This window comes from Kribbella sp. NPDC020701 (assembly GCF_055562215.1).
On sequence record NZ_JBVHFT010000008.1, the window covers coordinates 276,872 to 360,645 of the forward strand.

Annotated in this window: 79 protein-coding genes and 1 pseudogene; 43 read left to right on the top strand and 37 right to left on the bottom strand. The window is 68.9% G+C overall.

Annotated features, from left to right (window positions below; genetic code table 11):
* Nucleotides 1–174: 174 nt before the first annotated feature.
* Nucleotides 175–504, bottom strand: a complete 330-nt coding sequence (locus ACZ3HV_RS21300; RefSeq protein ID WP_465686708.1) for a hypothetical protein — start codon at nucleotides 502–504, stop codon at nucleotides 175–177.
* A 150-nt stretch (nucleotides 505–654) separates the two neighbouring features.
* On the opposite strand from ACZ3HV_RS21300, the gene ACZ3HV_RS21305 reads away from it, so the two are divergent.
* Nucleotides 655–939, top strand: coding sequence for a hypothetical protein (locus ACZ3HV_RS21305; protein ID WP_465686709.1), 285 nt, complete (start codon nucleotides 655–657; stop codon nucleotides 937–939).
* Nucleotides 940–982: 43 nt separating this feature from the next.
* On the opposite strand, the gene ACZ3HV_RS21310 is transcribed toward ACZ3HV_RS21305, so the two are convergent.
* From ACZ3HV_RS21310 to ACZ3HV_RS21320, 3 genes are all read right to left on the bottom strand, one after another.
* Nucleotides 983–1,390: a hypothetical protein gene (locus ACZ3HV_RS21310; RefSeq protein WP_465686710.1), complete on the bottom strand. Its 408-nt coding sequence runs from the start codon at nucleotides 1,388–1,390 to the stop codon at nucleotides 983–985.
* Nucleotides 1,371–1,640 (bottom strand): hypothetical protein, encoded by a 270-nt coding sequence (locus tag ACZ3HV_RS21315; protein WP_465686711.1) that lies wholly within the window; start codon nucleotides 1,638–1,640, stop codon nucleotides 1,371–1,373. The genes ACZ3HV_RS21310 and ACZ3HV_RS21315 overlap by 20 nt, the downstream gene beginning before the upstream one ends.
* A gap of 438 nt (nucleotides 1,641–2,078) precedes the next feature.
* Complete coding sequence (locus ACZ3HV_RS21320) at nucleotides 2,079–4,472, bottom strand: HNH endonuclease signature motif containing protein (protein ID WP_465686712.1); 2,394 nt, start codon at nucleotides 4,470–4,472, stop codon at nucleotides 2,079–2,081.
* 251 nt (nucleotides 4,473–4,723) lie between these two features.
* Between ACZ3HV_RS21320 and ACZ3HV_RS21325 the strand changes: the two genes are divergently transcribed.
* On the top strand, nucleotides 4,724–5,419 hold the full coding sequence (locus ACZ3HV_RS21325) for a TetR/AcrR family transcriptional regulator (RefSeq protein ID WP_465686713.1): 696 nt from the start codon (nucleotides 4,724–4,726) through the stop codon (nucleotides 5,417–5,419).
* On the opposite strand, the gene ACZ3HV_RS21330 is transcribed toward ACZ3HV_RS21325, so the two are convergent.
* The gene (locus ACZ3HV_RS21330; RefSeq protein WP_465686714.1) at nucleotides 5,409–7,199 is read right to left on the bottom strand and encodes an acetyl/propionyl/methylcrotonyl-CoA carboxylase subunit alpha; all 1,791 of its coding nucleotides are present in this window, start codon (nucleotides 7,197–7,199) and stop codon (nucleotides 5,409–5,411) included. The genes ACZ3HV_RS21325 and ACZ3HV_RS21330 overlap by 11 nt on opposite strands.
* A 64-nt stretch (nucleotides 7,200–7,263) precedes the next feature.
* Nucleotides 7,264–7,713: an Lrp/AsnC family transcriptional regulator gene (locus tag ACZ3HV_RS21335; protein ID WP_360379890.1), complete on the bottom strand. Its 450-nt coding sequence runs from the start codon at nucleotides 7,711–7,713 to the stop codon at nucleotides 7,264–7,266.
* Nucleotides 7,714–7,774: 61 nt separating this feature from the next.
* Between ACZ3HV_RS21335 and ACZ3HV_RS21340 the strand changes: the two genes are divergently transcribed.
* Both ACZ3HV_RS21340 and ACZ3HV_RS21345 read left to right on the top strand, forming a co-directional pair.
* On the top strand, nucleotides 7,775–8,680 hold the full coding sequence (locus ACZ3HV_RS21340) for an SMP-30/gluconolactonase/LRE family protein (RefSeq protein ID WP_465686715.1): 906 nt from the start codon (nucleotides 7,775–7,777) through the stop codon (nucleotides 8,678–8,680).
* A gap of 120 nt (nucleotides 8,681–8,800) precedes the next feature.
* Nucleotides 8,801–9,730: an SMP-30/gluconolactonase/LRE family protein gene (locus ACZ3HV_RS21345; protein WP_465686716.1), complete on the top strand. Its 930-nt coding sequence runs from the start codon at nucleotides 8,801–8,803 to the stop codon at nucleotides 9,728–9,730.
* Between the two features lie 46 nt (nucleotides 9,731–9,776).
* On the opposite strand, the gene ACZ3HV_RS21350 is transcribed toward ACZ3HV_RS21345, so the two are convergent.
* Nucleotides 9,777–11,213 carry an Nramp family divalent metal transporter gene (locus ACZ3HV_RS21350; protein ID WP_465686717.1) on the bottom strand — a complete coding sequence of 479 codons (1,437 nt, stop codon included), beginning with the start codon at nucleotides 11,211–11,213 and terminating at the stop codon, nucleotides 9,777–9,779.
* Between the two features lie 141 nt (nucleotides 11,214–11,354).
* Here ACZ3HV_RS21350 and ACZ3HV_RS21355 point away from each other — a divergent pair, with 141 nt between their 5' ends.
* Entirely contained in the window at nucleotides 11,355–14,369 is a 3,015-nt protein-coding gene (locus tag ACZ3HV_RS21355; protein WP_465686718.1) for a helix-turn-helix transcriptional regulator, read from the top strand.
* On the opposite strand, the gene ACZ3HV_RS21360 is transcribed toward ACZ3HV_RS21355, so the two are convergent.
* Together ACZ3HV_RS21360 and ACZ3HV_RS21365 are read right to left on the bottom strand one after the other, a co-directional pair.
* Nucleotides 14,356–14,796, bottom strand: a complete 441-nt coding sequence (locus tag ACZ3HV_RS21360) for a YdeI/OmpD-associated family protein (protein WP_465686719.1) — start codon at nucleotides 14,794–14,796, stop codon at nucleotides 14,356–14,358. The two genes, ACZ3HV_RS21355 and ACZ3HV_RS21360, sit on opposite strands and share 14 nt — an antisense overlap.
* Before the next feature lie 10 nt (nucleotides 14,797–14,806).
* On the bottom strand, nucleotides 14,807–16,942 hold the full coding sequence (locus ACZ3HV_RS21365; protein WP_465686720.1) for an MMPL family transporter: 2,136 nt from the start codon (nucleotides 16,940–16,942) through the stop codon (nucleotides 14,807–14,809).
* Nucleotides 16,943–17,124: 182 nt separating this feature from the next.
* Here ACZ3HV_RS21365 and ACZ3HV_RS21370 point away from each other — a divergent pair, with 182 nt between their 5' ends.
* The 6 genes from ACZ3HV_RS21370 (at nucleotide 17,125) to ACZ3HV_RS21395 (ending at nucleotide 26,867) form a co-directional block, all read left to right on the top strand.
* Complete coding sequence (locus tag ACZ3HV_RS21370; RefSeq protein WP_465686721.1) at nucleotides 17,125–18,492, top strand: MFS transporter; 1,368 nt, start codon at nucleotides 17,125–17,127, stop codon at nucleotides 18,490–18,492.
* Entirely contained in the window at nucleotides 18,489–20,699 is a 2,211-nt protein-coding gene (locus ACZ3HV_RS21375; protein WP_465686722.1) for a molybdopterin oxidoreductase family protein, read from the top strand. The genes ACZ3HV_RS21370 and ACZ3HV_RS21375 overlap by 4 nt, the downstream gene beginning before the upstream one ends.
* Nucleotides 20,696–24,592, top strand: a complete 3,897-nt coding sequence (nirB, locus tag ACZ3HV_RS21380; protein WP_465686723.1) for a nitrite reductase large subunit NirB — start codon at nucleotides 20,696–20,698, stop codon at nucleotides 24,590–24,592. The genes ACZ3HV_RS21375 and nirB overlap by 4 nt, the downstream gene beginning before the upstream one ends.
* 91 nt (nucleotides 24,593–24,683) lie before the next feature.
* Nucleotides 24,684–25,010 (top strand): nitrite reductase small subunit NirD, encoded by a 327-nt coding sequence (gene nirD, locus ACZ3HV_RS21385; protein WP_465686724.1) that lies wholly within the window; start codon nucleotides 24,684–24,686, stop codon nucleotides 25,008–25,010.
* Nucleotides 25,003–26,127: a uroporphyrinogen-III synthase gene (locus tag ACZ3HV_RS21390; RefSeq protein WP_360363937.1), complete on the top strand. Its 1,125-nt coding sequence runs from the start codon at nucleotides 25,003–25,005 to the stop codon at nucleotides 26,125–26,127. The genes nirD and ACZ3HV_RS21390 overlap by 8 nt, the downstream gene beginning before the upstream one ends.
* The gene (locus ACZ3HV_RS21395) at nucleotides 26,124–26,867 is read left to right on the top strand and encodes a sirohydrochlorin chelatase (protein WP_465686725.1); all 744 of its coding nucleotides are present in this window, start codon (nucleotides 26,124–26,126) and stop codon (nucleotides 26,865–26,867) included. The genes ACZ3HV_RS21390 and ACZ3HV_RS21395 overlap by 4 nt, the downstream gene beginning before the upstream one ends.
* A 76-nt stretch (nucleotides 26,868–26,943) precedes the next feature.
* Here ACZ3HV_RS21395 and ACZ3HV_RS21400 read toward each other — a convergent pair whose 3' ends face one another.
* The 3 genes from ACZ3HV_RS21400 to ACZ3HV_RS21410 form a co-directional block, all read right to left on the bottom strand.
* Nucleotides 26,944–27,507: a dihydrofolate reductase family protein gene (locus ACZ3HV_RS21400; protein ID WP_465686726.1), complete on the bottom strand. Its 564-nt coding sequence runs from the start codon at nucleotides 27,505–27,507 to the stop codon at nucleotides 26,944–26,946.
* Nucleotides 27,508–27,571: 64 nt separating this feature from the next.
* Complete coding sequence (locus ACZ3HV_RS21405; protein ID WP_465686727.1) at nucleotides 27,572–29,323, bottom strand: SulP family inorganic anion transporter; 1,752 nt, start codon at nucleotides 29,321–29,323, stop codon at nucleotides 27,572–27,574.
* A 12-nt stretch (nucleotides 29,324–29,335) separates the two neighbouring features.
* Nucleotides 29,336–30,268, bottom strand: coding sequence for a polyphosphate kinase 2 family protein (locus tag ACZ3HV_RS21410; RefSeq protein ID WP_465686728.1), 933 nt, complete (start codon nucleotides 30,266–30,268; stop codon nucleotides 29,336–29,338).
* 122 nt (nucleotides 30,269–30,390) lie between these two features.
* Here ACZ3HV_RS21410 and ACZ3HV_RS21415 point away from each other — a divergent pair, with 122 nt between their 5' ends.
* Nucleotides 30,391–31,233 (top strand): alpha/beta fold hydrolase, encoded by an 843-nt coding sequence (locus ACZ3HV_RS21415; RefSeq protein WP_465686729.1) that lies wholly within the window; start codon nucleotides 30,391–30,393, stop codon nucleotides 31,231–31,233.
* Here the strand turns inward: ACZ3HV_RS21415 and ACZ3HV_RS21420 are convergent.
* Together ACZ3HV_RS21420 and ACZ3HV_RS21425 are read right to left on the bottom strand one after the other, a co-directional pair.
* Nucleotides 31,186–34,062: a cation-translocating P-type ATPase gene (locus ACZ3HV_RS21420; RefSeq protein ID WP_465686730.1), complete on the bottom strand. Its 2,877-nt coding sequence runs from the start codon at nucleotides 34,060–34,062 to the stop codon at nucleotides 31,186–31,188. The genes ACZ3HV_RS21415 and ACZ3HV_RS21420 overlap by 48 nt on opposite strands.
* An 89-nt stretch (nucleotides 34,063–34,151) precedes the next feature.
* Nucleotides 34,152–34,532: a MerR family transcriptional regulator gene (locus ACZ3HV_RS21425; RefSeq protein WP_465686731.1), complete on the bottom strand. Its 381-nt coding sequence runs from the start codon at nucleotides 34,530–34,532 to the stop codon at nucleotides 34,152–34,154.
* A gap of 68 nt (nucleotides 34,533–34,600) precedes the next feature.
* On the opposite strand from ACZ3HV_RS21425, the gene ACZ3HV_RS21430 reads away from it, so the two are divergent.
* From ACZ3HV_RS21430 to ACZ3HV_RS21445, 4 genes are read left to right on the top strand one after another with little or no spacing between them, the layout of a single operon-like run.
* Nucleotides 34,601–35,764, top strand: a complete 1,164-nt coding sequence (locus ACZ3HV_RS21430) for an acyl-CoA dehydrogenase family protein (protein ID WP_465686732.1) — start codon at nucleotides 34,601–34,603, stop codon at nucleotides 35,762–35,764.
* A 33-nt stretch (nucleotides 35,765–35,797) separates the two neighbouring features.
* On the top strand, nucleotides 35,798–37,327 hold the full coding sequence (locus ACZ3HV_RS21435; RefSeq protein WP_465686733.1) for an acyl-CoA carboxylase subunit beta: 1,530 nt from the start codon (nucleotides 35,798–35,800) through the stop codon (nucleotides 37,325–37,327).
* Between the two features lie 14 nt (nucleotides 37,328–37,341).
* On the top strand, nucleotides 37,342–38,112 hold the full coding sequence (locus tag ACZ3HV_RS21440) for an HpcH/HpaI aldolase family protein (RefSeq protein WP_465686734.1): 771 nt from the start codon (nucleotides 37,342–37,344) through the stop codon (nucleotides 38,110–38,112).
* Between the two features lie 58 nt (nucleotides 38,113–38,170).
* A complete protein-coding gene (locus ACZ3HV_RS21445; RefSeq protein WP_465686735.1) occupies nucleotides 38,171–38,878 on the top strand; it encodes a maleylpyruvate isomerase N-terminal domain-containing protein in 708 nt (235 codons plus the stop codon).
* Here the strand turns inward: ACZ3HV_RS21445 and ACZ3HV_RS21450 are convergent.
* A complete protein-coding gene (locus ACZ3HV_RS21450) occupies nucleotides 38,875–39,948 on the bottom strand; it encodes a CobW family GTP-binding protein (protein WP_465686736.1) in 1,074 nt (357 codons plus the stop codon). The two genes, ACZ3HV_RS21445 and ACZ3HV_RS21450, sit on opposite strands and share 4 nt — an antisense overlap.
* 195 nt (nucleotides 39,949–40,143) lie before the next feature.
* Between ACZ3HV_RS21450 and ACZ3HV_RS21455 the strand changes: the two genes are divergently transcribed.
* From ACZ3HV_RS21455 to ACZ3HV_RS21480, 6 genes are read left to right on the top strand one after another with little or no spacing between them, the layout of a single operon-like run.
* Nucleotides 40,144–41,358 (top strand): GNAT family N-acetyltransferase, encoded by a 1,215-nt coding sequence (locus tag ACZ3HV_RS21455; protein ID WP_465686737.1) that lies wholly within the window; start codon nucleotides 40,144–40,146, stop codon nucleotides 41,356–41,358.
* 17 nt (nucleotides 41,359–41,375) lie between these two features.
* Nucleotides 41,376–42,095 carry a DUF4129 domain-containing protein gene (locus ACZ3HV_RS21460; protein WP_465686738.1) on the top strand — a complete coding sequence of 240 codons (720 nt, stop codon included), beginning with the start codon at nucleotides 41,376–41,378 and terminating at the stop codon, nucleotides 42,093–42,095.
* Nucleotides 42,092–42,685, top strand: coding sequence for a hypothetical protein (locus ACZ3HV_RS21465; protein ID WP_465686739.1), 594 nt, complete (start codon nucleotides 42,092–42,094; stop codon nucleotides 42,683–42,685). Before ACZ3HV_RS21460 ends, ACZ3HV_RS21465 begins: the two co-directional genes overlap by 4 nt.
* A 6-nt stretch (nucleotides 42,686–42,691) precedes the next feature.
* Complete coding sequence (locus ACZ3HV_RS21470; RefSeq protein ID WP_465686740.1) at nucleotides 42,692–43,672, top strand: AAA family ATPase; 981 nt, start codon at nucleotides 42,692–42,694, stop codon at nucleotides 43,670–43,672.
* On the top strand, nucleotides 43,672–44,973 hold the full coding sequence (locus ACZ3HV_RS21475) for a DUF58 domain-containing protein (protein ID WP_465686741.1): 1,302 nt from the start codon (nucleotides 43,672–43,674) through the stop codon (nucleotides 44,971–44,973). The genes ACZ3HV_RS21470 and ACZ3HV_RS21475 overlap by 1 nt, the downstream gene beginning before the upstream one ends.
* A 52-nt stretch (nucleotides 44,974–45,025) precedes the next feature.
* Nucleotides 45,026–45,574 carry a hypothetical protein gene (locus ACZ3HV_RS21480; protein ID WP_465686742.1) on the top strand — a complete coding sequence of 183 codons (549 nt, stop codon included), beginning with the start codon at nucleotides 45,026–45,028 and terminating at the stop codon, nucleotides 45,572–45,574.
* A 188-nt stretch (nucleotides 45,575–45,762) separates the two neighbouring features.
* On the opposite strand, the gene ACZ3HV_RS21485 is transcribed toward ACZ3HV_RS21480, so the two are convergent.
* Nucleotides 45,763–46,503, bottom strand: a complete 741-nt coding sequence (locus ACZ3HV_RS21485; RefSeq protein WP_465686743.1) for a threonine ammonia-lyase — start codon at nucleotides 46,501–46,503, stop codon at nucleotides 45,763–45,765.
* A gap of 33 nt (nucleotides 46,504–46,536) precedes the next feature.
* Nucleotides 46,537–47,079, bottom strand: a complete 543-nt coding sequence (locus ACZ3HV_RS21490) for a TetR/AcrR family transcriptional regulator (RefSeq protein WP_465686744.1) — start codon at nucleotides 47,077–47,079, stop codon at nucleotides 46,537–46,539.
* Between the two features lie 95 nt (nucleotides 47,080–47,174).
* Here ACZ3HV_RS21490 and ACZ3HV_RS21495 point away from each other — a divergent pair, with 95 nt between their 5' ends.
* Both ACZ3HV_RS21495 and ACZ3HV_RS21500 read left to right on the top strand, forming a co-directional pair.
* Entirely contained in the window at nucleotides 47,175–48,593 is a 1,419-nt protein-coding gene (locus tag ACZ3HV_RS21495; protein WP_465686745.1) for a DHA2 family efflux MFS transporter permease subunit, read from the top strand.
* A 2-nt stretch (nucleotides 48,594–48,595) separates the two neighbouring features.
* Nucleotides 48,596–48,931 carry an MmcQ/YjbR family DNA-binding protein gene (locus ACZ3HV_RS21500; RefSeq protein ID WP_465686746.1) on the top strand — a complete coding sequence of 112 codons (336 nt, stop codon included), beginning with the start codon at nucleotides 48,596–48,598 and terminating at the stop codon, nucleotides 48,929–48,931.
* Here ACZ3HV_RS21500 and ACZ3HV_RS21505 read toward each other — a convergent pair.
* Nucleotides 48,911–50,164: a neutral zinc metallopeptidase gene (locus ACZ3HV_RS21505; protein WP_465686747.1), complete on the bottom strand. Its 1,254-nt coding sequence runs from the start codon at nucleotides 50,162–50,164 to the stop codon at nucleotides 48,911–48,913. The two genes, ACZ3HV_RS21500 and ACZ3HV_RS21505, sit on opposite strands and share 21 nt — an antisense overlap.
* A gap of 89 nt (nucleotides 50,165–50,253) precedes the next feature.
* Here ACZ3HV_RS21505 and ACZ3HV_RS21510 point away from each other — a divergent pair, with 89 nt between their 5' ends.
* Both ACZ3HV_RS21510 and ACZ3HV_RS21515 read left to right on the top strand, forming a co-directional pair.
* Nucleotides 50,254–51,945, top strand: coding sequence for a DUF885 domain-containing protein (locus ACZ3HV_RS21510; RefSeq protein WP_465686748.1), 1,692 nt, complete (start codon nucleotides 50,254–50,256; stop codon nucleotides 51,943–51,945).
* Nucleotides 51,942–53,141 carry a Maf family nucleotide pyrophosphatase gene (locus tag ACZ3HV_RS21515; RefSeq protein ID WP_465686749.1) on the top strand — a complete coding sequence of 400 codons (1,200 nt, stop codon included), beginning with the start codon at nucleotides 51,942–51,944 and terminating at the stop codon, nucleotides 53,139–53,141. Before ACZ3HV_RS21510 ends, ACZ3HV_RS21515 begins: the two co-directional genes overlap by 4 nt.
* Nucleotides 53,142–53,281: 140 nt before the next feature.
* Here ACZ3HV_RS21515 and ACZ3HV_RS21520 read toward each other — a convergent pair whose 3' ends face one another.
* From ACZ3HV_RS21520 to ACZ3HV_RS21530, 3 genes are all read right to left on the bottom strand, one after another.
* Entirely contained in the window at nucleotides 53,282–53,491 is a 210-nt protein-coding gene (locus tag ACZ3HV_RS21520; protein WP_360363882.1) for an acyl-CoA carboxylase subunit epsilon, read from the bottom strand.
* Nucleotides 53,488–55,065 carry an acyl-CoA carboxylase subunit beta gene (locus ACZ3HV_RS21525; protein WP_360363880.1) on the bottom strand — a complete coding sequence of 526 codons (1,578 nt, stop codon included), beginning with the start codon at nucleotides 55,063–55,065 and terminating at the stop codon, nucleotides 53,488–53,490. The genes ACZ3HV_RS21520 and ACZ3HV_RS21525 overlap by 4 nt, the downstream gene beginning before the upstream one ends.
* A 274-nt stretch (nucleotides 55,066–55,339) precedes the next feature.
* On the bottom strand, nucleotides 55,340–55,822 hold the full coding sequence (locus ACZ3HV_RS21530) for an SCP2 sterol-binding domain-containing protein (protein WP_465686750.1): 483 nt from the start codon (nucleotides 55,820–55,822) through the stop codon (nucleotides 55,340–55,342).
* A gap of 66 nt (nucleotides 55,823–55,888) precedes the next feature.
* On the opposite strand from ACZ3HV_RS21530, the gene ACZ3HV_RS21535 reads away from it, so the two are divergent.
* The 3 genes from ACZ3HV_RS21535 to ACZ3HV_RS21545 all read left to right on the top strand — a co-directional run bounded on the left by ACZ3HV_RS21535 (nucleotide 55,889) and on the right by ACZ3HV_RS21545 (nucleotide 60,103).
* A complete protein-coding gene (locus tag ACZ3HV_RS21535) occupies nucleotides 55,889–56,515 on the top strand; it encodes a TetR/AcrR family transcriptional regulator (protein WP_465686751.1) in 627 nt (208 codons plus the stop codon).
* 154 nt (nucleotides 56,516–56,669) lie between these two features.
* Nucleotides 56,670–59,297: a phosphoenolpyruvate carboxylase gene (locus tag ACZ3HV_RS21540; RefSeq protein WP_465686752.1), complete on the top strand. Its 2,628-nt coding sequence runs from the start codon at nucleotides 56,670–56,672 to the stop codon at nucleotides 59,295–59,297.
* Entirely contained in the window at nucleotides 59,297–60,103 is an 807-nt protein-coding gene (locus ACZ3HV_RS21545; RefSeq protein ID WP_465686753.1) for a biotin--[acetyl-CoA-carboxylase] ligase, read from the top strand. The genes ACZ3HV_RS21540 and ACZ3HV_RS21545 overlap by 1 nt, the downstream gene beginning before the upstream one ends.
* Here the strand turns inward: ACZ3HV_RS21545 and ACZ3HV_RS21550 are convergent.
* The 4 genes from ACZ3HV_RS21550 to ACZ3HV_RS21565 are packed head-to-tail and all read right to left on the bottom strand — an operon-like array spanning nucleotide 60,089 to nucleotide 62,954.
* Nucleotides 60,089–60,634 (bottom strand): MOSC domain-containing protein, encoded by a 546-nt coding sequence (locus ACZ3HV_RS21550; RefSeq protein WP_465686754.1) that lies wholly within the window; start codon nucleotides 60,632–60,634, stop codon nucleotides 60,089–60,091. The genes ACZ3HV_RS21545 and ACZ3HV_RS21550 overlap by 15 nt on opposite strands.
* Nucleotides 60,634–61,584 (bottom strand): helix-turn-helix transcriptional regulator, encoded by a 951-nt coding sequence (locus ACZ3HV_RS21555; protein WP_465686755.1) that lies wholly within the window; start codon nucleotides 61,582–61,584, stop codon nucleotides 60,634–60,636. Before ACZ3HV_RS21555 ends, ACZ3HV_RS21550 begins: the two co-directional genes overlap by 1 nt.
* Before the next feature lie 51 nt (nucleotides 61,585–61,635).
* Nucleotides 61,636–61,743: an MFS transporter small subunit gene (locus tag ACZ3HV_RS21560; RefSeq protein WP_465686756.1), complete on the bottom strand. Its 108-nt coding sequence runs from the start codon at nucleotides 61,741–61,743 to the stop codon at nucleotides 61,636–61,638.
* Entirely contained in the window at nucleotides 61,740–62,954 is a 1,215-nt protein-coding gene (locus ACZ3HV_RS21565; RefSeq protein WP_465686810.1) for an OFA family MFS transporter, read from the bottom strand. Before ACZ3HV_RS21565 ends, ACZ3HV_RS21560 begins: the two co-directional genes overlap by 4 nt.
* 108 nt (nucleotides 62,955–63,062) lie before the next feature.
* Between ACZ3HV_RS21565 and ACZ3HV_RS21570 the strand changes: the two genes are divergently transcribed.
* Nucleotides 63,063–63,680, top strand: coding sequence for a PH domain-containing protein (locus tag ACZ3HV_RS21570; RefSeq protein ID WP_465686757.1), 618 nt, complete (start codon nucleotides 63,063–63,065; stop codon nucleotides 63,678–63,680).
* Here the strand turns inward: ACZ3HV_RS21570 and ACZ3HV_RS21575 are convergent.
* Nucleotides 63,677–64,066 carry a hypothetical protein gene (locus ACZ3HV_RS21575; RefSeq protein ID WP_465686758.1) on the bottom strand — a complete coding sequence of 130 codons (390 nt, stop codon included), beginning with the start codon at nucleotides 64,064–64,066 and terminating at the stop codon, nucleotides 63,677–63,679. The genes ACZ3HV_RS21570 and ACZ3HV_RS21575 overlap by 4 nt on opposite strands.
* Between ACZ3HV_RS21575 and ACZ3HV_RS21580 the strand changes: the two genes are divergently transcribed.
* Together ACZ3HV_RS21580 and ACZ3HV_RS21585 are read left to right on the top strand one after the other, a co-directional pair.
* Nucleotides 64,052–64,483: an ATP-grasp domain-containing protein gene (locus ACZ3HV_RS21580; protein WP_465686759.1), complete on the top strand. Its 432-nt coding sequence runs from the start codon at nucleotides 64,052–64,054 to the stop codon at nucleotides 64,481–64,483. The two genes, ACZ3HV_RS21575 and ACZ3HV_RS21580, sit on opposite strands and share 15 nt — an antisense overlap.
* Entirely contained in the window at nucleotides 64,480–64,653 is a 174-nt protein-coding gene (locus ACZ3HV_RS21585; protein WP_465686760.1) for a hypothetical protein, read from the top strand. Before ACZ3HV_RS21580 ends, ACZ3HV_RS21585 begins: the two co-directional genes overlap by 4 nt.
* A gap of 7 nt (nucleotides 64,654–64,660) precedes the next feature.
* Here the strand turns inward: ACZ3HV_RS21585 and ACZ3HV_RS21590 are convergent, their stop codons facing one another.
* Nucleotides 64,661–65,872 carry a GNAT family N-acetyltransferase gene (locus ACZ3HV_RS21590; RefSeq protein ID WP_465686761.1) on the bottom strand — a complete coding sequence of 404 codons (1,212 nt, stop codon included), beginning with the start codon at nucleotides 65,870–65,872 and terminating at the stop codon, nucleotides 64,661–64,663.
* A gap of 78 nt (nucleotides 65,873–65,950) precedes the next feature.
* Nucleotides 65,951–66,511, bottom strand: a complete 561-nt coding sequence (locus ACZ3HV_RS21595) for a GtrA family protein (protein ID WP_360363854.1) — start codon at nucleotides 66,509–66,511, stop codon at nucleotides 65,951–65,953.
* 121 nt (nucleotides 66,512–66,632) lie between these two features.
* Between ACZ3HV_RS21595 and ACZ3HV_RS21600 the strand changes: the two genes are divergently transcribed.
* The 3 genes from ACZ3HV_RS21600 (at nucleotide 66,633) to ACZ3HV_RS21610 (ending at nucleotide 69,639) form a co-directional block, all read left to right on the top strand.
* Nucleotides 66,633–67,829 carry a 5-(carboxyamino)imidazole ribonucleotide synthase gene (locus ACZ3HV_RS21600; RefSeq protein WP_465686811.1) on the top strand — a complete coding sequence of 399 codons (1,197 nt, stop codon included), beginning with the start codon at nucleotides 66,633–66,635 and terminating at the stop codon, nucleotides 67,827–67,829.
* A 9-nt stretch (nucleotides 67,830–67,838) separates the two neighbouring features.
* On the top strand, nucleotides 67,839–68,342 hold the full coding sequence (gene purE, locus ACZ3HV_RS21605) for a 5-(carboxyamino)imidazole ribonucleotide mutase (protein WP_360363852.1): 504 nt from the start codon (nucleotides 67,839–67,841) through the stop codon (nucleotides 68,340–68,342).
* A gap of 76 nt (nucleotides 68,343–68,418) precedes the next feature.
* Nucleotides 68,419–69,639: an MFS transporter gene (locus tag ACZ3HV_RS21610; RefSeq protein ID WP_465686762.1), complete on the top strand. Its 1,221-nt coding sequence runs from the start codon at nucleotides 68,419–68,421 to the stop codon at nucleotides 69,637–69,639.
* Between the two features lie 6 nt (nucleotides 69,640–69,645).
* Here the strand turns inward: ACZ3HV_RS21610 and ACZ3HV_RS21615 are convergent, their stop codons facing one another.
* On the bottom strand, nucleotides 69,646–70,983 hold the full coding sequence (locus ACZ3HV_RS21615) for a UDP-glucose dehydrogenase family protein (protein ID WP_465686763.1): 1,338 nt from the start codon (nucleotides 70,981–70,983) through the stop codon (nucleotides 69,646–69,648).
* 135 nt (nucleotides 70,984–71,118) lie between these two features.
* On the opposite strand from ACZ3HV_RS21615, the gene ACZ3HV_RS21620 reads away from it, so the two are divergent.
* Nucleotides 71,119–72,282, top strand: coding sequence for an acyl-CoA dehydrogenase family protein (locus ACZ3HV_RS21620; RefSeq protein WP_465686764.1), 1,164 nt, complete (start codon nucleotides 71,119–71,121; stop codon nucleotides 72,280–72,282).
* 82 nt (nucleotides 72,283–72,364) lie between these two features.
* On the opposite strand, the gene ACZ3HV_RS21625 is transcribed toward ACZ3HV_RS21620, so the two are convergent.
* From ACZ3HV_RS21625 to ACZ3HV_RS21635, 3 genes are read right to left on the bottom strand one after another with little or no spacing between them, the layout of a single operon-like run.
* Nucleotides 72,365–73,291: an aldo/keto reductase gene (locus tag ACZ3HV_RS21625; RefSeq protein WP_465686765.1), complete on the bottom strand. Its 927-nt coding sequence runs from the start codon at nucleotides 73,289–73,291 to the stop codon at nucleotides 72,365–72,367.
* A gap of 13 nt (nucleotides 73,292–73,304) precedes the next feature.
* A complete protein-coding gene (locus tag ACZ3HV_RS21630) occupies nucleotides 73,305–73,763 on the bottom strand; it encodes a pyridoxamine 5'-phosphate oxidase family protein (RefSeq protein WP_465686766.1) in 459 nt (152 codons plus the stop codon).
* Nucleotides 73,750–74,571: a phytanoyl-CoA dioxygenase family protein gene (locus tag ACZ3HV_RS21635; protein ID WP_465686767.1), complete on the bottom strand. Its 822-nt coding sequence runs from the start codon at nucleotides 74,569–74,571 to the stop codon at nucleotides 73,750–73,752. Before ACZ3HV_RS21635 ends, ACZ3HV_RS21630 begins: the two co-directional genes overlap by 14 nt.
* 69 nt (nucleotides 74,572–74,640) lie before the next feature.
* Here ACZ3HV_RS21635 and ACZ3HV_RS21640 point away from each other — a divergent pair, with 69 nt between their 5' ends.
* On the top strand, nucleotides 74,641–75,489 hold the full coding sequence (locus ACZ3HV_RS21640) for a helix-turn-helix transcriptional regulator (RefSeq protein ID WP_465686768.1): 849 nt from the start codon (nucleotides 74,641–74,643) through the stop codon (nucleotides 75,487–75,489).
* Here ACZ3HV_RS21640 and ACZ3HV_RS21645 read toward each other — a convergent pair.
* Nucleotides 75,453–76,034, bottom strand: coding sequence for an ArsR/SmtB family transcription factor (locus ACZ3HV_RS21645; protein ID WP_465686769.1), 582 nt, complete (start codon nucleotides 76,032–76,034; stop codon nucleotides 75,453–75,455). The two genes, ACZ3HV_RS21640 and ACZ3HV_RS21645, sit on opposite strands and share 37 nt — an antisense overlap.
* A 55-nt stretch (nucleotides 76,035–76,089) precedes the next feature.
* On the opposite strand from ACZ3HV_RS21645, the gene ACZ3HV_RS21650 reads away from it, so the two are divergent.
* Nucleotides 76,090–76,671 carry a dienelactone hydrolase family protein gene (locus tag ACZ3HV_RS21650; protein WP_465686770.1) on the top strand — a complete coding sequence of 194 codons (582 nt, stop codon included), beginning with the start codon at nucleotides 76,090–76,092 and terminating at the stop codon, nucleotides 76,669–76,671.
* Between the two features lie 9 nt (nucleotides 76,672–76,680).
* On the opposite strand, the gene ACZ3HV_RS21655 is transcribed toward ACZ3HV_RS21650, so the two are convergent.
* Together ACZ3HV_RS21655 and ACZ3HV_RS21660 are read right to left on the bottom strand one after the other, a co-directional pair.
* Complete coding sequence (locus ACZ3HV_RS21655) at nucleotides 76,681–76,908, bottom strand: hypothetical protein (protein ID WP_360363829.1); 228 nt, start codon at nucleotides 76,906–76,908, stop codon at nucleotides 76,681–76,683.
* Between the two features lie 95 nt (nucleotides 76,909–77,003).
* Nucleotides 77,004–78,467, bottom strand: coding sequence for an MFS transporter (locus tag ACZ3HV_RS21660; RefSeq protein ID WP_465686771.1), 1,464 nt, complete (start codon nucleotides 78,465–78,467; stop codon nucleotides 77,004–77,006).
* A gap of 103 nt (nucleotides 78,468–78,570) precedes the next feature.
* Between ACZ3HV_RS21660 and ACZ3HV_RS21665 the strand changes: the two genes are divergently transcribed.
* From ACZ3HV_RS21665 to ACZ3HV_RS21675, 3 genes and pseudogenes are all read left to right on the top strand, one after another.
* On the top strand, nucleotides 78,571–79,212 hold the full coding sequence (locus ACZ3HV_RS21665; protein ID WP_465686772.1) for a TetR/AcrR family transcriptional regulator: 642 nt from the start codon (nucleotides 78,571–78,573) through the stop codon (nucleotides 79,210–79,212).
* Between the two features lie 32 nt (nucleotides 79,213–79,244).
* Nucleotides 79,245–79,592 carry a VOC family protein gene (locus tag ACZ3HV_RS21670; protein WP_465686773.1) on the top strand — a complete coding sequence of 116 codons (348 nt, stop codon included), beginning with the start codon at nucleotides 79,245–79,247 and terminating at the stop codon, nucleotides 79,590–79,592.
* Nucleotides 79,582–80,147, top strand: a pseudogene (locus ACZ3HV_RS21675) (epoxide hydrolase family protein); the annotation flags it as partial. The gene ACZ3HV_RS21670 and the pseudogene ACZ3HV_RS21675, both read left to right, overlap by 11 nt.
* Nucleotides 80,148–80,594: 447 nt before the next feature.
* Here the strand turns inward: ACZ3HV_RS21675 and ACZ3HV_RS21680 are convergent.
* On the bottom strand, nucleotides 80,595–81,233 hold the full coding sequence (locus ACZ3HV_RS21680) for a GNAT family N-acetyltransferase (protein WP_465686774.1): 639 nt from the start codon (nucleotides 81,231–81,233) through the stop codon (nucleotides 80,595–80,597).
* A 55-nt stretch (nucleotides 81,234–81,288) separates the two neighbouring features.
* Between ACZ3HV_RS21680 and ACZ3HV_RS21685 the strand changes: the two genes are divergently transcribed.
* Nucleotides 81,289–81,780, top strand: coding sequence for a winged helix-turn-helix transcriptional regulator (locus ACZ3HV_RS21685; RefSeq protein WP_360363819.1), 492 nt, complete (start codon nucleotides 81,289–81,291; stop codon nucleotides 81,778–81,780).
* Between the two features lie 3 nt (nucleotides 81,781–81,783).
* On the opposite strand, the gene ACZ3HV_RS21690 is transcribed toward ACZ3HV_RS21685, so the two are convergent.
* A complete protein-coding gene (locus ACZ3HV_RS21690) occupies nucleotides 81,784–82,656 on the bottom strand; it encodes a helix-turn-helix domain-containing protein (RefSeq protein ID WP_465686775.1) in 873 nt (290 codons plus the stop codon).
* 162 nt (nucleotides 82,657–82,818) lie between these two features.
* Between ACZ3HV_RS21690 and ACZ3HV_RS21695 the strand changes: the two genes are divergently transcribed.
* A complete protein-coding gene (locus ACZ3HV_RS21695; RefSeq protein ID WP_465686776.1) occupies nucleotides 82,819–83,649 on the top strand; it encodes an SAM-dependent methyltransferase in 831 nt (276 codons plus the stop codon).
* The last annotated feature ends 125 nt before the right edge of the window (nucleotides 83,650–83,774 follow it).

Below are 83,774 nucleotides of genomic sequence, written 5' to 3' on the forward strand. Positions count from 1 at the left end.
CCAACCCACGCCGACAGCAGCTGACAAGCGCCCACCCACCCCGACAGCAGCTGGCAAGCCCCACCTCCGACAAGCGCCGGCAAGCTCTACCTCCGGCAACAGCCAGCAGGCTCCGCCCAGCCGCGGTCTCTGTGGCGAGCCTCGCCGTGGCTTCTCTTGAAGGGTGCCTCGGGGCTAGGCGGCTGCTCGGTCTGGGGGCCAGGCGTTGAGGGTGGCGATCGTGACTTCGGCGAACATGTTGAACCTAGAGACGGCCAGGGCGTCGCCGTCGTAGTTGGCCAGGATGACGGCATTCAGTGCGGGTCCCAACCGATCCTTCCCGTCCTTGTCCAGCAACTCAGGCCACAGAGGATTGACCTGAAGTTCCGCCATGGCTTGGTTGGCGGTTTGGATATGCGCGAGGACGTTCCCCTCCAAGCCCAGCTTGCGTGCAGTGACCAGCGTCTGGACGGCGGCGATGCACGTCGCAACCGCCTTCTTCGCCGCCTCGACCTGTCGCTGCACATCCGCCCGGCGCCCTTCCTCGGCCGCGCGACGCTCCTGTTCGCTCGCAGCCGCTGGTTCTGCCGCCCCTGCCGCGCGACCGCGACGACTCCGGCCGTCACCGCCCCGCCCCAGAACCCAGCCAACGCGACATAAACATCCGAGGCATCGATGCCCCCGGAGTCCACCATCGGGACCGCCCGAGCAACGCCCACGGCCGCACCGGACACGCCGGTCGCAACGGACGCAACGGACGCACTGGTCACGCCGTACGCACGTGTCGCGATAGATGCACCGCTCGCGCCGGATGCACCGGATGCACCGATCGCACTGGATGCGGCGGATGCACCGGTCACGCCGGATGCACCGGAGACGGCGGATGCGGCGGATGCGGCGGTCGTGGTGAGTGCAGTGGTCGCGGCACATGCCTGGATTGCGGCGGCGGGCAGCAGGTAGCCACCGACGATCATGATTGCCGCGGCCAAGCGGATGACCGTCCTCATTCAGATCCCCCCTTGGTTTGCTGCACTTCCAGGGCTCTTTGGCCCAGTGCGATCACGCTTTCGTTCAGCGCCTCGAGGCTCGCGCTGGCTTGAGGTGCGTCGACCTTTCCGGCCGTTGCTGAGTCGAGCAGGCCCTTGACCGCCGCGTTGACCGCACCCATTAGTGGCGTGAGTTCGTCGTCCTTGGCGCCAAGCATCGTCCAGGCTTCCCTGGCTGAGTTCTGGAGGCCTTGCCAGGCCTTCACGAGTTCCGTACCAGGTGCGGCGATCTCGGCCGAGGTCTTGCCGGCATAACCCAGTACGGCGGCCTCGGCCAGGCTGATCGCCTTCCCTTGCAACTCCTGACCGGCGTCACGCTGCCGCCGTACGGCGTCTTCGCGAGCCTTACTGCGGCTGATCCTCAAGCGACTCGGCACGCTCCTTCTTAGCTCGCCGCCACGCCGACCACGCCCCGATGATCGCGGCGAGGACCGTTGCGACCGCGGCCCCGGTGAAGAACGAACTCGCATCGAATCCCGAACTCGACGACGCCGGTCCCGGCGAGGGCGCAGCAGCCACCACCCCGAGCCCGCCCCACGACAACACAGCAAGCCTCGCCGACGACACCGCACCGAGCCCGGTCGACGCCACCACACCGAGCCCGGTCGATGACACCACGCCAGGCGCGGTCGATATCACGGGAGCGAGGGCGGTCGACATCACCGCAGGCCACAGTGCGGTTGAGGACGTGAGTTTCAGCAGCAGTCGTTGTACTCAAGCTGCCCCGTGCAGCATGCAGCCTCCGGATCACGCGGAACGTCAGATCGCCGTACCTGACGCAGGGAGGGCATGTCGTGTGCTGCGCAATATTGAAAGCCCTGCGTGGGGTCCCGCGCTGCGTACGACAGCACGGGTAGCAGGGCCTTCATGGATGACATCGCCGCGGGATCGGCCCGCGTTACACGCGACTCCGGAGGAGATGAACAGGGTGCCCTGATCACCAGAACAGGGCACCCGTCCGTGTGGGTCAGGGGGGATGACTCCACACCGTGGGGACTTCCAACGGTACGCGCTGGGGTGCACCGATGTCGCGGGTCATCTGTTTGAACCGACCTAGTCGTTACACCCCCTCAACCACCTCGTCACCGGCGACAGGAAGGCGACGGCAGCAAGATGCGCCTGGTCGGCTGACGGGTCTGGCTCTCGGGTGGGCTCGGCTGCTGGTCGCACACCTGGGTACGACGTAGGGCTGGACACCGCGCTTGTTGTTGGGCGACGCGTGTCCGGCGAGAGACCGACGATGCTCATGGTCCGGGTGGTCTGGCCACGGTGCGGCTCCGGCGCCGCCCTCGGGCCGGCGATGGGCGAAGCATCGCCGGAACCGCTTCTCGAGATCGACGGGGCGGAGCGGGGCACAGGGGCTGGCTCTCGCGTCGATGGGGCCGGGTGGCTACTACGTCGGTTCGAGGGTGATCGCGGTCTTGCCAGTTCGTTGGACGAGTGGTCGTCGTCGAGCTCGGGCCATGGGCTGGATGGTTGATCGCCGTACGGGTCGAGTCGTGGATCACCGGGGGAGGTGGTGGACTCGATGGTCACGGGCCTGTCGAGTGGGGTGGAGGGTTCACCCCAGATGGCTAGGGTCGCTGCTTCTCGTAGTGAGGATGCCGCGATGGGGCTGGTGCTCTCGCCCTTGGCTGCGAGTAGGCGTTGAAGTTCTGCGCCTGTTGTCGTACGGCGGCTCGCGGAACCGAGTGCGGTCGCGGCGGCAACCAACGCGGGCGGAACCTGCACGCCAGCTTCGGTGAGTGATGCTGTGGCGGGCGCGGGCGCGGGCGCGGGCGCGGGCGTCGGCGTCGGTGTCGTGTTGGGTATCGGCTCCGGTTCGCGCGGTGCTGCGATGGCGGGATCGGCCGGTGTAGTGCTGGATGTGGCTGGTGTGGCGGTGGGTGTGGGCGTGGTTGTACGTCGGGGTGGGGCAGGTTGCTGGGTTGAGAGAGCGAGGCGTGGGGGTGGTGGGTCGGCCCAGGTGGGGCGCGCTACGTGGACGACGCCGTTGGTGATGGTGATGGTCCAGTTCCCGTGGTGCAGGTCGACGTGGTGGCGGCGGCAGAGGAGGGCGAGGTTGTGGATGGCGGTGGGGCCGCCGTTGATCCAGGAGTCGAGGTGGTGGGCGTCGCATTGGACGGGTGGGGCTCCGCAGATGACGCAGCCCTTGTCCCGAGCGTTCAGGGCGCGGCGCATCCCCGGGGTGACGAGGCGTTCCGCGCGGCCGACGTCGAGGGGTTCGGAGTGCGAGCCGAGTACTAACGGGATGATCTTGGCGTCGCAGGCGAGGCGGCGGATGGTGGCTGCTGACAACCTGTCGCCGTAAACCAGGTCGCCGGCTGCGTCCGCGGTGGCACGCTTCAGATCCTCCAGGTCGATGGTGACGGTGATGTTGGCCTTGGCGCCGAAGCCGGGCACCCAACCGCTCGCCCCAGGCGCTCGGCCTGTGATGGAGGTTGCGGGGTCGCCGGCGGCCGCGGTCGGGTCTGTGGCTGGAGTTGCTGTGCCGGTTCCGGTGCCGGTGCCGGTGTTGCTGCCGGCGCCGACGCCGGTGTCGCTGCCGTCCGTGGGTTGACTGCTGTGATGGGCGGCTGAGGTCTCGATGGCGCGGACTTTGAAGCCGGTGTCGGTGGCTGCGGCGGCGATGGTGAGGACGCTCGTGAGTGCGTCGGCCTGGCGTTTGTCGCGGGGGCGGGGGTCGAGTTCGCCGTCGATGGTTCTGTGGGGGCGGGCGCCGGCGTGGACCAGGGAGCGCAGGAGTTCGGCGTTCTCGTTGGCGAGGTAGCCGCGGAACGTGACCCCGTTGTCGGCGTTCGCCATCGTCAGGGACTCACGTGCGTACGCCCTCTGTTCGTCCGGTTCGGGGCCGTCCGAGTCCAGGAGGTCGCAGATCTGCTTCGCGGCCCTGCGCAGCTCACTCGGGGACAGGTGACCGGCCAGGGTCACCAACTGTGCCTCGGCCACCTCAAGGTGTTCGACCGGAACCCTGGATCGGACTCGTTCCAGCGCCGACACGATCGCGCCCGCCTGCGCCGGGCGAAACAACCGTGCGTGGTCGGCACTCTGATCGTGGAGCGGCTCCAGCCCGTCGACGCAAGCGTCCGCACCGTCAGGGGTGTCGATGTCCTGCTCGCCGGTTGCGCTCGCCCCGGTGTCGGCTGCGGAGTCCAAGGGGATGATGCCGTGCGTCAATGCTGTGGACACGCTGCCGTACTTCGGCAGGGCGCGGGCCAGCTTGACGTCGCGGTGGGCCTGGGGACGGTCCATGCGGTACCGGAAGGCGAGCAATTCGGCGGTGTCGCGGGCGCCCAGCTCCTGCGCGTATCCGGTCGCGTCGATACCCGCGATGACCTGCAGACGATAGGCCTCCAGCTGGGCCAGCTCAGCATCCAGGGCGTCGAGAGTCGACAGCATCTCGCCGCCACTCATCGACCACACCGGTCGCTCGCCCAGGAGTTCCATGCAGACAACTCTAGGCACACCCACCCGACAGTTCTCAAACCCAGAAGCCCTTATTTTCAAGGGATTCGAGCTATCCACAGGGATGCTTCCCTCATCCACAACAGTCGGGGCCTGTGGACAACTCCGATGAATGTTGTCTTAGGCAACCAATCTCTGGCGCAAGCGTCGGCGTCGGAGTCGGGGTGGCTCGCGGCGGGCGTGGTCGGCCTGGCGCTGCAGACGGCTGAACTATGTTCAATTAGGGTGGGAGGGTGCCTAGGGATTCCTTGACGGTGGAGCAGATCGTGTCGGCTGCTGTTGAGTTGCTCGACAGTGAAGGGCTCGACGGGCTGAATATGCGGGCGCTCGGGCAGCGGTTGGGTACGGCGGCGACGGCGATCTACTGGCATATCAAGACCAAGGACGAGCTGGTGCAGCTCGCGGGCGATGCGATCTGGGGTGAGATCGAGCTGCCGGATCTCGAGGGCACCGAATGGCGCGCGGCGGCTTCGGCGATGGCGACGGGCCTGCACGGGATGCTCACTCGGCATCCGTGGCTGGGGCAGGCGTTCGGGAGTCATCTGTTGGCCGGCCCGGGGAAGTTCCGGTACGACGACCACAGTCTGGCGCTCTATGAGCAGGCAGGGTTCGCGCCCGCCGACGCGGATCGTGCGGCGGGCACTGTGGTGATCTTTGTGATCGGGAGCGCGCTCGGCGCCGCCGCCGAGGTGTCGCTTAGCAGGCGGCTGAGTCGCGGTGGCCGGGATCCTGAGCAGACGATGCGGGAGTTCATGGCCAAGGCGCAAGAGGTTGCTGCCGAGTTCCCGCGGCTGCGGGTGCGGCTGGATACGACAGCCGCCACGCAGTACGCCGCTGAACCCGACAACACCTTCGACTTCGGACTACAAGCGATCCTCGACGGTTTCGAGAAACGCCTAGCCGCAGCTACTCAAGAGATCAGTCTTTGATTTCGCAGAGAGGGGCGCCGGCGGAGACTGTGGCGCCTACCTCGGCGGTGAGGTTGGTGACCGTGCCGGACTTGTGGGCGTTGAGCGGTTGCTCCATCTTCATGGCCTCGAGGACCACGATGAGGTCGCCTTCGGCAACAGTCGCGCCTTCCTCGACGGCGATCTTGACGATGGTGCCCTGCATCGGCGAGGTGAGCGAGTCGCCCGAGGCGGCGGCCTTGCCCGAGCTGCCGGCCCGGCGGGCAGGCTTCCTCTTCGCGCCGGCGCCGGCGCCCGCAGCAACAGCACCTACTCCGGCGACGGCACCCAGGCCAGCAGGGAGGACAACCTCGAGTCGCTTGCCGCCGACCTCGACGGTCACCTTCTCGCGTTCCCCAGGCTCGGGCGTCTCTGCCGTCGGACCCTCGTACGGCGTGAGCTGGTTGTCGAACTCGGTCTCGATCCACCGGGTGTGGACCTTGAACCCATCGGTCCCGACGAACGCAGGATCCGACACCACAGCGCTGTGGAACGGAATGACCGTAGGCATCCCCTCGACCACGAACTCGCGCAGCGCCCGGCGCGACCGCTCCAGCGCCTGGGTCCGGTCCCGACCGGTCACGATCAGCTTGGCCACCAGCGAGTCGAACGCTCCCGGCACCGTCTCGCCCTGGTCGTAGCCACCATCGATCCGTACGCCGGGACCCGACGGCGCATGCCAGCGCGTCAACGTCCCCGGCGCCGGCAGGAACCCACGCCCACCATCTTCGGCGTTGATCCGGAACTCGATCGAGTGCCCCGACACGACGGGATCGTCGTACCCGAGCTCCTCGCCGTTGGCGATCCGGAACATCTCCCGCACCAGGTCCAGCCCGGTGACCTCCTCCGAGACCGGGTGCTCGACCTGCAGCCGGGTGTTCACTTCGAGGAACGAGATCAGCCCGTCCTGTCCGACCAGGAACTCACACGTCCCGGCACCGACGTACCCGGCCTCTCGCAGGATCGCCTTCGACGCCGAGTACAGGATCTCCAGCTGCTCAGCGGTCAAGAACGGCGCCGGCGCTTCCTCGACCAGCTTCTGGTACCGGCGCTGCAGCGAGCAGTCCCGGGTCGAGACGACCACGACGTTGCCGTGGGCATCGGCCAGGCACTGTGTCTCGACGTGCCGCGGCTTGTCCAGGTATCGCTCGACGAAACACTCGCCGCGCCCGAAGGCACTCACGGCCTCACGGGTCGCGGACTCGAACAGCTCCGGCACTTCCTCCAGCGTGCGCGCGACCTTCATCCCGCGCCCACCACCGCCGTACGCCGCCTTGATCGCGATCGGCAACCCGTACTCCGAAGCGAAGGCGATCACCTCCGACGCATCGGCAACCGGGTCCGGCGTGCCGGGGACCTGCGGCGCGCCGACCTTCTCGGCGATGTGCCGGGCCTTGACCTTGTCGCCGAGCGAGTCGATCGCGGACGGCGGCGGGCCGATCCAGATCAGCCCGGCGTCGAGCACGGCCTGGGCGAAGCCGGCGTTCTCGGCCAGGAAGCCGTAGCCGGGGTGGACGGCGTTCGCACCCGAGCGGGCCGCGACATCCAGGATCTTGGCGATGTTCAGGTAGGAGTCGGCCGGTGTCGACCCGTCCAGCGCGTATGCCTCGTCGGCGAGCCGGACGAACAGGGCGTCCCGGTCCTGGTCGGCGTACACGGCGACGCTGTCCAGCCCCGCATCGGCGGCGGCCCGGATGACCCGGACGGCGATCTCGGCCCGGTTGGCGACCAGCACCTTGGTGATCTGCTTGCTGTCGGACACAGCGACTCCCTTCGGCTGGCCCGAGTCTAGGGTGAACCGGCCCCCGAAGGAGACAGGGCGTTGCTCACATCACCGCGGGCGCGCGCTCGAAGAACGACTCCAGTACGACGATCGTCTGCGTACTCGTGACGCCGTCGAGCTGGTGGAGAGCGCGCAGCGTGGCCTGGAGGTCCTCCGTGGTCGCTGTCCGCACCTTCACCAGGACGGACGCCGGGCCGGCGATGATGTGCGCCTCCTGGACCGCCGGAATCGCTTCCAACGCCTGGAGGGTCGGCTCGTCGCCCATCCAGGCACTCGCGTCGAGCATGACGAAGGCCAGTACGCCGCGGCCGAGCGCGGCCGGGTCGACGTCGACCGTCGTACGCCGGATCACACCGGCCGCCTTCAGTTTGCGGACCCGCTCGTGCGCCGAACCCGCCGAGAGGCCGACGGCCTGCCCGAGTGCGGCGTACGACTGCCCGGCGTCGTCCTGTAAGGCGGCGAGCAGCTTGCGATCCAGATCATCTATGGTCATCTGCGATCTCTTCCGAATCTGATTCTGTCCGAGGCGAGGATAACAGGATAGAGTCCTGCATATGACCATCACCCTCAACCCCGCGCCGCCGCGGATCCGCGCCGACCTGGTGGTGCTCGACGACAGATTCCGCAAGATCGCCGGCGACGAGTACGTCGAGTGCCTGTACGACGGCGGTCGCTGGCTGGAAGGACCGGCGTACGCACCGGCCTGGCGCTGCCTGATCTTCAGTGACATCCCCAACGACCGGCTGCTGCGCTGGGACGAGGTGTCCGGTCAGGTGAGCGTCTTCCGCGAGCCGTCCGGCTATGTCAACGGCAACACCATCGACCGCGCCGGCCGCCTGATCAGCTGCTCGCAGGGCGACCGCAGCGTCATCCGGACCGAGTACGACGGAACCCGCACGGTACTCGCGTCCCGCCTGGACGGCCGCCGCCTGAACAGCCCGAACGACGTGGTCGTGCACAGCGACGGCTCGATCTGGTTCACGGACCCGCCGTACGGGATCACCTCCAGCTACGAAGGCCACGCCGGCGAGCAGGAGATCGACGGCTGCCACGTCTACCGAATCGCCCCGAGCGGCGAGCTGACCGTGGTCGCGGACGACTTCACGCGCCCGAACGGCCTCGCGTTCTCCCGGGACGAGAGCCAGTTGTACGTCGTCGACACCCCGGCCAAGCACATCCGCCGGTTCGACGTGGAGGGCGAGAAGCTGTCCGGAGGTGAGGTGTTCGCGCCGTGCACGGCCGGCATGTTCGACGGCATCCGGCTGGACGGGGCCGGTCGGATCTGGACGGCGACGCACGAGGGCGTGCACTGCTTCGACCCGGACGGCACTCTGATCGGCAAGCTCCTGCTGCCGGACATCGTGTCCAACCTGACTTTCGGTGGCCCGAAGAAGAACCGCCTCTTCATCACCGCGACCACCTCGGTCTGGTCCTGGTTGCTCACAGCAAACGGAGCCTGATCAGCGGCGCCAGTGCATCCTCCGGACCGCGACGTCCAAGCGGCGGTCGAGCAGGGGCGGTGCGGGGGAGAAGCGCATAGGGTCGCTGGTGTTGTGGAGCCGAGTTCTCGAGGAGTGGTGATGACGGGCATTCTCGAACCGTTGGCAGGGACCGCACCGGCCGTCTGGGAGTCGCTGGATGACCGGTTCGCCGGGATCCGCGGGGACAAGCTGCTCGAGCGGCTGTGGACCGGCGGCCGCTGGGTGGAGGGTCCCGTGTACTCGCCGGCCGGGCGGTACCTGCTCTGGAGCGACATCCCGAACGACCGCATCCTGCGCTGGGACGAGGCGTCGTACCAGGTCTCCGTCTTCCGGCAGCCGGCCGGGAACACCAACGGGCACACGCTCGACACCGAGGGCCGCCTGATCAGCTGCGAGCACGGCAACCGGCGGGTGACCCGGACCGAGCACCACGGCGGGCTCTCCGTCCTCGCGTCGGAGTACGACGGCAAGCGGCTGAACAGCCCGAACGACGTGGTGGTGAAACGCGACGGATCGGTCTGGTTCACGGATCCGGCGTACGGGATCGACAGCGACTACGAGGGGTACAAAGGCGAGATCGAGACGGGCGGTTGCCACGTCTACCGGGTCGCGCCGGACGGGGTACTGACCCGGGTCGCCGACGATTTCAACCGGCCGAACGGGTTGGCGTTCTCCGTCGACGAATCGCTGCTCTACATCACCGATTCGGAGGAGGGGACGATCCGGATGTTCCGCGTCGACGGCGACAAGTTGTCCGGCGGTGAGCTGTTCGCCGAGTGCGGCAACGGGATCTTCGACGGCATCCGGCTCGACAGCGAGGGGCGCGTCTGGGCTTCCGCCGCTGACGGCGTCCACGTCTACCACCCCGACGGCACCCTGCTCGGCAAGCTGCTCGTCCCCGAAACCGTCTCCAACCTCGTCTGGGGCGGCGCCAAACGCAACCGCCTCTTCATCACCGCGACGACGTCCGTGTACTCCCTCTTCACCACCGTCAAGGGCGCCCCGCTCCCGTTCGGCCCCCGCGCCTAGCTGATCCCGACAGGCCCGGGGTACGGCGTACCCCGGGCCTGAGCGGCTACAGCTTCTTCACCTGGTCGATGATCGTGAACACGGCCAGGAACCCGAAGGCCAGGAAGGAGAACGCCAGCACGACCGCGCGGACCGGGGTGATGCGGATCGCGTGCGGCAGCGCCCGGGAGTTCATCCACCAGAGCAGGCCGGAGTACACGAACATCATCGTGCCGGCGGTGCAGGCGGAGATGACCAGCAGGACGAGCGGCTGGTCCAGGCCCGCCAGCAGCACGAGGATGCCGAAGGCAACCAGTCCCCAGACCAGCCAGAAGTACAGCTTGGACTCGGTCACCTTCGAGTCGCGCAGGTAGCGCGCCTTGATCATGTCCGAGGCCAGCCGCGAGGTGTAGTCGACGATGCCGGCCGCGGCCGCGAACAGCGCGAACGCGCCGATCGCCCAGAACAGGTAGCCGAACCAGCCGCCGACCAGGGACTGCAGCGTGGTGCCCTCGATCTTCAGGAAGCTGATGTTGTTCTTGACATCGGGGTTACCGAACAGCGTCGCGTGCGCGAGCATCGAGGTGAACGCGATGGTGAGCACGGTGATCGCCACGAACGTCGCGGCCTGCTCGATGTTGGCGAACTTCCACCAGCGCTTCCAGCGGGCCATGTTCGCCTCGTCGGGAGTGAAGATGTACCCGTTGGCGGTCGGGTCGGCCTCGGTCTCACCGGTGACCGGCGACGTCAGGCGCGGTACGTGCACTCCCATGCCGAAGCCCTTGTCGCGGATCCAGTTGCTCTGCACGAGGTTCTGGCCGCCACCGGCACCGGCGTACGCGATCGCGCCCATCATCAGCGCGAACCCGAGCTGCTCGACCGGGAACTGCGGGTGGGTGACCGCGTCGCCGAGCGCGCTGTAGGTCTTGCCGCGGATGGCGAACACCAGCGCCAGGATGACGAGCAGGGCGACCGCCGCGATCTTCACCGCGATCAGCCGCTCGAGCATCACGTAGACGACCGGCGCGAAGGTCAGGATCAGGCCGATCACCAGCAGGATGCCGATCGCGATCCAGCGCGGGTCGCCGGCACCGAACAGGTAGGTGAGCATCGCGGCCGAGCTGGTCGCCCAGCCGGGCCACATGTTCGCGAAGTAGGTCATGATCGCGAAGAACAGGCCCCAGTGCTTGCCGTACCGGTTGAAGCCGGTCAACGCTGTCTCACCAGTGGCCAGCGTGTACCGCTCGATCTCCATGTTCAGGAACCACTGGATCACCACGCCGACGAAGGCGCCCCAGAGGAACACCAGGCCGACCTGGCTGGAGATGTACGGCCAGAGGATGAATTCACCCGACGCCAGCCCGACCCCGGCACCGACCATGCCCGGGCCGATGATCTTCCACGTCGAGGTGGGCGGCTCGGGAAGGTCGCGCACTTGCGGCGCGGGCAGGTTCTTGGTCGGCAGTGCGAATGTTCCGTGGTCAGTCGATCTGGTGTCTGCCATCGGGCTCCTCACTTCCTCGGACCCCCACTTTGTCCGGACCTTAGCGAATACTGTCGACACAGGCGACTCGACACAGGTACCCCCGCGTGTGGCAGGCAAGCGCGGGAGGGCTGGTGCGGTGGGAATGGCAGACTGCCAAGCATGAGTGGGGTGACGGTTCTGACCGCCTCGTATGCCGGGGCCGCGAGCGCACCCGCGCACGTACGGCTGGCAGGGCTGATGGACGAACTGCCGGGGGAGAAGCTGGTACGGCGTGACGCTGCGTGGCCGATCGTGGTCTTCTCGAACCCGGGGGACGCGGTTGCGGCCGCGCACGAGTTGCGGGAGGCGGCATCTGGTGTGCCGGCGGGGGAACTGCTGCGGATCGCCGTACACACAGGCGTTGTCGTGGGGCCGGTGGTGAGGCACGCCGAGCAGTTGCTGGAGATCGCGAACCCGGGCCAGACGTTGCTGACCGCAACCGTCGGAGCCGGGACGGACCTAGGTGTGCATCGGTTGAAGGATCTGGGGTCGCCGGAGCGGATCTTCGAGCTCACGACGACCACCGGGCCGTTGCGATCGCTGGATCGGGTGCCGAACAACCTCCCGGTGATGTTCACCAGCTTCGTCGGCAGGCAGACCCAACTGGCCGCGCTCAGGACTCAACTGTCCGGGAACCGGCTCGTGACCCTGACCGGTCCGGGCGGCAGCGGCAAGACCCGGCTCGCCGCCCAAACGGCGGCACAGCTCGCGGAACGTTGGCCCGACGGCGTCTGGTGGGTCGACCTCTCCGCGATCACCGAGACCGCGCAGATCCCGGAGGCGGTCGCGGCCGCGGTCGGCGTACTGGTCGAGGCCGGCGATCGCACCCGCCTGCTGGTCGGCCAGTTGCGCACCAAGCGGGCCTTGATCTGCCTGGACAACTGCGAGCAGATCATCGACGGCGTCGCGGAGTTCGTGGTCGCGTTGCAGACCGCGTGTCCCGAGGTCTCGGTGCTGGCGACGAGCCGCGAGCCGCTCGACGTACCGGGTGAAGCGACCTGGAGGGTGCCCGCGCTGGCGCCGGACGAGGCCCGCCTGCTGTTCGTGGAGCGAGCCGGGGCCGAGTTTCCCGAGTCGGCGCAGGCGATCCGGTCGATCTGCGTTCGGCTGGACGGGATGCCGCTGGCCCTGGAGCTGGCGGCTGCCTGGGTACGCACGCTGACCCCCGAGCAGATCGAGGCCGGTCTGGACGACCGGTTCGGGCTGCTGACGAAGAACGTACGCGGTGTCGCGGCTCGCCAGCAGACGTTGGCCGCGTCGATCGACTGGAGTCACGAGCTGCTCGATCCCGACGAGCGGCAGGTGTTCCGGCGGCTGGCCGTGTTCGCCGGCGGATTCACTGTGGACGCAGCTCGGGCGGTCTGCGGGCGGGACGGCGTACTGGAGATCTTCGGGCGGCTTGTCGACAAATCGCTCGTTGTCGCCGAGGCCGGGCGCTACCGGTTGCTCGAAACGATCCGCGAGTACGCCGGGGCGCGGCTGGCGGAAGCCGGTGAGGTCGAGCTGATCCGCGACCTCCAGCTCGATCACTACCTGGCCGTGGCGGAAGCGGCAGAACCCTTGCTGGACAGCGATCGGGACAAGTGGCGAGCACTGATCGAGCCTGACCGCGACAACTTCCGAGCGGCGCTGGAGCACGGGCTCCAGGCGCCGGACCCGGCCCGCGGCCGCCGCCTGGCAGCGGCGTTGCGGTGGCTGTGGAACCTGCAGGCGACGGGCAACGAGGGCATCGGCTACCTCCGCCGGGCGATCGACCGCGCGCCGGATGACCGAACGTTGCTTCAGGCCCGTTTGCTGTACGGCTACGCGACCGTCGCCGACACCGTCGACCCGTTCGGGTACGACGCGGCCGGACGCGGGCTGGAGCTCGCGACCGAGCTGGGCGACGATCGGATGCGGTCGCTGTTCCTGGCCCTCGTTGCGGTCGGCGAGTTCTTCACCGACTTCCAGCGGGCCTGGGAGCTGACCGCGGAAGGGCGCCGGCTGGCCGAGGGGATCGGCAACGAACCCGCCCGGAACGCCAACATTGCCTTGCAATGCGTCCTGCTGGCGCTCTGGGACCGGCACGACGAACTGCGCCCGTTGTTCGAGCTCATTACCGACGGACTGATCACCAGCGGCGAACGAGGGATCGCTTCGACCGTACTCACGGTGTGGTCGGAGAGCCTCGCCTCGACCGGTGCACCGGTCCAGGCGGTCGAGATCGCCGAGCGGGCCCTCGCCGCGGCCGAACCACTGGCCGACTTCCACCGCGTCGGCGCGGCACGCGCGCAACTGGCTGCCCTGTTGGTGCGGACCGGTCGGCTCGACGAGGCGCGCGAGCTGATGCGTCCGCTGCTCGAGCTCGCCGAGACCGCCGGTGCCGTGGTGCCGAACCTCGGCCAGGTGATGGGCCTCATCTCGTACTGGAGCGGCGAGTACGACGCAGCGGTCGAATGGATGGCCCGTGACACCGCACCGGACAGCCCACTCGCCGGGACCTTCGCGCCGGCGATGTTGTTGCCGACGATCGCGGCCGCATTACGCGCCGGGGGCCGCGAGGCCGAGGCGGCAGAGGCACTCGAACGCTGTGTGGAGTTAGCGCGTCGCTACAACCTGCCGAGGATCCTCACCGACGCGCTCGACCAGCTCGGCCGATCGATGATCACCGGCCAGCCGGACAAGGCTGCGGACCTCCTGCACCAGGCGTTGACGATTCGGGTCGACCAGGGGCTGCGTACGTACGTCATCGACAGCCTGGAATCCCTTGCCCTGCTGGCGAATCACACCAACCGTGGGGCAGACGCCGCCCGGCTGGCAGGTGCAGCCGCCGCGGCCCGTATCGCGATCGGCTACGTGGCTCCGGCGGACCACCCGGTCTTGCCGAGCTCGGATGAGCCACCACTGCCGCTCGACGAGGCTGTCGCGTATGCCCGGCGTACGAGGGGAGCGCGGGGCCGGCCGTCGAGTGGGTGGGCGAGTCTGACGCCGACGGAGGAGCAAGTCGTGGCGTTGGCCGTGGAGGGACTGAGTAACCCGGAGATCGGCGAGCGGCTGTTCATCAGCCGCGGCACGGTGAAGACGCACCTCGCCCACGTCTACGCGAAACTCGGTGTCGCCAACCGCACGGAACTAGCCTCCCTCAAGAGGCCCTGAGCATCTGCAAAGCTTTCGTGATCCGGCGCGCCCTGGTCTGCTGCTTCTTGGCATCGTTGATCGCGTTCACATGCTCGCGCCGATGGCTGTAGCTGAGCCCGTCGAACGCCTCCCGCAACCCAGCCTCCTCCAGCGCGGACGCAAGATCCGCAGGCACATCCACCGTCCGCTCAGCCGAATCCCGCTCCACCGTCACGGTGACCGGATCCCCATCCCCCTTACCGAGCTGAGAACGGATGCTCTTCAGAATCCCCAGCGCCATACACCCACCCATCGACGCCACAGACCCCCGATAAGCCACCCCATCGAACGTAGCCAGCACCGGAATCCGCCCACCCCCACCCAACGCGGCAATCACATCCCCCGGCACCTCCACCCAAGCCCCGCCTCCGTTGTTCACGACGATCGACCCCACAAAGGTCTCCATGGTTCACAACCTAGGACGACAGCTTGCTGGGCCACCAGACCTTCTTGCCTATGTCGTAGGCGAGGGAGGGGACGAGGAGGGAGCGGACGACGGTGGTGTCGAGGAGGACGCCGAAGGCGACCATGAACGCGATCTGGACGAGGAAGAGGATGGGGAGGACGGCCAAGGCGGAGAAGGTGGCCGCGAGGACGACGCCGGCCGAGGTGATCACGCCGCCGGTGACCGCGAGGCCGACCAGGATGCCCGGTCTGGTGCCCTGTTCCTGGGATTCCTCCCGCACCCTGGTCATCAGGAAGATCGAGTAGTCGATGCCCAGCGCCACCAGGAAGACGAACGCGTAGAGCGGGATGCTCGGGTCCGCGCCGGGGAAGTCGAAGATGTGGTTGAACGCCAGCGCGCTGACGCCGACCGTGGCGCCGAAGGACAGCACGTTCGCGACCACCAGCAGCACGGCGGCGACCAGCGAACGCAGCAAGAGCATCAGTACGACGAAGATGACGGCCAGGATGGACGGGATGATCACCCGCAGGTCGCGCTTGCTGGCGTCGAGCACATCCAGGTTGATCGCGGTGTTGCCGCCGACCAGGACGTCCGGGCTGACCTTGTCCAGCTCGGTACGCAGGTGCTCGACCACCTTGGTCGCGTCGGGTGAGTCGGCCGGGACCTTCAGCGTGGCCTGGACCAGAACCTTGCCGTCGACAACCTTCGGCGGTACGCCGGGTGCCGTCGAGGCGGACGCCGTACTGACGCCGTCGACCTGCAACGCGGTCTGGACCACCTGGTCGGCCTGCGCGACCGGGGTGAGGATCTGCACCGGCGTACCGGCGCCGGCGTCGAAGTGCTTGGCGAGTTCCTGCTGGCCGGTGACGGACTCGACCTTGTCGAGGAACAGGTCCTCCTGCGAGATGCCGCTCGCCTTGAACGTCGGCAGGAACGCGGCACAGGCCAGCAGGGCGAGCACGGAGATCACCCAGACCCGGCGCGGCCGGCGGCCGACCAGACCGGAGACGCGGCCCCACAGCTTGCGGCCGCCGACCTGGTCGCCGGCATGCACGTGGTCGAGGCGTGGAATCGACGGCCAGAAGATCCGCCGGCCGAAGGCGAGCAGGATCGCGGGCAGGAAGCTCATCGCCGCGATCAGCGCACCGGCGATGCCGATCGCGCCGACCGGACCGAGACCCTTGGTGCTGCCGAGTTGAGAGAGCAGCAGGCAGAGCAGGCCGAGGATGACCGTCGCCGCGCTGGCCGCGATCGGCTCGATCGCCGCACGCCACGCGACCTTCATCGCCTCGTACTTGCTCTCGTAGTCGTGCAGTTCTTCCTTGTAGCGCGAGACGAGCAGCAACGAGTAGTCGGTCGCGGCTCCGACGACGAGGATGAACAGGATGCCTTGGCTCTGGCCGTTCAGCTCGAGTACGTCGTTCTTCGCCAGCGGATAGATGACGAGCGCGGCCAGGGCGAGACCGAAGATGGCGGTGAGTAGCACCGCGATCGGCAGGATCGGGCTGCGGTAGACGATCAGCAGGATGACGAACACCACCGCGAGCGCGACGCCGAGCAGGATCCCGTCGATCCCGCTGAACGCCACCACGAAGTCCGCGAAGACGCCGCCCGGTCCGGTGACGTAGACGGACAGACCCGTGGGTGTGAGCTTCTGTTTGATGTCGGTGCGCATCGTGTCCGCGACGGCGTACAGCACGGTCTCGCCCTGCTTGACCACGTCGTCGGCGCGTTCACCGTCCAGCTCGATGGTGAGCAGGAGCGCCTTCTTGTCCTCCGACGGGATCACCGTCTTGGCCGGCGCGGCCAGGTAGTCACCGATGGTCTTGCCGTCGCCGAGGTCCAGCGTCGGAACTCTGACGAGGAAGGCCTGAGCCTTGGCGAGGTCCTGCGGGGTGATGCCGGAGTCGCGGGTGATCAGGACGAAGTACGGCAGCGCTTTGGAGTCGACGAACTTCGCCGACTCTCCTGCGACCACCGTGGACTCGGCCTGTTTCGGGAGGAAGTTGGCGTTGTCGTTCTCCTGGACCTCGCTCAGCTTCCCGACCGTCGGCCCGCCGAGCGCGCCGAGCACCAGCCACCCGATCAGCACCGCGGCGATCGCGGCGCGCCACGTCCAGCGTGCCCGGCTCTTGTTTTGTCTCACCCTTGTCCCCTCCGACGCTCGGTACCGGCACAGTACTCAGGCATCAGCGCGTCTTCTCTCACCACCCGGCGGTGGGTGTGCGGGAGCCGTTTCGGCGGCGTAACAACAAGATGACTACTCGGAAACACCCCGGTCATAGCGTCCTGGCCTAATCAGTCAGGTCGGACGATCGGAGACGCACGATGACGCTCGAGACACCACCGGAGGTCGTCACTCACCGCGACCAAGCCGGTGCGGTGGGCACTATCGAGGCGCCGCGGCGCGGGCGCTGGATCGATGTCTGGGACCCGGAGGACGCCGGTTTCTGGGCCGAGAAGGGCCGCGCGGTGGCGCGGCGCAACCTCTGGCCCTCCATCTTCGCCGAGTTCCTGGGCTTCTCGGTCTGGCAGTTGTGGAGCATCGTCGTGGTCTCGATGCCCAAGGCCGGCTTCGCCTACAGCACCGACCAGCTCTTCTGGCTGGTCGCCCTGCCCAGCCTGGTCGGCGCGACACTGCGGCTGCCGTACACGTTCGCCGTACCGAGATTCGGCGGCCGGAACTGGACGGTCGTCTCCGCACTGTTGCTGCTGATCCCGACCATCGGGCTGTCCTACTTCATCACCCAGCCGGGTACGCCGTTCGTGGTGATGGCGCTGGTCGCGGCCACAGCGGGTGTCGGCGGCGGCAACTTCGCCAGCAGTATGACGAACATCTCGTTCTTCTACCCGGAGAAGGAGAAGGGCTTCGCGCTCGGCATCAACGCGGCCGGCGGCAACCTGGGCGTGGCCGTGGTCCAGTTGCTGGTGCCGATCGTGATCGTCGCCGGCGCCGGACTGACGCTGAACCGGGCCGGCCTGATGTGGATCCCGCTGATCCTGCTGGCCGCGTTCCTGGCCTGGAAGCTGATGTCCAACCTGTCTGCCGCGACCTCGTCGTTCCGCGCCTCGATCGCGGCGGCGAAGCGGCCGCACACCTGGATCATCTCGTTCCTCTACATCGGCACCTTCGGCTCGTTCATCGGCTTCGGGGCGGCGTTCCCGCTGCTGATCAAGACCACGTTCCCGGAGATCACGGTGGCGCACATCGCGTTCCTCGGCGCGCTGGTGGGGTCGGTCGCGCGGCCGTTCGGCGGCAAGCTGTCGGACAAGGTCGGCGGCGCCTGGGTGACGGTGTGCGCGTTCGTGGTGATGGGCCTCGGCATCCTGGCCGCGATCGTGTCGCTGAACTCGGGGAGCTTCACCGCGTTCCTGATCAGCTTCCTGGTCCTGTTCGTGGCGAGCGGCGCCGGGAACGGATCGACGTACCGGATGATCCCCGCGGTGTTCCGGCTGACCACGCCGGGCGACCCCGGCCGGGCCCGGCGGGAGGCGGCGGCCTGTATCGGGATCGCCTCCGCGGTCGGCGCGTACGGCGGCTTCCTGGTCCCGCGCGGGTTCGCGATGTCGACGAGTCACTTCGGCTCGCTGGTCCCGGCGCTGTACGTGTTCTGCGGCTTCTATGTCCTGTGCCTGGCCGTGACGTACTTCTGCTACCTCCGCAAGGGTGGCCCGCTCAGCCGGGAGCGCGTGTGAGCGCTGTCCCCACTCACTGTCCGTACTGCGCTCTGCAGTGCGCCACCACCCTGCACCCGGTCGACCGGCCGGGTGCAGTGGAGGTGCGGCCGCGCGAGTTCCCGACCAACCGGGGCGGGTTGTGCCGCAAGGGCTGGACGGCTCCTGAGGTACTCACGGTGCCGGACCGGCTCACCATGCCACTGGTGCGCGACGCGGCGGGCAATCTGGTGGAGACGAGTTGGGACGCCGCGCTGGACTTCGTGGCCGACCGCATCCGGTCGTTGCAGGCCGCCCACGGCCGTGACTCGGTCGCTGTGTTCGGCGGGGGCGGTCTGACCAACGAGAAGGCTTACGCACTGGGCAAGTTCGCCCGGGTGGCGTTGAAGACCGCGAATGTGGACTACAACGGCCGGTTCTGTATGTCGTCCGCGGCGGCCGCGACCAACCGGGCCTTCGGGATCGACCGTGGACTGCCGTTCCCGCTGGCCGACCTGGGCGGTGCTGGTGCCGTCCTGCTGGTCGGCAGCAACATCGCCGAGACGATGCCGCCCGCGGTCGCGCATCTGCAGGCCGCACGAGACTCGGGTGGACTTCTGGTCGTCGACCCGCGTCGCTCGGCGACCGCAGGCCTGACCGCGGACGATGCCGGCATCCACCTGCAGGCGACTCCGGGGACGGATCTGGCGCTGGTGCTCGCGCTGACTCACGTCGTACTGCAGGAAGGTCTGGCGGATACGGCGTACCTGAATGAGCGGGTGGACGATCCGGATGTGTTGTTCCGGTCGACGGCGTCCTGGTGGCCGGAGCGTGCTGAGCGGGTCACCGGTGTGCCCGCGGCGACGATCCGGCGGACCGCTCGGGTGCTTGCGGCTGCGGCGCCCGTACACGGTGGTGCTGGAGCGTTCATCCTCACCGGTCGCGGCGCCGAGCAGCACAGCAAGGGCACCGACACCGTGACAGCGTGCATCAACCTGGCGCTGGCGCTCGGGCTGCCTGGGCGGCTTGGCAGCGGCTATGGCTGCATCACCGGGCAGGGGAACGGTCAGGGCGGTCGGGAGCACGGTCAGAAGGCCGATCAGCTGCCCGGCTACCGCAGCATCACCGACCCGGCTGCGCGAGCGCATGTGGCCGGCGTCTGGGGCGTCGACCCAGCTGACCTCCCCGGACCTGGCAAGAGTGCAGTCGAACTCATCAATGCCCTTGGTACGCCTGACGGTCCGAAGGCACTGCTTGTCCATGGCAGCAACCTGCTGGTGTCAGCTCCCCGCTTGTCGTCCGTGCGTGAGCGGCTCTCGTCTCTCGACCTGCTGGTGGTGGCGGACGTCGTACCGTCCGAGACCGCTCTGCTCGCGGATGTCGTCTTTCCGGTCACGCAGTGGGCCGAGGAAGAGGGCACGATGACGTCGCTCGAGGGACGCGTGCTGCGGCGGCAGGCTGCGATCGCACCGCCGGGTGAGGTGCGCAGTGACCTGGATGTCTTTGCGGGGTTGGCTTCGCGGCTCGGGTGTACGGCGGCGTTCTCGACCGATCCTGGTGAGGTCTTCGAGGAACTGCGGCTGGCCAGTGCCGGTGGGAAGGCGGACTACTCCGGGATCACTTGGGAGCGGATCGACTCCGGTGAGGCGCTGTTCTGGCCGGTTCCGTTCGAGGGGCATCCCGGGACGCCGCGGTTGTTCGCGGACGGGTTCGCAACGCCGGATGGTCGTGCGCACGTGGTGCCGGTGGACCACCGGCCGGTCGCGGACGACCTGAACGCGGCGGCGCCGATCTATCTGATCACCGGCCGGCTGTTGCAGCACTACCAGAGTGGCGCGCAGACCCGCCGTGTGCCGGAGTTGGCTGAGGCCGAGCCCGAGGTGTACGCCGAGATTCACCCACGGGTGGCTGCGCAGTTGGGGATCGCGGACGGGCGTCCGGTCCGGTTGCGTACGGCTCGCGGCTCGATGGTGCTGCCGGCTCGCGTGACGGCGGATGTGCGGGCGGACACGGTGTTCGTGCCGTTCCACTACGGCGGGGCGGGCGCGGTCAACGAGCTCACCAACGATGCACTCGACCCGGTCTCCCGCATGCCCGAGTTCAAGGTCTGTGCCGTAGAAGTCACAGCTGTGCTTTTGGCCGGGCCTTCGGCGCCGGCAGGGTCATGGGGCCTTGGTTCCCGGCCTTCCCTCGTCGCTCCGGTCGCTGCGCTCCCTGCGCTCCTCAGTCCAGGCCGGGAGGCCACATGACCGAACGTGTCGTGATCATCGGTGGTGGGATGGCGGGCCGGCGGCTCGCTCAGCTGCTGCCTAACGTGGTTGTGCTCGGTGACGAGCCGTCGTACAACCGCAGTCGGCTGACCGAGTACCTCGCCGGCCGCGCGGCAGCTCCCGTGGTCGGGGACGAGCCGGTGGCTACCGCGGTTGCTGTCGACCGGGATCGCCGGGTCGTGACCGATGCCAGTGGTCGCGAATGGGAGTACGACCGGCTGGTGTTCGCCACTGGAGCGGTGCCGGTCGTGCCGGCCGAGGTGGTCGACGCCGCCGGGATTCACACGTTGCGATCCACAGCCGACGCGAAGGCGGTCGTTGGTCTCTCGCAGGTGCGGCGGGCGGTGGTGCTTGGTGGTGGCGTGCTTGGTGTGGAGACCGCGTGTGCGCTGCGGGAGCGGGGTGTCGCGGTCACGTTGGTTCATGACGGGGAAAGCCTGCTGGACAAGACGGTTCGGCTCTCCGCCGGGCGGCGGGTCACGCGGGCCGTGCGGGAGTTGGGTGTCGAGGTGTTGCTCAACACGACCCTCGACGGGACCGACGTTCGCGATGGGCGATTCCGGGCGCTGAACCTGCGCAGTGGACGGCAGGTGTTCGGTGAGTTGCTGGTGGTCGCGTGTGGGGTGAAGCCCCGGACCGAGCTGGCGACCGGGCTGACCGTCCGGACCGGGATTGTTGTCGACCGCACGCTGACGAGCCCGGATGACCCACGGGTGCACGCGATCGGCGACTGCGCCGAGGTGGACGGCCGGATGACAGGCACTGTTGCTTCTGCCTGGTCTCAGGCCGAGGCACTGGGCCAGCAGTTGTCAGGTGCGCCGGCTGAGCTGCCTGACTTTGACGTTGTTCGGCTGACGGCCGGCGGGCTCGACGTGCTTGTGCTGGGTGACAAGGACGAGGGCGGGGAAGTTGTCCGGCTGGAGGACGGCGGCCGGTATGTGCGGGCCGTTCTCCGGGACGGCGTGGTTCGGTCGGCGGTCGCGGTGGGAGCGCCGGATGTGGCCGCAGAGCTGGTTTTGCTGGCGGACCGGGGGACGCCGGTGGTGGCGGCCGGGTTGCTGGCGGAACCCGTCGTACCGAAGAAGAAGGTGGCGACCGTCTGCAGGTGCAACGGCGTCACCAGGGCCGCGATCGAGGCGGCCTGGCGCGGGGGTGCCGACAGTGTCGCCGGCATCGCCGCCACGACGCGGGCGACGACCGGGTGCGGCAGTTGCACCGGCGCCGTCGGCGAACTGCTCGACCGCTTCCGTCGCGGCGAGACCGAACCAGTCCCGAGCAGGAGGGCGACGATGGCAGAGCTGAGCAAGGCCCGGCAGGTTGTGGTGGTGGGCGGTGGCATGGTCGCGCACCGGCTCGTGGAGGCACTGCGCTCACGCGACACCGGTGTCAGCTACCGCGTCACCGTGCTGGCCGAGGAGCCGCGGCTCCCGTACGACCGAGTCGCGCTGACCAGCTACTTCTCCGGCCGCGACCCGCACGACCTCTCGCTCGGCGACCCGGAGCTCTGGGACGACCCGGCCGTGACCTTGCGCAAGGGCGTGCAGGTCACCGAGATCGACACCGCCGGCAAGACCGTGAAGACCGCGCGCGGCGAGGAGATCGGGTACGACGAACTGGTCCTGGCGACCGGCTCGTCGGCCTTCGTCCCGCCGGTGAAGAACAGCGACGCCCAAGGCTGCTTCGTCTACCGCACCATCGACGACGTGGCCGCGCTGCGGGTGTACGTCGAACGGCTCAAGAGCGAAGGCAAGGACGTCCACGGCGTCGTCGTCGGCGGCGGGCTGCTCGGCCTCGAAGCAGCCGGTGCACTCCGGGCCCTCGGCGCGGCAACCAAGGTCGTCGAGTTCGCGCCCCGGCTGATGCCGCTGCAGGTCGACGAGGGCGGCGGCAGCGCACTGGCTCGGCTGATCCGGGATCTCGACGTGGACGTGATGACCTCGACCCAGACGACCCGGGTCAAGCTCACCTCGCAGGGCGCGGCCCGGGCGATGGCCGTTGCCGAAGGCCCCGATCTCCCGGCCGACGTGGTGGTCTTCGCGACCGGCGTACGCCCGCGGGACGAGCTTGGCCGGGCCGCCGGCCTGGAGATCGGCGAGCGCGGCGGCGTGGTCGTCGACGAGGCCTGCCGTACGTCGGTGCCCGGTGTCTGGGCGATCGGCGAAGTCGCTTGTATCGAAGGTCGCGTGTGGGGATTGGTTGCCCCCGGCTACACCATGGCCGAGATCGTCGCCGACCGGCTGCTCGGTGGCGAGGCGACGTTCCCGGGTGCGGACACCTCCACCAAGCTGAAGCTGCTCGGCGTCGACGTGGCCAGCTTCGGCGACGCGTTCGGCGCGACCGAGGGCGCGCTCGACATTGTGTACGCCGACCCCGTGGCCGGTGTCTACAAGAAGCTCGTGCTGTCCGATGACGCTCGTACGCTGCTCGGCGGCATCCTGGTCGGCGACGCGTCGGCGTACTCCGGACTGCGCCCGATGGTCGGCCGTGAGCTCGGCGCGGATCCGGCCGCGTTCCTGCTGCCAGAGGGCGCCGGACCGGTGCAGCTCGAGCTGCCCGACGACGCGCCGGTGTGTTCGTGCAACAACGTGTCCGCGGGCACGATCCGGTGCGCCGTACGAGACGAAGGCTGCAGCGACATCAAGTCGGTGTGTGGCAAGACCAAGGCCGGGACGAGCTGTGGTTCCTGCCTGCCGATCGTGAAGAACCTGCTCAACACCGAGCTCACCAAGGCCGGCGTCGAGGTCAGCAAGGCCCTGTGTGAGCACTTCGCTGTGAGCCGGGCCGAGCTGTTCGACGTCGTCCGGATCACCGAGCTGCGCACGTTCAGTGAGATCGTCGAGCGGCACGGGACCGGCCGTGGCTGCGACATCTGCAAGCCGGTGGTGGGGTCGATCCTGGCCAGCCTCGATCCCAGCGGGCACGTGCTCGACGGCGAACGGGCGACGCTGCAGGACACCAACGACCACGTGATGGCCAACATGCAGAAGGACGGCACGTACTCCGTCGTCCCGCGGATCCCGGGTGGCGAGATCACCCCCGAAGGCCTGATCACGATCGGCGAGGTGGCCCGCGACTTCGGCCTCTACACCAAGATCACCGGCGGCCAGCGGGTCGACCTGTTCGGCGCCCGGATCGAGCAGTTGCCGGCGATCTGGCAGCGGCTGGTCGACGCCGGCTTCGAGTCCGGGCACGCCTACGGCAAGGCGTTGCGGACGGTGAAGTCGTGTGTCGGGTCCACTTGGTGCCGGTACGGCGTACAGGACTCGGTGGGCATGGCGATCGCGCTGGAGCTGCGGTACCGCGGGCTGCGGTCGCCGCACAAGCTCAAGCTCGGGGTGTCCGGCTGCGCCCGGGAGTGCGCCGAGGCCCGCGGCAAGGACGTCGGCGTGATCGCCACCGAGAAGGGCTGGAACCTGTACGTCGGCGGCAACGGCGGCATGACGCCCCGGCACGCCGAGCTGCTCGCGTCCGACCTGAGTGACGAGGAGCTGTTCCAGGCGATCGACCGGTTCCTGATGTACTACATCCGCACCGGCGACCGGCTGCAGCGGACCGCGGTGTGGATGCGTGAGCTCGACGGCGGCCTGGATCACGTGCGGGACGTCGTACTGAACGACAGCCTCGGCATCGCCGCCGACCTGGACGCCGCGATGGCCAAGCACGTCGACTCCTACGTCGACGAGTGGCAGGCGACCCTGAACGACCCCGACAAGCTGGCCCGGTTCGTCTCGTTCGTGAACGCACCGGACCAGCCCGACGCCGACCTGCGGTACGTGGTCGAGCGCAACCAGCCGCGGCCCGCCACCCCGGCCGAGCGCGGACAGCTGGAGCCGGTGCTGCTCGCCGGCCCCCGATTGGAGGTACGCCAGTGAAGGAGCGAAGCGAGTTCACAATCAAGCACAGCGTGCCCGGTGCCTCATCCGCGCCCGGAGCGAAGCGAGGACGTGGATGAGTGTGACCGCGATGAGTCAGACGGTGGTCTGCCGGTACGACGTACTGTTGCCGGAGCGTGGTGTCGCGGCCCTGATCGGGGACGTACAGATCGCCTTGTTCCGCACGCATGACGGCGAAGTGTTTGCCATCGGCAACCAAGATCCGTTCAGCGGCGCGAATGTGATGTCCCGCGGCATCGTCGGCAGCCGGGGCGAGGTACCGACGGTCGCGTCGCCGATGTTCAAGCAGGTCTTCGACCTTCGCACGGGCCAGTGCCTGGACGATCCGTCGGAGTCGCTTCCGGTGTATCGGGTCGAAGTGGTCGACGGACAGGTAGTGGTGAATTCCGGTGACTAGGACCGGGCCACTCAGTGGCTGCACGATCGCGATCAGCGCGCACCGCCGCGCCGAGGACCTGATCGCCTCGTTCGAGCGGCGCGGCGCGAAGGTGATGCACGCGCCGACGCTGCAGATCGTGCCGGTCGCCGACGACCACGCACTGCTCGAGGCGACCCGGCGGGTGATCGCGAACCCGCCGGACGATGTCGTCGTCACCACCGCGGTCGGGTTCCGTGGCTGGATCGAGGCGGCCGACACCGCCGGCCTGGCCGCGGATCTCCTCGGCACGCTGGAGCAGTCGCGCATCCTCGCCCGCGGTCCGAAGGCGCGGGGTGCGATCCGGGCTGCTGGACTGGTCGAGCACTGGTCTGCCCGGTCGGAGACGACCGCCGAGGTGGTGGAGTGGCTCCGCGACCAAGGGGTGCACGGGCGGAAGATCGTCGTACAGCTGCATGGCTTGTCGGACCCGGCGCTGCAGGACGCATTGCGGTCGGCTGGGGCGTCGGTGCGCGGGCTGGAGGTGTACCGCTGGGGTCCGGCGCCTGACCCGGCGATGGTCGAGCGGATGATCGGTCAGGTCTGCACAGGGATCGTGGACGCGGTGGTGCACACCTCTGCACCCGGTGCGCAGGCCATGCTCGACGCTGCGGCCTTGACCGGGCAGTACGACGCTCTTGTGTCGGCACTGCGGACAGGTCGGGTGCTGAACGCCTGCGTCGGTCCGGTGACCGCTGGACCCTTTGTGGCGTTGGGCTTGGAGCCGCTCGTGCCGGATCGCTACCGGTTGGGTGCCCTGATCCGGATCGTGACCGACCGGCTGACGGATGACAACGCCCGGTCGATCGAGACCGAGTTCGGGCAATTGGTGATCCGCGGTGGTGCTGCGGTGCTGGACGGGGTCGTGTTGCCGCTCGGCCCGGGTCCACGCGCCGTACTGGCGGCCCTGGTCGCGGCCGGCGGTGACGTGGTGTCGCGGCCCGCGCTGCTCGCCGTACTCCCCGGAGCCGAGGACGTCCACGCGGTGGAGGTAACGGTGAACAGACTGCGTACGGCGGTGGGCCGCCCCGAGCTCGTGCGCACAGTCGTCCGCCGCGGCTACCGCCTCGCAGTCGAACCAGCCGGAGTGCCAACGTGACCGCGGACCTGTCCAGCCGGCGGAGGCCTCGGCTGCTTGTCGGCGCGATGCCGCGGGGTGTCGACCTGATCGCGGCGGCGCACGGGACTGCGGATCCCCGCGGCATCCGCGAGGTGCGTGAGCTGGCCCGCTTGATGGCGCGGCGGTGTCCCGAGGTGCCGGTGTCGCTCGGCTTCGTCGACGTCGACGTACCGGCGCTGCCGTCGCTGGTCGGCCGCGTGGTTGCCGATAGCAACCAAGCCGTCGTGGTGCCGCTGTTGCTGAGCAGCGGCTACCACGTCTACGTCGACGTCGCCGCCGAGGTGGACCGGTTCCCCGGCCGGGTCCACGCTGCCGACGCGCTCGGCCCGGACCCGGTGCTGGCCGAGATTCTCGCCGACCGCCTCGGGAGCCTGAACCGCGTCGACCACGTGGTCCTGGCCGCCGCCGGTTCCTCGGACCCCCGAGCTCTCGCCGACTGCGCCGAGACAGCCGAGCTGCTCTCCGCCCGGATCGACCGGCCGGTCTCGGTCGGCTACGTCTCCGGCGCCGGTGAACGCCTGCCCGCCGTCCTCTCCCGCACTCCCGGTCGAGTCGCCGTAGCGACGTACCTTCTGGCCCCCGGCTTCTTCGCAGACCGCGTCCGCCGCCTCTCCGGTCCCCGCTTCGTCAGCCCTCCCCTCGGCGCCGACCCCCGCCTGGCCGACCTGGCTCTCCGCCGCTACCGGACCGCCCTCCGCTCATCAGCCGTCGCCGTCTAGTCGGCGTACCGAACAACGGGTAGTGGTGGCTGATTCGGCCCCGGTGAGCGCCACCCCGCAGCGTGTCGGCCGACCACTACCCGTTGTTCGGTACGGATGCCGGCCGGTAGGTGTTGATCACCACGCCGGTCGTGGTGGGCTCGGAGTGCTCGAGGGCGAGTGGTTGGTGCAGGTCGCCGAACAGGCGGCGGCCGGTGCCGAGGACGAGCGGGTGGATCAGCAGGATGTATTCGTCGATCAGGTCCGGAATCGATCGGATCAACTCACCGCTGCCGAGGACGATGAGGTCCTGCTCGGCCGTCAGCTTCGCGATGTCGTCCACGCCGATCACGTGGCTGTTGACCCATTCGGGGACCGTCAGCGTCGACGAGGCGACGTACTTCTGCTGGCGGTTGAGCGCCTCGGTGTACGGGTTGTCAGGCTGCTTCGGCCAGAAGCCCGCGAAGTCGTCGTACGTCCGCCGCCCGAGCAGCATCCCGCCGTACCTACCGGCCCGCTGACCCAGCACGCGCCCCATCGCGTCCTGGCTGTACGGCGTCGCCCAGCCGCCGTACTCGAAGCCGTCGCGCACATCCTCATCCACCCGCCCCGGCGCCTGCATCACACCGTCCAGCGTCAGGTTGCACACCACCGTGATCATGACTATCTCCTCGCGTAGGCGTTCTCTCACCCCCTACACGAATGCCCCGACCGCAGATCGACAGTCACGCCTTGTTCTCCGGCGCACTCCAGGTTGCGCCGGACTCCCGCACGTACTGCTCGACGGCCTCGTCCAGCGTCGGGAGGAAGTGCGCCGGATCGATCGTGCGGGTGAGCCCGTACCGTTCGATCTTCTCGCGCACCGGATCCTTCATCTCCGCGAAGACCAGCGAAACCCCACGCTCGTTGAGCCAGGCGTCCAGCTCGTGCAGCATGTCGGAGGCGGTGGTGTCGACGTCGGTGATGGGCTCGGCGGCGACGATGATCCACCGCAGGTCCGGGTCGTCCTCGGCGAGCTCCCGCACCTTCTCACCGAACATCCGCGCGTTCGCGAAGATCAGCGGTGCGTCGAAGCGGTAGACGACCAGACCGGGCAGCAGATCGGCGTCGGGGTAGCTCTCGGTGTCGTGCAGGCCGTCGATCCCCTCCACCCGGCCGAGCTCGGCCTGGTGCGGCCACCAGGCGCGGCGGAAGACGTTGAGAATGGACAGGCCCACGGCGATGAGAATGCCGGGCAGTACACCGAGGAGGGCCACGCCGAGCAGCGCGGTGATGGACAGCCAGAACTCCGTCCGCCGTTGCCGCCACAGCCTGCGTGTCCCGGCGATGTCGGCCAGCGACAGCGCGGCGGCGATGACGATCGCGCCCAGGGTCGGCTGCGGCACGTACTGCATCAGGCCGGTGGCGAAGACCAGCACCACCGTGATCGTCACAGCGCCGACAACACCGGTCACCTGGGATTTGGAGCCTGCCTGCTCGGCGACGGCGGTACGGGACCCGCTGGTGCTGACCGGAAAACCCTGGAAGAACCCGGCCGCGATGTTGGCCGCACCGATACCGACCATCTCCTGGTTCCCGCGCACCCGCTCGCCTCTGCGAGCGGCGAACGCCGACGCCGTGGACATCGTGTCGGCGAGCGCGACCACCGCGATGGCGAATGCTCCGACGACCAGTGGCGGCAGGTCGCCCCAGGTGACATCCGGGATCGTGAACGGCGGGAATCCCTGCGGGAGTACGCCGACCGTGTCGACATCGTGGGAGGTCAGGTCGAACGCGCCGACCAGGATGGAGGCCAGCACCACGATGATGAGGACGCTCGGCAGCTTGGGCATGAACCTGTTCAGCAGCAGGATGCCGGCCAGTGAACCCACCCCCAGGATCGCGGCCGTCAGGTTGGCCTGCCCGTGCGCGAGCCCCAACGCGACCTCGCGCACCTCCTCCACCAGCCCCTCGGCATCGACCGAGAACCCGAACAGCTTGGCCAGTTGGCCGATGACGATGGTCAGCGCGAGCCCGTTCATGTAACCGATCTGGGTCGGCTTCGACAGCAGGTCGGCCACGAACCCGAACCGGGCCAGCCCGGCGACCGTCATCACCACACCGACCATCACGGCCAGCATCGAGGCGAGCGCGATGGCCCGCGCGGGGTCGCCGTTCGCGAGCACGAGCGGGGCGATCGTTGCCGCGATCATCGGCCCCAACGACGAGTCAGGACCGAGCACCAGCACCTTGGACGGGCCGAAGACCGCATAGCCGAGCAGGCACAGGATCGAGGTGTAGAGGCCGGTGACCGGCGGCAGCCCGGCCAGCTGCGCGTACGCCATCCCCTGCGGCACCAGCAGTGCCGACAGGACAAGGCCGGCGACGATGTCCTTCGGCAACCATCCTCGCTGGTACGACCTGGCCAGCACGACGCCGGGCACATACTCCTGCCACCACGGCGGTCTGACGTCGGGACGGTCGGTGGGCGCAGCCATCGCGGTCCCGGCCTACCCTGCTTCGAACGGGTCGGGCGCTGCCCCTTCCGGCGACTGTGCCTCGAGGGTCTCCTTCACCTTCAGCAGCGCTTTGCGTGCGTCGCTGTCGATCGTGGGGAAGCGCGGATCGATCTCGATCAGCGCGTTGGCGATCACCGCGGCCGACGCGATGCGTGCGTACCACTTGCGGTCGGCGGGGATCACGTGCCACGGCGCCCACTCGGTGCTCGTGCTGGACAGCATCTTCGAGAACGCCCGCTGGTAGTCGTCCCAGTACTCACGCTCGCGGACGTCGGCCGAGGAGAACTTCCAGTTGTGGTCGGGGAGGTCGATCCGCCGCAGGAAGCGCGTCCGCTGCTCCTCCTTGGACAGGTTCAGGAAGAGCTTGACGATCTTGGTGCCGTTGCGGCTGAGGGTTCGCTCCCACTCGTTGATCTCGTGGAAACGCCGTCTCCAGAGTCCCTGGCCCCGGGCGCTGTGCGGCAGGTTCTGACGCTCGAGCAGAGCGGGGTGCACGCGGACGACGAGCACCTCCTCGTAGTGCGAGCGATTGAAGATGCCGATCTCGCCGCGACGCGGGAGTTGCAGCCCGTAGCGCCATAGATAGTCGTGATCCAGCTCCGCGCTGGAGGGAACCTTGAAGCCGTGCACCGCCACGCCCTGCGGATTGACCCCGGTCATCACGTGGCGGATGGTGCCGTCCTTTCCGCCGGCGTCGAGCGCCTGGAGCACTACGAGGACGCTGTTCGTGTGCTGCGCGTACAGCCGGGTCTGATACTCGGCCAGCAGGTCGATGCCCTCGGCCAGCAGTCGACGGCCCATCTTCTTGGACTTGATCGTCCCCCGGAACGCCGGATCGAAGTCCCTGCCCAGCTTGACCTTCGAACCCGGCTCGACCCGGAACGCCTCGATGAAGTCGGCGATCCGCTGCTCGCGAGATGTCATCCACAACCCCCTCCCGGCCCGATCCGGCCCCACCCTCCAAGCGATCATTCGACTACCCCGGGCACCCGCCCTGCATCACCCTGCCTGGATGAAGCCGGATCAGCGACGGACCCGTCCCGCGCGTGGGAGAATTCGCCATGGTGGCCGACGGCGGGTGGGTTACGGAGTACGTACGCGTCGAGGGCAGGTCAGTCCACGTCCAGCGCAGTGTGAATGGCGGCGGGATCCCCCTCGTCCACATCCACGGCTTCGCCATCTCCGGCGCGTACATGATGCCTACGGCACGTGTCCTTGCCGGCCGCCGGCTCAACGTCGTCCCGGACCTGCCGGGCTACGGCCGCAGTGAGCGGCGCGACCACGTCCTGGACATTCGCGCTCTGGCCGGCGCCTTGCTGGCGATCCTGGATGCCCTCGACATCCACCAGGCCGTGCTGCTCGGGAACTCGATGGGCTGTCCGGTCGGACTCGAGGTGGCGCACGAGGCGCCTGAGCGGGTCCACAGCCTGGTCCTGGTCTCGCCGGCTGGAGGTCTGCAGAACCAACCACTGCGCCGCGGGCTCGGCCAACTGGCGCTGGACGTGAGTCGTGAGAGCCCGAGGATGGTTCCGGTCGCGCTGCCGGACTACCTGAGGTTCGGGCCGGTCAACGGCCTGCGCCTGTTCCACCAGCTGACCCTCTTCCCGTCCCTGGAGCGATTGCTGCACACGCCCGTCCCGACGCTGGCCGTCCTGGGTGGCCGGGACCCGCTCATGCCGTCTCCGTCGCGGGTCGACGAAGTGGTCCGGCTCGCTTCCGGGCACCTGTCGGTCGCGCTCGTCGAACGGGCTGCGCACGCGGTGAACTTCAGCCACCCGGAGGAGTTGGCGAAGGTGGTCGAGGCCTGGCTGGACGGGGCGCTGCTTGCCGGCGGCGCTCAACTACCTGCCGGGGTCCGCGTGGTCCACCTCCCCGGAGACAGCGTCTGACGCGGTCGCCGGCCGTCGGGCGCGGGCCGGGGCGACGGCGTACTCGGGGGTCAGGGTTGGTGGTTGGGGGTGGCGGCGGCGTCTGATCAGCTTGCCTACCTCGACGACGATCGGGAGGATCGCGGCCAGGCCGGCGCAGGTGAACCACTGGCGTGGACTCAGTTGGGTGGTGAGCAGCCCGCCCTGGAGTGTCGGGAGCTGCGTGCCGAGGAAGAGCAGGACGAAGGAGATCAGCCCGATCGCCACCGCCTTCACGATCGGTGGCGTGAGGCCGCTGGTCGGGTCACGCCGGTTGACCACTGCGTTGAACACGGTCCCCAGCCCCATCACGACGAACGTCATGGTCATCGACACGCTGGCTTGGGTGGGACTCGGCTCGTCCGGTCCCAGGATCAGCGGCCCCAGCGCGGCAAGGAACAGCGCGAAGGCGTAGACGACCCACATCACCACGGCGCCCCGGTTCGTGATCGGTACGCCGGGGTCACGCGGTGGCCGGTGCATCACGTCGGGGTCACCGGGATCGACGGCGATGATGACGACGCCGGCCACGGTGGCGACGAACAGCAGGTACAACACCATGGAGGGCGTCATCGCCACGCCCTCGTTGATGTTGAACACGGTCGCGGCGAGATAGAGCAGGACCAGCGACAGCAGTTGCGTCATCTGGTATCGAACGTACGAAACGACCTTGTCGTAGACGCGCCGGCCGATCTCCACAGCGTGGACGAGCGTGCCGAAGTTGTCGTCGGTCAGCACCATCCGCGCGGCCTGCTTGGTCACCTCGCTCCCGCTTCCCATAGCCACTCCGATGTCGGCCTGCTTGAGGGCGGCCGCATCGTTGACGGCGTCACCGGTCATCGCGACGATCAGGCCTAGCTCCTGCATGGTGCGGGCGAGCCTCAGCTTGTCCTGGGGCGTGACCCGCCCGAACACGTGCAGCTGGGGCAACCGCTCCTTCAGCTCCTCGTCGGTGAGCGCCTGCAACTCCGTCCCGCTGACCGCTCCCGGCCCAAGACCCAGCTCCCCGCCGATCGCCTGCGCGGTGATCGCGTGGTCGCCGGTGATCATGCGTACGTCGATGCCGGCCGTGAGCGCCGTCCGGACCGCGTCCTTGGCCTCCGCGCGCAGTGGGTCGATGATTCCCGCCATCCCCACGAACGACAGCCCTTGGGTCAACGACATCGGGTCGGCGGTCATCGTGGGCAGTTCGTCGTCGGCGATCAGGCGGGCGGCGAACGCGAGGACCCGCAGGCCCTTCTGCCCCATCCGCACGTTAGCGTCGTCGATACCGGCCCGCGACTCGGCGATCGGCAGCTGCGAGCCGCTGAGCGGACCGCCGGCCTGGGTGCAACGCGCGACGACCACGTCGGGTGCGCCCTTGACCAGTTCGATGACATGCTCGACATCGTCGACGGTCACCCGGTGGAACGTCGCCATGAACTTGTACTCGGAGTCGAACGGAACCTCGGCCAGCCGCGGGTAGGCCTGCCGGGTCTCCTCCGCGTCGATGCCGAGTTTCGCGGCCAGCACCACCAGCGCCGCCTCGGTCGGGTCGCCGATCACCGATCCGTCGTCACCGACCACCGCGTCGCTGTCGAGGGCCAGGCCGAGGGCGAGGCGGGTGAAGTCCGGCACGGGCTTGCCGGCCACCGAACGGATCGCGCCGCTCTTGCGGTAACCCTCGCCGTCGACAGTGAACCACAATCCGCTCGCGTACAACGTCGAGACCATCATCTGGTTGAGCGTCAGGGTCCCGGTCTTGTCGGTGTTGATCGCGCTGGTGGCGCCGAGGGTCTCGACATCGGTGAGGTTCTTCACCACCGCCTTCGCCGCGGCCAGCTGCTTCGCGCCGAGCGAGAGCAGGCCGGAGACGAACGCCGGCATGCCGGTCGGGATCGCCGAGATCGCCATCGCGGTGCCGAGCAGCAGCACTTCCTTGCCGGGCACCCCGCGGATCAGGCCGGCGACCACGATGATCGCGACCGCGCCCCAGGCGATGGTCCCGAGGATCTTCGTCAGCGAGTCCAGCTCCCGCTGCAACGGCGACCGCGTCCGCTTCACCGAGGTGAGCATCGTCGCGATCTGGCCCATCTGCGTCTGCATCCCGGTCGCGGTGACCAGGATCGTGCCGGTGCCCCGGGTCACCGAGGTGTTCTGGAACAGCATGTCGGTCTGGTCGCCCAGCGCGACATCTGCCTCGATCAGCGTGCCGGAGTCCTTGGCGATCGGCGCGCTCTCCCCGGTGAGCGCGGCCTCCTGCGCCTCCAGCGTCGCGGACCGGATGATGCGCCCGTCGGCGGGCACGATGTCGCCCGCCTCGACCTCGACCAGGTCGCCCGGAACCACCTCGGTCGCCGCGATCATCGTCACCTCGCCGTCGCGGATCACCCGGGCCTGCGGGATCTGCATCTTGGCCAGGGCATCGACGCTCGCCCGCGCCGTCAGCTCCTGGCGGGTGCCGAGTCCGACGTTCAGCAGGATGAGCAGGGCGACCAGGATCCCGGTCGAGAACTCCCCGATCAGCAGGCTCACGACCACGACGGCGATCAGCATCAGGTTCATCGGGTCGCGGACCTGGGCCAGCGCGACGGCCCAGATCGAGGGCGGCTTCTCCGCCGCGATCTGGTTCGGGCCGTACGAGGAGAGCCGGCTCGCCGCTTCGGTCCCGGTCAGCCCGGCGACGGCGTCGGATCCGGCCGCGGCGACCGCTTCGTCCGTCCCCAGCGAGTAGGGCGGCCCCCCGGTGCCGGTCGATCCGGTGCCGGTTGCTGCTTCCCCGGTCGATCCGGTGCCGGTTGATGCGGACGCTGTCATGCCGGTCTCGCTCACGGTTTCTCCCCTCCGCCTCGTGTACGGCGGCCCCGCTTTCACGGTAGACCGAGCGTGGCCGTACGCCTACGGCTCCGCGTCGTGGAGATCTACCGGGTGCGCAGCGACTCGAGGTCGGCCTGGCAGCGGCGCTCGACCTCGGCGAGTTCCTGCAGGGTTTCGTCGATGTCGCGGCGGCGCTGTTCGAGGTCGGCGCGGCGGTGGGTGATCTGGGCGAGGAGGTATTCGAGCTGGCCTGCCTCACCCGGCTCGGCGTCGTACATGTCGACGATGGTGGCGATCTCGTCGAGGGAGAAGCCGAGGCGCTTGCCGCGCAGGATCAGGCCGAGACGGACCTTGTCGCGGGAGTGGTACACGCGGACCGTGCCGCGGCGCTCGGGCGTGAGCAGGCCGCGGTCCTCGTAGAACCGGATCGTTCGCAGCGTGACGTCGTACTCGGCTGCCAGTTCGGCTATCGACCAGGTAGGCACCGGGATATTGTGCACGCACCCCAGCGTGCTTTACGTTTACGTAAGCGTCAAGCACAGAGGAGTGCGTCATGTTCGAGCTGTCCGAGGAGCACCGCGAGTTCCGCCACAGCGTCCGCGACTTCGCCGAGGCGGAGATCGCGCCGTTCGCCGCCGAGTGGGACCGCAAGCACTACTTCCCGGTGGAGGTCGTGCAGAAGATGGGCCGGCTCGGCCTGTTCGGACTGACCGCACCGGAGGAGTACGGCGGTGCGGGCGGTGACTTCACGAGTCTGTGCGTGGCGATCGAGGAGATCTCCCGGGTCGACCAGTCGATGGGCATCACCCTCGAGGCGGCGGTCGGGCTCGGGATCAACCCGATCCTGACGTTCGGCACCGACGAGCAGAAGGCCACCTGGCTGCCCGACCTGGTGGCGGGCCAGAAGCTGGCCGGGTTCGGGCTGACCGAGCCGGAGTCGGGGTCCGACGCGGGCGCGACCAAGACGCGCGCGGTGCTCGACGGCGGCGAGTGGGTGATCGACGGCGCGAAGCAGTTCATCACCAACTCCGGCTCCACCATCACCTCGTGCGTGACCGTGACCGCGCGGACCGGTGAGAAGGCCGACGGCAAACCGGAGATCTCCACGATCATCGTCCCGAGTGGTACGCCGGGCTTCGTGGCCGAGGCGGCGTACGACAAGCTCGGCTGGCATGCGTCTGACACCCATCCGCTGGCGTTCACCGGCTGCCGGGTGCCGGAGGCGAACCTGCTCGGCACGCGCGGCAAGGGGTTCGCGCAGTTCCTCGCGACGCTCGACGACGGGCGGGTGGCGATCGCGGCCGTCGCACTCGGGTGCATCCGGGCCTGCCTGGAGATGTCGGTCCAGTACGCCGGCGAGCGGCAGACGTTCGGTGGTCCGATCGGGCGCAAGCAGGGCGTCGCGTTCCAGATCGCGGACCTGAAGGTGATGGCCGACGCGGCGGAGCTGCTCGTCTACCGGGCCGCGGCACTGAAGGACGCCGGCGCGTCGATGGCCGAGTTCAAGCAGGCCGCGTCGGTGGCGAAGCTGTACGCGACCGAGTCCGCGGTGACCGCGACCCGGATCGCGACCCAGGTCTTCGGCGGCTACGGCTTCATGGAGGAGTACCCGGTGACGCGCTTCTACCGCGACGCCAAGATCCTCGAGATCGGCGAGGGTACGTCGGAGGTCCAGCGGATGCTGATCGCCCGGAGCCTCGGGCTCCCGGTGGAATGACGGCCTACGAACGGTGAGTGTCAGGATGACCGTATGACGCGGGATCACTGGACAGAGGTCAAGGTTGCGCGCGAGGCGACACTGGGGCCACCGGAGAAGGCGGCGGCCAAGCTCGCGAGTCAGAACAAGCTGTACGTGCGTGACCGGATCGCCCTGCTCGTCGACGAGGGCAGCTTCGTCGAGGACGCCCAGCTGGCCAACGCGCTCAACCCCGGGCTGCCCGCCGACGGCGTGCTCACCGGCCGGGCGCTGGTCGACGGCCGCCCGGCCCTGCTGGTCGCCAACGACCCGACCGTGAAGGCCGGGTCGTGGGGCGCCCGGACGGTGGAGAAGATCGTCCGGATGACCGAGGTCGCGATCCGCGACGAGCTGCCGATCTTCTGGCTGATCGACTCCGCCGGCGCCCGGATCACCGACCAGGTCGACCTGTTCCCCGGCCGGCGCGGTGCCGGGCGGATCTTCCACAACCAGGTCGCGCTGTCCGGCAAGGTGCCACAGATCTGCTGCCTGTTCGGTCCGTCCGCCGCCGGTGGCGCGTACATCCCGGCGTTCTGCGACATCGTGATCATGGTCGACGGCAACGCCTCGATGTACCTGGGCTCACCGCGGATGGCCGAGATGGTGGTCGGCGAGAAGGTGACGCTGGAGGAGATGGGCGGCGCCCGGATGCACACCAGCGTCTCCGGCTGCGGCGACCTGCTCGCGTCCGACGACACCGAGGCGATCGAGCTCGCGAAGCAGTATTTCTCCTACCTGCCCGGTTCGTGGCAGTCGCGGCCTCCGTCGTACGACGCCTCGCCGCCGGCGCGCGCTTTCACCCGGGATCTGGTGCCGGCCGAGGAGAGCGTCGGGTTCGACATCCACGACGTGATCGACGCGCTCCTCGACGCGGACACGTTCTTCGAGGTCAAGCCGGCGTACGCGCCGGAGCTCGTCACCGGGTTCGGCCTGCTGGCCGGCCAGGTGGTCGGGATCGTCGCGAACCAGCCGGTCGTGAAGGGCGGCGTACTGTTCGTCGACTCCGCGGACAAGGCGGCTCGGTTCATCTGGTTGTGCGACGCGTTCAACGTGCCGCTGGTGTACCTGTGCGACGTGCCGGGCTTCATGATCGGCAGTGAGGTGGAGCGGGCCGGGATCATCCGGCATGGCGCGAAGATGATCACCGCGGTGTCGGAGGCGACCGTGCCGACCGTGTCGGTGATCGTCCGGAAGGCGTACGGCGCCGGCCTCTACGCGATGTGCGGACCCGGGTTCTCGCCGGACGCGTGTATCGCGTTGCCGACCGCGAAGATCGCGGTGATGGGGCCGGAGGCGGCGATCAACGCCGTGTACTACAACAAGATCCAGGAGATCGCCGACGAGGGTGAGCGGGTCGAGTACGTGTCGAAGCTCCGCGAGGAGTACGAGACCGATATCGACATCCTCCGGCTGGCCGCCGACCTGGTCATCGACGCCATCGTCGAGCCGGAGAACCTGCGCAACGACCTGATCGCCCGGCTGGCCGCCGCCCAGTCCAAGGACCGGACTTTCTCGCACCGCCGCCACGGCGTCCCACCGGTGTAGTTAGCCTCGTCCGTATGACTGACTTCGCCAACCGGATCCGTTCGCGCGAAAAGCTGGTCGGCTACTGGGTGACGCTGGATGCGCCACCGGCGACCGAGCGGATCGCGCGGCTCGGCTACGACTATGTGGTGCTCGACGGGCAGCACGGGCTGATCGGATCCACCGGCCTGCTGAACGGGCTGCTGGCGATCGACGCGGGCGCGGCGCTCGGCGAGGTCAGGTCGGTCGGGCTGGTCCGCGTCGAGGCGAACGATCCGACGCCGATCGGGCGTGCGCTGGACGCGGGAGCCGCCGGTGTGATCGTGCCATTGATCGATACCGCGGACGACGTGGCGCGGGCGGTCCAGGGGGCCAAGTATCCGCCGGTCGGCGGGCGCTCGTTCGGCCCGACGCGGGCGTCGCTGCGCATCGGCCCGGTCCCGGCCGACGCCAACGCGGCGACCGTCGTACTCGCGATGATCGAGACCCCGCTCGGCCTGAAGAACGTTGCGGAGATCTGCGCGACGCCCGGGCTGGACGGCGTGTACGTCGGGCCCTCGGACCTCGGGCTCGCGCTGGGTGCCCGCTTCCCGGGTGACCCGGAGATCGAGGGTCCGTTCGAGGAGGCGGTCGAGCTGATCGCGCGGACCGCAGCCGAGGCCGGGATCGCGGCCGGCATCCACACCTTCGACGGCGAGTCAGCCAAGCGCCGGCTGGCCCAGGGCTACTCCTTCGCCACCGTCTCCTCCGACCTCAACCACCTCGAAGCCATCGCCGCTGCCCACCTCGAAACCGTCCGCTCTTAGGAACATGCAGGCGCCTTCTCGGGTTAGGTTCGGAGAGGATACATCGAGGAGGGCCTGGATGAAGGCACCCGAGCGAGGGGCGCTGCCGCTGGGACTGGCGGCGACACTGGGGCGGACGTATGGGCGCCTGACCGAGACCGTGCAGGGGTTGAGCGACGCGGATTTCGAGCGCGAGACCAGATGCGCCGGTATGCCGGTCGGTCCGCTGCTGGTCCATCTGCTGTACGACGCTCAGCGCGCTCTGATCGCGTTCGCCAGCCCGGCCACCGCGGATCCGGATCGCGATTTCGTCACGTACTGGCAGGACTTCCCGGCCCGGACCAATGGTGACCCCGAACCGGATACGAGTTTCGTCCGCGGGGTCGCGGCGGCGTACCGGAAGCCCGGCGTACTGGTCCAGCACTGGCGCGAGGTGTCCGAGGCGGCGGTACGGGCGGCCGCGGCCGGCCTGGCCGACAAGACCCGCCGGGTCGAGACGCAGGGGCACGTGTTGCGGGCGAAGGACTTCGTTGCGACCTTGGTGCTCGAAGCAACCGTCCACCACCTCGACCTGGTCGTCGGCTTCCCGGACGCGCCCGAGCCGGATCCGGAGGGGCTGCAGGTGGTGGCCCGGACGCTGGACGGCCTGTTCGGCCCGGAGGCGTGGGACGAGATCGGCTGGGACACCACGACGTACGTGCTCAAGGCGACCGGCCGGATCCCGCTCGACGAGGACGATCTGGACATGCTCGGCCCGCACGCAGACCGCCTGCCGCTTCTCGCCTAGAGCACCCCGGCGAACGGGTCGTCGAGGTCCTGCCAATTCAGGCTGGCGAGCTCGGACTCGGTCAGCAGGCACGCGTCGAGGACCGACTGCAGGCGGGCCGGATCCAGGCCCATGCCGGTCGCCACGACCGAGCACTCCGCGAGGTGCTCGGTCTCGGACCACTCGCCGAGCATGCCGAGCGACGCGCTGTACCCGGCCGACTCCCAGCGGACCCGTTGGGTCGGACGGTTCGCCAGCCAGACCACACCGCGGCTGCGGACCACGCCGTTCACGATGTCCTCGAGTGCGTCGTTCAGCCTGGCCGGATGCAGCGGCCGGGTCGATCGCCACAGCACAGTCGTGACGCCGTCCCCGCTGGGTTGGACCCGGTCCGACGACGCGAGCTCACCGGCCCACGCCTCGGCCGCGTCGAAGTCGAACAACCCGGTACGAGCGACCGCGCCGATCGGCACGCCTCCCGGGTCGGTGGCAACAACCGTCGTCCGCGGGTTCAGGTGCCCGAGGAGGTTGTGCAGTCGCTCGGGCGCCGCGTTGCGATGGGCGTTCGCGAGTACGCAGACATCGGCGTACTCGATCTGTCGTGCGGTGAGCTCCGCGACGTTGCGTCGGTCCGGCAGGCCGAGCGCGAGCCCTCGCTCTGCCAGCAGTTCGTCGCCGGACAGTTGCGCGACGAGCAGTACGGCGTCGACCACGCAGGTGACCGTGTCGACGACGAGCTCGGGCAGCGCCGCCACGAGTGTGGTCACGAGCGGCCGCGCCTCCATCGCCGGGGGAGTGGCCAGTACGACGTGATCCCAGTGCGCCCGCGCGACCAGAGTCTCGAGCAGTGGCACCAGCGACTCGATCAGCTGGCACGCACCGCAGTCGTCCCCGACCGTGAACTCGCCGGCGTCGATCGGCCCGGACGCATCCTGCACTCGCCAGGTCAGCACGCCGCGCTCGGGCAGCTCGTCCTGATCGATCACCACGACCACTGTGGTCGCGTCCGTCATCGCAGCGAGCACAGGCCCCCGCAGCGTCGTGGAGAGCCCCACCAACAGGGACAACGGCGTCTTCACTTGGGCGGTCATGCCCCGAGTATATGAAAACGATTTTCATCAGTCCAGAGCTGTTCCCTAGTGTGCAGCTCGACAGGAGGTATCGGTTGGACCAGTGGATCCTGAGCGTGGACAGGCCGATCCGAGGTGGTCGAGGGGCGATACCTCCTGTCGAGCTGCACGGAAATCGATGGGCGGGGGTCCGGGGGGTCTGGTAGGCAGGGGGCCATGGCGATCGAGACCGGGCGGTTCAAGGGTGGGTGGGACGAGCTCGTGGAGCTCCTGGACCTGGCGTTCGCGGCGCCGTGGACCGAGGCGCAGTACGAGACGGAGCGCAAGGTCTGGGAGGCGGACCGGAGCATCGTCGCGATCGACGACGGACAGCTGGTCGGTCATACCGGGGCGTTCTCGCTGCGGATGGCGGTGCCGGGCGCCGCCGAGGTGCCGGTGGCCGGAGTGACCATGGTCGGGGTTCGGCCGACGCATCGGCGGCGCGGCATCCTGCGGGATCTGATGCGCGAGCAACTGACCGAGATCCACGAGACCGGGACCGAGCCGCTGGCCGCCCTGACTGCGAGCGAGCCGGTCATCTACGGCCGCTTCGGCTATGGGTTCGCGTCGGACGTCCAGGAGATCGTCGTACCCAAAGCCGCGCGCGGACTGCGACCGGTGGCCGGCATCGACGACGTACGGATCCGGTACGTCGACGTGCGGGAGACCCTCGCGACCTGCGCGGCACTGCGCAACCGGCTCGCGGCAGAGCGGCCGGGGATGTTCCAGCATGACGAGCGCTGGCACGAGTACGTGATCGCCGACAACGTGACGGGCGATCCGGCCAGCGGGTCGAAGCGGCGGTGTGTGCTGGCCGAGCGCGACGGCGAGGTGACCGGGTTCGCGTACTACCGGACGAAGCGGGCCGAGAAGGGTTTCGTCGAGGTCAACCGGGTGCATGCCGTGGACGTCGCGTCGCACGCTGCGCTGTGGCGCTACCTGCTGGAGCCAGACCTGCTGAGTGAGATCCGCTGCGAGATGCTGGCCTCGGACGACCCGCTGCTCGATCTGCTGCTCGACCAGCGAGCCCCGTCACCGATCACCCGGGACGGCCTGTGGGTGCGCCCGGTCGATGTCGGCCGCGCGCTCGCCGCCCGGACATACGCGCGGGATGTCGACGTCGTCCTCGCGGTCACTGACAACTTCCTGCCCTGGAACGCCGGGACATGGCACCTCACCGGTGGCCCGGACGGCGCCGCCTGTGAGCCCAGCACGCGGACGCCCGATCTGACCGTCGACGTCCGCGAACTCGGGGCCGTCTACCTCGGCAAGCCGTCGCTCGCGCGGCTCGGCCGGGCCGGACTGGTCGAGGAGCACACGGCCGGTGCGCTGGCCGCGACCTCGCAAGCGTTTTCCACATCTCGCCTACCGTTCCTCGATACCGGCTTCTGATCGGTTAGCCTTCCCAGATGCAGACGCAGCGTCGGGGTGCGCTCGCGCTGGCCGCCGTCCTGCTCGTGGGGGTCGTGGCGGCCGGATTCGTGGTGCTCGCGTCGGCCGGTGGTTCGGTCCGGCCGGTCAGTGAGAGCACGTTGCGGTCCAGCCCGCGCACGCTGCCGACCTTCACGCCGACCCAGTCCGTGAACGTGCCGACACCGGTCGGGCCGCCGCCGCAGCGCAACGTGAAGCCCCGGCCGGTGCCGGACTGGTTGAAGGCCTTGTGGCAGGCGCTGGTCTACCTCCTGATCGCGGTGATCGCGCTGTTCCTGGGCCGGCTGATCTACCGCATCATCCGCAAGGTCGAGCTTCCGCAGGCAGAGACGACGGACGCCGAGTGGGAGCGGATCAAGGCCGATCGGTTGGCTGAGGCCGTCGACACCGGCTTGGCGCGGATCGATTCCGGTACGGCGACCGACGCGGTGATCGCGTGCTGGGTCGCGCTCGAGGAGGCGGCCGCGTCCGCGGGGGTGGCGCGTGATGCGTCGGAGACGCCGGCCGAGTTCACCGTTCGGGTCCTGGGCGTCGGGGGTATCTCCGAGCCGCAACTGGATCGGCTCGGTGAGCTGTACCGCGAGGCCCGCTACTCCACGCACGGCTCGACCGAGGAGGCGCGCACCGAGGCCCGGGCCGCGCTCCTTCGTCTCCGCGACGAGCTGGCTGTTGCCGACACCGCGGGAGCCGCGTCATGACGTCGTACCGGTGGTCACCGTTGGAGGAGAAGGGACCGCCGCCGGATCCCAAGGAGCGGAAGAAGGTCCGGTCGCTGCGGCTGGACAAGGTGCTTCTGCAGCATGTCGGGATTACCGTGCTGGCGAGCCTGCTGCTGGTCGGCGTGTTTGCGGCGGCCGGGATGGCGCCCCGGCCGTTGTGGTTCGTGACCGCGGCGCTGGCGATCGGGTTCGGGTCGCTGGCGATCCGGCTGATCGGCCCGCAGGTGCTGGAGACCAACTGGCCCGGCCGGCAGGACGAGCTGGCCGTGCTGCGGGCCCGGAGCAACGACAACGGCACCCAGTTCATCGCCACCTGGTTGCAGGAGTCCAGCCGGGAACGCCGGGCCGGCGAGGGCTCGCAGACGTTCATCCGGCGGATCCGCCCGCTGCTGCTGGAGCTGACCACCGATCGCCTGGTGCACCGCCACGGCATCGATCCCGAGCGCGAGCCGGACCGGGCCCGCGCGCTCACCGGCGATCGGCTCTGGGGTCTGATCACCGGCGACGACAAACGCACCGCGTCCCTCGACGAGATCGAGTACGCGATCCACACCATCGAGAACCTGTGAGGAACTGTGACTGATCACGACCTAACGCTCGGCGAGGTCTCTGAGCTGAGCCGCCGGGTGCTTGAGCGGGTGAGCCAGGCAGTGGTCGGGAAGTCTGAGGCGCTGGAGCTGGTGCTCGCCGGGATCCTCGCGGGCGGGCACGTGCTGCTGGAGGACTACCCCGGCCTGGCGAAGACGCTGGCAGCCCGGTCGTTCGCGCAGGCGCTCGGGCTGGAGTTCCGCCGGGTGCAGTTCACGCCCGACCTGTTGCCGTCGGATGTGACGGGCGCGTTCGTGTACGACCAGAAGGAGTCGGAGTTCGTCTTCCGGCCGGGGCCGATCTTCACCGGCCTGCTGCTGGCCGACGAGATCAACCGGACCCCGCCGAAGACCCAGGCCGCACTGCTCGAGTCGATGCAGGAGCACCAGGTCACCGTCGAGGGCCAGACCTTCCCGCTGCCCAACCCGTTCCACGTGCTCGCGACCGCGAACCCGGTCGAGTACGAAGGCACCTACCCGCTACCCGAGGCCCAGCTCGACCGCTTCATGTTGCGCATCGGCTTCGGCTACCCGAGCGCCGAGGAGGAGTGGGAGGTACTGCGTCGCCGGATGAGCCGCCGCCAGGAAGACCAGACGGTCGACGCCGTCACCGATGCCGCCGGACTGCGTGCCGCCCAACGGGCCGTCGAAACGGTCGCCGTCGACAACACGGTCGGCCAGTACTGCGTGGAGCTCGCGGCCGCGACCCGTCGGGACTCGCAGGTCCTCGTCGGCGCATCACCTCGTGGCTCGCTCGCGCTGCTCCTGACGGCCCGTGCGTACGCCGTGATCCAAGGCCGGGACTACGTCGTACCAGAGGATGTGAAGGCGGTCGCCGTACCTGCTCTGGCGCACCGGATCACCGTGCGGCCGGAGCTGTGGCTGCATGAGGTCACCGGCGCGACCGTGGTCCGCACGGTGCTCGGTACGGTCGCGACACCTCCGACCGTGGTCAGCGCTTCCCGCTGATGAGATGGCAACCGACCCATGCGCAGATCCGGGCGGTCTGCGCGGCCGCCGTGCTGCTTGGCATCGCGGTGCTCGCGCGGCGGCCGGATGCTGCGGTGTTCGGGCTGCCACTGGCGTTCGTCGCGGTCTGGGGACGGTACTTCCGGCCGCGTGAACGGCCCGACGTGCACACCGAGCTCGACACGGACGTGTTGTTCGAGGGACAAGCGACGACGTACCGGCTGCGGGTGTCCGGGACTGTTGACCCGGACATCGATTTGATCGTGGCAGCCTTGCCGCGGTCGCAGTGGTTCCAGTACGACCCACCGCAGGCGGCGATCGCGGAGCCGGTGTCGGACGGTGCCGTCACGCTCGAAGTCGGACTGAGGTCCAAGCGGTGGGGTCAGCGGGCGTTGGAGCGACCAACGGTTGCGGCGACCTCGACGCTCGGCGCTTATCGGGTCCAGGTGACGTCGGCGGAGCCGCTGTCCGTGACCACGTTGCCGTTGCGGGAGGGCTTCGAGGCGGTCGACGCCGTACCGCGGCCGGCCGGACTGGTGGGGCTGCATCGCTCGCGGCGACCGGGTGAGGGGACCGAGCTGGCCGGCGTACGGCCGTTCCGCACCGGGGACCGGCTGCGGCGGATCAACTGGTCCGTGTCCGCGCGGACCCGCGAGCTGCACGTCACGTCGACCTGGTCCGATCGCGACACCGAAGTGGTGATCCTGCTCGACACCGGCGGCGAGATCGGGATCAGCGAAGGCATCGACGGGCGGTCGAGCAGCCTGGACACCGCCGTACGAGCGGCCGCGTCGATCGCCGAGCACTACCTGCGGCACGGCGACCGCGTCCGGCTGATCGACACCGGGAACCTGGTCCGCGGCGTCCGCTCCGGCAGCGGCCGGGGCCACCTGCGCCGGATCCTCGACACCCTCGTGCACGCCGATCGCCGGGGCCGCCAGCAGGACGAAGAACAACTGGCCCGGCGGAACCGGATCAGGTCCGACAGCCTGGTGCTGGTGCTCAGCCCGCTGCTAAGGCAAGCAACGCTCGGGTACGTCGTGACGCTCGTGCACTCGGGTTGCACGGTGATCGCCGTGGACACCTTGCCACCGGACGTCGCGTCGATCATCGACCTCGAAGAGCACGACGCCCGGACCTGGCCGCTCGCCTGGCGCCTGCGGCTGCTGGAACGACGCCGCGACCTCGACCGCCTCAGCGACCTCGGCGTACCGACCGTGCGCTGGCGAGGCGCCGGCACCCTGGACGAGGTCCTCCGAGACGCGTCCCGGCTATCCGCCGCCCCGCGGATGCGCTCATGACCGCGGGCCTCGAGGATGCGCTCATGACGGCTGTCGATCGGGGGAGGTACTGATGACGGCCGCCGAGAGGATCACGCTGTGGCTGGCCCAGCTGCGGGCATCCGGACGAGCCGTACTACTGGCAAGGCTGGTGATCGCCGTCGCGGGAACCGTCGCACTCGTGGTCCCGGCGCTGCAGTCCTGGGACCAGATGGACCTGATCCCACTGCTCGGAGTCCCGATGCTCCTCGCGACGGTGGTCCTACCGGATTCGCTGGCCGGGTTGGTCTTCCTCCTGATAGTCACCTTTGGCTGGCTGATGCGAGCCCCGGGCAAGCCGACCTGGGGCCTGGCCATCACCGCGATCGCCTTACTCCTGGTCCACCTGGCCACCGCGTTCAGCGCCCAACTCCCGTCGTACGCCCGAATCCACCGAGACGCCCTGCGCCGTTGGCTGTTGCCGGGGGCAATCGCCACCCTCCTCGTCCCAGTAGTCGCCATAGCCGCCGCTCTGGTCCAAGGCGCTGACATCCCGGGATCCCTCCTAGTCACCGTCGGCGCCCTCCTCCTCGCCACCGCCACCATCTGGTTCGCCGCCGGCCAAAAACTCACCCGCGACTAGCCCAGCAGGTACACCCACACCTGCCCCCGCGGTCGCTCTGGTGGAACGAGGCTCACGCAGCGGATCGCGTCAGGTCTTCCGTCAGCCAGGGGTTCCCGCCACCTTGTGCACCGGTCGACCACCGAACAGGCCCGACAATGGTCGGTGGATGCACAAGGACGATTCAGTTACGGCGACGGAGGAACCCGTCAGCCTGCCGCGCCGACCCAGCGGTGGTAGGCGTTGAGGTCGACGTTGCTGCCGCACACGATGGTGACCACGTGTCGGCCGGCGAAGCGGTCACGGTCTTCGAGGATCGCCGCGATGCCGAGCGCGGCCGACGGTTCGACGACCAGGCCCGCGCGGTCGAGGAGCAGCCGCATTCCGGCGATGATCGACGCTTCCTGGACCAGGACGGCGTCGTCAGCGACCTTGAGGAGGTCGTCCAGGACGGCCGGAATGGGATACCGGCCGGCGACTCCGTCGGCGATGGTGTTGGTGGAGTCGGTGGTGACGACGCGTCGTTGGTGCCAGGAGTGGGTTGCCGCCGCCCGCTCGCGAGCCAACTCGTGGTCGCCGTCGACCAGTTCCAGCTTGGCGTCCAGCGCGCGGATGCGATCAAGCTTGGCGACGGTCGCGAAGCGGGACGCCACGACGGTGACGTCGAGCCCGCGTCCGCGACCGGACCACGCGAGGGCTTGGCCGAGGTTGCCCGCGCTGGCGCACACCACGGCCCGTGAGCCGCTCTCGGCGAGCTGGGTCGTGACCAGTTCGGTGCCGCGTCCCTTGAAGCTGCGGACCGGATTCGCCGTCTCGAGCTTGATGCTCACCGCGCACCCGAGGGCCGGCTCCAGCGCCTCACAGGGGTACAGGGGAGTGTCTAGAAAGATCGGGTCGATAACCCGCCGAGCCGCCCGAACCCGAGCAAGATCAAGCCGCGTCTCCAGCACGCCACAGGAGTCTAGCCGGGAGTACGCGCGGGCTCAGTCGGTGCCGAAGGTAGAGGTCAGTTCTTCGGACCAGGGGAGGGTGATGGCGTCGGGGCCGAGGACTTGCATGGCTGACATGACTGTGAGGAGCATGCCGGTGGAGAGGAACTCGCGGGCCTCTCGGGGGGAGGCGCCGGTGAGGTCTCGGATCAGGTGGTAGATGCCGCCGAAGCGATTGCGGACGCAGTCGCCGATGGCTGGGTCGCCGCTGGCTGAGAAGCCGTGCAGGAGAACCAGCAGGAGCTCCGGCTCCTCCAGCAGGCGCTCGTAGTTGTGGCCGAGACTGCTCAGCTCGGGGGACTCCTCGGCCGCCTCGCGGAAGATCTGTTCGATCCGGTCGCAGACGGACTGTACGGCGGCCAGGAACAGCTGCTGCTTCGTGCCGAACAGGCGGATCACGTAGGGCTGGGACACACCCGCCATCCGGGCGATCTCGTCCGTCTTGGTGCCCTCGTACCCGGATGCTCCGAACGCCTGCACAGCCGCCCGCAGCACCTCCTCGCCCCGCTCCGCCGCCGTCAACCGAACCCTCGTCATGGATCTTCTCCTTCGCGTCCCTTGACATGTTATCAGTGGATGCATACTTTGGTTCCACGAACTTGTTATCAGTGAATTACAACTAGGAGCTTGGGATGACGTCGACCGCTCTCGATGAGCTGGACAAGGTCACACCGCCGGCCCGCCGCTTCGGGCTCGGCGCTGTGCTGGCCGCGGTGGGGATTCCCACCTTCATGGTCACGCTGGACAACTTGGTCGTGACGAACGCGCTGCCGGTGATCAAGGCCGAGCTCGGCGCGTCCCTGTCCGACCTGCAGTGGTTCGTGAACGCCTACACGCTGTCCTTCGCCGCCCTGCTGCTGACCGCGGCGGCGATCGGTGACCGGCTCGGTCGCCGGCGGATCTTCCTCGCCGGGATCGCCCTGTTCACGCTCGCCTCGGCGGCCTGCGCGCTGGCGACCGAGCCGTGGATGCTGATCGGGGCCCGCGCGATTCAAGGTGTCGGCGCGGCAGCCGTGATGCCGTTGTCGCTGACGTTGCTGGCCGGCGCCGTACCCGAGAAGATGCGCAGTGCAGCGATCGGCATCTGGGGTGGCATCTCCGGACTCGGCGTCGCGGTCGGTCCGGTCGTCGGTGGAGCTGTTGTCGACGGCCTGAACTGGCAGTGGATCTTCTGGCTGAACGTGCCCGTCGGCGTGATCGCCGTACTGCTCGCCGCCCGCGTGCTGACCGAGTCGAAGGGTACGGCGAAGCGCCTGGATCTGGTCGGATTGGTCCTGTCGGCGGCCGGCGTACTGTCGATCGTCTGGGGTGTCGTGCACGGTGCCGATGACGGCTGGACGTCGGGTAGCGTGCTGGGCTCGCTGGTCGCCGGTGTGGTGCTGCTGGCCGCGTTCGTCGGCTGGGAGCGGCGGACCGCGGCTCCGATGCTGCCGCTGCGGTTGTTCTCGGTACGGGCGTTCAGCGTCGTGAACATCACCTCGTTCACGTTCTCGGTCGGCGTGTTCGGCTCGGTGTTCCTGCTGGCCCAGTTCTTCCAGGTCGTGCAGGGCTACAGCCCGCTGGAGTCGGGTATTCGGACGATGCCGTGGACGATGGCGCCGATGGTGGTCGCACCGATCGCCGGCCTGATCGTCGACCGGGTCGGGCCGCGTGTCCTGATCGCGACCGGGCAGGTGCTGCTCGCCGCAGCGCTCGGCTGGCTGGCTCTGATCACGACAGCCACGACACAGTACGGCGAGATGGTCATCCCGTTCGTCCTTGCCGGTGTCGGAATGGGCCTGACCTTCGCACCCGCCGCGAGTGTCGTGATGGCGAGCGCGTCCGACGCGGACCGCGGTGTGGCGTCCGGCACGAACAACACCATCCGTGAGGTCGGCGTCGCGATGGGCGTCGCCGTACTCGCGTCAGTCTTCGCCTCGGCCGGCTCCTACGAGTCCCCGGAGGCGTACGCCGACGGACTGGTCCCCGCGGTCTGGACCGGCGCCGCCATCGTCGCCGCCGGCGCGATCGTCGCACTCCTGCTCCCGGGCCGCAAACGCCTTACAGTGTGAGCGTGCTGGACGCTGACGACGTACGACGGATCGCGCTGTCCTTCCCGGCGACGGTGGAGAAGCAGCGGTGGGGACACCCGACGTTCGATGTCGCGGGGCGGATGTTCGTGACGGTTCCGGACGACCAGACGTCGTTCGCGGTGCGGTGTCCCCGGCTGGAGCGGGCGGAGCTGATCGCGGCGGAACCTCAGAAGTTCTGGGTTCCGCCGCACGAGGCGGGTTCGAACTGGGTTCGGGCCCGCCTCGCCGCGCTCGAGGACGCCGACGAGCTGCACGACATCCTGCTCGACTCCTGGCAGCAGGTCGCCCCGCCGGACCTAGCTGACGTTGGCGGGTGACGCCGCGAAGGTGTTGCAGCTGGCCGGATTCGCGTTGGTGAAGGACTTGCCCATGAAGCGGGCCTGGCTGGCCACGCTGCCGTGGTCACCCTGCTCGGGCTTGTCTCCGGCGGTGACGACCCACTTCTTCCAGACGTAGAGCATCATCCCGTTGATCGGGTAGCTGCGCTTGTTCGCGGCCAGGAAGACACCGGCGAAGCAGTTCGCCTGCAGCTCCATCCGGCGCGTCATCCGCATCTGGCCGGCGTAGTCGGTCTGCTCGTACCGCATCCGGCTGGACGCCTGCAGGATCCCGGTCATGTACTGCACGCTGTGCCCGTACTCGTGGGCGATCGACCGCGAGTACCACATCCGCGCATACGCCTTGGACTCGGCGTCCGGGTACTCGTTGTACGCCTTCACGAAGACGTCGACCTTCATGTACATCATGTGGTTGCCGGAGCAGTAGAACGGCACGTTGACCGGGCCGTCGCCGCACGGACTGTGCACGCTGGTGCCCGACCAGTAGAGCATCTGCGGCGCCGTGAACTTGTAGCCCGCCTTCGCCACCAGCGGGGCCCATGACTGGTCCAGGCAGGGCTTGAGCGCGGCCCAGTACGACGCCGCGTTCTTGGCGGTGGTCGGCCGGACCTTCGGCTCCTTGCAGTTCACGGTGCGCATCTGGCCGACGGTGTAGAGCGCGTTCTTGGCGACGACCGTCGCGTCGGACGGGGCCTGCTTCGGAGCTGAGGTCGACGACGTCGAGGTCGGCTCCTCGGTGGGCTGCTCGGTCGGCTCCGAGGTGGTGGTCGGCTCCGGCGTGTACCGGCGCGAGCTGACCGGCGGGGTGTAGTCGTTGTCGGCGTTCTTCTTGATCACACCGAAGATCCAGGCGCCGACGACGGCCACCCCGACCAGGCCGAGGATCGCGACCAGCGGTCCCTTGGACTTCTTCTTCGGCCGCTGCGGCTGCCAGCCCGGCTGGAACCCCGGACCACCAGGACCACCAGGCCCACCAGGACCGGGCGGCCCGAAGCTGGGTCCCCAGCCGAAGCCCGGTCCCTGCTGCGGCGCCATCGAGGCCGGGCGGTACTGCGGCTGGCCTTGCGGCTGACCGCCGTACTGAGGCTGACCGCCGTACTGCTGTGGTGGGGGACCGTAAGAACCGGGTGGCGGGCCGTACTGGGCGGGTGGCGGACCCGGCTGCTGGTACGGCGGGTTCTGACCCGGACCGCCGTAGGGTGGCTGACTCAACCCCGTTTCCTTTCCTCAGAATCGCTCGGCCACAGTATCGGCAACAAACAGGTCAGCCCTCCGCACCCCTGCGAGGTAGGGTCGGCCAGGTGACCGACGCACTCACGCCGAACAGCCCGATCGACCAGCTCGCCGACCGCTACCTCGAGCAGTACGTCGCTCTGCAGCCGGCCGCCGCGACCTTCATGGGGATCGCGGGTCACGACCACGCGTTACCGGACTACTCTCCGTCCGGCTTCGAAGGCCTGATCGAGCTGACCCGGCGATCGGTCGCCGAGGCGCGGGCGATCGAGACGGGCAGCCCGCGCGAGGAGGTCGCCAAGGACGCGTTCCTGGAGCGCCTCGGGCTCGAGCTGGAGACGTACGAGGCCGGCCTGCCGCAGCACCAGGTGAACGCGATCGCCTCGGTCGCGGCCGAGATCCGGCAGGTGTTCGACCTGATGCCGACGGCAACGGATCAGGACTGGGAGACGATCGCGATCCGGCTCAACCAGGTCGGTACGGCGCTGGACGGGTACCGCGACTCGCTGCTCGACCAGGCCGGGAAGGGCCGCGTGTCGGCGGTGCGGCAGGTGAAGGATCTGGCCGACCGGATCGCCAGCTGGACCGGCGCCGACGGGGACGACTTCTTCGCCGGACTGGCCGGCCGGGCGCCGGACAGCGCGGTCAAGTCGAGCGTGGAGGCGGCCGCTGCCTCGGCGCGGAAGGCCTACGAGCAGTTCGGTCAGTGGCTGACGTCCGACCTGGCGCCGCGAGCGACGGAGAAGGACGCGTGCGGTCGCGAGGTGTACTCGCTGGCCTCCCGCAACTTCCTGGGCGCGACGATCGATCTCGAGGAGACCTACGCCTGGGGCTGGCAGGAGCTGGCCCGGATCGAGGCGGACATGCAGGCGATCGCGGCCGGCCTGAACGGCGGCGACCCCGGCATCGAGGCGGCCGCCGCCTTGCTGGACGACGACCCGGGCCGCAAGATCCACGGCAAGGACGCGTTCCGCGACTGGATGCAGCAGATGTCCGACGCGGCCGTGGTCGAGCTCGGCGGCACGCACTTCGACATCCCGGACGAGATCCGCATCCTCGAGTGCATGATCGCGCCGACCTCGGACGGCTCGATCTACTACACGCCACCGAGCGAGGACCTGACCACGCGGCCGGGCCGGATGTGGTGGGCGGTGCCGAACGGTGTCGACGACTTCGCCACCTGGCGTGAGGTCACCACCGTCTACCACGAGGGCGTGCCCGGGCATCACCTGCAGTGCGCGCAGACGATGCTGCGCACGGACCTGCTGAACCGCTGGCAGCGGATCGCCTGCTGGGTCTCTGGTCACGGCGAGGGCTGGGCCCTGTACGCCGAACGCCTGATGGAGGAACTGGGCTACCTCGAGGACCCCGGCGCGCGGTTCGGCATGCTCGACGCGCAGGGGTTCCGGGCGGCCCGGGTGATCGTCGACATCGGCATGCACCTGGAGCTGGAGATCCCGCGGGACAACCCGTTCGGCTGGCGTCCGGGGGAGCGGTGGAACGCCGACATCGGGTTCGAGTTCCTCCGCGCGCACTGCCGGATGGAGACCGAGTTCCTGCGGGCCGAGCTGAACCGCTATCTCGGCTGGCCCGGGCAGGCGCCGTCGTACAAGGTCGGTGAACGGATCTGGCTGCAGGCGCGCGAGGAGGCCAAGCAGCGCAAGGGATCCGCGTTCGACCTGCGGACGTTCCACTCCGCTGCGCTCAACCTCGGGTCGATCGGCCTCGACCCGCTGCGCCGAGCCCTCGCGAAGCTGTGAAGCCCCGGTTCGTGCTCGCGTCGGCGTCGCCGGCGCGGCTGAAGACATTGCGGGATGCCGGGGTCGAGCCGGAGGTGATCGTCTCCGGGGTCGACGAGGACCACATCGCCGCCGAGAACCCGGGTGAGCTCGCGCGGCTGCTCGCGACCCTCAAGGCCCGGGCGGTGGTCGCTTCCCTTGATGACCACGCGACCGTGCTCGGGTGCGACTCGGTGCTCGAGTTCGACGGCGTCGCGTACGGCAAACCCGGTACGCCGGAGACCGCGCGCGATCGGCTACGGACGATGCGCGGGCGGTCCGGCGTACTGCACACCGGCCACTGCCTGATCGACACCAACTCGAAGCAGGAACTGCGCGAGCTCGCGTCCACCACCGTGCACTTCGCCGACCTCACCGACGCGGAGATCGACGCGTACGTCGCCACCGGCGAACCGCTCGTGGTCGCCGGCTCGTTCACCGTCGACGGCCTCGGTGGTCCGTTCGTCTCGGTCATCGAAGGCGACTACCACAACGTGGTCGGCCTCTCCCTGCCGCTCCTCCGCCGGATGCTCATCGAGGTAGGCATCCCCTGGCCGGCCCTCTGGACGTCGACACCGAGCTTCAGCTACGACGAGACCGTCGCAGCCACGTACGACGACACCCGCGGAGGCACCGTCCGCGCCCAGTCCGCGGCCCTCGCCGTTCACTCCCTCCTTCATGGCGCAGCCGGCGGTGGGCGGGTGTTGGAATTGGCTGTAGGCACAGGCAGCGTCGGAGCCGAGCTGGTTGCCTTGGGCAACCTTGTCCACGGCGTCGACATCTCCACTGCGATGCTCCACCACGCGCGGATCCGGCTGCCCGGTCACGTAGCAGCCGCCGACGCGACCACCCTTCCGATCGCCGACCGCCGCTGCGACGCGGTGATCGCGATCTGGCTCCTACACCTGCTGGACAACAGCGAACCAGTCATCGCCGAGGTAGCGCGGGTCCTGCGCCCCGGCGGAGTCTTCATCACCACCACCGAGAAATCCGACGCCGGCCGCTACGCTGACGGCCGCACCCCGAACGAGTCCCGCGCCCAAGACGCCCTGACCCACCTGGTCGCGCAGGCCACCCGCCACGGCCTCACCCTCGACGGCGCCACCACGTTCCCCGGCCCCGCCCGCACCACCGACCAGACCCCCATCTACCCCCTGATCCGCTTCCGCCGGACCTGACGCTCTAGGCGGTCAGTCCGGTCTTGGCGTCCAGTTGCTGGAGTAGGTCGTGGGCGGCCAGTTCGACGGACTTGTGGCGCCACTCGGCCGCTCGGTAGACGCAGGCGATCAGAGCGGTGCGATGGATTCGGCAGCCAGTGTCACGGATGGGCGCTCGCGCGCCAACGACCCGGGCCGGGGTGGAACGGCGTACGGGCGTTGCGCCAGTAGGTGGCCCAGTTGTTGGCTCGTTCGGGTTCGGGAGCGGGTGCCGGGGCAGCCGCGCGGGCGGCGATGACCGTGACGAGAGCTGCCAGCTCTTCGGGAGTGGGGTCGCCCTTGACGACCTGCAGGATCGGTTCGGCCTTCACAGGGGGATGTTCCCATGCTTCTTGGGCGGCAGGGTGTCGCGCTTGGTGCGCAGTAGGCGGAGGCCGCGGACGATCTCGGCGCGGGTCTCGCTCGGCTTGACGACGGCGTCGATGTAGCCGCGCTCGGCCGCGATGTACGGGTTCGCGAGGTGATCCTCGTACTCGGTGACCAGCTGCTGCCGGCGGGACTCGGGGTCCTCGGCTCCGGCCAGCTCGCGGCGGTAGAGGATGTTCACCGCACCCTGTGCGCCCATCACCGCGATCTGCGCCGTCGGCCAGGCGATGTTGATATCCGCACCCAGGTGCTTCGAGCCCATCACGTCGTACGCACCGCCGTAGGCCTTGCGGGTGATCACGGTGATCATCGGCACCGTCGCCTCGGCGTAGGCGTAGATCAGCTTGGCGCCGCGGCGGATGATGCCGTTCCACTCCTGATCGGTGCCGGGCAGGAAGCCGGGCACGTCGACGAAGGTCAGGATCGGGACGTTGAACGCGTCGCAGGTACGGACGAACCGGGCCGCCTTCTCGGACGCGTCGATGTCCAGCGTGCCGGCGTACTGCATCGGCTGGTTCGCGACCACGCCGACCGGGCGGCCCTCGACCCGGCCGAAGCCGACGATGATGTTCGGCGCGAACAGCGTCTGCACCTCGAGGAACTCACCGTCGTCGACGACCGCCTCGATCGCGGTGTGCATGTCGTATGGCTGGTTCGGCGAGTCCGGGATCAGCGTGTCCAGCGCGAGGTCGGTCTCGGTGAGCTCGAGGTCCGCGGGAGCGTCGTACACCGGCGGGTCCTCGAGGTTGTTCTGCGGGAGGTGACCGACCAGGGCCTTCACCCACTCGATCGCGTCCTCCTCGTCGCTGCCGAGGTAGTGCGCGTTGCCGGACTTGGTGTTGTGCGTCCGCGCGCCGCCGAGCTCCTCCTGGGTGACGTCCTCGCCGGTGACGGTCTTGATCACGTCCGGGCCGGTGATGAACATGTACGACGACTCGTCCACCATCACGGTGAAGTCGGTGACCGCCGGGGAGTAGACCGCGCCGCCCGCGCAGGGGCCCATGATCAGGGAGATCTGCGGGATCACGCCGGAGGCACGGACGTTGCGGCGGAAGATCTCGCCGTACAGGCCGAGGCTGACCACGCCCTCCTGGATCCGCGCGCCGCCGGAGTCGTTGATGCCGATCAGTGGGCAGCCGATCTTGGTGGCCAGGTCCATCACCTTGAGGATCTTCTCGCCGAAGACCTCGCCCAGGCTGCCGCCGAAGACGGTGAAGTCCTGGGCGAACACGCATACCTGGCGGCCGTCGATGGTGCCGAACCCGGTCACCACGCCGTCGCCGTACGGGCGGTTGCCGTCCAGGCCGAAGCTGGTCGACCGGTGTCTCGCGAACTCGTCCAGCTCGGAGAAGGAGCCCTCGTCCAGCAGCAGCGCGATCCGCTCGCGGGCGGTCTTCTTGCCGCGGGCATGCTGCTTCTCCACCGCGCGCTCCGACCCGGCGTGCACGGCCTCGTCGAGCCGGTGCTCGAGGTCGGCGATCTTCCCGGCAGTCGTGTGGATGTTCACCGTCTCTCCCATAAGCGGGCAGCCTACGCGCCAGTACGGCGTACCGGCGCTGTGATGTTCCCCGCAACAGTCCCGCTGAACCGTGTCACCGATAGGTCCAGCCCTGGCGGACGCGCTCGACATCCCGGCGCGGGTCGCGAGTCTGCGGCCGGGGAACCCGTGGCCGCGCGGACGATTGCCATCGGCATCAGTGGGCGGACCGGCGCGGGTGAGGACGAGATCCTGACCGAGATGGCGGGCGCCGCGCCCCGCAGGAGCAGAAAGGGTCGGGCCTCGATCGGTGAGGTCAGCTGGGGCCGACGGCGAAGATCTTGGTGAGGCGGGCGGCCAACGCGAGGTCGCCGCGGACGGAGAGACGTTGCTTCAGCACGGCCACGACCGGGTCCTCGTTGCCCGTGACGACGCGAAGCAGGGTCGTCGGATCGGTGCGGATCGAGATGTCGGCAGGCTCGGGGTGATCGGCGAGCACCGTGCAGCGGCCGTCGCGGATGCGGATCCAGTGCTCGTCCACGTCCTCGGGCCGACCGTCCCCGCCGGCCCCCGTGATCTGCCAGGCGACGACTGCGTCGAACCCGGCGGCCCGGGCGGGGCGGAGATACTCCGGCATCCGGCGAAAGATCTCGCGCAACGCGATCTCTCGCACACCCCCGATGAGCCGATGCCGAAGCTCCCGCTCCGAGGTCCGGTCGACCAGCCGGGCCAGTTCCTTCGCGTCCAGCGTGGTGAGTCCTGCGGACTCGAGCCACACGGCACTGCCTCGCTCGGCCATCGCGACCACCCCCGGGCAGTTCCTACCAGACCGTAGGAATTTCCTACGATCTGGTAGGTTTGTCAAGTGGTTGAGGATTCCGAGAAGCGCCGCCGGGCGGCGCATCTCGGGCCGGAACGCCGGCGCCCGATGATCCTGGACGCGGCCCTCGAGGTGTTCTCCACCAACGGCTACGCCGGTACGACGATGCAGTCGGTGGCCGACGCCGCGGGTGTGACCAAGCCGGTCGTCTACGACTGCTTCGCGAACCGCGACGAGCTGCTGCTAGCTCTGCTCGGCCGCGAGGAGCAGCACCTGGTCGCCTCGATCGTCTCCGCGCTGCCCGCCGACCCGAGCGTCGGCACCCCCGAGGAACACGTCCTCGACGGCCTGACCGCCTTCCTCACCACGGCGGCGAAGAACCCGCAGTCCTGGCGGATCGTTTTCGGGGCGCAGTACGGCGCCGCGCCCGCGGTCGCCGAGCGAGTCCGGGCCGCTCGCGCGTTCCTGGTCGAGGGACTGCGCCTGACCCTGCTGCAGTCCCTTCCCGGCGTCACCGACCCGGATGCGAACCTGCCGGTCCTGGCCGAGCTGCTCGCTTCGATGACCGAGGCCTGCGCCCGGATGCTCGTCGTCGACGGCACCGACCGCACCCCCGTCGAGCTGGCCAAGGTTGTCTCCCAAGTCGTCGGCGGCGGCTTCGCCAACGTCTGACCGCCGGGTGGGGAGGATCCTGCCCACCCGATTCGGGCCGAGATCCTCCCCGGTCCCGCCGTACTGGGAAGTAGCTGAGCGCGGGGTCACGATCGGGCTTCCAGCTGGCGGACTCTGCGGCGATGACGGGTCCGCCCCGATAGGGTGGGCGAACGTGACCGAGACCGGAAGTGAGACCCGTACCCGCGCACGGTTCGAGGTGCCCGAAGAACTTCGGGCCGACGTCCGCCTGCTCGGCGAGATCCTCGGCAAGGTGTTGGTCGAGTACGCCGGTCAGCCGCTGCTCGACGACGTCGAGAAACTGCGGGAGCTGACCATCGCCGGTGACGGCGCCGCGGCCGAGCAACTCGTCGCGTCCTGGCCGTACGAGCGAGCCGAGGACGTCGCCCGCGCGTTCACCTGCTACTTCCACCTGACCAACCTCAGCGAGGAACTGCACCGCGCCCGCGTGCTGCGCGAGCGGGACCGCTCCGGGGACGCACCGGCGATCTCCGAGCTCGCCCAGGCGGTCGAGCAGATCTCCCACGACAGCGGCGAGCAGCAGGCCCGCGCACTGCTCAACGGGCTGGAGTTCCGCCCGGTGCTGACCGCGCACCCGACCGAGGCCCGGCGGCGCGCAGTCCTGGCCACGATCCGGCGCATCTCGTCGCTGCTGGACGAGCGTGGCGACCCGCGGACCGGCGACAGCGAGCTCGCGGAGAACCGGCGCCGCCTGATCGAGCAGGTCGACATCCTCTGGCGTACGTCGCAACTGCGCACGAGCCGGCCGTCTCCGCTGGACGAGGTCCGGTCCGCGATGGCCGTGTTCGAGGAGACGCTCTTCGATGTCGTCGGGAACGTCTACCGGCGGCTGGACGACGCGCTCGCCGGTGACGCGGCCGGGATGCGCCCGCCGGTGGTGGCGCCGTTCGTCCGGCTCGGTTCGTGGATCGGTGGCGACCGCGACGGCAACCCGAACGTCACCGCCGCGATCACCCGCGAGGCCATGCAGATCCAGGCCGACCACGTACTGCGGGCGCTCGAGCAAGCCACCGACGTCCTCGGCCGGGCGCTCACCCTGGACGCCGCAACCACTCCGCCGTCCGCCCCGGTCCGTCGGATCCTGGAGGACGCGCGGGCGGTCAACCCGGACCTGATCGCGGACATCGAGACTCGCTCACCCGCCGAACCGCACCGCCAGCTCCTGCTGCTCGCGGCGCGCAGGCTGGCCGCAACTCGCGCCCGCGACGCCGACTTCGGCTATCCGCGGGCCTCTGACTTCCTGCACGAGCTCAAGGTGCTGCAGGACTCTCTGGTCACCGCTGGAGCACCACGCCAGGCGTACGGCGAGCTCCAGCAACTCATCTGGCAGGTCAACTCGTTCGGCTTCCACCTGGCCGAGCTGGAGGTCCGTCAGCACTCCTCGGTCCACACCAAGGCGCTCGAAGAGGTGCTGGGCGGCGGTGAGCTCTCCGACCAGACCGAAGAGGTGCTCGCGACGCTGCGGGTGATCGGTCAGATCCAGCAGCGCTTCGGCCCCGAGGCGTGCCGTCGGTACGTCGTTTCGTTCACCCGCAATGCCGGAGACCTCGCAGCGGTCTACGAGTTGGCGGATGCCGCGATGGACGGGCGTCCGATCGAGCTGGACGTCGTACCGCTGTTCGAAACCGGTGAAGACCTGCAGAACTCGGTGGAGGTGCTGGACAACGCGATCCAGCTCACCCGGGTCCGGCACCGGCTCACCGCCAACGACCGGCGCTTCGAGGTCATGCTCGGGTACTCCGACTCCGCCAAGGACGTCGGACCCGTCTCGGCAACACTCGCCCTGTACGACGCTCAGGCGCGGATCACCGCGTGGGCGCAGCGCAATGCGGTCCGGCTGACCCTGTTCCACGGTCGTGGCGGGGCACTGGGCCGTGGCGGTGGCCCGGCGAACCGCGCCGTACTGGCTCAGGCTCCCGGGTCGGTGGCCGGGCGGTTCAAGCTCACCGAGCAGGGTGAGGCGATCCCGGCCCGTTATGGCAACGCGGCGATCGCGCAGCGGCACATCGAGCAGGTGACGGCGGCGACGTTGCTCGCATCCACTCCGGCGATCGAGGAGCGGGCTGCCGCGGCGGCCAATCGGTTCGCCGTGGTGGAGAAGACCCTCGACGAGGCCGCGCGTACGACGTACCACCGGCTGGTGAAGGCGGATGGCTTCGCGGAGTGGTTCGGGCGGGTGACTCCGCTGGAGGAGCTCGGTCAGCTGCCGCTCGGGTCGCGGCCGGCCCGGCGTGGTGTCGCGGTGTCGTCGCTGGAGGACCTCCGGGCGATCCCGTGGGTGTTCGCGTGGTCGCAGGCCCGTGTGAACGCTCCTGGTTGGTACGGCCTCGGCTCTGCGCTCTCGGCCGTCGGGGACGTCGCCGCGCTGCGGGACGCGAACCAGAACTGGCCGCTGTTCCAGGTGATGCTGGAGAACGCGGAGATGTCGCTGGCGAAGACCGACCGGCGCATCCTGGGCCGCTATCTCGAGCTCGGCGATCGGCCGGACCTGACCCGGCTGATGCTCGACGAGCACGCGCTCACCACCGAGTGGGTGCTCAAGGTGCTCGACCAGGACCGGTTGCTGGCCGGGCGGCGCGTGCTGGGCCGAGCGGTCGAACTGCGGAACCCGTACGTCGACGCCCTCAGCTACCTGCAGTTGCGGGCACTGCGAACGCTGCGGACCGATGACTCACTCGACGAGGAGCAGATCGTTCGTACCCGGCGGTTGCTGTTGCTGACCGTCTCGGGTGTCGCTGCCGGCCTGCAGAACACCGGCTGATGTTCAGCGACCTGGATCGGCCGCCCCTCGACGCACGGTTCCTGCGCGGGCGGCTGGTGCGACCTGGCTCGTTCTGGACGCAGATCGACGTACTCGCGGAGACGCCGTCGACCAACGCGGTTGTCGCGGCGGCGGCGTCCGCGGGGGCCGCTGAGGGGCTGGTGGTGGCCGCGGAGTACCAGTCGTCCGGTCGTGGCCGGCTGGGGCGCACGTGGACCACGCCGACGCGTTCTGCCGTGCTGATGTCGGCCCTCCTGCGTCCGACGGCTGTACCCGCGGCCCGGTGGCCATGGCTCGGTCTGCTGGTCCCGTTGGCCGTGGCAGCCGCCGTACGACGGGTGGGGGAGATCCCCGCGCTCGTGAAGTGGCCGAACGACGTACTGATCGAGGACCGCAAGCTGGCGGGCATCCTGCTCGAACGAGTCGACGGCCCGGCCGCTGTGGTCGGCATCGGCCTCAACGTCACTCTGCGCGACGACAAGAAGCCGCATCCCGCGGCGACCTCGCTAGCCCTCGAGAAGGCGGCCACGACCGATCGGGCCACCGTGCTGACCGTCGTACTGCGTGAGCTCGCCGACCGCTACCAGACCTGGGTCGACGCGAACGGCGATCCGGCGACGATCCTCCCCGAGTACCGCGAACTCTCCGCCACCCTCGGGCAGGCCGTTCGCGTGGAGTTGCCGGACGGCACCTTCCTCGAAGGCACCGCCCGCGACCTCGCCGACGACGGCCGCCTCATCGTCGACACCCGGGAAGGTCCGCGCCCGTTGGCCGCCGGAGACGTCACCCATCTACGCCCGGCGTGATACCTCGCCGATCGTCTTCCCGCCGTCCGGCCGATAGACCACGACGATCCGGTTGCCGGCCCGCACCGAGCCGGTCGACAGCACCTTGAGGTAGGCCCCGACCCGACCGGTACGCGCGAACCGGTGATGGAATCGCGGGATCCCCATCCGGCCCGCCAGGTTGCCGCAGGGCGTGCGCGCTGACCGGACCTCGACCAGGATCCCGGTCGTCGGCCCGCCGATCCGCCAGCGTTCGCCGATCAGCGCACTGGTGACGTCGAGGCCATGAGTCGTCAGGTTCTCGCCGAACAGGCCGGGCGAGATCTCCCGGCCGAGCTCGACCGACCACCAGTCGGCGTCCTCCTCGGCGTAGGCGTAGAGCGCCTTGTCCGGGCCGCCGTGGTACCGGGTGTCGCACTGCTTGTCGCCGACCAGACCGAGCTCCTCGACCACGACCGCCCCGGGCACCGGGCGCTTGTCGATCGCGGTCCAGCGGGTCGGTCCACGGATGATCTCGTGGACGACGTTGACCGCGATCAGTCGCGCGGACATCAGCTTGCCAGGGTGATCCAGCGGATCGGATCGCCACCGTCGAAGTCGTCGCGGCCCGCGTCGTGCAGAGCACCGGCGACGAGCGTACGACGGTACGAGGCGAACGTGATGACATGGGCGATCATCGCGCCCGCGGTGTAGACCTCGACGTTGTCGCCCGGGCAGACGATCAGCTCGTCCAGGCGGTTCTGGCTGCAGAGTTCACCGATCTCGGCGGCGAACGCGGGCCCGGCCTCGTCGAGCCGGTGACGCATGCTCTGGACGCTTTCGCCTTGTTCTACAGCGAAGTCGTACTCCTGCCCGGCGAGATTCGCGTGCCACATGGCGAGCTGACCGACCAGGCGCGACAGGAGCGAACGCAGTGTCGGGTGGTCGTCGATGCCTTCGACCGAGATCTCGATCGGGCGGTCGAGTTGCTCGTCGGTCAGCGTGGCAGCTTGCTCGAGCATCTTGCCCAGCAACCAGATGTGATGGTCGACGATCGTACGAACGAGGTCCATGGAGCTCACCTTGTCCCCGGCCGGCACACGCAGGCCGTTCGGTGGATGGAAGTGGATGCCGCTCGGCGCGTCGATCCGGATCCGGTCCGGACGACCCCGCCAGGCCGCCGGCGCCACGCCGTACGCCCGGCTGAAGGCGCGCGTGAACGCCTCGTGCGATCCGTAGCCGGCCTCGACCGCGACGTCGAGGATGTGGCCCGGCCCGGTCAGCAGCCGGTACGCGGACCGCTCCAGCAGGATCCGGCGCCGGAACGCGCCCGGTCGCTCGCCCGCCGCGGCCGCGACCACTCTGTCGAGGTGCGACCGGGACAGCTGGACGCGAGCGGCCAGGTCGGCGGTGCCGGTCGCTCCGTGATCGTCCAGTGCCTCGGCCAGCACCTCGACGAAGGCGGCGAACACGTCGGCCCCATGACTCGCCGGCGCCGGAGGCCCGGCCGATGGCACTGTCATGGGACCATCGTGCCGCCGCCAGGCCCGTCGTACTTGATCGTTTTCGCTGTTTTAGCTGGTGAAGATCTTTGCCGCGGTGATCAGGGTTTCGATGATGCCGTAGCCGAGGAGTACGGCGACCAGGAGCCAGGAGATCACCAGGCGTGCGGTCTGGGTCATTGCGCTGCCTCCACAGTTGCTTCGGCCCCCGGATGATGCTGTTCGTAGAACCGGTCGGAGACCGAGCGGATCATCAGGTTGGCGACGAAGCCGAAGGCCAGCACGCCGACCATCGTGAACAACGCCGGCCGGTACGCCGCGGCCGTCAGCGTGCCCGGCTTGCCTTCGTGGTCCAGGAAACCGTTGATGATCAGCGGCCCGGCGATACCCGCCGCCGACCACGCGGTCAGCAGCCGGCCGTGGATCGCACCGACCTGATAGGTGCCGAAGAGATCCCGCAGGTACGCCGGAACCGTCGCGAAACCACCGCCGTAGAACGAGATGATCACCGCGGCCAGCAGGACGAAGATCACCGTGCTGTTGTGCCCCACGGTCGCGAGCAGGAAGTAGGCGATGATGCCGACACCCAGGTACATCGCGTAGATGGGCTTGCGGCCGATCACGTCCGACGTGGTGGACCAGCCGAACCGGCCGGCCATGTTGAAGATCGACAGCAGTCCGACGAACCCGGCCGCTGCCGCGACCGCGACGCTTGACTTGCCGTCCGACCCGCGGAAGAAGTCCTGGATCATCGGGCTGGCCTGCTCGAGGATCCCGATCCCCGCGGTCACGTTGCAGAACAGCACGATCCACAGGCACCAGAATTGCGGTGTCTTGATCGCGTTGGCCGCTGACACGTTGGCGGTGGTCACCAGGGGCTTCTGCTTCACCGTCGCCGGGTCGAACCCGTCCGGTGCCCAGCCCTCGGCGGGCACCCGGATGTTGAAGACCCCGAACATCATGATCGCGAAGTAGCCGATGCCGAGGGTGAGGAACAGGCCGACCAGCGCACCACCACCGGCGACCGACGAGCTGACGTCCGGGTCGTAGCCGGAGTCGTACACACTCAGCAGTTGCCGCGACAGCGGGCTGGCCACGAGTGCGCCGCCGCCGAAGCCCATGATCGCCAGGCCGGTGGCCAGGCCCGGGCGGTCCGGGAACCACTTGATCAGCGTCGAGACCGGGGAGATGTAGCCGATGCCCAGGCCGATGCCGCCGATCACGCCGTACCCCAGGTAGACCAGCCAGAGCTGGCCGGTGCCGATGCCGAGGGCGCCGACCAGGAAGCCGGTGGCCCAGAAACACGCGGACACGAACATCGCCTTGCGCGGGCCGTTGCGCTCGACCCAGGTGCCGCCGACCGCGGCGGACAGGCGACTGGCGCACTGTATGCATTTTGTGAAGTGTTAAATCACTTCCTTGCCCGATCGTGTCGGGGCCGGTCCGGCCCGATCGTGTCGGGAGGGGACAGCGAACCTGGGAACTGTGACACTGGGGGCATGGCGATCTCGGCGAAGTTGTTGGGTGAGGACGAGTACGTCGTCGTCAGCACCCGGACGCACTGGAAGGCGCTGATCTTTCCGGTGTTCCTGCTGCTCCTGGTGGCGGGCGGCGGCGGTTTCCTGGCCGCGATCGTGCCGTCCGGATCGCTGCAGACACCGGGACGGATCGCGATCCTCGCGGTCGGTGTGGTGATCCTGGCCGCCTTCGCGCTGAAGCCGTTCCTGAACTGGTTCTTCTCGACGTACACGGTGACGAACCGCCGGCTGATCACCCGGCACGGCATCCTCACCCGGACCGGGCGGGACATCCCGCTGATGCGGATCAACGACGTCTCCTACGAGCACGGCCTGATCGACCGGATGCTCGGCTGCGGGACCCTGCACATCGAGTCCGCCGGTGAGCGCGGTCAGGTCGTGCTGCCCGACGTACCGCATGTCGAGCACGTCCATCTGCAGATGTCCGACCTGCTCTTCGGTGGTCCGGAAGGCCGGCCCGGCGACGGCATCCTCGCGGACGAGGAGCCCCCGGACCACATGCGCCGCCGCCCGCAGCAGCAGCAACCTCGCACGGACGACAGCGAGACCCTCTTCAGCTCCGACGACAACGACCGCTAGGAGTCCGCACCGGACCAGCGATCGAGGAGCTCAGGGAGGCGGGACAGGACGTCGCGGAAGGTCTCGTAGGCGTCGGTGCCCAACTCATCGGTGAGCCACTTCTCGAGCTCGATCAGGTGCCGACGGCCGTCGCTCGCGACCGACACGCCGTGATCGGTGTAGGTGACGACCTTGGCGCGGCCGTCGGCGGGGTCGGTGCGCATCTCGAGGACGTCCAGGGCGACCAGGTCGCGGATCACCTCACCCATCGACTGCCGGGTCATGCCGGCGCGGGCGGCCATCTCCGCGGCCCGGGCGCCGTCCTCGGTCAGTGTCCCGAACACCGAGTTGTGGGCCGGCTTGACGTCGGTGCCGGACTCGACGTGTGGCTGGTGCGCGACGACCACACCGCGGTCGCGCTGCTGGAGTCGGCCACCCACGGCGGCCAGCGGCAGGTGATCGCCCAGGAGTACCTGCCGACCGTTGCGCATGGCAACAAACGGCTGTTCCTCGTCGACGGTGAGATCGCCGGTGCGGTGCTGCGCCGGCCTGCCGCCGACGACTTCCGGATCGGGCCGCCGGTCGCGCCGGCAACGATCGACGACGCCGACCGCGCGATCGTCGCCGCCCTCGGTCCGCTCCTGCGCCGGCATGGCCTCGCCATCGCCGGGGCAGACGTCATCGGCGGCCGCTTGATCGAGGTCAACGTGACCTGCCCGGGTGGCATGCACAAGACCGACGCCCTGCTCGGCACCCGGCTGAGCGAAACCATCGTCCGCCGGCTCATCGAACCGGCGCTGCTCCCGGAAGGGGTAGTCGCATGAGTACTGTCACCATCGTTTGCATTGCGCTGATGGGCATTCTGCTGTTCGTCCTCGGCGCCAACGTCTCGCGGCAGCGCGGGATCCGCGGCGCTCCGCTTCGCGACTTCGGGGCGTTCGGCACTTACTTCGTCGGTGTGGCCCTCGGCGTGACCGCGATCGTGACGATCTGAGCCGTTGTCAGAAGACCTCGATGCTGACCGGGGCGATCGGCCAGGTGAAGGCTGAGGTCACTGCGGCCACCGCTCCTGGGGTGTGCTCGGTGACCCGGCCGGTGGCGGCGAACTCGGCGAGGGTGCGGCCGCCGAGGTAGATCGCGCCGAGCTCGGTCACGGACAGCGTCAGGTCGGCCGGATCGTCGGTCCGTTCGCACCGGGCCGTCGTACAGTCGGCGGTGAGCCGGAACCGGCCGGCGTTGGCCGGGATCAGGTCGTCCGTCATGTCGAGGACGAGGTCCACGGGGACGGCGTACCGGCGCTGTTCGAGGGCGCGAGCGACGTCCGTCACGCGGAGCCAGAGCGACTCGTTCAGCCGCCGGTTCAGCGCGGTCGGGGTGGTGACGAGTTGCTGCAGCGGCTCGTCGACGGCGGCGTACTCGAACTCGAGGGTGGCGGCCAGATCCAGCGTCAGCACGTGCTGCCACAACGCCTTGTACGCCGTCGGTTCGAGCGCGACGAGCTCCTGGAGCGACACCTCGCTGGCCGGACCGGTCGCGCCCCAGTTCAGCTTGCCGCGCCACAGCGCGTACCCGTCGATGGCGCCGGTCTCGTCACGGTGCACGAGGATCCGCCGGGCAGTCTTGCCGTGCCGATCGTCTTTCTTGTCTTCCAGCCGCCGCTGCCACTGGAGCTCGGAGCGGCCGGACACTCCCGGCCGTCGTTCCTGCAGGCTGCGGAGGAGCGGCGGCAGCTCCTTGAGGGCGTCGTCCGCGGTCAGTTCGCCGAGCTCGCCGGGACGGATCCGCACGCTGGGCGGGCCGACGCGGTGCAGATCGACCTCGTACGCCGTGCCCCACGTGGCAGCGCCGTACCCGAACCGGCCGTAGATCCCCGGCTCGCTGGCCCAGAGCACCGCGATCGCCTCCGGCACCTCACGCAACTGCCGGGTGATCAACGCCGACATGACACCCCGCCGACGATGCGTCGCCTTCACCCCGACCCCGGTCACATGCGCGGCCGCCACCACGCCGCCCGGCACCGACAAATCCCGCGTCAACGCCCGGGTAGTCCCGACAGCCTCCCCGCCATCGGTCGCCACCAACGCGCGCTCAGGCTCGAAGAGTTGCCGACCCAGCTCATTAGGCGACGGATCAAACATCATCGCCGCCCCGAACAGCTCCGACACGTCCTCGAAGTCCCCGGCCACCCCGACACGAACCACGATCTCAGCCATGCCGCATCCTCACACGCCCCACCGACAGACAGCCAACGATAAACTGCGCCGGCAGTTCCGGGATTCGTGAAGCCGGCGCTAGCGGACGGCCGGGAGGTCTCCGGTGGATTCGGGGTCCAGGGCGGCGGGGGAGTTGGGGGCGGGGGTGTGTTCGGCCTCGTCGAGTTCGATCTCTTCGCGGAAGACGAACTTGCGGTAGGACCAGAAGCGGAACAGGGTGCCGAGACCCAGGCCGACGAAGTTCGCGGCGATGTTGTCGGACAGCCAGCTGTGCAGGTCTAGGACGTAGCGGGAGAAGGCCAGACAGCCGGCCGCGATCAGCAGGCCGATGCCGTTCAGGACGAAGAACAGCACGTACTCGCGGTGCAGCCCGCTGCGCTCCCGGTGCCGCCAGGTCCAGTACCGGTTCCCGAAGTAGGTCACGATGGTCGCGACCGTCGTCGAGATCAGCTTCGCGGTCAGCGGCTTGTGGTGCAGCATGCCCTCGCCGGAGTCGGCGAGCACCAGAGGGTTGTTGAAGACCAGCCAGTTGTAGATCGGCAGGTCGACGACCAGACCGAGCAGACCGACCAGACCGAATTTGGCCACTTCGTGCACCAGGTGCTCAACCTGGCGATACAGCGTGGTGACAAGCTTCAACGGTCTCGGAAACCTTCTGTGATCGCATCGCAACGGGGAGGGTCAGTTTCCCACGGTACCCGGCGAACGGTCCGGTTCCGAAATCCCCCGCGCGTGTCCGTAGCCCGCTGCCGGACGGATGATGTATGGACATAAGCTCCAGCCTGTGAAGTTCGATCGCAAGGATCTCCCCGTCGGAACGCCCGTGGTCGGTATGGTCGGCGGCGGTCAGCTGGCCCGGATGACGCAGGAAACCGCGGTCGCGCTCGGCATCCAGCTCCGCGTGCTCGCCGAGGGCCCGACGGTGTCGGCCGCCCAGACGGTCGCGGACGCGCCCGTCGGCGACTACAAGGACCCCGAGACGGTACGCCGGTTCGCCGCCGAGTGCGACGTGGTCACGTTCGACCACGAGCACGTCCCGACCGATCTGCTGCACATGCTCGAGGCGGACGGCATGAAGGTCCACCCGGGACCCGACGCGCTGGTCCACGCCCAGGACAAGGCGGTCATGCGCCGCCGGCTCGACACCTTCGACGCACCCTCGCCGGCGCATCAGGCGGTCGAGACCGCGGCCGACGTCGCGGACTTCGCCAAGCGGGTCGGCGGGTTCCCGATCATCCTCAAGACCACCCGCGGCGGGTACGACGGCAAGGGCGTGTGGTTCATCGACGGCCCGGACGACGACGCGATCACGGTCGCGCTCGACAGCGGCGTACCGATCCTGGCCGAGGAGAAGGTCGACTTCGTTCGCGAACTGTCCGCGATCGTGGCCCGCTCACCGCACGGCCAGGCCGTCGCGTACCCGATCGTCGAGTCCGTCCAGAAGGACGGCATCTGCGTCGAGGTGACCGCACCCGCACCCGGCCTCGCACCGGAGAGAGCGGCCCAGGCCCAGCAGACCGCGCTGCGGATCGCGGGTGAGCTCGGCGTCGTCGGCATCCTCGCGGTCGAGATGTTCGAGGCCCGCGACGGGCGCCTGCTGGTCAACGAGCTCGCGATGCGTCCGCACAACACCGGCCACTGGTCGATCGACGGCGCGGTCACGTCCCAGTTCGAGAACCACCTGCGGGCGGTGCTCGACCTGCCACTCGGATCGCCGGCCGCGCGAGCGCCGTACACGGTGATGGTCAACGTGCTCGGCGGCGACGTCGAGGACATGCACCGCGGGCTGCTGCACTGCCTGGCCCGCGACCCCGGCCTGAAGGTCCACTTCTACGGCAAGTCGGTCAAGCCGGGTCGCAAGATCGGCCACGTCACGGCGTACGGAGACGACCTCGAGCAGACCCGGGAACGCGCCCGGCACGCGGCCGCGTACCTGACCGGAACCATCGACGAGTAGGGGTGACGCATGAGTGTTGGCATCGTGATGGGGTCGGACAGCGACTGGCCGACGATGAAGGCCGCGGCCGAGGTGTGCGTCGAGTTCGATGTGCCCTTCGAGGCAGATGTGGTGTCGGCGCACCGGATGCCGACCGAGATGATCGACTACGGACGGTCAGCGCACGAGCGGGGACTGAAGGTGCTGATCGCCGGTGCCGGCGGGGCCGCGCACCTGCCCGGCATGCTCGCGTCGGTGACTCCGTTGCCGGTGATCGGCGTACCCGTGCCGCTCAAGTACCTGGACGGGATGGACTCGCTGTTGTCGATCGTGCAGATGCCGGCCGGCGTCCCGGTGGCGACGGTGTCGATCGGCAACGCGCGCAACGCGGGCCTGCTCGCGGTCCGGATCCTGGCCGCGTCCGACGAGAAACTGCGGGACCGGATGATCGCCTTCCAGGAGTCCCTGGCCGATCTGGCCCGGGCCAAGGGCGATACTGTGCGTAATGGCGCGGCAGAGCTCCGTAAAGGCTGAATACGCCTCAGGTTTTCCACAAGCTGCAGCAGGGTAGTCGTGTGATCCCACCCGTTGTCGTCTAAGGTCGTCGATCGTGACTCCGCCCACTGAACCGGATACGCAGCGCATCCCGGTCCGCTACTGGATCTGGCTGTTCGGCGCCGTCGTGTCCTTGCTGGGTGACTTGACGATGACGTTCGCCATCGGATGGTCGGCCACCCAGCACGGCGGCCGCGTCGCCGGCCTCATCCTGCTGCTGGCCGCTGCCCCTCGGGCCGCTCTGCTGCTGATCGGCGGCGCCGTCGGCGACCGCTTCGGCGCGCCTCGCGTCCTGCTGGTCAGCTGTACGGCGATGTTCCTGGTGACGGCCGCCCTGGTCCCGGCCTCGGCGGCGGTGGGCGAGCCGATCTGGCTGCTGGTCGTGCTGGCGCTCGTCGTCGGCGTGATCGACGCCTTCTTCCTGCCGTCGTCGCGATCCATGCCGCGCCTGCTCGTCCCGCCGGCGCAGGTGCCGCGCGCCCTGGCCAGCTTCCAGGTCATCGGCGTCGTCTTCGCCGTCTCCGGCACCGCGGTCGGCGGTGTCCTGGTCAACTGGGCCGGCCTGACAGCCGCGGCCGGCTTCGACGCCCTCACCTTCGGCATCATGATCATCGTCCTGATCCTGCTGCGCGGGACGACGGCGCCGCACGGTGCGCGGACCACGACCATGTTCCGCTCGATCGTCGACGGCGTCCGCGCGGCGTTCGGCCGGCCACTGACCCGCGCACTGCTGATCACGATGACCATCGCGGCCGGTCTGCTGATCCCGATGGACTCGCTGCTGCTGCCCTTGCTGGCCCGCTACCACCACTGGGACGCGCAGACCGCGGGCATCCTGATCGCCACCCGCAGCCTCGGGGTCGGCGTCGTTTCGATCCGCATCCTGATGCGCGGCGCGTTCCAGCGACCGGGCATCGTCGCGATGCTCGGCCTGCTGCTCGCGGCGGTCGGATTCATCGGACTGTCCGCGCTGGACCCACTGCCGCTGACCATCGCGGCTGCTGTGGTCAGCGGCATCGGTGTCGGCACCTTCACCGGGCACGTACTGCCCTTGCTGATGAACTCGGTGGAGCGCGAGTACCAGTCCCGGCTGCAGTCGGTCATCGTGCTCTGCCAGAGCCTCGCCCTGGTCGTGATGAACCCGATCCTGGGCAGCCTCGCCGACGTCAGCAGCGTCGGCATCACCGGTGTGTGCCTGGGGATCGGCGTCGCGGCCGCACTGATCGGGCTCGTGGCCCTCAGCCGCCCGGTCATCCGTAACGCGACAGTGTCCTAAGGGGCTTTAGGGCTTGCCGGGAGCCCGGTAGGTCCAGCCGGCGGCGCGCCAGGCGGCGGCGTCGAGCAACAGACGGGCGTCGATCACGACCGGGTGCTCCACCACGCCGCGGAGCGCGGCCGGGTCCAGCTCCCGGAACTCGGGCCACTCGGTCAGGTGCAGTACGGCGTGCGCACCCTCGCAGGCCTCCGTGGCGGAGGCGGCGTAGCGCAGGGTCGGGCGGACCTTGCGGGCGTTCTCCATCGCCTCGGGGTCGTAGACAGTGACATTCGCGCCGTGCAGCTGGATCCGGCCGGCTACGTCGAGGGCGGGCGAGTCGCGGACGTCGTCCGTACCGGCCTTGAAGGCGGCACCGAGGACGGTGATGTTCTTGCCGACCCACTCGCCGCCGAGCACCTCGTGGGTGACGTCGACGATCCGGGCCCGGCGGTGCTGGTTGATGTCGTCGACCTCACGCAGCAGCGTGATCACCTCTTCGACGCCGAGCTCGCCGGCCCGGTGCATGAACGAGCGCAGGTCCTTGGGCAGGCAGCCGCCGCCGTAGCCGGGGCCGGCGTTCAGCATGCCGCGGCCGATGCGCTTGTCGTACCCGAGCGCGTCGGCCAGCTGGGTGACGTCGGCGCCGGTCGCGTCGGCCAGCTCGGCGAGCGCGTTGATGAACGAGATCTTCGTGGCCAGGAAGGCGTTCGCGCCGCCTTTGACCAGCTCGGCGGTGGGCCGGTTGCAGACGACGACCGGCGTACCCTCGGCGATCGGGGTCGCGAAGACCTCCCGCAGCCGGGTCTCGGCGGTCTCCGACTGCAGGCCGAAGACCAGGCGGTCCGGGTGCAGCGTGTCGTCCACGCCGTGCGCCTCGCGGAGGAACTCCGGCTGCCAGGCGAGCTCGACCGCCGTGCCGGCCGGGGACTCGGCGTGGAACCGCTGCTCCAGGATCGCCGACGTACCGACCGGGACCGTGGACCGGCCGACGACCAGCGTCGGCCTGGTCAGCAGCGGCGCGAGCATGTCGACGACCGAGTGCACCTGGGACAGGTCGGCCGCCTCGCTGCCCTCGAGCTGCGGGGTGCCGACGGCGATGAAGTGCACGTCGGCCCAGTCCGCGATCTCGCGGTAGTCCTTGGTGAACCGCAGGCGGCCGGACTCGACGTGCCTCTTCAGCAGCGGGTCCAGCCCGGGTTCGTACAGCGGCGCCTTGCCGTCGTTCAGCAGCTTCAGCCGGTGCTCGTCGATCTCGACGCCGATGACGTCGAAACCGAACTCGGCCATCCCCGCGGCGGTGTTCGCGCCGAGGTAGCTGGTGCCGATGACGGCGATCCGCAGGGGGCGGGAGGTCGCTTCACTCATGCCGGGGACTCTACCCATCGTGGTTATCAAGCGGTGACCGGCTCATGTCCACCGGCTCTCCAAGGCGTGCGCTGTTGGTCACTTTCGGCGTACGACGTCCTCCGTACGCGGATTGTTCGTCGTACTGTGTGACTCGTGAGTAACTCATTCGACCTGTACGCGCTGTCCGAGGAGCACCAGGCGATCCGCGACGCCGTGCGCGACGTCTGCGACGCCAAGGTCGCCCCGCACGCGGGGGACGTGGACGAGCTCGCCGAGTTCCCCAAGGCGTCGTACGACGCGCTCAAGGCGTCGGACTTCCACGCCCCGCACATCCCGGAGGAGTACGGCGGCGCCGGGGCGGACGCGCTCGCGACGGTGATCGTGATCGAGGAGGTCGCCAGAGCCTGCGCCTCGACCTCGCTGATCCCGGCGGTCAACAAGCTCGGCTCGCTGCCGTTGCTGCTGTCCGCCTCGGACGAGGTCAAGCAGCGCTACCTGCCGCCGGTCGCGTCGGGTGACGCGATGTTCTCGTACTGCCTGTCCGAGCCCGAGGCCGGCTCGGACGCGGTCTCGATGAAGACGCGCGCGGTCGCCGATGGCGACGGGTTCGTTCTGAACGGTGTGAAGCGGTGGATCACCAACGCCGGGGTGAGCGACTTCTACACGGTCTTCGCGGTGACGGATCCAGCGGCGCGGTCTCGCGGAATTTCTGCCTTCGTGGTGGAGAAGTCGGATGAGGGGGTGTCGTTCGGGGCGCCGGAGAAGAAGCTCGGCATCAAGGGCTCGCCCACCCGCGAGGTGTACTTCGACAACGTGCGGATCCCGGCTTCGCGGATGATCGGAGAGCCGGGCACCGGGTTCGCGACCGCGATGGCGACGCTGGACCACACCCGCGTGACGATCGCCGCGCAGGCGCTCGGGATCGCCCAGGGTGCGCTCGACTACGCGCTCGGGTACGTGAAGGAGCGCAAGCAGTTCGGCAAGGCGATCGCGGAGTTCCAGGGCCTGCAGTTCATGCTCGCCGACATGGGCATGAAGATCGAGGCGGCCCGCCAACTCACGTACGCCGCGGCCGCACGCTCGGAGCGCGGTGACGCCGACCTCACCTACTTCGGCGCCGCCGCCAAGTGCTTCGCCTCCGACGTCGCCATGGCCGTCACCACCGACGCCGTCCAACTCCTCGGCGGCTACGGCTACACCCACGACTACCCCGTCGAACGCATGATGCGAGACGCCAAAATCACCCAAATCTACGAAGGCACTAACCAGGTCCAACGCATCGTGATGGCCCGCCAACTACTCAAGGGCCTCGGCTAACCCACGCGTGCTCCGCCGGTTACCGCAGACGTGCTGAGTGGACGCGGCGCATGTGCCACTAGCCGCCCAGTCACCAGATGGACTACGGGAGGGTGTGGCCGGCGGCGGTGAAGAGGCGGTACCACTGTTCGCGGGTGAGGTCGACGGTCGCGCCTGCGGCGGCTTCGCGGAGGCGGGTGGGGTTGGTGGTGCCGACGACGATCTGCATGCGGGCGGGGTGCCGGGCGATCCAGGCGACGGCGATCGCGGTGGGGGTGGTGCCGTGGTCGTGGGCGAGTTGGTCGAGGGCGTCGTTGAGCTCGGGGTAGTTCTCGCGGTCGCCGAGGAAGACCCCGCCGGGTGGCGGCTTCTGCAACGAGCCCCAGGTCTGGATGGTGATGTCCTTCAGTCGGCTGTAGTCGAGTACGCCGAGATCCAGGTCGGCGGACTGGTCGAGCCCGGTGATGTTCGCGGCCAGGCCTTGGGCGACGAGGGCGGCGTTCGCGATGCTGAACTGCATCTGGTTGGCGACGAGCGGCTGCCGGACCGACTTGGCCAGCAACTCCATCTGCGCGGGCGTGTGGTTCGAGACGCCGAACGCCCCGACCTTGCCGCTGCTGTGGAGCTCGTCGAACGCGGCAGCGACCTCGTCCGGCTCGACCAGGGTGTCCGGGCGATGGATCAGCAACAGGTCCAGGTAGTCGGTCCGCAACGCTTTCAGCGACTGCTCGACGCTCGACAGGATGTGTTCGCGAGAGGAGTCGAAGAAGCCGGCGCGGATGCCCACCTTGGACTGGATCGTGACCTGGTCCCGCTCCGCCGGCGGGACGGGTTGCGCGTCGCCGTACCGCTGCTCGCAGCCATGCGACCCGCCGTAGATGTCGGCGTGGTCGAACATCGTCACCCCGGCCTCGCGCGCGGCACCGACGAGCTCCCGGATCTCGGCGTCCGTGAGCTGCTTGATCCGCATCAGCCCCAGCACAACCCGGGACACGACCATCCCGGACCCGCCCAACTCAACCGTCTCCACAGCAGCCGTCCTTCTACTCGGGTGGGTTGCCGGTGAAATGTTCCGGCTTGACGAGGACCGCCGTACGACGGTCTGCCGCCATCGCGCGATCGTATTCCTCGAGGTCCGGGTGCACGCCGCCGGCCGCGTGGTAGATGTCGCGCAACAGCAATCGCAAACGCTCCGCGTCGATGCCGGGCAGGGCGTCGTCCGGCCCCGCGAGCTCGACGGAACCGCTGACGCCGACCCACTGCCAGCCCGCGCGGAAGACGAGCGTGGCCTGCGGGGATCGCCGTAGGTGGGCGAGCTTCGCCGTACCGCCGCGGGCGACGAGGGCGACGACCGGCTCGCCGGTGAGCGGATGGTCCAGCACGCCGGCGTTCACGACCGAGGCGGCCGGTTCGCCGGAGCGGCGTTGGGTGATGAGCACGGCGAGCCAGTGATCCTGACTGCCGAGCCGGGAAACAAGATCGAGTCCGCTACGAGTGTCCACCCCAGGACGCTAACGGATTCGGCCAGAGCTGGGGCTGGATTGCCGGGTCGGTGTAGTCGGGATCGGGGTTGTGCCGGACGAGCGTGTCGTTCGGATGTGCCGAGCCGGGGCGCCAACGGTTGTCACTCGGTTGCAGGTGGATGGCGAGGGACCGGCGTGGCGCCGTACTGCGGTTTGCCGAGCTGCCGTGGACTGTGCGGCAGTGGTGGAAGCTGACCTGGCCGCGCCGCATCCGGGGTACGAACGGAGTCGGATCGAAGCCCTGCTTGACGATTGAGGCCGCGAGCGACTCGTTGTCCTGCGAGAAGAAGTCCAGCCCGGTCACGTCCCACCGATGGCTCCCTGGCAGGAACGACACCGCACCGTTGACCTCGTCCACGTCATGGAACCCGACCCACGCGGTCAGCATGTCGTCCGACGTACAGGACTGCCAGTACTGCCGGTCCGTGTGCCAGCCCACCTGCGCCGAGCCGCCCACCGGCTTCCGCAGCAGTTGGTCGTGCCACAACCGGATCCCGTCCGCACCGGACAGCGCGGCCGCCGTCGCGCCGATCGCCGGATGCCGGACCAGCGCCGCGAGCTCGTCCACCCGCAGCGAGGAGTAGTCGTTCTTCCGGAGTACGTCGCCATCGGACGGCTGCCAGCCACGGGTCGCCGGCAGGTCCGGGAGGGCGTGGTCGTGATCGCCGGCGTAGAAGCGTTCCATCCCGCGCTCGGCCGCGTCGAGTACCTCGGGCGGCACGATCACCGGCGAGATCCAGTAGCCGTGTTCGCGGTAGCAGGCGATGTCGTCAGGTCCTGGGAGCATGCGAAAACCGTAGCCAGCCCGGTGGTCGGAGGCGTTGCCGTTGTTCAGGCGACTGGACACAATCTTCAGGTGTCTCTCACCCGGCCGAGCGGACTCCGTGCGGGCTTCCATGCCGATGTGCACGACCCGATCAGCGGTCTCGTGCATGCCGGTGAGCAGTGGGTCCCCGAGCAGTTCCTGATCGAGCCGCACGACCATCCGGTCTGGGAGATCTACCTGCAACTGCACGGCATCACGCACTGGGTGGCCGGTGCGGAGAGCTATGTCCTCCGGCCCGGCCACCTCTTCGCCGTACCGCCCAACGTCACCCACCATCTGGCCGGACGCTCGGGCAACCACCACTTCTACTTCGCCGCCATCGACCTGGATCCCGTCGTACGCCGCCAACCGCCGCTGGCGACGCCATGGCCGAAGACCGTGGTGCACCGGGAGGCGGGAGAGCTCGCTTACGCCTTCGCCCAACTGGTCCGCGAGCTCACCACGCGCTACGAGTACGCCGGAACCGGTCTGGCGCTCGCGGTCGACCATCTGGTGCTGGCGGTCGCGCGATCCATGACGCCGACCGCCGTACCGCAGCTCGCGATGCATCCGGCGGTGCGGACCGTGAAACGCCTTCTGGATCAGGAGTTTCACGAACGGTGGACACTCCGGCAGCTAGCCGATCGCGTCGGCCTCGCGCCGTCGTACCTGGCGGAGTTGTTCGCCGGCCAGCTGGGTCAGCCGCCGCATCGGTATCTCAACGAACGCCGGATCGACCGCGCCCGGCAGCTCCTCGACACCAGCGACGTGACCATCACCGCGCTCGCCCTCAGCCTGGGCTTCAGCTCGAGTCAGCACTTCGCCCGGGTCTTCCGTCAGCTCGCCGGGACCACGCCGACTGCCTACCGCTCGTCCTCGGCCGGCGGCAGCGTCGGGTAGTCGAGGATCGGGTAGAGGCCGACCGTGAAGCCGTAGGTGGTGTCGCCGGAGCGCGGCAGCTGGTCGAAGGCGTGGATGACCCGGTCGACCTCCTGCCAGAACTCGGCCGCGCGCTCCTCGGGGATCCGGGCATGCCGGATGAACGATCGCATCTGCCCGGCCTCGTACGCCGACTTGGACTCGTCGGCGGCGACCTCGAAGTCGTTGAAGTCGTGCGGCAGCTGCCCCTCCTGCCCCTGGCGGCCGAGACCGACGTAGAACATCCGGGCGGCCCGGCCGTAGAACCGCTCCTCGATCGCCCGCACCCGCCGGGTCCGGACCACCTGCAGGATGCCGGCGTCGGTCAGCACCTTCACGTGGTGCGCGACCGTGCTCTTCGGGCGTTTGACCGCGATGGACAGCTCGGTCACGGTCGCGGCCCGCTCGTGCAGCAGGCCGAGGATCGTCGTTCGCAACGGGTCGCTGATCGCGCGGACCTGCTCCACGGTGGTCAGCTCGATGGTGTCCGCGAGGTCGTAATCGGGGACCGAACTGTTGATCGACATGATCCGAATAGACTAGCATCGCCGATTGTTCGAGATATTTGGATCATTGGAGTTGATGATGGCCGAGGTTGTGCTGTACCACCATGCTCAGGGACTGACCGACGGGATGAAGTCGTTCGCCGGCGAGCTACGTCAGGCGGGCCACACCGTTCACACGCCCGACCTCTTCGAGGGCCGGACGTTCGCCACCCTCGAGGAGGGGATCGGGTACGCGAAGGAGACCGGCTTCGGGGTGATCCTCGACCGCGGCCTCAAGGCTGCCGAGGGATTCTCCGACAGTGTCGTCTACATCGGGCACTCGCTCGGCGTGATGCCCGCGCAGCAGCTCACGCAGACGCGCCCGGGGGCGAAGGGTGCCGTGTTCCTCTACTCGTGTCTGCCGGTGTCCGAGTTCGGCTCGTGGCCGGCCGGCGTACCCGTGCAGATCCACGGCATGGACGGCGACCCGTTCTTCGCCGACGAGGGTGATCTGGACGCGGCCCGGGAGCTGGTCGCATCCACCGACCAGGCCGAGCTGTTCCTCTACCCCGGCAAGGACCACCTCTTCGCCGACGCCTCACTTCCGGCGTACGACGAAGCGGCGGCCGCACTGCTGACGCGCCGCGTGCTCACCTTCCTCGGCGCGCTCGAGGCGTGAGGGGCGGAGCTACAGGGCGTGGAGTTTGGTGAAGGGGGCCTGGATGCGCATCAGCTTGCCGGCGCCGAAGTCGACGACGACCGCGTAACCGCCGTCGACCGAGCTGATCCGGCCCAGGCCTTCTCTGTCGTGGGACACTCGCTGCCCGACCTCGAAGACTTTGACCGGGTCCGGCACGCGGGGTTTGAAGGGGCTCGTGGACAGATGACGACGCGTCGTCCCGCGGAAGGATTCCATCAGGTCTCCAGTATGCGCCACATCGGCGTGACGTGAACCGGCCAGGTGGTGTCCGCTTGGTGTCAAGCGGCCGCACCCGGCCGGTGCCGACGTCGTCAGGCGCGCGCCGCCTCGGCTTCCAAGGCCGGTGAGTCCGCGACGCGGCGGGTCGGGATGAAGGAAGCGATCGCGAGGGCGGTCAATGCGGCGCCGGCGCCGATCAGGAGCACGACGCGGAAGCCGGTCTGCGACGGCAACGTGTAGCCGCCGAGGCTGATGGTCAGCTGGGCCAGGATCACCCCGGCGACCGCGCTGGACACCGAGGTGCCGATCGACCGCATCAGCGTGTTGAAGCTGTTCGCGGCCGCGGTCTCCGAGACCGGTACGGCGGCCATGATCAGCGCGGGCATCGCGCCGTACGCGAGGCCGATGCCGGCGCCGATCAGCAGCGAGACCAGGACGAGCTCCCAGACCGAACTCATCAGCACACTGCCCACGCCGTACCCGGCCGCGACGACGACGGCGCCGAGCATCAGCGTGACCTTCGGGCCGCGGGTCTTGGAGATCTTCGCCGAGAACGGCGCGGTGATCAGCATGACCAGGCCGGACGGGCCCATCACCAGACCGGACGCCAGCATCGACTGGCCGAGGCCGAACCCGGTTGCCTTCGGCATCTGCAGCAACTGCGGAAGGACCAGCGACATCGCGAACATCGCGAACCCGAACACCATCGAGGCCAGGTTTGTGAGCAGCACCTGCGGGCGGGCCGTCGTGCGCAGGTCGACCAGCGGCTCGTCGGTACGGCGTTCCCACCAGCCCCACGCGAGCAGCGCGGCGACCGCGAGCGCGAACAGGCCGAGGGTCCGGCCACCGGTCCAGCCCCAGTCGGCACCCTGAGAGATTGCCAACAGCAACGAAATCAGGCCGACCGACAACCCGGCCCCACCGAGTACGTCGAACCGTCCGCCGGAGCGGACCGATGACTCGGGAACGAGGCGCAGAACGAGGACGAAGACGATCGCGCCGAGGGCGGCCGACAGCCAGAACAGCGTGTGCCAGTTGAAGTTCTCGGCCAGTAGCGCGGCCGCGGGCAGACCGAGCGCACCGCCGACACCGAGTGACGCGCTCATCTGCGCGGTCGCCGTACCGAGCTTCTCCGATGGCAGCTCGTCGCGCATGATGCTGATGCCCAGCGGGATCACGCCGGCCGCCAGGCCCTGCAGCGCACGGCCGCCGATCATCGGGATGAGCGAGCTGCTCAGCGCGGCGACGACCGAGCCGGTGATCAGCATGCCGATGCTGATCAGCAGCATCCGGCGCTTGCCGTACATGTCGCCGAGCCGGCCCATGATCGGCGTCGCGACCGCGGCCGCGAGCAGGGTGGCGGTGATCGCCCAGGCGGTCCCGGCGGCCGAGGCGTGCAGCAGTTTCGGCAGTTCCGGGACGAGCGGGATCACCAGGGTCTGCATCAGCGCGACCGTGATGCCGGCCGAGGCGAGCACCGGTACGACGGCACCGGTGCGCGCAGGCGCTGGGGGCGCCTCGGCTTCAGACGCAGCCGAGGTAGGAGCAGCGGACATCACGAGCCTCCGACGAACTAGATAGTTGGTTTGTGCAACTAGACTTTAAGTCAGGCAGTTGACTTAAACAAGTTCGCCGGGCAGACTGTGAATGGTGATGATGATGGCGAAGGAAGTCCGGACCGAGCGGGTCAACCAGACTCGGGAGCTGATCATGGCCACGGCGGAGCGGATGTTCGCCGAGCGGGGCGTGCACGAGGTGTCGAACCGGCAGATCAGCGAGGCGGCCGGGCAGGGCAACAACACGGCGGTCGGCTATCACTTCGGGACCAAGGCCGATCTGATCCGGGCGATCGTGCGCAAGCATTCCGAGCCGATCGAGGCACGACGGCGGGAGTTGCTGGCAGAGCTCGGCCCGCGGCCGGACGTGCGGGACTGGGTCACCTGCCTGGTCCGGTCGGCCACCGATCACATGGGCAGCCTCGGCACGCCCAGCTGGCTGGCCCGGTTCAGCGCGCAGCTGATGACCGATCCGTCCTTGCGGGAGATCCAGATCGAGGAATCACTGACGTCGCCGACGCTGCAACAGATTCTTGAAGGGCTCAACGAGTGCCTGGCCGAGCTGCCGTTGCCGGTGCGGCTCGAACGCGGCGACATGGCACGCCATCTGATCCTCCAGATGACCGCGGAGTTCGAACGCGCTCAGGCTGACGGGACGCCCACCGCACGAGCGACCTGGCGCGAGATGGCCGACGGCCTCATCGACGGCATCGTCGGCCTGTGGACCGCACCGGTGACTACCTGAGTGTTCTCGCGTTCCCGAGTAGAGTGCGGGAGATGATCAATGGTGCGCATGTGATCATCTACAGCCGGGATGCCGAGGCGGATCGGGACTTCTTCCGGGACGTGCTGGAGTATCCGCACATTGACACCGGCCACGGCTGGTTGATCTTCAAGCTGCCGCCGGCCGAGGTGGCGATGCATCCGGCCGGCGAGGAGTCGCACGAGCTGTTCCTGATGTGCGACGACCTCCAGCGAACCGTCGCCGAGCTGACCGCGCGGGGAGTGGAGTTCGTCAAGCCGGTACAGGAAGAGCGCTGGGGTCTGGTGACGTCGATCCGGTTGCCCGGGGGTGGGGAGGTCGGCCTCTACCAGCCGCTGCACCAGACGGCGTATGACCTCTGAAGTGATCCCGTTCAGCATCGAGGTGCCGGATGCGGAGCTCGATGACCTGCGGGAGCGGCTGCGGCGAGTTCGTTGGCCGCGGCAACTGCCTGGGGACGGGTGGGATCGTGGGGTGCCGGTGGGCTATTTGCGCGGGGTGGTCGATCGCTGGCTGGCCTATGACTGGCGGGTGCGGGAAGCGCGGCTCAACGAGTATCCGCAGCCACGACGCGGATCGACGAGCAGGCGATTCACTTCCTGCATGTTCGATCGCCCGAAGATGACGCGCTGCCGCTGATCATGACGCACGGTTGGCCCGGGTCGATTGCCGAGTTCCTGCCGATCCTCGGTCCGCTCACGGACCCGGCGGCGTACGGCGGAGATGCGCGGGATGCCTTTCACGTCGTGGCGCCGTCCGTGCCGGGGCACGGGTTCTCGGTGCCGTTGGAGTCCGCGGGCTGGAACCACGGGCGGATCGCGCGAGCCTGGGCCGAGCTGATGAGCCGGCTCGGTTATCAGCGGTACGGCGCTCAGGGCGGCGACACCGGATCCGTCGTGTCACCCCTGCTCGGGCAGGTCGATCCGGCGCACGTGATCGGCGTACATGTCAATGGTGGCTTGGCGTATCCGGCGATCGAGCCCGGTGATGTCGAGCAGCTCACGGACCTCGAACGCGGGCGGCTCCAAGCTGCCGAGCGGCTGCGTGCGGTCGGGACCGGGTACGCCGAGCTGCAGGGGACGCGGCCGCAGACCGTGTCGTACGGGTTGAGCGATTCGCCCGTGGGGCAGTTGGCCTGGATCCTCGAGAAGTTCTGGGAGTGGACCGATCCGGCGCGTGTGCTGCCCGAGGATGCGGTCGAGCTCGATCACCTGTTGACCGATGCAAGCATCTACTGGTTCACGAACACGAGCGCGTCCTCGGCCAACCTGTACTACGAGAATCGCACCGCGGCTGACGACCTCGGGCCGGGCGTCCCCACCGGTGTCGCGGTGTTTCCGACGGATCCCGCGATCCGGCGGGTGTTAGATCGCCGGCACCGGATCGTGCACTGGTCGGAGTTCACCCGTGGCGGGCATTTCGCCGCGCTCGAGGCGCCGGACCTGCTCGTCGACGACATCCGCGCGTTCTTCCGGCTGGTCCGGTAGGCGCGCCGGTACGGAGAACTCGAGGAGCGTGCCCTCGCGCTGCACCGTTGCCTCGGGCCAGCGGCGGCGGATCATCCGGATCGTCCGGTCGTTGGCCGCGCCGACCATGAACAGGAAGCGCGTGGCGCCGGCCGCGATGGCGTCCGCGGCCGCGATCGACAGCATCCGGATCCCGAGCCCGCGCCCCTGCTCGGGTTCGCTGATGATCGCCGCCAGCTCGGCAGTGGAATCGCCCGGCGCCCAGGCCCACATCGCGTGGCCGACGATCGCGTTCGCACGGGTCGCGACGAACGCGTCGCCGGTCGGGCACAGCATCCGCAGCAGGAGTGCGGGCCGGGGCGGCCGGCCGATGGCGGTCTGGAACCGGAAGTAGAGGCTGACGTCGGTCAGCCCCGTGAGCATCCGCGCCAGCTCGTCCGTGTCGGCTTCACCGGCACGGCGGACGAGCGGCGTACTCATCGGCGTCGGCACCGGTTGCGACGCCCGCGCCCGGTCCGTTGTCTGAGTCTGGTTCACGGATTCAGCCTGACTCGGCTTGGCTAAGTCTGTCAAGCGGACTTATCCTGACGCTATGACAGAGCAGGTGCCCGAGGCGATGCGCTGGTCGACCGAGAACTGCACGATCTCGCGGACGATGCAGATCCTCGGCGACAAGTGGACGTTCCATGTGCTGCGCGAGCTGTTCGTCGGCGTCCGGCGGTTCGAGGACATCCGGGCCCGGGCCGGGATCCCGCGGCAGGTGCTGACCGAGCGCCTCGCGGCCCTGATCGAGCGCGGCTTGCTGCGCCGTCAGCCGTACCGCCTGCCCGGCCAGCGCGAACGGTTCGAGTACCGCCTCACCGAGGCCGGACTGGCGCTGTATCCGGTCCTCGTCGCGATGATCCAGTGGGGCGACGAGTACCTTCCGCTCGACGGCGGCCCGCCGATCGAGCCCCGCCATCGCGGCGACTGCAACGAGCGCGTGCACGTCGTCCTGCAGTGCGAAGCCGGCCACGAACCGACACCGCGTGAAGTCGCGATCCGCCCCGGACCGGGCGCACAACTCCGCGCGCTGGCAGGCTGACTGCTAAATGGCGTCGATGGCTTCGCGGAGGATGCGGTCGGTCTCGCGGGGCTGAGCCGCGGTGATGGAGAGTGCGTCCATCGTGACGACGTACGCGTCGAGGTCTTCGCGCTTGTCCAGGTAGACGGCGCTGGTCAGATGCTCGATGTAGACGATGTCCGGCAGGTCGGTGTCGTTGAAACGCAGCAGCGTGAAGGCGCCGCCGGTCGCGGTGTAGCCGCCCTTGTCGAACGGGATGATCTGCAGCGTGATGTTGTGCCGCTTCGATGCCTCGATCAGGAACTCCAGTTGGGTCTTCAGCACCGCCTTGCCGCCGATCGGCCGGCGCAGTACGGCCTCGTCGACGACTGCCCAGAGCCGGGCCGGTCGCGGCCTGGTGAGCACCTGCTGACGGCCCATCCGCAAGGCGACCAGACGCTCCTGCTCCGAGCGTGCCAGCGGCCTGTCCTGCCGGCCGAGCTGGACCACGGCCCGGGCGTAGTCGGGGGTCTGCAACAGGCCGGGGATGAACTGGAGCTCGAAGGTCCGGACCAGGTCCGCGGCCATCTCCAGGCCGAGGTAGGAGTGGAACCAGTTCGGCGTCAGGTCGTCGTACCGCTGCCACCAGCCCGGGTTGTTGGCGTCCCGGGCCAGGTTGAGCAGACGTTCGCGTTCCTCGCCGTCCTTGAGCTTGTAGAGCGTGAGCAGGTCGTCGACGTCGCGGACCTTGAAACCGACCCGGCCGAGCTCGAGCCGGCTGATCTTGGACTCCGAGCCACGGATCGCCCAGCCCGCGTCGGTCCGGGTGATCCCGGCCTCCTCACGCAGCCGGCGCAGGTGTACGCCGAGCATGATCCGCAGGGCGGTTGGGCCGCCGTACGTGCCCGGTTCCGTCACGCCTCGCCTCCCAGCAGCCCTGTGTCCCGGTGCAAGCAGTAGATCATTTCACAACAGATTGTGATCTCGTCCAGCCTGACGCGCATACACGACGTGTTCACCGGACCCTACTGTCAGTAGAGTCGGAGCCTCAGTCATCCCGATCCTCTGCGAGGCCCACTGATGCCCGATGCCACCAAGGCACCCAGTTCGATCCCGGTGGGCGTGGACACCACCCGGGCCAGTATCGCCCGGGTGTACGACGCCGCACTGAACGGCAAGGACAACTTCGAGATCGACCGCGAGGTGCTCCGCCAGGTCGCCAGCGTGGCGCCCCAGGTCAACGACCTGGCCTGGTCGAACCGGAACTTCCTGATCCGGGCCTGCCGGTTCCTGGCCGGCCAGGCGAGCATCACGCAGTACCTGGACTGCGGTTCCGGGCTGCCGACCGCGGAGAACACCCACCAGGTCGTGCAGCGGCTGCAGCCGGAGGCGAAGGTTCTCTACATCGACAACGATCCGGTGGTGCTCGCGCACGGCCGGGCGCTGCTGGAGGAGAACGAGCACACGCGGTTCGTCAGCGCCGACATCTTCGACCCCGACGACGTGCTGAGCCTGTCCGAGGTGAACGACTTCCTCGACTTCAGCCAGCCGATCGCCGTCATCCAGAACGGCACCCTGCACCACTACGTCGGTGACGACGGCCCGCAGATCATGAAGAAGTACGTCGACGCCGTGGTGCCGGGGTCGTACACGGTGGTCGCGCACTTCTTCGACCCGGAGACGCCGGAGCACTCCGAGATCGCCCGGATGATGGAGGACAAGTTCGTCCACAGCCCGATGGGCAGTGGCGTCTTCCGCACACGGGAGCAGTTGCTCGAGCTGTTCCCCGACCAGGAGCTGATCCCGCCGGGTCTGGCGCTCTGCGACGACTGGTGGCCGGACGGCCCCCGGGTCAAGCCCCTCAACCAGGTCGAGGAGTGCATCGCCGGAGCAGTCGGCCGCAAACTCTGATCGATCGCGTACGACGGTGGGGGGGGGGGGGGGGGGGGGGGGGGGGGGGGAGGGGTGGGGGGGGAGGGGGGGGGGGGGGGGGGGTGGGGGGGGGGGGGGGGGGGAGAGAGGGGGGGGGGGGGGGA

Bases quoted from the DNA above. Each gene is read 5' to 3' on its own strand.
- ACZ3HV_RS21305 (WP_465686709.1), top strand. From the start codon at position 655: ATGCCCCCGGAGTCCACCATCGGGACCGCCCGAGCAACGCCCACGGCC.
- ACZ3HV_RS21320 (WP_465686712.1), bottom strand. From the start codon at position 4,472: ATGGAACTCCTGGGCGAGCGACCGGTGTGGTCGATGAGTGGCGGCGAG.
- ACZ3HV_RS21335 (WP_360379890.1), bottom strand. From the start codon at position 7,713: ATGACCATAGATGATCTGGATCGCAAGCTGCTCGCCGCCTTACAGGAC.
- ACZ3HV_RS21340 (WP_465686715.1), top strand. From the start codon at position 7,775: ATGACCATCACCCTCAACCCCGCGCCGCCGCGGATCCGCGCCGACCTG.
- ACZ3HV_RS21345 (WP_465686716.1), top strand. From the start codon at position 8,801: ATGACGGGCATTCTCGAACCGTTGGCAGGGACCGCACCGGCCGTCTGG.
- ACZ3HV_RS21350 (WP_465686717.1), bottom strand. From the start codon at position 11,213: ATGGCAGACACCAGATCGACTGACCACGGAACATTCGCACTGCCGACC.
- ACZ3HV_RS21355 (WP_465686718.1), top strand. From the start codon at position 11,355: ATGAGTGGGGTGACGGTTCTGACCGCCTCGTATGCCGGGGCCGCGAGC.
- ACZ3HV_RS21360 (WP_465686719.1), bottom strand. From the start codon at position 14,796: ATGGAGACCTTTGTGGGGTCGATCGTCGTGAACAACGGAGGCGGGGCT.
- ACZ3HV_RS21370 (WP_465686721.1), top strand. From the start codon at position 17,125: ATGACGCTCGAGACACCACCGGAGGTCGTCACTCACCGCGACCAAGCC.
- nirB (WP_465686723.1), top strand. From the start codon at position 20,696: ATGACCGAACGTGTCGTGATCATCGGTGGTGGGATGGCGGGCCGGCGG.
- nirD (WP_465686724.1), top strand. From the start codon at position 24,684: ATGAGTCAGACGGTGGTCTGCCGGTACGACGTACTGTTGCCGGAGCGT.
- ACZ3HV_RS21400 (WP_465686726.1), bottom strand. From the start codon at position 27,507: ATGATCACGGTGGTGTGCAACCTGACGCTGGACGGTGTGATGCAGGCG.
- ACZ3HV_RS21405 (WP_465686727.1), bottom strand. From the start codon at position 29,323: ATGGCTGCGCCCACCGACCGTCCCGACGTCAGACCGCCGTGGTGGCAG.
- ACZ3HV_RS21410 (WP_465686728.1), bottom strand. From the start codon at position 30,268: ATGACATCTCGCGAGCAGCGGATCGCCGACTTCATCGAGGCGTTCCGG.
- ACZ3HV_RS21430 (WP_465686732.1), top strand. From the start codon at position 34,601: ATGTTCGAGCTGTCCGAGGAGCACCGCGAGTTCCGCCACAGCGTCCGC.
- ACZ3HV_RS21435 (WP_465686733.1), top strand. From the start codon at position 35,798: ATGACGCGGGATCACTGGACAGAGGTCAAGGTTGCGCGCGAGGCGACA.
- ACZ3HV_RS21440 (WP_465686734.1), top strand. From the start codon at position 37,342: ATGACTGACTTCGCCAACCGGATCCGTTCGCGCGAAAAGCTGGTCGGC.
- ACZ3HV_RS21445 (WP_465686735.1), top strand. From the start codon at position 38,171: ATGAAGGCACCCGAGCGAGGGGCGCTGCCGCTGGGACTGGCGGCGACA.
- ACZ3HV_RS21450 (WP_465686736.1), bottom strand. From the start codon at position 39,948: ATGACCGCCCAAGTGAAGACGCCGTTGTCCCTGTTGGTGGGGCTCTCC.
- ACZ3HV_RS21455 (WP_465686737.1), top strand. From the start codon at position 40,144: ATGGCGATCGAGACCGGGCGGTTCAAGGGTGGGTGGGACGAGCTCGTG.
- ACZ3HV_RS21460 (WP_465686738.1), top strand. From the start codon at position 41,376: ATGCAGACGCAGCGTCGGGGTGCGCTCGCGCTGGCCGCCGTCCTGCTC.
- ACZ3HV_RS21465 (WP_465686739.1), top strand. From the start codon at position 42,092: ATGACGTCGTACCGGTGGTCACCGTTGGAGGAGAAGGGACCGCCGCCG.
- ACZ3HV_RS21475 (WP_465686741.1), top strand. From the start codon at position 43,672: ATGAGATGGCAACCGACCCATGCGCAGATCCGGGCGGTCTGCGCGGCC.
- ACZ3HV_RS21480 (WP_465686742.1), top strand. From the start codon at position 45,026: ATGACGGCCGCCGAGAGGATCACGCTGTGGCTGGCCCAGCTGCGGGCA.
- ACZ3HV_RS21490 (WP_465686744.1), bottom strand. From the start codon at position 47,079: ATGACGAGGGTTCGGTTGACGGCGGCGGAGCGGGGCGAGGAGGTGCTG.
- ACZ3HV_RS21495 (WP_465686745.1), top strand. From the start codon at position 47,175: ATGACGTCGACCGCTCTCGATGAGCTGGACAAGGTCACACCGCCGGCC.
- ACZ3HV_RS21525 (WP_360363880.1), bottom strand. From the start codon at position 55,065: ATGGGAGAGACGGTGAACATCCACACGACTGCCGGGAAGATCGCCGAC.
- ACZ3HV_RS21530 (WP_465686750.1), bottom strand. From the start codon at position 55,822: ATGGCCGAGCGAGGCAGTGCCGTGTGGCTCGAGTCCGCAGGACTCACC.
- ACZ3HV_RS21545 (WP_465686753.1), top strand. From the start codon at position 59,297: ATGTTCAGCGACCTGGATCGGCCGCCCCTCGACGCACGGTTCCTGCGC.
- ACZ3HV_RS21550 (WP_465686754.1), bottom strand. From the start codon at position 60,634: ATGTCCGCGCGACTGATCGCGGTCAACGTCGTCCACGAGATCATCCGT.
- ACZ3HV_RS21555 (WP_465686755.1), bottom strand. From the start codon at position 61,584: ATGACAGTGCCATCGGCCGGGCCTCCGGCGCCGGCGAGTCATGGGGCC.
- ACZ3HV_RS21560 (WP_465686756.1), bottom strand. From the start codon at position 61,743: ATGACCCAGACCGCACGCCTGGTGATCTCCTGGCTCCTGGTCGCCGTA.
- ACZ3HV_RS21570 (WP_465686757.1), top strand. From the start codon at position 63,063: ATGGCGATCTCGGCGAAGTTGTTGGGTGAGGACGAGTACGTCGTCGTC.
- ACZ3HV_RS21585 (WP_465686760.1), top strand. From the start codon at position 64,480: ATGAGTACTGTCACCATCGTTTGCATTGCGCTGATGGGCATTCTGCTG.
- ACZ3HV_RS21590 (WP_465686761.1), bottom strand. From the start codon at position 65,872: ATGGCTGAGATCGTGGTTCGTGTCGGGGTGGCCGGGGACTTCGAGGAC.
- ACZ3HV_RS21600 (WP_465686811.1), top strand. From the start codon at position 66,633: ATGTATGGACATAAGCTCCAGCCTGTGAAGTTCGATCGCAAGGATCTC.
- purE (WP_360363852.1), top strand. From the start codon at position 67,839: ATGAGTGTTGGCATCGTGATGGGGTCGGACAGCGACTGGCCGACGATG.
- ACZ3HV_RS21615 (WP_465686763.1), bottom strand. From the start codon at position 70,983: ATGAGTGAAGCGACCTCCCGCCCCCTGCGGATCGCCGTCATCGGCACC.
- ACZ3HV_RS21635 (WP_465686767.1), bottom strand. From the start codon at position 74,571: ATGCTCCCAGGACCTGACGACATCGCCTGCTACCGCGAACACGGCTAC.
- ACZ3HV_RS21645 (WP_465686769.1), bottom strand. From the start codon at position 76,034: ATGTCGATCAACAGTTCGGTCCCCGATTACGACCTCGCGGACACCATC.
- ACZ3HV_RS21650 (WP_465686770.1), top strand. From the start codon at position 76,090: ATGATGGCCGAGGTTGTGCTGTACCACCATGCTCAGGGACTGACCGAC.
- ACZ3HV_RS21655 (WP_360363829.1), bottom strand. From the start codon at position 76,908: ATGGAATCCTTCCGCGGGACGACGCGTCGTCATCTGTCCACGAGCCCC.
- ACZ3HV_RS21660 (WP_465686771.1), bottom strand. From the start codon at position 78,467: ATGTCCGCTGCTCCTACCTCGGCTGCGTCTGAAGCCGAGGCGCCCCCA.
- ACZ3HV_RS21665 (WP_465686772.1), top strand. From the start codon at position 78,571: ATGGCGAAGGAAGTCCGGACCGAGCGGGTCAACCAGACTCGGGAGCTG.
- ACZ3HV_RS21670 (WP_465686773.1), top strand. From the start codon at position 79,245: ATGATCAATGGTGCGCATGTGATCATCTACAGCCGGGATGCCGAGGCG.
- ACZ3HV_RS21685 (WP_360363819.1), top strand. From the start codon at position 81,289: ATGACAGAGCAGGTGCCCGAGGCGATGCGCTGGTCGACCGAGAACTGC.
- ACZ3HV_RS21695 (WP_465686776.1), top strand. From the start codon at position 82,819: ATGCCCGATGCCACCAAGGCACCCAGTTCGATCCCGGTGGGCGTGGAC.